Annotated in this window: 110 protein-coding genes, 2 tRNA genes, 1 other RNA gene and 1 riboswitch (2 of these 114 only partly in view); of the genes, 69 read left to right on the top strand and 44 right to left on the bottom strand. The window is 59.6% G+C overall.

Annotation, left to right across the window (positions count from 1 at the left end):
- Positions 1 to 14: the start of an N-formylglutamate amidohydrolase gene (locus J7447_RS26025; RefSeq protein WP_286189641.1), read on the bottom strand. It extends 832 nt beyond the left edge of the window; 14 of the gene's 846 nt are visible here — the first part of the coding sequence; it begins with the start codon at positions 12 to 14; its stop codon lies off the left edge, out of view.
- 444 nt (positions 15 to 458) lie between these two features.
- Here J7447_RS26025 and cpdR point away from each other — a divergent pair, with 444 nt between their 5' ends.
- From cpdR to J7447_RS26050, 5 genes are all read left to right on the top strand, one after another.
- Positions 459 to 818 carry a cell cycle two-component system response regulator CpdR gene (cpdR, locus tag J7447_RS26030; RefSeq protein ID WP_006932209.1) on the top strand — a complete coding sequence of 120 codons (360 nt, stop codon included), beginning with the start codon at positions 459 to 461 and terminating at the stop codon, positions 816 to 818.
- Between the two features lie 149 nt (positions 819 to 967).
- Positions 968 to 1,042 (top strand) — tRNA-Val (locus J7447_RS26035).
- A gap of 149 nt (positions 1,043 to 1,191) precedes the next feature.
- Positions 1,192 to 1,317, top strand: coding sequence for a type B 50S ribosomal protein L36 (gene ykgO / locus J7447_RS26040; RefSeq protein WP_006932207.1), 126 nt, complete (start codon positions 1,192 to 1,194; stop codon positions 1,315 to 1,317).
- Positions 1,318 to 1,479: 162 nt separating this feature from the next.
- Positions 1,480 to 2,142, top strand: coding sequence for a tetratricopeptide repeat protein (locus J7447_RS26045; protein WP_209171423.1), 663 nt, complete (start codon positions 1,480 to 1,482; stop codon positions 2,140 to 2,142).
- A 98-nt stretch (positions 2,143 to 2,240) separates the two neighbouring features.
- A complete protein-coding gene (locus J7447_RS26050; RefSeq protein ID WP_209171424.1) occupies positions 2,241 to 3,248 on the top strand; it encodes an alpha/beta hydrolase in 1,008 nt (335 codons plus the stop codon).
- Between the two features lie 57 nt (positions 3,249 to 3,305).
- On the opposite strand, the gene pyk is transcribed toward J7447_RS26050, so the two are convergent.
- Both pyk and J7447_RS26060 read right to left on the bottom strand, forming a co-directional pair.
- Positions 3,306 to 4,742: a pyruvate kinase gene (gene pyk, locus J7447_RS26055; protein WP_023003528.1), complete on the bottom strand. Its 1,437-nt coding sequence runs from the start codon at positions 4,740 to 4,742 to the stop codon at positions 3,306 to 3,308.
- Complete coding sequence (locus J7447_RS26060) at positions 4,739 to 5,170, bottom strand: DUF1036 domain-containing protein (RefSeq protein WP_228148130.1); 432 nt, start codon at positions 5,168 to 5,170, stop codon at positions 4,739 to 4,741. Before J7447_RS26060 ends, pyk begins: the two co-directional genes overlap by 4 nt.
- A gap of 467 nt (positions 5,171 to 5,637) precedes the next feature.
- Between J7447_RS26060 and J7447_RS26065 the strand changes: the two genes are divergently transcribed.
- The 3 genes from J7447_RS26065 to J7447_RS26075 all read left to right on the top strand — a co-directional run bounded on the left by J7447_RS26065 (position 5,638) and on the right by J7447_RS26075 (position 7,203).
- Entirely contained in the window at positions 5,638 to 6,447 is an 810-nt protein-coding gene (locus tag J7447_RS26065) for an N-formylglutamate amidohydrolase (RefSeq protein ID WP_077291744.1), read from the top strand.
- Positions 6,448 to 6,484: 37 nt separating this feature from the next.
- The gene (locus J7447_RS26070) at positions 6,485 to 6,781 is read left to right on the top strand and encodes a DUF1244 domain-containing protein (RefSeq protein ID WP_023003523.1); all 297 of its coding nucleotides are present in this window, start codon (positions 6,485 to 6,487) and stop codon (positions 6,779 to 6,781) included.
- A gap of 152 nt (positions 6,782 to 6,933) precedes the next feature.
- On the top strand, positions 6,934 to 7,203 hold the full coding sequence (locus J7447_RS26075) for a DUF2312 domain-containing protein (RefSeq protein WP_031270542.1): 270 nt from the start codon (positions 6,934 to 6,936) through the stop codon (positions 7,201 to 7,203).
- A gap of 90 nt (positions 7,204 to 7,293) precedes the next feature.
- Here J7447_RS26075 and J7447_RS26080 read toward each other — a convergent pair whose 3' ends face one another.
- Positions 7,294 to 9,117, bottom strand: a complete 1,824-nt coding sequence (locus J7447_RS26080; RefSeq protein WP_209171425.1) for a DUF882 domain-containing protein — start codon at positions 9,115 to 9,117, stop codon at positions 7,294 to 7,296.
- 235 nt (positions 9,118 to 9,352) lie between these two features.
- Entirely contained in the window at positions 9,353 to 10,927 is a 1,575-nt protein-coding gene (locus tag J7447_RS26085; RefSeq protein ID WP_209171426.1) for a sigma-54 dependent transcriptional regulator, read from the bottom strand.
- Between the two features lie 189 nt (positions 10,928 to 11,116).
- Here J7447_RS26085 and J7447_RS26090 point away from each other — a divergent pair, with 189 nt between their 5' ends.
- Positions 11,117 to 12,943, top strand: a complete 1,827-nt coding sequence (locus J7447_RS26090; protein WP_209171427.1) for a M3 family oligoendopeptidase — start codon at positions 11,117 to 11,119, stop codon at positions 12,941 to 12,943.
- A gap of 11 nt (positions 12,944 to 12,954) precedes the next feature.
- Complete coding sequence (locus tag J7447_RS26095) at positions 12,955 to 13,857, top strand: DUF3445 domain-containing protein (RefSeq protein ID WP_209171455.1); 903 nt, start codon at positions 12,955 to 12,957, stop codon at positions 13,855 to 13,857.
- On the opposite strand, the gene J7447_RS26100 is transcribed toward J7447_RS26095, so the two are convergent.
- Entirely contained in the window at positions 13,844 to 14,701 is an 858-nt protein-coding gene (locus J7447_RS26100; RefSeq protein WP_209171428.1) for a helix-turn-helix transcriptional regulator, read from the bottom strand. The genes J7447_RS26095 and J7447_RS26100 overlap by 14 nt on opposite strands.
- A gap of 97 nt (positions 14,702 to 14,798) precedes the next feature.
- Between J7447_RS26100 and J7447_RS26105 the strand changes: the two genes are divergently transcribed.
- From J7447_RS26105 to J7447_RS26120, 4 genes are all read left to right on the top strand, one after another.
- On the top strand, positions 14,799 to 15,686 hold the full coding sequence (locus J7447_RS26105) for an SDR family oxidoreductase (protein ID WP_209171429.1): 888 nt from the start codon (positions 14,799 to 14,801) through the stop codon (positions 15,684 to 15,686).
- Positions 15,687 to 15,853: 167 nt separating this feature from the next.
- Positions 15,854 to 17,233, top strand: a complete 1,380-nt coding sequence (locus tag J7447_RS26110; RefSeq protein ID WP_077291749.1) for an AarF/ABC1/UbiB kinase family protein — start codon at positions 15,854 to 15,856, stop codon at positions 17,231 to 17,233.
- Between the two features lie 155 nt (positions 17,234 to 17,388).
- A complete protein-coding gene (locus J7447_RS26115) occupies positions 17,389 to 17,670 on the top strand; it encodes an aa3-type cytochrome c oxidase subunit IV (protein WP_023003505.1) in 282 nt (93 codons plus the stop codon).
- Between the two features lie 109 nt (positions 17,671 to 17,779).
- Positions 17,780 to 18,451: an RluA family pseudouridine synthase gene (locus tag J7447_RS26120; protein WP_023003504.1), complete on the top strand. Its 672-nt coding sequence runs from the start codon at positions 17,780 to 17,782 to the stop codon at positions 18,449 to 18,451.
- Positions 18,452 to 18,512: 61 nt separating this feature from the next.
- Here the strand turns inward: J7447_RS26120 and J7447_RS26125 are convergent, their stop codons facing one another.
- The 3 genes from J7447_RS26125 to rpsU all read right to left on the bottom strand — a co-directional run bounded on the left by J7447_RS26125 (position 18,513) and on the right by rpsU (position 20,794).
- The gene (locus J7447_RS26125) at positions 18,513 to 19,373 is read right to left on the bottom strand and encodes a sulfotransferase domain-containing protein (RefSeq protein ID WP_055661184.1); all 861 of its coding nucleotides are present in this window, start codon (positions 19,371 to 19,373) and stop codon (positions 18,513 to 18,515) included.
- A gap of 173 nt (positions 19,374 to 19,546) precedes the next feature.
- The gene (locus tag J7447_RS26130; protein WP_208984760.1) at positions 19,547 to 20,398 is read right to left on the bottom strand and encodes a tetratricopeptide repeat protein; all 852 of its coding nucleotides are present in this window, start codon (positions 20,396 to 20,398) and stop codon (positions 19,547 to 19,549) included.
- Between the two features lie 168 nt (positions 20,399 to 20,566).
- A complete protein-coding gene (rpsU, locus tag J7447_RS26135) occupies positions 20,567 to 20,794 on the bottom strand; it encodes a 30S ribosomal protein S21 (protein ID WP_008188883.1) in 228 nt (75 codons plus the stop codon).
- A 403-nt stretch (positions 20,795 to 21,197) separates the two neighbouring features.
- Here rpsU and J7447_RS26140 point away from each other — a divergent pair, with 403 nt between their 5' ends.
- Positions 21,198 to 22,595, top strand: coding sequence for an MATE family efflux transporter (locus J7447_RS26140; protein ID WP_031270537.1), 1,398 nt, complete (start codon positions 21,198 to 21,200; stop codon positions 22,593 to 22,595).
- 91 nt (positions 22,596 to 22,686) lie between these two features.
- Here the strand turns inward: J7447_RS26140 and J7447_RS26145 are convergent, their stop codons facing one another.
- From J7447_RS26145 to J7447_RS26155, 3 genes are all read right to left on the bottom strand, one after another.
- Positions 22,687 to 23,778, bottom strand: a complete 1,092-nt coding sequence (locus J7447_RS26145; RefSeq protein ID WP_209171430.1) for a 5-(carboxyamino)imidazole ribonucleotide synthase — start codon at positions 23,776 to 23,778, stop codon at positions 22,687 to 22,689.
- A 29-nt stretch (positions 23,779 to 23,807) separates the two neighbouring features.
- Positions 23,808 to 24,296, bottom strand: a complete 489-nt coding sequence (gene purE, locus J7447_RS26150) for a 5-(carboxyamino)imidazole ribonucleotide mutase (RefSeq protein WP_055661187.1) — start codon at positions 24,294 to 24,296, stop codon at positions 23,808 to 23,810.
- Positions 24,297 to 24,444: 148 nt separating this feature from the next.
- Positions 24,445 to 24,651 carry a DUF465 domain-containing protein gene (locus J7447_RS26155; protein ID WP_023003497.1) on the bottom strand — a complete coding sequence of 69 codons (207 nt, stop codon included), beginning with the start codon at positions 24,649 to 24,651 and terminating at the stop codon, positions 24,445 to 24,447.
- A 355-nt stretch (positions 24,652 to 25,006) separates the two neighbouring features.
- Here J7447_RS26155 and J7447_RS26160 point away from each other — a divergent pair, with 355 nt between their 5' ends.
- Complete coding sequence (locus J7447_RS26160; protein WP_031270536.1) at positions 25,007 to 25,186, top strand: DUF465 domain-containing protein; 180 nt, start codon at positions 25,007 to 25,009, stop codon at positions 25,184 to 25,186.
- Between the two features lie 58 nt (positions 25,187 to 25,244).
- Here J7447_RS26160 and J7447_RS26165 read toward each other — a convergent pair whose 3' ends face one another.
- Both J7447_RS26165 and J7447_RS26170 read right to left on the bottom strand, forming a co-directional pair.
- The gene (locus J7447_RS26165) at positions 25,245 to 26,879 is read right to left on the bottom strand and encodes an acyl-CoA synthetase (protein WP_209171431.1); all 1,635 of its coding nucleotides are present in this window, start codon (positions 26,877 to 26,879) and stop codon (positions 25,245 to 25,247) included.
- Between the two features lie 201 nt (positions 26,880 to 27,080).
- On the bottom strand, positions 27,081 to 27,845 hold the full coding sequence (locus J7447_RS26170) for a sulfite exporter TauE/SafE family protein (protein ID WP_023003494.1): 765 nt from the start codon (positions 27,843 to 27,845) through the stop codon (positions 27,081 to 27,083).
- A gap of 185 nt (positions 27,846 to 28,030) precedes the next feature.
- Here J7447_RS26170 and J7447_RS26175 point away from each other — a divergent pair, with 185 nt between their 5' ends.
- Together J7447_RS26175 and J7447_RS26180 are read left to right on the top strand one after the other, a co-directional pair.
- Positions 28,031 to 29,938 (top strand): propionyl-CoA synthetase, encoded by a 1,908-nt coding sequence (locus tag J7447_RS26175; protein ID WP_023003493.1) that lies wholly within the window; start codon positions 28,031 to 28,033, stop codon positions 29,936 to 29,938.
- 135 nt (positions 29,939 to 30,073) lie between these two features.
- Complete coding sequence (locus J7447_RS26180; RefSeq protein ID WP_055661189.1) at positions 30,074 to 30,865, top strand: 3-oxoacyl-ACP reductase family protein; 792 nt, start codon at positions 30,074 to 30,076, stop codon at positions 30,863 to 30,865.
- 65 nt (positions 30,866 to 30,930) lie between these two features.
- Here J7447_RS26180 and J7447_RS26185 read toward each other — a convergent pair whose 3' ends face one another.
- On the bottom strand, positions 30,931 to 32,739 hold the full coding sequence (locus J7447_RS26185; protein WP_353653820.1) for an ABC transporter transmembrane domain-containing protein: 1,809 nt from the start codon (positions 32,737 to 32,739) through the stop codon (positions 30,931 to 30,933).
- Positions 32,740 to 33,058: 319 nt separating this feature from the next.
- Here J7447_RS26185 and rpmE point away from each other — a divergent pair, with 319 nt between their 5' ends.
- Positions 33,059 to 33,283, top strand: coding sequence for a 50S ribosomal protein L31 (gene rpmE, locus J7447_RS26190; protein WP_006932159.1), 225 nt, complete (start codon positions 33,059 to 33,061; stop codon positions 33,281 to 33,283).
- Positions 33,284 to 33,658: 375 nt separating this feature from the next.
- Here rpmE and J7447_RS26195 read toward each other — a convergent pair whose 3' ends face one another.
- Entirely contained in the window at positions 33,659 to 34,198 is a 540-nt protein-coding gene (locus J7447_RS26195; protein WP_023003489.1) for a DUF1465 family protein, read from the bottom strand.
- Between the two features lie 414 nt (positions 34,199 to 34,612).
- Entirely contained in the window at positions 34,613 to 34,810 is a 198-nt protein-coding gene (locus J7447_RS26200) for a DUF1192 family protein (RefSeq protein WP_023003488.1), read from the bottom strand.
- Between the two features lie 183 nt (positions 34,811 to 34,993).
- Here J7447_RS26200 and J7447_RS26205 point away from each other — a divergent pair, with 183 nt between their 5' ends.
- From J7447_RS26205 to J7447_RS26215, 3 genes are all read left to right on the top strand, one after another.
- The gene (locus J7447_RS26205; protein WP_209171432.1) at positions 34,994 to 35,998 is read left to right on the top strand and encodes an NAD(P)H-quinone oxidoreductase; all 1,005 of its coding nucleotides are present in this window, start codon (positions 34,994 to 34,996) and stop codon (positions 35,996 to 35,998) included.
- Between the two features lie 155 nt (positions 35,999 to 36,153).
- A complete protein-coding gene (locus J7447_RS26210; protein ID WP_055661191.1) occupies positions 36,154 to 36,894 on the top strand; it encodes a cell cycle transcriptional regulator TrcR in 741 nt (246 codons plus the stop codon).
- Positions 36,895 to 37,102: 208 nt separating this feature from the next.
- Entirely contained in the window at positions 37,103 to 38,059 is a 957-nt protein-coding gene (locus tag J7447_RS26215; protein ID WP_077291758.1) for a TAXI family TRAP transporter solute-binding subunit, read from the top strand.
- 1 nt (position 38,060) lies between these two features.
- Here J7447_RS26215 and J7447_RS26220 read toward each other — a convergent pair whose 3' ends face one another.
- Complete coding sequence (locus tag J7447_RS26220; protein WP_209171459.1) at positions 38,061 to 38,339, bottom strand: hypothetical protein; 279 nt, start codon at positions 38,337 to 38,339, stop codon at positions 38,061 to 38,063.
- Between J7447_RS26220 and J7447_RS26225 the strand changes: the two genes are divergently transcribed.
- Positions 38,338 to 40,086: a TRAP transporter fused permease subunit gene (locus J7447_RS26225; protein WP_286189610.1), complete on the top strand. Its 1,749-nt coding sequence runs from the start codon at positions 38,338 to 38,340 to the stop codon at positions 40,084 to 40,086. The two genes, J7447_RS26220 and J7447_RS26225, sit on opposite strands and share 2 nt — an antisense overlap.
- Positions 40,087 to 40,095: 9 nt before the next feature.
- On the opposite strand, the gene J7447_RS26230 is transcribed toward J7447_RS26225, so the two are convergent.
- From J7447_RS26230 to J7447_RS26310, 17 genes are all read right to left on the bottom strand, one after another.
- Positions 40,096 to 40,344: a DUF1272 domain-containing protein gene (locus J7447_RS26230; protein WP_209171433.1), complete on the bottom strand. Its 249-nt coding sequence runs from the start codon at positions 40,342 to 40,344 to the stop codon at positions 40,096 to 40,098.
- A 69-nt stretch (positions 40,345 to 40,413) separates the two neighbouring features.
- Positions 40,414 to 41,103 (bottom strand): M50 family metallopeptidase, encoded by a 690-nt coding sequence (locus J7447_RS26235; protein WP_209171434.1) that lies wholly within the window; start codon positions 41,101 to 41,103, stop codon positions 40,414 to 40,416.
- A 103-nt stretch (positions 41,104 to 41,206) separates the two neighbouring features.
- Positions 41,207 to 42,247, bottom strand: a complete 1,041-nt coding sequence (locus tag J7447_RS26240; protein ID WP_209171435.1) for a peptidoglycan -binding protein — start codon at positions 42,245 to 42,247, stop codon at positions 41,207 to 41,209.
- A gap of 3 nt (positions 42,248 to 42,250) precedes the next feature.
- Positions 42,251 to 43,240: a flagellar motor protein MotA gene (locus J7447_RS26245; protein WP_023003478.1), complete on the bottom strand. Its 990-nt coding sequence runs from the start codon at positions 43,238 to 43,240 to the stop codon at positions 42,251 to 42,253.
- 273 nt (positions 43,241 to 43,513) lie between these two features.
- Positions 43,514 to 44,320: an inositol monophosphatase family protein gene (locus tag J7447_RS26250; protein WP_152505519.1), complete on the bottom strand. Its 807-nt coding sequence runs from the start codon at positions 44,318 to 44,320 to the stop codon at positions 43,514 to 43,516.
- A gap of 73 nt (positions 44,321 to 44,393) precedes the next feature.
- Complete coding sequence (gene efp / locus J7447_RS26255) at positions 44,394 to 44,957, bottom strand: elongation factor P (RefSeq protein ID WP_006932138.1); 564 nt, start codon at positions 44,955 to 44,957, stop codon at positions 44,394 to 44,396.
- Positions 44,958 to 45,202: 245 nt separating this feature from the next.
- Entirely contained in the window at positions 45,203 to 46,363 is a 1,161-nt protein-coding gene (locus J7447_RS26260) for a tetratricopeptide repeat protein (RefSeq protein WP_075282843.1), read from the bottom strand.
- A gap of 14 nt (positions 46,364 to 46,377) precedes the next feature.
- Positions 46,378 to 47,019 (bottom strand): thiamine phosphate synthase, encoded by a 642-nt coding sequence (locus J7447_RS26265; protein WP_051990114.1) that lies wholly within the window; start codon positions 47,017 to 47,019, stop codon positions 46,378 to 46,380.
- 116 nt (positions 47,020 to 47,135) lie between these two features.
- A complete protein-coding gene (gene fba / locus J7447_RS26270) occupies positions 47,136 to 48,203 on the bottom strand; it encodes a class II fructose-bisphosphate aldolase (protein WP_023003474.1) in 1,068 nt (355 codons plus the stop codon).
- Positions 48,204 to 48,437: 234 nt separating this feature from the next.
- Positions 48,438 to 48,806 (bottom strand): VOC family protein, encoded by a 369-nt coding sequence (locus tag J7447_RS26275; protein WP_209171436.1) that lies wholly within the window; start codon positions 48,804 to 48,806, stop codon positions 48,438 to 48,440.
- Between the two features lie 24 nt (positions 48,807 to 48,830).
- A complete protein-coding gene (locus tag J7447_RS26280) occupies positions 48,831 to 50,024 on the bottom strand; it encodes a phosphoglycerate kinase (RefSeq protein WP_209171437.1) in 1,194 nt (397 codons plus the stop codon).
- Positions 50,025 to 50,052: 28 nt separating this feature from the next.
- Positions 50,053 to 50,676: a LysE family transporter gene (locus J7447_RS26285; RefSeq protein ID WP_023003471.1), complete on the bottom strand. Its 624-nt coding sequence runs from the start codon at positions 50,674 to 50,676 to the stop codon at positions 50,053 to 50,055.
- A 40-nt stretch (positions 50,677 to 50,716) separates the two neighbouring features.
- Positions 50,717 to 50,890, bottom strand: a complete 174-nt coding sequence (locus tag J7447_RS26290) for a hypothetical protein (RefSeq protein ID WP_023003470.1) — start codon at positions 50,888 to 50,890, stop codon at positions 50,717 to 50,719.
- A gap of 22 nt (positions 50,891 to 50,912) precedes the next feature.
- Positions 50,913 to 51,101 (bottom strand): hypothetical protein, encoded by a 189-nt coding sequence (locus tag J7447_RS26295; RefSeq protein ID WP_023003469.1) that lies wholly within the window; start codon positions 51,099 to 51,101, stop codon positions 50,913 to 50,915.
- A gap of 163 nt (positions 51,102 to 51,264) precedes the next feature.
- Positions 51,265 to 52,275: a type I glyceraldehyde-3-phosphate dehydrogenase gene (gap, locus tag J7447_RS26300; protein WP_023003466.1), complete on the bottom strand. Its 1,011-nt coding sequence runs from the start codon at positions 52,273 to 52,275 to the stop codon at positions 51,265 to 51,267.
- A 144-nt stretch (positions 52,276 to 52,419) separates the two neighbouring features.
- A complete protein-coding gene (gene tkt, locus J7447_RS26305) occupies positions 52,420 to 54,408 on the bottom strand; it encodes a transketolase (protein WP_031270523.1) in 1,989 nt (662 codons plus the stop codon).
- 84 nt (positions 54,409 to 54,492) lie between these two features.
- Positions 54,493 to 54,864: a hypothetical protein gene (locus tag J7447_RS26310; RefSeq protein ID WP_023003462.1), complete on the bottom strand. Its 372-nt coding sequence runs from the start codon at positions 54,862 to 54,864 to the stop codon at positions 54,493 to 54,495.
- On the opposite strand from J7447_RS26310, the gene J7447_RS26315 reads away from it, so the two are divergent.
- The 7 genes from J7447_RS26315 to J7447_RS26345 all read left to right on the top strand — a co-directional run bounded on the left by J7447_RS26315 (position 54,863) and on the right by J7447_RS26345 (position 58,544).
- Positions 54,863 to 55,141 (top strand): DUF4164 domain-containing protein, encoded by a 279-nt coding sequence (locus tag J7447_RS26315; RefSeq protein ID WP_023003460.1) that lies wholly within the window; start codon positions 54,863 to 54,865, stop codon positions 55,139 to 55,141. The two genes, J7447_RS26310 and J7447_RS26315, sit on opposite strands and share 2 nt — an antisense overlap.
- 6 nt (positions 55,142 to 55,147) lie before the next feature.
- A complete protein-coding gene (locus J7447_RS26320; protein WP_023003457.1) occupies positions 55,148 to 55,528 on the top strand; it encodes a cell division protein ZapA in 381 nt (126 codons plus the stop codon).
- Between the two features lie 108 nt (positions 55,529 to 55,636).
- Positions 55,637 to 55,791, top strand: a non-coding RNA gene (ssrS, locus tag J7447_RS26325) — 6S RNA.
- A 44-nt stretch (positions 55,792 to 55,835) separates the two neighbouring features.
- On the top strand, positions 55,836 to 56,414 hold the full coding sequence (locus tag J7447_RS26330) for a 5-formyltetrahydrofolate cyclo-ligase (RefSeq protein ID WP_062487054.1): 579 nt from the start codon (positions 55,836 to 55,838) through the stop codon (positions 56,412 to 56,414).
- A 42-nt stretch (positions 56,415 to 56,456) separates the two neighbouring features.
- Positions 56,457 to 57,287 (top strand): TIGR00282 family metallophosphoesterase, encoded by an 831-nt coding sequence (locus tag J7447_RS26335; RefSeq protein WP_055661200.1) that lies wholly within the window; start codon positions 56,457 to 56,459, stop codon positions 57,285 to 57,287.
- Between the two features lie 99 nt (positions 57,288 to 57,386).
- Positions 57,387 to 58,133 carry a YebC/PmpR family DNA-binding transcriptional regulator gene (locus tag J7447_RS26340; RefSeq protein ID WP_023003451.1) on the top strand — a complete coding sequence of 249 codons (747 nt, stop codon included), beginning with the start codon at positions 57,387 to 57,389 and terminating at the stop codon, positions 58,131 to 58,133.
- Between the two features lie 99 nt (positions 58,134 to 58,232).
- Entirely contained in the window at positions 58,233 to 58,544 is a 312-nt protein-coding gene (locus tag J7447_RS26345) for a MazG-like family protein (RefSeq protein WP_023003450.1), read from the top strand.
- Positions 58,545 to 58,757: 213 nt separating this feature from the next.
- Here the strand turns inward: J7447_RS26345 and J7447_RS26350 are convergent, their stop codons facing one another.
- Complete coding sequence (locus J7447_RS26350; protein WP_209171438.1) at positions 58,758 to 59,519, bottom strand: sulfite exporter TauE/SafE family protein; 762 nt, start codon at positions 59,517 to 59,519, stop codon at positions 58,758 to 58,760.
- Positions 59,520 to 59,709: 190 nt separating this feature from the next.
- Between J7447_RS26350 and ruvC the strand changes: the two genes are divergently transcribed.
- The 18 genes from ruvC to serA all read left to right on the top strand — a co-directional run bounded on the left by ruvC (position 59,710) and on the right by serA (position 79,848).
- Positions 59,710 to 60,225, top strand: coding sequence for a crossover junction endodeoxyribonuclease RuvC (gene ruvC / locus J7447_RS26355; RefSeq protein ID WP_209171439.1), 516 nt, complete (start codon positions 59,710 to 59,712; stop codon positions 60,223 to 60,225).
- Positions 60,222 to 60,839, top strand: a complete 618-nt coding sequence (gene ruvA / locus J7447_RS26360; protein WP_023003447.1) for a Holliday junction branch migration protein RuvA — start codon at positions 60,222 to 60,224, stop codon at positions 60,837 to 60,839. The genes ruvC and ruvA overlap by 4 nt, the downstream gene beginning before the upstream one ends.
- Positions 60,836 to 61,081: a hypothetical protein gene (locus tag J7447_RS26365; RefSeq protein WP_023003446.1), complete on the top strand. Its 246-nt coding sequence runs from the start codon at positions 60,836 to 60,838 to the stop codon at positions 61,079 to 61,081. The genes ruvA and J7447_RS26365 overlap by 4 nt, the downstream gene beginning before the upstream one ends.
- Positions 61,071 to 62,111 (top strand): Holliday junction branch migration DNA helicase RuvB, encoded by a 1,041-nt coding sequence (gene ruvB / locus J7447_RS26370; RefSeq protein ID WP_023003445.1) that lies wholly within the window; start codon positions 61,071 to 61,073, stop codon positions 62,109 to 62,111. Before J7447_RS26365 ends, ruvB begins: the two co-directional genes overlap by 11 nt.
- Before the next feature lie 171 nt (positions 62,112 to 62,282).
- Positions 62,283 to 64,337, top strand: a complete 2,055-nt coding sequence (locus tag J7447_RS26375; RefSeq protein WP_023003444.1) for a methyl-accepting chemotaxis protein — start codon at positions 62,283 to 62,285, stop codon at positions 64,335 to 64,337.
- Between the two features lie 84 nt (positions 64,338 to 64,421).
- Positions 64,422 to 64,889: a tol-pal system-associated acyl-CoA thioesterase gene (ybgC, locus tag J7447_RS26380; RefSeq protein ID WP_023003443.1), complete on the top strand. Its 468-nt coding sequence runs from the start codon at positions 64,422 to 64,424 to the stop codon at positions 64,887 to 64,889.
- A gap of 265 nt (positions 64,890 to 65,154) precedes the next feature.
- Positions 65,155 to 65,859 (top strand): protein TolQ, encoded by a 705-nt coding sequence (gene tolQ / locus J7447_RS26385; protein ID WP_023003442.1) that lies wholly within the window; start codon positions 65,155 to 65,157, stop codon positions 65,857 to 65,859.
- 3 nt (positions 65,860 to 65,862) lie between these two features.
- Positions 65,863 to 66,315, top strand: coding sequence for a protein TolR (tolR, locus tag J7447_RS26390; protein ID WP_023003441.1), 453 nt, complete (start codon positions 65,863 to 65,865; stop codon positions 66,313 to 66,315).
- A gap of 6 nt (positions 66,316 to 66,321) precedes the next feature.
- Positions 66,322 to 67,272, top strand: a complete 951-nt coding sequence (locus J7447_RS26395; RefSeq protein WP_023003440.1) for a cell envelope integrity protein TolA — start codon at positions 66,322 to 66,324, stop codon at positions 67,270 to 67,272.
- Positions 67,273 to 67,317: 45 nt separating this feature from the next.
- Positions 67,318 to 68,667, top strand: coding sequence for a Tol-Pal system beta propeller repeat protein TolB (tolB, locus tag J7447_RS26400; RefSeq protein ID WP_023003439.1), 1,350 nt, complete (start codon positions 67,318 to 67,320; stop codon positions 68,665 to 68,667).
- A 151-nt stretch (positions 68,668 to 68,818) separates the two neighbouring features.
- Positions 68,819 to 69,304 (top strand): peptidoglycan-associated lipoprotein Pal, encoded by a 486-nt coding sequence (gene pal, locus J7447_RS26405; RefSeq protein WP_023003438.1) that lies wholly within the window; start codon positions 68,819 to 68,821, stop codon positions 69,302 to 69,304.
- Between the two features lie 245 nt (positions 69,305 to 69,549).
- Positions 69,550 to 70,497 (top strand): tol-pal system protein YbgF, encoded by a 948-nt coding sequence (ybgF, locus tag J7447_RS26410; protein ID WP_031270520.1) that lies wholly within the window; start codon positions 69,550 to 69,552, stop codon positions 70,495 to 70,497.
- An 88-nt stretch (positions 70,498 to 70,585) separates the two neighbouring features.
- Positions 70,586 to 71,854, top strand: coding sequence for a tRNA lysidine(34) synthetase TilS (tilS, locus tag J7447_RS26415; RefSeq protein WP_209171440.1), 1,269 nt, complete (start codon positions 70,586 to 70,588; stop codon positions 71,852 to 71,854).
- Positions 71,855 to 72,023: 169 nt separating this feature from the next.
- Entirely contained in the window at positions 72,024 to 73,943 is a 1,920-nt protein-coding gene (ftsH, locus tag J7447_RS26420; RefSeq protein WP_023003435.1) for an ATP-dependent zinc metalloprotease FtsH, read from the top strand.
- A gap of 186 nt (positions 73,944 to 74,129) precedes the next feature.
- The gene (glmM, locus tag J7447_RS26425; RefSeq protein ID WP_023003434.1) at positions 74,130 to 75,473 is read left to right on the top strand and encodes a phosphoglucosamine mutase; all 1,344 of its coding nucleotides are present in this window, start codon (positions 74,130 to 74,132) and stop codon (positions 75,471 to 75,473) included.
- Positions 75,474 to 75,907: 434 nt separating this feature from the next.
- Entirely contained in the window at positions 75,908 to 76,729 is an 822-nt protein-coding gene (locus tag J7447_RS26430; protein WP_031270517.1) for an outer membrane protein, read from the top strand.
- A gap of 276 nt (positions 76,730 to 77,005) precedes the next feature.
- A complete protein-coding gene (locus tag J7447_RS26435; protein WP_023003431.1) occupies positions 77,006 to 78,184 on the top strand; it encodes a phosphoserine transaminase in 1,179 nt (392 codons plus the stop codon).
- A gap of 77 nt (positions 78,185 to 78,261) precedes the next feature.
- Positions 78,262 to 79,848: a phosphoglycerate dehydrogenase gene (serA, locus tag J7447_RS26440; RefSeq protein ID WP_023003430.1), complete on the top strand. Its 1,587-nt coding sequence runs from the start codon at positions 78,262 to 78,264 to the stop codon at positions 79,846 to 79,848.
- A 158-nt stretch (positions 79,849 to 80,006) separates the two neighbouring features.
- Here the strand turns inward: serA and J7447_RS26445 are convergent, their stop codons facing one another.
- On the bottom strand, positions 80,007 to 80,903 hold the full coding sequence (locus tag J7447_RS26445; protein WP_031270514.1) for a DMT family transporter: 897 nt from the start codon (positions 80,901 to 80,903) through the stop codon (positions 80,007 to 80,009).
- Positions 80,904 to 81,220: 317 nt separating this feature from the next.
- On the opposite strand from J7447_RS26445, the gene J7447_RS26450 reads away from it, so the two are divergent.
- From J7447_RS26450 to J7447_RS26470, 5 genes are all read left to right on the top strand, one after another.
- Positions 81,221 to 82,492: an MFS transporter gene (locus J7447_RS26450; RefSeq protein ID WP_077291776.1), complete on the top strand. Its 1,272-nt coding sequence runs from the start codon at positions 81,221 to 81,223 to the stop codon at positions 82,490 to 82,492.
- 283 nt (positions 82,493 to 82,775) lie between these two features.
- A complete protein-coding gene (locus tag J7447_RS26455; RefSeq protein WP_023003427.1) occupies positions 82,776 to 84,068 on the top strand; it encodes an adenylosuccinate synthase in 1,293 nt (430 codons plus the stop codon).
- A 264-nt stretch (positions 84,069 to 84,332) separates the two neighbouring features.
- A complete protein-coding gene (locus J7447_RS26460; RefSeq protein WP_209171441.1) occupies positions 84,333 to 86,105 on the top strand; it encodes a hypothetical protein in 1,773 nt (590 codons plus the stop codon).
- Positions 86,106 to 86,186: 81 nt separating this feature from the next.
- Positions 86,187 to 86,293, top strand: a riboswitch (TPP riboswitch).
- 57 nt (positions 86,294 to 86,350) lie between these two features.
- A complete protein-coding gene (locus J7447_RS26465; protein ID WP_230057599.1) occupies positions 86,351 to 87,196 on the top strand; it encodes an ABC transporter permease in 846 nt (281 codons plus the stop codon).
- 22 nt (positions 87,197 to 87,218) lie between these two features.
- Positions 87,219 to 88,160: an ABC transporter substrate-binding protein gene (locus tag J7447_RS26470; RefSeq protein ID WP_023003424.1), complete on the top strand. Its 942-nt coding sequence runs from the start codon at positions 87,219 to 87,221 to the stop codon at positions 88,158 to 88,160.
- Between the two features lie 302 nt (positions 88,161 to 88,462).
- On the opposite strand, the gene rpoH is transcribed toward J7447_RS26470, so the two are convergent.
- The gene (rpoH, locus tag J7447_RS26475; protein WP_023003423.1) at positions 88,463 to 89,347 is read right to left on the bottom strand and encodes an RNA polymerase sigma factor RpoH; all 885 of its coding nucleotides are present in this window, start codon (positions 89,345 to 89,347) and stop codon (positions 88,463 to 88,465) included.
- 177 nt (positions 89,348 to 89,524) lie between these two features.
- Entirely contained in the window at positions 89,525 to 90,550 is a 1,026-nt protein-coding gene (locus J7447_RS26480) for an RluA family pseudouridine synthase (protein WP_075284841.1), read from the bottom strand.
- Between J7447_RS26480 and J7447_RS26485 the strand changes: the two genes are divergently transcribed.
- Both J7447_RS26485 and J7447_RS26490 read left to right on the top strand, forming a co-directional pair.
- Entirely contained in the window at positions 90,549 to 90,905 is a 357-nt protein-coding gene (locus J7447_RS26485) for a hypothetical protein (protein ID WP_023003421.1), read from the top strand. The genes J7447_RS26480 and J7447_RS26485 overlap by 2 nt on opposite strands.
- Before the next feature lie 135 nt (positions 90,906 to 91,040).
- Positions 91,041 to 91,116 (top strand) — tRNA-Glu (locus J7447_RS26490).
- Positions 91,117 to 91,207: 91 nt separating this feature from the next.
- Here J7447_RS26490 and J7447_RS26495 read toward each other — a convergent pair.
- The 3 genes from J7447_RS26495 to J7447_RS26505 form a co-directional block, all read right to left on the bottom strand.
- Complete coding sequence (locus J7447_RS26495; RefSeq protein WP_209171442.1) at positions 91,208 to 91,990, bottom strand: DeoR/GlpR family DNA-binding transcription regulator; 783 nt, start codon at positions 91,988 to 91,990, stop codon at positions 91,208 to 91,210.
- Between the two features lie 148 nt (positions 91,991 to 92,138).
- Positions 92,139 to 93,449, bottom strand: coding sequence for a hypothetical protein (locus J7447_RS26500; RefSeq protein ID WP_209171443.1), 1,311 nt, complete (start codon positions 93,447 to 93,449; stop codon positions 92,139 to 92,141).
- A 139-nt stretch (positions 93,450 to 93,588) separates the two neighbouring features.
- Entirely contained in the window at positions 93,589 to 94,194 is a 606-nt protein-coding gene (locus tag J7447_RS26505) for a DUF1134 domain-containing protein (RefSeq protein WP_209171444.1), read from the bottom strand.
- 171 nt (positions 94,195 to 94,365) lie between these two features.
- Between J7447_RS26505 and J7447_RS26510 the strand changes: the two genes are divergently transcribed.
- The 9 genes from J7447_RS26510 (at position 94,366) to J7447_RS26550 (ending at position 104,358) form a co-directional block, all read left to right on the top strand.
- A complete protein-coding gene (locus J7447_RS26510; protein ID WP_023003414.1) occupies positions 94,366 to 94,803 on the top strand; it encodes a YHS domain-containing (seleno)protein in 438 nt (145 codons plus the stop codon).
- Positions 94,804 to 94,986: 183 nt separating this feature from the next.
- Complete coding sequence (gene chpT / locus J7447_RS26515; protein WP_023003413.1) at positions 94,987 to 95,631, top strand: histidine phosphotransferase ChpT; 645 nt, start codon at positions 94,987 to 94,989, stop codon at positions 95,629 to 95,631.
- Between the two features lie 134 nt (positions 95,632 to 95,765).
- Positions 95,766 to 98,564 (top strand): chemotaxis protein CheW, encoded by a 2,799-nt coding sequence (locus tag J7447_RS26520; protein WP_055661212.1) that lies wholly within the window; start codon positions 95,766 to 95,768, stop codon positions 98,562 to 98,564.
- Positions 98,561 to 99,052, top strand: a complete 492-nt coding sequence (locus J7447_RS26525) for a chemotaxis protein CheW (RefSeq protein WP_023003411.1) — start codon at positions 98,561 to 98,563, stop codon at positions 99,050 to 99,052. The genes J7447_RS26520 and J7447_RS26525 overlap by 4 nt, the downstream gene beginning before the upstream one ends.
- 36 nt (positions 99,053 to 99,088) lie before the next feature.
- Positions 99,089 to 99,454 (top strand): response regulator, encoded by a 366-nt coding sequence (locus tag J7447_RS26530; RefSeq protein ID WP_031270504.1) that lies wholly within the window; start codon positions 99,089 to 99,091, stop codon positions 99,452 to 99,454.
- A gap of 20 nt (positions 99,455 to 99,474) precedes the next feature.
- Complete coding sequence (locus tag J7447_RS26535; protein ID WP_023003409.1) at positions 99,475 to 100,698, top strand: chemotaxis response regulator protein-glutamate methylesterase; 1,224 nt, start codon at positions 99,475 to 99,477, stop codon at positions 100,696 to 100,698.
- A complete protein-coding gene (locus J7447_RS26540; RefSeq protein ID WP_023003408.1) occupies positions 100,695 to 101,585 on the top strand; it encodes a protein-glutamate O-methyltransferase CheR in 891 nt (296 codons plus the stop codon). Before J7447_RS26535 ends, J7447_RS26540 begins: the two co-directional genes overlap by 4 nt.
- 310 nt (positions 101,586 to 101,895) lie before the next feature.
- Complete coding sequence (locus tag J7447_RS26545; RefSeq protein WP_209171445.1) at positions 101,896 to 102,867, top strand: MBL fold metallo-hydrolase; 972 nt, start codon at positions 101,896 to 101,898, stop codon at positions 102,865 to 102,867.
- A 141-nt stretch (positions 102,868 to 103,008) separates the two neighbouring features.
- On the top strand, positions 103,009 to 104,358 hold the full coding sequence (locus tag J7447_RS26550; RefSeq protein ID WP_209171446.1) for a hypothetical protein: 1,350 nt from the start codon (positions 103,009 to 103,011) through the stop codon (positions 104,356 to 104,358).
- An 89-nt stretch (positions 104,359 to 104,447) separates the two neighbouring features.
- Here J7447_RS26550 and ctrA read toward each other — a convergent pair whose 3' ends face one another.
- A complete protein-coding gene (gene ctrA / locus J7447_RS26555) occupies positions 104,448 to 105,140 on the bottom strand; it encodes a response regulator transcription factor CtrA (protein ID WP_031270498.1) in 693 nt (230 codons plus the stop codon).
- A 372-nt stretch (positions 105,141 to 105,512) separates the two neighbouring features.
- On the opposite strand from ctrA, the gene fliI reads away from it, so the two are divergent.
- From fliI to J7447_RS26570, 3 genes are all read left to right on the top strand, one after another.
- Positions 105,513 to 106,838 (top strand): flagellar protein export ATPase FliI, encoded by a 1,326-nt coding sequence (gene fliI / locus J7447_RS26560; protein WP_031270495.1) that lies wholly within the window; start codon positions 105,513 to 105,515, stop codon positions 106,836 to 106,838.
- A 28-nt stretch (positions 106,839 to 106,866) separates the two neighbouring features.
- Positions 106,867 to 107,274, top strand: coding sequence for a flagellar export protein FliJ (gene fliJ, locus J7447_RS26565; protein WP_023003403.1), 408 nt, complete (start codon positions 106,867 to 106,869; stop codon positions 107,272 to 107,274).
- A 208-nt stretch (positions 107,275 to 107,482) separates the two neighbouring features.
- Positions 107,483 to 107,917: a paraquat-inducible protein A gene (locus J7447_RS26570; RefSeq protein ID WP_055661214.1), complete on the top strand. Its 435-nt coding sequence runs from the start codon at positions 107,483 to 107,485 to the stop codon at positions 107,915 to 107,917.
- 86 nt (positions 107,918 to 108,003) lie between these two features.
- Here J7447_RS26570 and J7447_RS26575 read toward each other — a convergent pair whose 3' ends face one another.
- On the bottom strand, positions 108,004 to 109,119 hold the full coding sequence (locus J7447_RS26575) for a DUF2336 domain-containing protein (protein WP_023003401.1): 1,116 nt from the start codon (positions 109,117 to 109,119) through the stop codon (positions 108,004 to 108,006).
- A 298-nt stretch (positions 109,120 to 109,417) separates the two neighbouring features.
- Between J7447_RS26575 and J7447_RS26580 the strand changes: the two genes are divergently transcribed.
- Both J7447_RS26580 and glpD read left to right on the top strand, forming a co-directional pair.
- A complete protein-coding gene (locus J7447_RS26580; protein WP_209171447.1) occupies positions 109,418 to 111,721 on the top strand; it encodes a mechanosensitive ion channel domain-containing protein in 2,304 nt (767 codons plus the stop codon).
- Positions 111,722 to 111,892: 171 nt separating this feature from the next.
- On the top strand, positions 111,893 to 112,610 hold the 5' end (the start) of the coding sequence (glpD, locus tag J7447_RS26585; protein ID WP_209171448.1) for a glycerol-3-phosphate dehydrogenase. It continues 803 nt past the right edge of the window; only the first 718 of its 1,521 coding nucleotides appear in the window; it begins with the start codon at positions 111,893 to 111,895; its stop codon lies off the right edge, out of view.

Raw genomic sequence — 112,610 nt, forward strand, 5'->3', positions numbered from 1 at the left:
TCCGCAGGACACAAAACTTCAAACGCTGGGAAGCCGTTAAAGTCCGCCTCGAAAGAGGCTTGTGGAGAAGGCTGCTTGTCGTCCGTCAATGGTGTGTCCTGGTTGCCGCCCGGTGCAGGCCATGGCCCATGGTGCCAAGGAATCGCGGCGCAGTCCACCTTGGTGGGATCAAAAGCCCCGCGGCTGTGGGGAAACATCTGGTGATCGATGGCAGGAATGGCCAGATGCCACGAATGCCGCAGCCGTACCAATGGCCCGGGAATGCATACGCCACGACAATTTTCCCCAACGTGAGAAGCCGACAGGTTCTCACGAGGCAAGTGATGGTTCGTTCTCAACAAGAGCCTATCCACACCGTGGGGTCGTGATCCAATTCACCCTATCATTCTGTGGAATTCGAGCTATAACCGGCAGAAAGGGAACCGAACCCACACGAACAAAGGACCTGGTCAATTACGATGCCGCGTATCCTGCTTGCCGAAGATGATAATGACATGCGCCGCTTTCTGGCGAAGGCGCTGGAAAATGCCGGTCATGACGTCGTTTCGTTCGATAACGGCAGAAGCGCCTACGAGCGCCTGCGCGAGGAACCGTTTTCTCTGCTTCTGACCGATATCGTGATGCCGGAGATGGACGGGATCGAGCTGGCGCGCCGGGCTACGGAACTCGATCCGGACCTGAAGGTGATGTTCATTACCGGTTTTGCCGCCGTTGCCCTCAATCCGGAATCGGATGCTCCCAAGGACGCCAAGGTTCTTTCCAAGCCATTCCATCTTAAAGATCTTGTCCAGGAAGTGGAGCGCATGCTGGCCGCCTGACAAGGTGTTGACGCGGCGGAAAACAGGGGTTGCGAACCGGGCTGGGGAAATTTTGACAGTTCGGTGAAAAAGGGGGGTTGCACAGTTTGCGGATCCCCGTTATATCGCACTCCACCACGGCGCTGGGGCGTCGGACTACCGAGAAATTCGGGCGTGTAGCTCAGCGGGAGAGCACTTCGTTGACATCGAAGGGGTCACAGGTTCAATCCCTGTCACGCCCACCATTATTGCGCTGATTGAAGTTTCAAGAAGCGCGGATTGATCAGAAGACAGGCGCAGGACCTGCCGCAGCTTCTAGACCAATCCAGTCAAACGTGAGCGCCTTTGGCGCTCATTTGGTTTAAAGAAGCAGGGCCCTTGTGGGGACAGTGACATGAAGATCAAAAACTCGCTCAAAGCGCTCATGACCCGCCACCGCGACAACCGCATGGTTCGCCGTAAAGGCCGCGTCTACATCATCAACAAGAAAAACCCGCGTTTCAAAGCACGCCAGGGCTAATCTTGTTGCCGCGCATTGCGTGGCGGAAGAACTGAAAATCTCTTCCTGAACAAGGCTTTATCTTGTTGTTGGGAGAGGCGGCCAGGTCTCTGCCACCGTAGCGCACGAAGATGTGTCAAATTCCCGGATTGACCGCCGCATCCAACGATCCATAATCGTCGGATGCGGATTTTTGTGTTTGCCCTCCTGTTTCTCGCCGGCACCAGTCTAGCCAGCGCCCAGCCTGTTCCAGATCTCGGTCCGGAAGCAGAGCCACCTTCTGCCGAAGACTTCAATGCTCTTCCCGAAGATCTTCCGGAAGACGGCGGGCAGGTGGTCGTCGATGAGAGTGATCCGGAAGACGAGAAGTCGCGTCTGGACGAACTCTTTGCCAATCTGGCCAAATCGGACAATCCGAAGGAAGCCGAGCGTATCAGCCGGGAAATCCAGATGCTCTGGATGGATTCGGGCAGCGATACGGTGGATGTGCTGATGTCGCGGGCCGGCAAGGCGATCCAGGCTGACGATCATGCGTTGGCGCTGGACCTCCTGGACACAGTGGTCATCCTGAAGCCGACTTATGCGGAAGGCTGGAACCGGCGTGCGACAGTCCACTACATGACGGAAGATTTCGGCAAGTCCCTGGTCGATATCGAGCGCACACTGGCGTTGGAGCCCCGTCATTGGGGGGCCTTGTCGGGGCTCGCCATCATCCAGCGGCGTCTGGGGTTCGAAAGCGAAGCGCTGGCGACGTTCCGGCGGGCTCTTGAAGTCAATCCGAGCCTGGAAAATGCCACCAAGGCCGTGAACGATCTGGAAAAGGAAGCCGAGGGCGAACCCGCCTGAGGCAAGCCCGCCTAAGGCAAGCCCACCTGAGTAAGCTTGGTCAGTCGTCTTTATGCCGCCGGGCTTGATTGCTGCGAGCGCGGTGCTATGTCCGGGCTATGATCCCGTTCCTGATTGCTCTTCTTGTCGCCGCCTGTCTGTTTGTCGCCTACTCGCTTTTCAGGGCAAGGCAGATTTCGCGCACCTACACACCTGACGGCAGTCTTGCCGAGGTGAACGGGGCGCAGATGCACTATCACTTCATTCCTGCGCCACAGGCGGCCAGCGAGCGGCCTGTGCTGGTGTTCCTGCATGGGGCCAGTGGCAACGCCTACGACATGAAGTTGGCTTTTGAAGGCGCATTCAAGGGGCACTATTCGCTTCTTTTCATCGATCGTCCGGGGCTTGGGTTCTCGCAGCGCTCCAGAACAGGCCTGAACACGCCTGAAAGCCAGGCGGAGCTGATTACCGGATTGCTCGCGAAACTCGGCATCGAGACATCAGTGGTGGTGGGGCATTCGCTCGGGGGAGCCGTGACGGCTGCTGTGGGCCTTGCCGCACCGGAGCGGGTGAAGGGGCTCGTCTTTCTGGCTCCTGTCAGCCATGTGTGGCCGGGCGGGGTCAACTGGTACTACAAGGTTGCCGCGATGCCTGTCATCGGCTGGCTGTTTGCCCGGACGCTGACGATCCCTGTCGGCGAGCGGCTGGTGCCACAAATGCTGAAGCATGTTTTCCATCCGGATCCGCCACTTGCCGGCTATGCGGCGTCTGTCCGTCTGCCGCTGCTTTTCCGTCCCGAAAGCTTCCGCTCGAACGCGGCGGACATCTGCAGCCTGAAGGAAGCTGTTCGGCAACAGTCCCGGCAGTATGGAACGCTGGGGCAGCCGTCGCTGATCATCACGGGTACGAAAGATACGGTGGTCTGGCCATCGATCCATTGTGAAGGCCTTTTGCAGGACCTGCCGGATGCGGAACTGCTGATGCTGGGCGCGGCCGGTCATATGCCCCAGCATACACATGCAGATGAAATCGTGTCCGGTATCGACAGACTTGTGGCGCGGATAGAGGCGTCAGAGGACAAGGCGGGAACGGCTGAGGCCAGGGCCGGGACATTGCGCACCGCATGAAAAAGGCGGCCTTGAAGCCGCCTTTCGTCATCCGGTTTGTTTTAACCGATTAGATCGTCAAATGCCGCCCTGGCCGTCGTTGCCGACGAAGGCAATCCGCAGCATGTTCGTGGAGCCTGGAGTGCCGAACGGCACACCTGCGGTCACGATAATGCGCTGACCCGGTTTCGCAAACCCTTCGGAAAAGGAGATGCGGCAGGCGCGGTCGATCATGTCTTCCTCGTTGGCGGCGTCTTCACTGACCACACAGTGCAAGCCCCAGCCGAGCGACAGGCGACGTGCAGTTGCAAGCACCGGCGACAGAACGATCACCGGGCTGGCCGGACGTTCACGAGAGGCACGCAGGCCCGTTGCACCAGACGTCGTGTAGCAGACGACAGCAGCAAGGTTCAGCGTTTCGGCAATCTGCCGGGCCGCTGCCGAAATCGCGTCGGCGCCGGTGGCTTCCGGCTCGGTCCGCTGTGCGTAGATGATCGTGCGGTAGTTGGGATCCTGTTCCACCTGCTGGGCGATCTTGTCCATGGTGGACACTGCCTCGATCGGGAATTCGCCTGCAGCGGATTCGGCCGACAGCATGACGGCGTCTGCGCCTTCGAACACGGCGGTGGCAACGTCGGACACCTCGGCGCGGGTCGGCACCGGTGCGTTGATCATGGATTCCAGCATCTGCGTGGCGATCACGACCGGCTTGCCTGCACGGCGGCAGGCGCGGGTGATACGCTTCTGAAGGCCGGGAACCTGTTCCAGAGGCAGTTCAACACCCAGGTCGCCACGGGCAACCATGATGGCGTCGGAGAGTTCGATGATCTCGTCCAGCCGGCCGATGGCCTGCGGCTTTTCGATCTTGGCCAGGACGCCGGCGCGACCACGGGTGATCTTGCGCACTTCGGCAATGTCGTCCGGGCGCTGCACGAAGGACAGAGCCACCCAGTCGACGTTCTGGTCGAGGGCGGCGATCAGGTCCTTGTGGTCCTTCTCGGTCATGGCGCTGGTTGCGATTTCCGAATCGGGAACGCTGACGCCCTTGCGATCGGACAGCTTGCCGCCGACGACAACTTCCGTCACGGCCCGGGTGCGGTCGGCTTCCAGAACCTTGAGCTGGATCTTGCCGTCATCGAGCAGCAGGCGGTGGCCCGGCTCGAGAGCCTGAAGAATTTCGGGATGCGGCAGGTGTACCCTGTCGACACTGCCGCCGGACTTGTCGGCGTCCAGCGTGAACGTTGCGCCGTTTTCCAGCATGACCGGACCGTCGGCAAACGTTCCCACACGCAGCTTGGGTCCCTGCAGATCGGCCAGAATGCCGATTGGTCGTCCAACCTTCTCCTCAACAGAACGGATGCGTTCAACGAGCATCTTCAGACGATCATGATCGGTATGGCTCATGTTGATGCGGAACACGTCCGCACCGGAGCGATACAATTTTTCGATGATGTCTTGTTCTGAGGAGGAGGGTCCGAGAGTTGCAAGAATTTTGACTCGCCGGTTACGCCTCATCGCCCACCTGTCCCCTGTTGCACGGGTTCGGTCAGCTGGACCGTCCAGCTGCTCTGTTCGCCCGTGTCGATTTCAAAAAAGCCTGTCCGCTCGAATCCGCGAGCCACACAGTCCTCAATTCCGCGAATGGTGAATTCCTTTTCCCGGGTGCACATGAACGCCCGGCCACCCCATTCGCCGAATTGGTCATAATCAACTGCGTAGATGTAATAGTATCGTGACACCAGCGCCCCGGGTACCAGGGTCTCGCAGGAATTGGAAGCAAGGTTCCACCAGCCTTCGGTGACCCAGTCGGTCTTGTCCTTGTAGCCGATGGCTACACCAACCTGACTGTCGGTCTTGTTGCAAAGGCGCAGATCCGCTCTGGCTTCGTCACTGGATGCGGAGAAAAACAGCACGGTGAGGAATGCAGCAAAGGCAAATTTCACAGGCACGCTGATACATGCCCGAGACTCGCCCTGGTTCCGTTCCCCAACCTTAAACATATGCAGTCGTTCGCTTTGCTGCTTTACAGACATTCGCTTTTTGCGTCGACAAGGGGGCCTTGTCAACGTCGTTAACGGGATACGGAGCCTTTCGCCCAGACTTGTTTCCCGAACCGTCCGGATTTTTTGTCCAAATGAACAGTCCCACCCCCTATGCCGTCAGAAATGGGGCGGGAACATGGCCGCTCCGCCTCAGATCGGTGTTAGCTGTCAATAAAGCGTATACCGCGTTGTACACACCTTGGCAAAAACACAGGTGCCTTGATTGCAAGGAAGGGTGTGGAAGGTGTGGATGGCCTGCGGTGTTGCCGCCGGAAAGCGGTGTTTTCGGGCTTGGTTCCTTCGCCGGTTTGCCGTAAACCTGACCGCCTGCGCGATAGCGAGCCATAAAAGTTTCCACGAAGCGAGACATGATAGAACCAGCAGCCGAAACCGGCCGGGCCTTTCAGCCGACCGAATACGTAAAGGGCGATTTTACTTCCGGATTGCTGCTCTTGTGCGATCACGCCCGCAACACGGTCCCTGAGCCTTATGGCGATCTCGGCGTTCCGGCCGAACAGTTCGAACGCCATATCGGTTATGACATCGGTGCGCGCGCGGTCACGCTCGAACTTGCAAAGCGACTCAATGCGCCAGCTTGCCTGACCACCTATTCTCGGCTGCTGATCGATCCGAACCGGGGCGATGACGACCCTACGCTGATCATGCGCCTGTCGGACGGTGCCGTCGTGCCGGGCAATGCAAAGGTCGACACGAAGGAGCGGGCGATCCGCATCGACCGGTTTCACAAACCCTATCACGACCTCATCGACCAGACGCTGGATGCCATGATGGAAGTGAGCGAGCCGCCGGTGATCGTCTCCATTCACAGTTTCACGCCGGTCTGGCGCGGCGTGCCGCGGCCCTGGCATGTCACCGTTCTGTGGGACAGCGACCCACGAGCCGTTCAGCCCATGCTTGAAGGCTTGAGAGCGCAGGAAGACATCGTCGTCGGTGACAATGAACCCTACGACGGAGCTCTCAAAAACGACACAATGTACCGGCACGCAACCCGCCGGGGAGTGGCACATGCGCTTCTGGAACTGCGGCAGGATCTGATTGCCGACGCGGCTGGAGCGCTTGAATGGGCGGACCGACTCGAGCCGGTTCTGAGAAAAATTGCCGGCATGTCCGACTGCCGGCGGATCCAGCATTTCAAGTCGCGTAGCGACGCTGCTTAAGGCCGGGCCACCGGTCCGGGACAGGGAGACCTTCGGGATGGACGATCAGACGAAACTCGAACTGGAAGCTGCGGTTTTCAGACGCCTTGTGGAACATCTGCGTGGACGGACGGACGTTCAGAACATCGACATGATGAATCTGGCCGGTTTCTGCCGTAACTGCCTGTCCAACTGGTATCAGGACGCGGCACAGGACAAGGGCGTTTCCCTGGAAAAATCCGAGGCCCGCGAAATCGTCTACGGCATGCCTTACGACGATTGGAAGGCCAAATACCAGACCGAGGCGACTGCGGATCAGCAGGCCGCCTTTGAAAAGAACAAACCCCAACACTGAGCCGGAAGTTGCGTCGGCTTGCTTGGCTGCTTGACGGCCAATGCGGAGTCTGGCAACGCACGGCCAGGTTATTGACGGCGGCTCATATCAGCCGCGGCCATTGAGACCGCGCACTGCGCGACAAGGAAGTACGAGAAGGAGAAACAGAAAACATGTCCGATCCCGGTGGAGTGGCAGGCGACCAGCTGCGCGCGTTTGTAGAGCGTATCGAGCGTCTTGAAGAAGAAAAGAAAGTCATCTCCGATGACATCAAGGACGTCTATGCCGAAGCCAAGGGCAACGGCTTTGACGTCAAGATCCTGCGGAAGGTCGTTTCCCTGCGCAAGAAGCAGCCGCATGAGCGTGAAGAGGAAGAGGCGGTTCTCGACCTCTACCTGCATGCGCTTGGCATGGCTGGTGGTGCTGGCGGCGGCGAAGGCTGACAAGCTGCGGTAACCGCGGTTCACGACAAGAAAAAAGAGCGGCTGAAAAGCCGCTCTTTTTTTATGCTCAATCTTTCAATGGTCGACGCTTCAGCGCGCGAAGCGTACCGGAAGGATGACCACTGCCGGACCGTCGAACCGGTCTGTGCGCAGGTCGCCGTAAGGATTGTTTTCAAAGCTGGCGGAGACAAAGCGGTTGCCCGGCATCATCACGTTCTTCAGCTGGCGCTGGTTGGGGTGGCTGAGCCACGCGAAGGTCTGATGACGCGTGGTGCCTGCGCCGGACAGAAGCGTCGGAGCGGATTTGTCCGGCAGGCTTGCAAACCCGGCAAGCGGATCGACAATCTTATCACGCGGGATCCGGCCTGAAACGGACTGCTGACGTGCAGGGGCTGTCTTGGCGGTGGCGCCGGCTGCCGGCCGATTGGCCTGTGCCCGTGCCGGTTCGCTTACCGACGGACGCAGCGAGCGGCTCAGGCTCGTCGGTGCTGCAGAGGCCGAAGCATAGGCGAGCGTCGTTTCCGAACGCGGTGCAGGCACCGGAGAAGGTACGGAAGTACCCGTTGCCGCGGCAATGGCTGCGACCGGATCATCGGTCGGAGCAGAGCCCGGTACGGGGACATCGCCGGTCAGGCCGAGATTAGCCGCTGCAACCTTGGCAGCATCGCTAAGACCCTTGCTGGGTTTCTGCTGCGGCGTGCGCGAGGCTACCTGGAACCGCGAGTCGATTGCTTTCTCGGGAACCGGGTTTGCACCTTGTGTCGGCGCGCTCGGTTGCCCGGTCTCGATTGCAAACCGCTGTGCATCAAGCGTGTTCGGTGCGGGCGGGGGCGTCTTGCTTGCCGCCACGGCGGGAATATCCGCAGGCGGTTTCACGATCGGCGCGTTGCTGGCTACAACAATCGGTGCTGCTGCCGGTGCTTCCGGTTCGCTTTCCAGGACCTTCCGGCTGGGAACAGGCGGATTTTCGATCACCACAGCCGGGGCTTCGGCAACCGGTGCCGGCGGCGTGTTGCCGACGGCGCCCGGACGCTTGGATGTGTTGTCACGGTTGTTGCCGCCGCCAAAGAGGCTGGCAAACAGGTTGCCGCCACCGGAGGACGCATTGTCATCCTGCGCGGTCACCGGAATCGGTTTGCCCGGGCGGGTCAGATTCTGGTCGCGCGTGCTCAGGCCATTGGAAGAGCTTGAGCGCGTGTTGGACGCCACGATCGTCGGTTTGGAACTTCTCGACCGGCCGGACTTGCTTTCGGCGAGCGCAACCTTGTAGCCGCTCATAGGTTTGCCGTCGGACGGAAAGTGAAGTGTCTTGCCGTCCGGGAACACGCGAGCCAGTTCGGAACGGCTCATGCGCGGCCAGTGACGGACACTGCCGGTGTCCATGTGCACGAAGGGGGAACCGGATCTCGGATAATAGCCGACGCCGCCCACTTCCTTGCGCAGGCCAGTGGCACGCAGGGTGGCAAGTTTCACGCCGGGAATGAAAAAGTCCATCGCCTTGCCGAGCGTGTGCTGGCTGTTCTTGGCAACGCCAGAGGACCGCTTGCGCAGCATGTTGTTGGTTGCGGGAGACCGGTAGCTGGAGACGACGTGGATCGGCTGGCTTGCGCCCACCTTCTGGTATACTTCCCAGACCAGATCCAGCAGTTCCGGATCGATCTTGGTCATTTCGTTACGGCGCCAGTCGCGCAGGAAGCGGTTGGCTTCGCGCAGACCATCCGGCAGATAGCGGCCGTTTTTCTTGAAAGTAATCGACACACGCTCTTTGGTATGCGTGTTGTACAGCTTCAGGGTACGCGTCTCGGCCTGGGCAAAGGTGACCAGGCACGCAGACACGACAGCAAACGCGCCGGCCGCTTTCGCGGCACGCTTCAGCCAACCGACGGCGTCGAAATCAACTAACCGTGTACGCAATCTCTATCTCGCCGTTTTCAGAGGGCTTTCACCCATCCCGTGCTCCCCAGCAGGATGCATAGCCTAGCTGCCGCAGGTTAAGAAGTTTTTACCCTATTTTCGCTTCGCTGATAATCGTTGCAGAACTGCAACGGCGCAAGCGCGTAGTGCAAAAACGCTCCGGTAGCGGTGGTTACCCGGAGAATGCGTCAAAATATCGTCGAAATCGACAGTTTGCGCTATGATTTGCCTCAATTCAGGCTGCCGCGTCCTTGCCGCTCTCGTCCAATCCGTATTCCTTGAGCTTGCGATAGAGCGTGGATCGGCCGATTCCCAACCGTTTGGCAACTTCTGTCATGCGTCCGGAATAATGATTGATCGCTGCGCGAATCAGTTCCTCCTCGATATCGGTCAACTTGCGGACATGACCGTCCTGATCGAGGTTGCGCATGAAACCGAAGGGCGCCGCTTGTTCAAAACCTGCCTGAGGGGCGGGAGCTGACGGGGGGTGGTGCGGTGGAACCGAGGGTTCGCTCGGGCGGACCGGTGCTGCGGCAAGATCGCCTCCGGACAATCGGTCCGGATAGGCCATCTGTGCCTGCGGCTGGAGCGTTGCGCCCGGAGAGGCGGTCTGTTCCGTTGCCGCGGCAACCTGCGGGAAATCGTTGATCGTCAGTTGCGGGCCGTCGCACAAGACGACAGCGCGGAATACCGCGTTCTCCAGCTGCCTGATATTGCCCGGCCAGTGATACTCCTGGAGCATCGCGAGCGTGTCCGCGGTGACGCCGGCCACCTGAGGCTTGCCTTCCTCTGCCGCGAAACGGGCCAGGAAATGGCGGGTGAGCGCGGGAATGTCCTCTCGCCGGTCGCGCAAAGGCGGGATCCAGATCGGGAAAACGTTGAGCCGGTAATAAAGGTCTTCCCGGAAGACACCTTCCTTCACCTGGTCGATCAGGCGGCGGTTGGTTGCCGAGATCAGACGGAAATCCACTTTCACCGGGCGGCGAGCGCCGATCGGGTCGATCTCGCTTTCCTGCAGGGCGCGCAGCAGCTTGACCTGAACTTCCTGAGGCAGCTCGCCAACCTCGTCCAGGAACAGCGTTCCGCCATGAGCTTCCTGAAACTTGCCGACATGCTTGTCGACCGCGCCGGTGAACGCGCCTTTCTCGTGGCCGAAGAGAATCGATTCGACCAGATTGTCGGGAATCGCACCGCAGTTGACCGTGACCAGAGGTTTGGACTTGCGGTCACTGGATCCCTGAATGGCGCTGGCGATCATTTCCTTGCCGACGCCGCTTTCCCCTTCGATCAGGATCGGAATGTTCGACGCGGCGGCCCTCTTGCCCAGATTGATCACCCGTTCCATGGCCGGCGAGTGGGTGATGATGTCGGCGAAGGTCAGTGTGCCGGAGGCCTGTTTGCGGATCCGGGTGATCTCGCCTTCCAGAGCGGATGTCTTCAAGAGATTGCGGATCGAGACATTGAGCCGTTCCGGCGCCACCGGTTTGACCACGAAATCCTGAGCGCCCGCGTTCATGACGTTGACCACGGTATCAATGCCGCCGTGGGCGGTCTGAACGATGACCGGCGTTGCGTTCTTGTCGGAGCGTAGACGTTCCAGAACGCCCAGACCGTCAAGCTCGGGCATCACCATGTCGAGAATGATCAGGTCGATCTCGCTGGCTTCCGGGCTCGACATGATGCGCACCGCTTCGGCACCATTCTCGGCTGTTTTCGACCGGTAGCCGAATTTTTTCACGGCTTCCTGAAGCAACCTGCGCTGGATGGGATCGTCGTCAACAATGAGAATTTTGCCGCTGAGTGCTTGCATTGGCGGTTTCGCTCGTCCCGAATTGTCTCGTTTCGAACCATTCTGGTCGCAATTGGGTAAACAAATCGTCCAAGTGCAGGCAAAAAAGTTTTCACAGTCAGATTGCAGGCGGGCCTTTTCCCGGCCTACTAATTCTAACAACAGAAGATTGCCGGACCCGTTCGTCCGCAGGCGCACCGGAGAAAAAACTTGCCCATTCCACATCCCGTCCATGCCCCCCAGGCCGCCGCTTCAGGAGATCTCGGAGCGCTTCCCGAATGGGACCTCACGGATCTCTATCCCGCGGTCGACGCGCCGGAGGTTGCTGCCGACCTGAAGGAGATCCTGGAGCGGTCGAAAACCTTCGAGACGTCCTACAAGGGCAGGCTGGCCGATATGGCCCAGAGCAATGTTCCCGCGCTGGTCACGGCAATTCGCGCCTATGAGGAACTTGAAGACCTGATGGGCAGGCTGATTTCCTTCGCCGGCCTGGTCTATTCGGAAAACACGATCAAACCCGCGTCGCAGAAATTCTACGGCGATGTGCAGGAGCAGATCACGACGGCAAGTTCGCATCTTCTGTTCTTCACGCTGGAGATGAACAAGATCGATGACGGCGTGATGGAAACTGCGCTTCAGGACAGCCAGTTTGCACATTACCTGCCTTGGATCGAGGATCTGCGCAAAGGCAAGCCCTATCAGCTGGAAGACCGGGTGGAGCAACTGTTCCACGAAAAGTCCGTCACGGGCGCGGGTGCCTGGAACAGGCTCTTCGACGAGACGATGGCCTCTCTGACTTTCGATGTCGACGGTCAGGAACTGTCGATTGAACCGACGCTCAACATGCTGGTGGATCCTTCGCCCGATACCCGCCGCAAGGCGTCGGAAGCTCTGACACAGACCTTCAAGGAAAACCTGCGCACCTTCACGCTGATCACCAACACGCTGGCCAAGGACAAGGAAATCTCCGACCGCTGGCGGAATTTCACGGACATTGCCGACAGCCGCCATCTTTCCAACCGGGTCGAGCGGGAAGTTGTCGATGCGCTGGTGGCAGCCGTGCGCGACGCCTATCCGCGCCTGTCGCATCGCTACTACAAGCTGAAGGCAAAGTGGCTGGGCATGGACCAGCTCAACACTTGGGACCGTAACGCACCTCTGCCGAATGCCGACACGCGATTGATCCCCTGGGATGAAGCGAAGGACACGGTGCTGTCCGCCTACAGCGCCTTTTCACCGGACATGGCGGAAATCGCAGGCCGGTTTTTCGACCGGCGCTGGATTGATGCGCCGGCCCGCTCCGGCAAGGCGCCCGGTGCCTTTGCCCATCCGACAGTGCCAAGCGCGCACCCCTATGTGCTGGTCAACTACCAGGGCAAGATCCGCGACGTGATGACCCTCGCCCATGAACTGGGCCACGGCGTTCACCAGGTGCTGGCGGCACCCAACGGACCGCTGATGGCGCCGACACCGCTGACCCTGGCGGAAACGGCCAGTGTCTTCGGCGAGATGCTGACGTTCAAATCCCTGCTTGCCAAGGCGGACAACCCGCAGACCCGCAAGGTGATGCTGGCCTCCAAGGCGGAGGACATGATCAACACCGTGGTGCGCCAGATCGCCTTCTATACCTTTGAGCGCAAGGTTCACACGGAACGGCGCAATGGCGAGCTGACGTCGGACAAGATCGGTGAATTGTGGATGTCGGTGCAGGGCGAAAGCCTCGGTCCGGCGATCAAGTTGAGCGAAGGCTATGAAACCTTCTGGACCTATATTCCGCACTTCATCCATTCGCCGTTCTATGTCTATGCGTATGCCTTTGGCGATTGCCTGGTGAACTCGCTTTATGCGGTTTACGAGGAAGCGGAGACCGGCTTCCAGGAGAAGTATTTCGATCTTCTGAAGGCTGGTGGTACCAAACACCATTCCGAACTTCTGGCTCCGTTCGGACTGAGCGCGGTCGATCCGGATTTCTGGAAAAAGGGCCTGTCGGTGATCGAGCGGATCATCGACGAACTCGAAGCTCTGGAAGAGGCTTGACGCGGTTTCCGATGACACGGCCAGCGTTGCCACCCTTCCACCACACGCCCTATGACGGCACCAGCCAGCCTTTCACCGTCGGTCTGAAGCCGATCGGTGAGGAGGCCTGGCTGGAACCCGATCCCTTTCTGGTGAAACATCTGGGTGAGAAGAAACGGCTGTTTTCCGATCATCTGGAAACGGTTTTCCGTGCAGAGCCGGACACAGATGCCGCGCAGCAGGAGGTCCTGGACCTCCTCACGGAGAACCTCTCGCGGTTTCATGCAGATACCCACCGGGTCGGGGATGCCGAAGTCGAGATTGTCGCCAACGGCGCGCGTATCCCGCTTGCCGGGGCTCCCGCACTCGTAACGGCTGCAAGTCTTGTGCAGGAAGATCTTGTCTTGATGCGGCCCGGGCAGGACGGCTACAGGCTCGCGGCCGCCGCGCTCTGTTTTCCCTCGTCCTGGTCTCTGGCGGAGAAGTTCGGCCAGTCGATGACGGGCATTCATGACAATGTTCCCGGCTTCAACGGAAGCCGCATGGGAATGATGGTGGCCCGGATATTCGACAATCTGAAAGCCGGACAGTTTCTGGAGCGCTTCAACTGGTCGATCTATCCCGACGGCGACCTTCACCATCCCTTGCCGAAACAGATCCGCGTGAAGATTGACGACGGTGCACTGGCCCAGCTTTTCCTCCGGGTCGAGCGGCAAACCTTGCGGCGTCTGCCCGGGTCCGGCGATATCCTGTTCACCATCAAGATCCATCACGATCCGTTGGCGGCACTGGAAGCGCAGGAAGGGCGTGCAGGGCTGGCGGAAGGGCTTCGCAAGCAGCTTCTTGCGCTTGATCCGGATCAGCTTGCCTACAAGGGCCTTGTGGCAACGCGGGACGATCTGGTCCGGGCGCTGGAAAAAATCAGTCTCGGCTAGCGGAAGATCGTGCTGTGTGCTGAGCGTCAATCAGTGCCCTGACCTTTTCCCGGTCTTCAGCGCTCGCCGGGTGGTAGACCATCATCGCAAGGTCCGCACGGCCGTCGACGGCAAAGGTCGAACATTCAAGGCTCATCCAGCCGGCCACAGGGTGTTTCAACCGCTTGGTAAGGTCGTCTGAGGCGAGGACGTCATGGTCCTTCCACAGGCGTTCGAAATCCGGGCTCAGCTGGCACAATTCCTCTACCAGGGTTGTGGTTTCATATGCGGCGCCGGCGCGTACCACATCGGCCCGAAAAGCACCGACGACGAAACGGGCGACGCTTTCCCAATCCGCCTGGATATTGCGGACCCTCGGGTCGCTGAAGATCAGCCGCAAAATGTTGCGTTCGCCGGGGGGCAAGCTGGCGTAGTCGGTCAGGACGGCCGAAGAAGCGCGGTTCCAGGCAACGACGTCCCAGGTGTGGGTCCTGATCATGGCAGGGGTCTGTTCCAGGGCATCCAGAACGTTCTGAAGCCGGGGCGACACGCCTTGCTGCGATTGGTAGCGAACGTCAGGGGCACGGCCGAGCCCGATAAGATAAAGATGCTCGCGTTCGACATCCGTCAGCATCAGGGCCTTTGAAACCCGGTCAAGGACGTCGGCCGAAGGCGCACCGCCACGTCCCTGTTCAAGCCATGTGTACCAGGTGACGCTTACATTCGCGCGTTGTGCGACTTCTTCGCGCCTCAGGCCCGGCGTTCGCCGGCGGGTGAGGGGAATGCCGAACGCAGCGGGATCCAGTTTTGCCCTGCGATCCTTCAGGAACCGGCCCAGTCTATTGTCTTCCTGGATATCCGCCATCTTATCCTGTCAGTCATTATACCTGTATAAAGTCACTACTTTAACTGGATAAATATTGCCGCAAGACTGCTCGCCGTTCAACCAACGGAGTGTTTTCATGCGAGTATTCGTTACCGGCGCAACAGGGTTTGTTGGCTCCGCCGTCGTTTCGGAGTTGTTGCAGGCAGGCCATCAGGTGCTTGGCCTCAGCCGATCGGAAAGAGGGACTGCGCTCCTCCGGTCTCAAGGAGCACAAGTGCAGATCGGGTCACTGGAGGACCTCGACAGCCTTCGTGATGGAGCAAGGGCAAGTGACGCTGTCGTGCACACGGCGTTCAATCATGATTTTTCGCGCTTTGCGGCAAGCTGCGAAGAAGACCGTGCCGCCATTCTGACACTCGGCGAGGGGCTATCCGGAACAGACCGGCCGCTGCTGGTTACCTCGGGTGTTGCCGTTGTCCGGTCCGGACCGGTGGCAACAGAAGCCGATCCGGCGGTTCCAACCTCACAGGCCTATCCCAGAGCTACCGAGGCCGCGACGGCCGAATTGGTGCAGGCCGGGATCAACGCCAGGGTGGTCCGTCTGCCGTTCTCGGTTCATGGACCGGGGGATCATGGTTTTGTCCCGATGCTGATCGGCATCGCCCGGGAGAAGGGGTTTGCCGCCTATGTTGGCGATGGTGAAAACCGCTGGCCGGCGGTGCATCGTCTGGATGCGGCAAGGGCTTATCGTCTGGCACTTGAAACACCGGAGACAGATGGTCCTTTTCACGCAATCGGCGAAGAAGGCATTCCTTTCCGCGCAATCGCCGAGGCAATCGGCCAGGGGGTGGACCTTCCCGTGCGCTCGCTCACCCCGGATGACGCAGGATCCTATTTCGGCTTCCTGGGTATCTTTGCCGGAATGGATGGTCCTGCGTCCTGCGACAGGACCCGGGCTGCGCTCGGCTGGCAACCGGCAGAATGCGGTCTGCTGGCGGACATCGGCAGGAGCGGCTATTTCTGAAAATAGCCGGGCGTTGCCGGGCAGTTGGACGCCTGCGTCGGAATAGCGGCTGGTGGAGCTGGATATTGTTGCGGTAGTTCATATGTAGTGCCAGGAGACCGTATCCAACGGTTTGATGCATCGGGCGTTCCAGGAGCGCCAGTTGTTACAAGGGAGCCCGCCACCGCATGGCCGACAGCAAAGACCGTGAAAGCAACCGCCTTAGCGCTCGCATGGGGCGCTACGCCAAAGTCGGCACCAACATGGGTGGCATAGCCGCAAAGGTGGCCGGGGCACGATTGTTCGGCATGGAACTCGACAATGCCAAGAACGCGGCCGAACTGGCCGCGGCCCTTGGCGGGCTGAAAGGCCCCTTGATGAAAGTGGCGCAGCTCTTGTCGACGATCCCGGATGCATTGCCGCCGGAATATACGACCGAACTTGCCAAGCTGCAGGCCAGTGCACCCCCCATGGGCTGGGCCTTCGTCAAACGCCGGATGCGGGCTGAGCTCGGTGCGGACTGGCAAGGCCGGTTTGCCGAATTCGGCAAGGAGCCGGCTGCAGCGGCTTCCCTTGGACAGGTGCACCGGGCCACCGGCCATGATGGGCGCGTTCTGGCCTGCAAGCTGCAATATCCGGACATGGCTTCTGCAGTCGAGGCGGATCTCAAGCAACTGCAGATGCTGTTTTCATTGCACCGGCGCATGAGCCCGGCCATCGATACGCGCGAGATCGCCAAGGAAATCAGCGCCCGGGTCCGTGAGGAGCTGGACTATGCCAGGGAAGCGGCACATATCGCCGTCTATCAGGGCATCCTGGGAGATTTCGACCGTATCCGCGTACCCGAAGTGATCCCGGAGCTGTCGACCAAACGCCTGCTCACAATGGGGTGGCTCACCGGAAAACCTTTGCTCGACTACAAGGAACACAGCCAGGACGAGCGCAATCTGCTCGCCAGAACCATGTTCCATGCCTGGTGGCATCCGTTCAGTCATTTCGGCGTCATTCACGGTGACCCACATCTGGGCAACTACACCGTGTTCGAGCAGGAAGGCGCTCCGGCGGGCATCAATCTGCTGGACTACGGCTGCATCCGCATCTTCCCCGAGGCGTTTGTCGAGGGCGTCGTCGAACTCTATCGTGGCCTTCTGGAAGAAAATGACGATCGGGTGGTCGCGGCCTATGAGCGTTGGGGCTTCAAGGACCTGAAAAAGGAAGTCATCGAGGTCCTCAACATCTGGGCAAGGTTCATCTACGGTCCTCTGCTCAGTGACCGCGTCCGATCGATCGCGGACGGCGTGTCGGCTGCCGAATACGGACGCAAGGAAGCCTTCCGCGTTCATTCCGCCCTGAAGCAACTGGGGCCACTGACGGTGCCGCAGGAGTTCGTCTTCATGGACCGGGCGGCAATCGGGTTGGGCGGAGTGTTCCTGCACCTGCGGGCGGAACTCAATTTCTTTGAGCTGTTCAACGAGCAGATCGACGGTTTTGAAGCGGCAACCGTACGCAAGCGCCAGAACGATGTACTCGCTTCAGCCGGGCTTGCCGGAGCCTCACATGCTGCCTGATTGTGCGAAGGATTTCAGTGCGAAAAGGGATGCCAAAGCCAAAGCTGTCAAAAAGTCGCGACCTGTGTGACGAAATGTGCACTTCCCGTCATTGCCGAACCGGCAGGCTTTATTGTATGTAGGCTGCCGACTATCGAATTTTCCTGGGGGACTTCATGTCTGACGAAACTGCGCCCGCAATGGACTATGACGCTCACGAGCAGACTTACGAGGGGTTCATCAACTTCTCCAAGATCGGCACGATCGCAGTCCTGACCATTGTCGTCTGCCTGATCATGTTCGCCTTTGGCGGCACCGCTGCTACCGTGTTTGGCTGGCTGCTGCTGATCGCAACCCTCATTGCCACCGCTGTCGGCATGGCTCTGGGTGCATCCGGCTGGATCCCGCCTGCAGCTGTCTTCGTTCTGAGCGGCATCCTGGCGATCCTGACCGTCTGAGCTAAGCCTCCGGCCTTCATGGTCCGGCCAGCACAGACGAACACATCTGTTTTTGGAAAGGCGCGGTCAGATCCGCGCCTTTTCCTTTTGTTCCTGGACCCCAAGTGCGATGAGCCAAGCCGCGCCAGCATCCTTTGTCTATGACCCGCCGCTGGAGCCGTTTCTGACGGTGCTGCACGCAGATGACGATCTTCTGGTGATCGACAAGCCGAGCGGGCTCTTGAGCGTGCCAGGCAAGGCTGCCGAACATGGCGACTGCGTCGAAAGCCGCGCGCAGGAGCGCTTCCCAGATGCGCGGATCGTTCACCGGCTCGACATGGATACGTCCGGTGTCATGGTTCTGGCAAGGAACCCCGCAGCACATCGGCATCTGGGGCTTCAGTTCGAACGGCGCAAGACGCTCAAGACCTACATTGCCGATATCTGGGGGAGCCCGTCAGAAGACGAGGGAGAAATTGATCTGCCGCTCGTTTGCGACTGGCCGAACAGGCCCAAGCAGATGGTCAGCTTCGAGTTTGGCAAACCTGCGCTCACCAGGTGGAAGGTACTTGAGCGGAAAGAACTGACGACGCGGGTCCGGCTGTTTCCCCATACGGGACGGTCGCATCAACTGCGTGTCCACATGCTTTCGCTCGGGCATCCAATCACCGGCGACAGGTTCTATTCGGAAGGTGAGGCGCTGACAGCCTCCAGCAGGCTTGCGCTCCACGCCGAAACGCTTGAACTGCACCATCCGGCGCATGGGGAGCGGATCTGTTTCCGGTCCGAAGTACCGTTCTGACGCTCATTGGTGTTGGTGATTGGTTTGCCGGTCAGCTCAAGACGGCTGTCCCAGGTTGCGGTCAGGCGTTCGCCAGATATCTTTCCATCTGCAGGTCGGGATAGAGCTCCCGCATGCGGTGACCGCAGATCTTGTCGATGATTTCGCATTCCTGACGGGACAGGTTTTGAGGCGGCGTATAGGAAACTTCTGGCTCGAAATTCGATGCAGACGTCGGTTTCCAGGTGTTGATCTTCGTGTCGGCCACTTCGGGCTTGATGCCCGTCAGGTTGGTGAAGGCCTCTATCCGGTCGATATTCTCCTGAAGGTTTTCCGTCAGGTCCTCATATTCGACGACGTGCAGCATTGCCGGCAGGTTCTCGAACTGATTGCGCTTCAGCGTGACGATCACTTCCGTGTTGGCGATCCACTCGGTGCAGCCTTCGACAAGCTTCGACAGGTCAGTGATCCAGCCCTTCGACTTCTGCGACCGCAGGACATCGTAGACATTCCGATAGATGTAGATGCATTTGAGGTCGCTGATCAGGTCCGACGTCTTGACGACGCTTTGAAAGGAAACATTGGGAACCTTTACCGCCCAGATATCCTTGTCGATTGCCTGCGTCGCATCGTCGTAGCTCTGCCTGTAGACCTGCACGGCTCCGACCAGCGCATGGGTTGGAAATTCTGCCGGCAGATCCAGCCCAACCATCCAGTAGTCATAGTTCTCTTCGAAGATGTTGTTCCACTCGAAGGCTTGCCGTTCCTGGTTGTTCTGGACGTTTACAATCTCCTTGTGCGCAAACTCGCACAAGTTGATGATGCGGCGCCCACAGGTTTCCCCGTAGCAAATTCCGTTTTCCGAGCTTGTGATCAGCCGTTGCAGGAGCGTTGTTCCTGAACGCGTGGTCGGCGAAGTTACGAGAATGGGACTGGCTGTCATGGTGCGAAGCTGGCTTTTCTTCGTCTGGAACGGCGGTCTCGTGGCGAATCGCTTTGAAAACGCTAACACGAATGAACGCTGACGTCGAAAAGGGTGCACTTGCGCAACCTGCGCTCGCAGCGATGTGCGAGCGCGATACTAGATGAAAAGGCTTGCTGGGTGTCGTGGCCGGATCAGCCGTTGCCGACGCGGCCAAGACCTTCGCGGGCGATCTTGTTGGAGTTGTCCAGCGTGATCGCACGGGTGTAGCTCCGGCGCGCATCCTTCGGATTGTTGAGCATTTCCTGGGCAAGGCCCCGGTTTGCCCAGGCAATAGCGGAATCCCGGTCGAGATTGACAGCCATCGACAGGTCCGAGAAGGCGGCGTTCGGGTCGTTTACAGCGATGTAGGAGATGCCGCGAGCGATATAGGGAGCGCTTGCCTTCGGGTTCAGGCCGATGGCGGTCGCGAAGTCCTCGATCGCGCGCTGATGCTGGTTCTGCGCCTGGTAGATCAGGCCGCGATTGTAGAACGCACGGGCATCGCTGCTGTCACGGGTGATGACGGAATTGAAGTCGGCAAGGGCAGCGTTGTAGTTGCCCTGTTGGCGATAGATGTTGCCACGCCCGACATAGGCCACGTCATAGTCCGGCTTGATGTTGATCGCGCGGGTGTAGTCGGAGACCGCCTGATCGTTCTGGCCCATGCGGCGATAGACAAGACCGCGGTTGGCATAGGTCTGGTAGGACTGCGGGTTGAGCTGCAGAGCCCGATTGAAGTCCTCGACCGCCTTGTCCAGCTTGCCGGCCTGGCCGTAGGCAATGCCGCGGGTGCTGTAGGCGCTTGCATCGTTCGGATTGGCATCGATCACCGCCGTCAGAGAGGCGATGTTGGTCGAAGACCCTGCCGAAGCATTGGTCGGCACATCGTCGTAGACGCCCGTGGTGCAGGCCGACAGCACGGCAGCAAGGCCAAGCAACGTTGCATGGGGCAGAAACTTGCGCATGCGGCACATACGATCTCTAAGGGTCAAGCGATTAGACATGCCGTTCATCTGCCTCCAATAGGGCGGGAGTATGGCTGCTTCACGCTCTTTGAACCGAGCCGGAAGCATTCCCCGCAAAACGCCAAAAGCCGACCGGAACTTCGGTCGGCCTTAGGGCAGTTTTGAGAAGATTGGCGGCCAAATCCGCCAGAAACGCTCAAGCCGAACTTAGCGGCGAGCGGACTTGCCCGGGAGCAGGCCTTCACGCTGTGCCCGCTTGCGAGCCAGCTTGCGTGCACGGCGAATTGCTTCAGCCTTTTCACGCGCCTTCTTTTCAGACGGTTTTTCAAAGTGACCGCGAAGTTTCATTTCACGGAAGATGCCTTCGCGCTGCATCTTTTTCTTGAGCGCCTTCAGCGCTTGATCGACATTGTTGTCGCGAACCAGAACCTGCACGCGTTTTTTCCCGTTTTCGATGCGCTGCAGAGGATCCGCAGCAAGAATAACCATGATGGAAGCGAGGCTTCGCCAACGAACCTTACGGTGGTTTCAAAAACACATGCGAATGCCCATCGGTTTACCGATCAACCAAGCATCCACTTGTGTACAGAGACCTTATCGCCGCTGACGCGTCGCTCACTTTGGCGCGCTTAATACCAGAGCAAACCCTATGTGTCCACAGGCATTCGCAAAGAAACCCGCCAAAATCGGATTCCGGCACCTGCGCCGGAGCGTGTCCCCAGCCCGTAGAACAAGTGTGGACACCGGACAGTATCACGACTAGAGGTGGATGTCTCACCCCGGTCAGAAGAGCCTCGTGCAAGAAGGCGTGACCTTGCCCACATTGTTGGAGGAAACAATGGCGCAGAACGCGTCAAGGGCTCCCGATTCGGACAAGAGCCAGTCCCTTTGGCGGAGCGACATACGGCCTACCCTTTCTCTGGGGTTGCCGCTTGCCGGGGCCCAGTTGGCCCAGATGGCCATCAATACCACGGACGTTCTGATGATCGGACGTCTCGGCGCGCAGGAGCTTGCTGCCTCCGTGCTGGCCTTCAATTTCTACATGCTGGTCTGGTTTTTCGGCATGGGTGTGCTGCAGGCGGTGATTCCGCTTGCCGCCCGTGCCCGCGGCCAGAAAAAGCTGCGCGACCTGCGCCGGGCCGTGCGCATGGGTTTCTGGATTTCCGTCCTGTTCTGCATTCCGGTCTGGGGCATCCTGATCTTCATCGAGCCTATTCTGCTGATGCTGGGGCAGGAGCCGGAACTGGCCAGGCTCGCGGGAGTCTACATGGTCTATCTGCAATGGACAATGTTGCCCGCTCTGCTGATCATGGCCGTGCGCGGCTTCCTGACCGTAATGGAGCGGACGCAGGTGGTGCTCTGGGCGACGATTGCCGGTGCCATCGCGAATGCGTTCCTGGATTATGTGCTGATTTTCGGCGAACTCGGTTTCCCGCGCCTGGAACTGGTTGGGGCGGGGATTGCCTCGGTCATCAGTGCGACAACGACATTCCTGTTCCTGCTGGCGTATGCCGTGCTGCACCCCAGGCTGCGGCGCTACAACATTCTTGGCCGTATCTGGCGGTCGGACTGGCCTGTCTTCTTCCAGATCGTCCGGCTGGGAACGCCGATTGCACTGACCATCATTGCAGAGGGCTCCCTGTTCACGGCCTCGTCGGTGATGATCGGCTGGTTGGGCACGCTTCCGCTTGCCGGTCACGGCATCGCCCTGCAGATCGCATCCATCACCTTCATGGTGCCTGTCGGTCTGTCCGTGGCCGCCATGACCCGCGTCAGCCTTGCTTCCGGGCGGGACGACCACAAGGGGGTCGGCCGCGCCGGCTGGACCGCGCTGGTCGTGACCATGCTGTTCATGGGCCTATTTGCCATTCTGTTCTGGACGATCCCGGAGCAGCTGGTGGGCGCATATCTCGACCTCAGCGACCCTGAAGCCAGGGAAGTGATGGCCTATGGCGTCTCGTTCCTGACGGTTGCGGCACTGTTCCAGCTTGCTGATGGCGGCCAGATTATCGGCGTCAATAACCTGCGCGGCCTGGGCGACACCACGATACCGCTTTTCTATGCCCTGTTTGGATACTGGGTCGTCGGCATCAGCCTGTCGCTTGGACTTGGTTTCGTGGCCGAATGGGGCGGGGTCGGTGTCTGGTGCGGCCTGGCGGGTGGCCTTGCCTCCGTCGCGGTGCTGGCGAACCTGCGCTTTGCCCGGCGGGAGAAGCTGGGTCTCGTGCCCGGCTGAGCCAGCCCCGTGTCGGCAACGTATCAGCGTCAAAACCAGAAAGCCCCGGCTCGTGTCCGGGGCTTTTTCAATCCTTTTCAGATGGTCCTGTTCAGGACTTTTCCGAGATCCGGTTGACGTGACCCATCTTGCGGCCTTCGCGGGTTTCGGCCTTGCCGTAAAGATGCAGACGGGCGGCGGGTTCCTTGAGAACCTCGTGCCAGCTGTCGGCGTCGAAACCGATGAGATTTTCCATGACAGCATCCGAATGCCGCTCGGCAGAGCCAAGAGGCCAGCCGGCGACAGCGCGAATGTGCTGGTCGAACTGGGACGTCAGGCAGGCGTCCTGCGTCCAGTGGCCGGAATTGTGAACGCGCGGTGCAATCTCGTTGACCAGCAGCCTTTCGCCCGCTGCCTCGCGCACCAGGAACATTTCAACGCCCATGACACCGACATAATCCAGACCGGCAACAATCTTCCCGGCCATCGCACGGGCTGCGTCCAGCGTTGCCTGCGAGACGCCGGCCGGAACGGTCGAGGTCTTCAGGATGTGGTTTTCGTGATGGTTCCGGGCAACGTCGTAGCAGGCAATGCCGCCGTCCAGGTCGCGTGCGACAATCACTGAGACTTCATACTCGAAGGGGATAAGCGCTTCGAGCACCATCGGTACCGCGCCGAGTTTTTCGAAGGCGCTGTCGGCATCCTCGGGCTTGCGGATCATCTGCTGCCCTTTGCCGTCATAGCCGAAGCGGCGGGTCTTCAGAACGCCCTTACCGCCAAAACGCGCGACGGCTTCATCGAGATCCTGCTGGGAGGCAATGTCGGCGAAGTCGGCAATGGCAACACCGGCACCGGAGAGAAACTGCTTTTCGAAAAGCCGATCCTGGGAAACCTCCAGCGCGCGTACACCGGGGCGCACCGGAACCTTGGCGTCGAGATGGGCAGCGGTCGGACCCGGGACGTTTTCGAATTCATAGGTGACGGCGTCGACAGAAGAGGCGAAGCGGTCGAGCGCGTCGATGTCCTCGTAGGGCGCAACCGTGAAGGTGGCGCTGACGTCAAAAGCGGGACTGTTCGGATCCGGGCAGAAGATATGTGTCTTCAGACCAAGACTGGCGGCCGACTGCGCCAGCATCCGGCCGAGCTGGCCTCCACCAAGGATGCCGATGGTGTCGCCTGGGCTCAAACGGGTTTTGGCGTTCATGGTATGGATCCTGCCCGCTTCGGGCTATTTCAGTCGTTGGATGGCGTTTCGGCGACGGCGGCAGTGCGCTCGGCGCGGAAGGCGGTGAGGGCGGCGTCGATTGCCGGATCATGCAGGGCCAGGACGGCAGCGGCCAGCAGGGCGGCGTTGGTGGCACCCGCCTTGCCGATGGCAAGCGTGCCGACCGGAATGCCGGCGGGCATCTGCACGATGGACAGGAGACTGTCCTCGCCGGAAAGCGCCTTGCTTTCGACCGGAACACCGAAGACGGGCAGTGGCGTCAGGGCCGCGGTCATGCCTGGAAGATGGGCTGCACCGCCTGCGCCTGCGATGATGATCTTGAAGCCTTCGGCCTTTGCGCTCTTGGCGAAGTCGTACATCCGGTCCGGCGTGCGGTGGGCGGAGACGATGCGTGCCTCGTAGCTGACGCCGAGCTGGTCCAGCGTGTCGGCGGCGTGTTTCATTGTCGGCCAGTCCGACTGACTTCCCATGATGATGGCGACATCCGCTTTGGCCATAAAATGCTCCAGTTTCCGGCGGGCTCAGAAGAGCCGCGGAGTATAGGCAGCGCGCCGCGCATCGCAAGCGCGAATCGGCAGATTTCGTGTCGGAAATTCACAATCGGGGTGCATGGTGCCGATGCGGGAAACCCGGTGGCAGGCAAGCTCAGGCGATGATGTCCGGGAACAGCTGATCCTCAAGTGCCGTGATCCGGTCCTTGATCATCAGTTTCTTCTTCTTCAGCCGCTGCAGCTGCAAGGCATCTTGGTTCGAAGTTGAGGCGAGTGCCTCGACGGCCGCATCAAGATCTCTGTGTTCCTGGCGAAGCTGCGCCAGTTGCAAACGCAACGCATCACTATCCATCTGCGCCATCTATGTCCCCCAAACAGGAGATAAGTCCTAATCCATTTTGCCGATGACGGGCAAGATATCATCTTAGGCCAGCCGGTGGCCGGTTTTCAAAAGTCCCTTGCTTTCGTCACGCGAACCGGGGTGCAGGTCACGATTTCGTATGTTGAAAACTTGTGAACTGGCAAATCTTTCAAGGGTAATTTTCGTGAGTTTTAAGTGTCTTAATTGGGGCCGCTTCTTCAGGGTTTCCTAAGGATAGCCGCGAGAATGCATAATTTGACGGCGAAACGCTCAAGCTATGCGCAAAGAACAATCGACAACGCCGGAATTCCTGTGGCACGATGAAAATGTTGAGCCAACAGACAGGAGGTTATCCATGTCAATGCAGTCGCATCTCGCAGAACTTGAGCGCCGTCACGCGGAAATGGAACGCAAGATTGAAGACGCTCAGTTACATCCGAGTACAGACTCCCTGCAATTGGCTGACATGAAGCGTCAAAAGCTCAAGATCAAGGATGAGATTACGCGAATACGGGAAAAGGAAACGCTCCATTAGAGGGCAGTTCCTCTGAGATTGAACGCCGCGCATTGCGCGGCGTTTTTGTTTTCAGCTGCTAGAGCGCCTTTGCCTGCTCGCGCAGGGCGAATTTCTGGATTTTGCCTGTCGAGGTTTTGGGCAATTCGCAGAAGACAATAGTCTTCGGGGCCTTGAAGCTGGCAAGCTGCTGCCTGCAGAAGGCAATCAGGTCGGCCTCGCTAACCGTTGAGCCGTCCTTCAGCTCGACAAAGGCACAAGGGGTTTCGCCCCATTTCTCGTCCGGCTTTGCCACCACTGCGGCGGCCTGCACGTCGGCGTGCTTGTAGAGCACTTCTTCCACTTCGATGGAGGAGATGTTCTCGCCGCCGGAGATGATGATGTCCTTGGACCGGTCCTTCAGCTGGACATAGCCGTCGGGGTGCAGGACGCCGAGGTCTCCGGAATGGAACCAGCCGCCCTTGAAGGCCTTCTCGGTCGCTTCCGGGTTTTTCAAATAGCCCTTCATCACGACATTGCCGCGGAACATGACCTCGCCAAGGGTCTCGCCATCGGCAGGCACCGGCTCCAGCGTTTCCGGGTCGAGCACCGTCAGACCTTCCAGCGCGACATAGCGTACGCCCTGGCGTGCCTTTTTCTGTGCCTGTTCGGCAAGCGGCAGGTCGTTCCATTCGACCTTCCAGTCGTTGACGACCGCCGGGCCGTAGACTTCCGTAAGTCCGTAGAGATGGGTGACGTTGAAACCGGCGGTCTTCATGGCTGCGAGCACGCTTTCCGGCGGCGGGGCGGCGGCTGTGAAGAATTCCACTTCGCGGTCTAGATCGCGCTTGTGCTCGGGTGCTGCGTTGAGGAGCGTCGACATGATGATCGGCGCGCCGCACAGGTGGGTGACGCCTTCATCGGCAATCAGGTCCCACATGGTTTGCGGGCGGACCCAGCGCAGACAGACATGGGTTCCGGCGACAAGCGACAGGGACCAGGGAAAGCACCAGCCGTTGCAGTGGAACATCGGCAGGGTCCAGAGGTAGACCGGGTGCTTGGCCATGGAGGCGGTAATCACATTCGCCTGGGCCAGCAGATAGGCGCCGCGGTGGTGGTAGACCACGCCCTTCGGATTGCCCGTGGTGCCGGAGGTGTAGTTGAGCGCGATCGCATCCCATTCGTCATCCGGAAGCGACCAGGCAAAGTCCGGGTCGCCCGATTGCACGAATTGCTCATAGTCGAGGCTGCCGAGACGTTCGCCTTCCTGCGGAAATTCGGTGTCGGAAAAGTCGATCACGGTAGGTGTCACCGTCGCAATCGACAGGGCTTCCTTGACGACCGGCGCATATTCACGATCGGTGATCAGCACCTTGCAATCGGCATGGTCGAGCTGGAAGGCAATGATAGCAGCATCGAGGCGTGTGTTCATGGAATGCAGAACCGCACCGGCCATCGGTACCCCGTAGTGGGCTTCCAGCATCGGCGGCACGTTGGACAGCATGACGCTGACCGTATCGTTCTTGCCGATTCCGAGCCGCGTCAATGCGGATCCAAGCTGGCGCGCCCGCCGGTAAAAGGTCCGGTAGTCGGTCCGCTGACGGCCATGGACGATCGCAACCGTGTCCGGAAACACATCCGCCGCTCTTGCCAGGAAGCTCAGCGGACTGAGCGGTGCATAATTGGCGGTGTTCTTGTCGAGACCCCGGGCGAAGGGGTTGACGCTGGCATCCATGACCATCCTCCCTGAAGCATCCCGCCAACAGATGGGAACGGGATGCCAAAAACGTCTTGAGACCAATCTGGTGCCCTCCGCCACATGGGGGGAAGGCACGGTGACCGGTTGATTTTGGCCGTATCAAAACCGGAAACGGTTTGCCGTGCAATTGGTCATTGGCGGGGGTATCCCCTTAGACGATCCACCCCGCGCGCCATGTCAGGCAAGAAGGCCGACAATTCCATCATAAGTCAGCTTGGCGCCGATCACGCCCATGAAGATATAGATGATGGCGTAGAACATTTCCGCCTTGACGATGCGCACCAGCCAGACGCCGACAAGAGTTGCCACCAGCGCAACTGGAAACAGCGTGACGGAAGTCGACAGGTTGGTGGCGTCGAATTGTCCCAGCAGGAAATAGGGCACCAGCTTGATCGCGTTCACGGTGGCGAAAAAGATGACCGCCGTTCCGGCGAACAGCATGGGCGCCATGCGCAGCGGCAGCATGTACATCTGAAAGGGTGGGCCGCCGGTGTGGCTGATGAAGCTGGTGAAGCCTGCCATCATGCCCCAGAACGTGCCCTTCGGCAGATTGTGACCGCTTGCGGTGGTGATCTTGCGCTGCTTGAAGAGATAATCGGCGACGAAGGCCAGGGACATTATGCCGATCAGGAAGATGACGAAGGAGTCGTTGACATAGGCGGCCGTGGCCCAGCCGATGCCAATGCCCATCACGGCCGCGGGCAGCAGAATGCTGAGGGTTTTCCAGTCAGCACGGCCGCGATAGGCAATCAGCGCGACAATGTCCATCACGATCAGGATCGGCAACATTATGCCGGCGGCCTGCAGCGGTGAAATGACGAGCGCCATGATCGGCACTCCAAGCATGGCGAAGGTACCGCCGAACCCGCCCTTGGACAGGCCGACCAGAAAGACCGACGGAATGGCGGCCGCATAGAACCAGGGATCAGTAATTGGGATCATGTGCTGAGAAACGCGAGGAGTAGAACGGACAGGCCCGGCAGACAATCATGCCAGAGTGCTTACGTAAAGTCCCGAAGGCCGAATTGCCTATAAGCGGAGGCTTGCAATTTCGGGTGCCCTTACAGCACTCTAGGCCGCAAAAGCCGGAGCTGTGTCTCCGGGCTTGTGTTTGGGAGGACATTGTCATGGCAAGCCGGTATCACGAGATCTACCAGGGCTGGAAACAGGATCCGCTCGGGTTCTGGAAAGAGGCCGCTGAGGAAATCGATTGGGTCTCGACGGGCGACAAGGTGTTCGATCCCGATCAGGGGCAATATGGCCGCTGGTATCCTGATTGGGAGTGCAACACCTGCTACAACTGCCTGGACCGGCACGTGGAGCGCGGTCGTCCCGGCCAGCCGGCACTTATCTATGACAGCCCGATTACCGGACGGACGGCAAGCTACACCTATGCGGAGCTTCTGGAAGAAGTGGAGGCCATGGCCTGCGTGCTGGCCGACCAGGGCCTCGTCAAAGGCGACCGAGCCATCATCTACATGCCGATGATCCCCCAGGCAGTGATGGCGATGCTGGCTTGTGCGCGTCTTGGTGTCATTCATTCCGTCGTCTTCGGCGGGTTCGCCGCAAACGAACTGGCAACGCGAATCGATGATGCGACCCCGAAGGCAATCATCGCAGCGTCCTGCGGCATCGAGCCGGGCCGCGTCATTGCCTACAAGCCCCTGATCGATCAGGCCATCGATATTGCCAGGCACAAGCCGGAAAGCTGCCTCGTCTTCCAGCGCGAGGAACTGACGGCGGACCTGAAAGCGGGCAGGGACCATGATCTCGGAGCTCTTCAGGCAGATGCTGTCGCGGCCGGGCGCAGGATCGCGCCGGTTCCGGTGAAGGCAACCGACCCGCTCTATATTCTCTACACTTCCGGCACGACCGGTCAGCCCAAGGGTGTCGTTCGCGATAACGGCGGCCACATGGTGGCACTGAAATGGTCGATGAAGAACCTTTACGACATTCAGCCAGGGGAAGTTTTCTGGGCGGCATCAGACGTCGGCTGGGTGGTTGGCCATTCCTACATCTGCTACGCGCCGCTATTGCACGGCTGCACCACGATCGTGTTCGAGGGCAAGCCTGTGGGGACGCCGGATGCGGGAACGTTCTGGCGGGTTATTTCCGACCATAACATCGTATCGCTGTTCACGGCGCCGACTGCCTTCAGGGCGATTCGCAAGGAAGACCCGAAAGGCGAGTTGATCCAGAAATATGATCTGTCCCAGTTCCGGTCCCTGTTTCTGGCGGGAGAGCGTGCGGACCCTGAAACGGTCAACTGGGCCATCGACCAATTGCAGGTGCCGGTGATCGACCACTGGTGGCAGACGGAAACCGGCTGGTGCATCGTCGGCAATCCGGTTGGTCTCGGCCAGTTGCCGGTCAAGCCGGGGTCTCCCACCGTGCCGATGCCCGGCTACGACGTCCAGGTGCTGGACGATGCCGGCCATCCGCTGGGCGCCAATACGCTTGGCAACATCGTGGTGCAACTGCCGCTGCCGCCGGGTTCATTGCCGACTTTGTGGAATGCGGACAAGCGATTCTTCGATGCCTATCTCGCCGAGTTCCCCGGTTACTACAAGACGGCGGATGCCGGGATCATTGATGACGACGGGTATCTGTCGATCATGGCGCGGACCGACGACATCATCAACGTTGCCGGTCACCGACTGTCGACGGGCGGCATGGAAGAGGTGCTGGCCACGCATCCCGATGTTGCCGAATGTGCCGTCATCGGCATTGCAGACAAACTGAAAGGCCAGCTGCCTTGCGGGTTCGTTGTTTTGAAAGCCGGTGTCGACCGGACCCACGACGAGATCGAGAAGGAGCTTATCAAGCTGGTGCGCGACAAGATCGGCCCGGTGGCGGCGTTCAAGATCGCGATCACCGTCGACCGGTTGCCGAAAACGCGTTCCGGCAAGATCCTTCGAGGCACCATGCGCCAGATCGCCGACGGAGAAAGCTGGAAAATGCCGGCCACGATCGACGATCCGGCAATCCTGGACGAGATTACCGAAGCGCTCAAAACACACGGGATTTCCGTCTGAATTGACCAGGTGACGTTGCTGGAGGGCGATAACAGCCATCGACACAGCCGTTTTTGACACTTAATGTCGGGCCGCCGCGAAGCGGCCCGCGCTATTTGCGCATCAGAATTAAACTCAAGCAGCCGTGAGGTTTCCGTGTCTTTGGAGAATAAGGTCGCCATCATTACCGGGGCAGCCCGTGGGATCGGATTTGCAGTCGCCAAGCGCTTTGTCGCCGATGGCGCGAAGGTCGTGATTGCCGATGTGGATGACGAAGCCGGTGAAGCCGCGGCTGAAGATCTGAAATCGCAGGGCGAGGCAATGTACATCCATTGCAACGTCGCTGAACGTCTGGACGTTCGCAATCTGGTTGCCGAAACGCTGAACGCCTATGGCGACATCGATGTGCTGGTCAACAACGCCGGCATCGTGGTCGGCGCGGATTTCCTCGACCTGGAAGAAGAGGACTTCGAGCGCGTCCTGTCGATCAACCTGAAGGGCGCTTTCCTGTGCTCGCAGGCCGTTGCCCGCCACATGGTGGAAAAGGTTCAGAACGGTGGCGAGCCGGGCTGCATCGTCAACATGTCGTCGGTCAACTCGGTGCTCGCGATCCCGAACCAGATCCCCTACTGCGTTTCGAAGGGTGGCATGTCGCAGCTGACCAAGACGACCGCCCTGTCGCTTGCCCAGTACGGTATCCGCGTCAACGCTATCGGGCCGGGCTCGATCATGACCGAGATGCTGGCGTCGGTGAACAGCGATCCGGCGGCGAAGAACCGCATCCTGTCGCGGACGCCGATGCTGCGCGTCGGCGAACCGTCCGAAATCGCCAGCGTCGCCGCGTTCCTGGCGTCCAGCGATGCCAGCTACGTCACCGGTCAGACGATCTTCGCCGACGGTGGCCGCATGCCGCTCAACTATACGGTCGCGGTTCCCGACGACGCGTGATTTGACATCGGCATTCATCAACCAAGAAGGGCGGCAATCATGCCGCCCTTTTCACGTTTGACGGGCTATGCGGTTTCCGCGTCCAGCTCGGCACCAAACTGCAGCCTAGCAAGCTTGGCATAAAGGCCACCGGCAGCGGTCAGTTCGCCGTGTGTCCCGGTTTCGACAATCCGGCCGTTTTCCATCACCACGATCCTGTCTGCCTTGAGAACCGTCGCCAGCCGGTGCGCGATCACCAATGTGGTCCGGTTCTCCATCAGCCGGTCGAGGGCTTGCTGGACCAGATTTTCGCTTTCCGCATCGAGCGCACTTGTGGCTTCGTCCAGCAGCAGCACGGGTGCGTGTTTCAGGACGGCACGGGCAATGGCAATGCGCTGGCGCTGGCCGCCGGAAAGGGTAATGCCGCGTTCGCCGACGATGGTGTCGTAGCCGTCCGACATCTTCTCGATGAAAGGGGCCGCAAGCGCTGCTTCCGCGGCGGCGATGACTTCTTCCTGGCTGGCGTCCGGCCGTCCGTAGGCGATGTTCTCCGCAATGCTGGCACCAAAGATAGCCGTGTCCTGCGGCACCAGTGCGATATGGCGGCGCAGGTCTTCCGGGTCGAGATCCGGCAGGGCAACGCCATTGAGGCGGATGTCACCCGAGACAGGATCGTAGAACCGCATCAGCAGGCTGAAGAGGGTCGACTTGCCTGCGCCGGAAGGTCCGACCACGGCCACGGTTTCGCCCGGTGATATGGTGAGGCTGAGGTCGCGGACGACGGGCATTTTCTCCGCGTTGCGATAGGCGAAAGACACATCCTGGAAGACGATCTCGCCGCGCGGCGTCTCGGGCAGGCTGACCGGGTTTTCAGGTGCGGCAATTTCCGGCTGGATTTCCAGAAGTTCCGACAGGCGCTCTGCCGCGCCGGCTGCCTGTGAGAGTTCGCCCCAGACTTCGGAGAGGGCAGCCAGGGATCCGGCCGCCAGAATGGAATAGAGCAGGAACTGGCTGAGTTCACCGCCGGTGATCCTGCCGGAGAAGACGTCGCTCGCACCGATCCAGAGGACGGCGACGATGCTGGCCCCGATCACCATGATGGCAAAGCCGGTCAGCGCAGCGCGGGCGACGATTGCCTGACGGGCAGCCTGGAAGGCGGCATTGACGGCATCTGCGTAGCGGCCTGCGCTGCGGCTTTCATGGGTAAAGGCCTGAAGCGTGCGGACCGAGCCCAACATCTCGCTTGCATAGGCTGATGCTTCAGCAAGGGTATCCTGGGCAAAGCGGGACCTTCTGCGCACCTGGCGCCCGAAGCCGAGGATTGGAATGAGAATGACCGGGATAGCTGCCAGGACGATGACGGAAAGCCGTGGACTGGTGACGACCATCATCACGGCAGCGCCCAGGAACATGATCAGGTTGCGCATGGCAAGCGATGCGCTGGAGCCGAAGGCAGCCTTGATCTGGGTGGTGTCGGCCGTCAAACGGGAGAGGATTTCCCCGGATTTGGCGCTGTCGTAAAAGACCGGGCTGAGCCTGGTCATATGAGCAAAGACATCGGAGCGCACATCGGCGACGACCCGTTCGCCAATCCACATGACCAGGAAATAGCGAACGGAACTGGCAGTTGCCAGGGCGCACACCACGCCGATCAGCACGGCGAAATAGGAATTGACCAGCGCGGGGTCATCGGCGCCGAAGCCGAAGTCGATCATCCGGCGGACCGCCGCAGGAAGAACAAGCGTTATGACGGCGGCCGAGAACAGGGCTGCGACTGCCGCTGCAACCATGATCTTGTGCCGGAAGAGATACGGCAGCAGCCGGGTAAGCGGGCGAAGCGATCTGCGGGACTTTCCGGATGGGGATGGGGTTTCGTTGGCAGGGGCGTCGGCCACTGGGGTCTCCTTGTTGTTCCTTTCCGTCTTAGCATGTTCCGCAGTGCGGACAATGACTTTGGACAAAGCCGCCAAGAGCTTTAAAAGGGCTTTGCCGGAGGAAAGCGGGCCGCGTCGGCGAGGGGTTGAAATCCTTTGCCTGAGATAGCTGGAAATTGCCGGAATTTGCCCCTTGTCTTGGCTCCTTCCATGGGGTATATCCCCGCCTCATGTTTCTGAGGGCGGCGTCCGCAACCGGATCGGCGGCCCCTCATTTCGTTTTGCGTTTGCTTGGCGGCTTTCCCGGAAGGTTGTCACAGGGCGCTTGAAAGGACCGGCCATGAAAGCGGATATTCATCCCGACTACCACACCATCAAGGTCGTCATGACCGATGGCACCGAATACACCACCCGCTCCACTTATGGTGCGGAAGGCGACACCCTGACGCTCGACATCGACCCGACGTCCCACCCGGCATGGACCGGTGGTGACCGTCAGCTGATGGACCGCGGCGGCCGCGTGTCCCGCTTCAAGAACAAGTTCGCTGGCTTCCTGGGCTCCTAAGCTTCAGCCACGACAGTTTCAAACGAAAAACCCGGCCTCTGGCCGGGTTTTTTGTGTTTTGAGGCCCGCAGGAAGCGCAGCAAGTACAATGTCACCCAGGGCGAGCACCGCGAGATCCGGGATTTACCCGTTTCCTGAGAGCTGGCCAGAGAGCTGAGCAGAGACCTGACAAGTGACTTGGCCAGAAAACTCGAGTGTGTTGACCTTTATCAGTAAACCCTGGCGCCTCGGCACTCGGCGTTGAGTACAGGCTTCGGATCTACGCTTTGCTACTCGGGAGGCACCCCGGGGCTTTACTGGGATCCGGCGCAGGCTCACCCAAAACAAAAAGCCGCCTTGCGGCGGCTTTTCGAATTCGAAAGAGGTTGATCGGACTTAGCCGAACTTGCCGAATGCGGCGTGCAGCTTGTTGATCTGGGAAGCGACCGGATTGTCGTTCGTGGCTTCCTCGACCTGCTCTGCGTCCTTGCGGTACAGCATCTTGTCGAGGTGGACGACGCGTTCCTGCAGCCGGGAAGAGCGGTCAACCAGCTCGCGCAACGTTTCCGGCAGATCAGTCCAGGTTGGGCCGCCCGCAGCAGTGGACAGCTTGTCGAGGCGAACCTTGTTCTTCTCGCTGCCGGCCTGCTCACGGGACATCTCGCCCTCGTTGACCGCACGCTGCAGCAGCAGCCAGGAGGCCAGCTGCATGAGCCGGGTGGTCAGACGCATGGACTCCGTCGCGTAGGCGAGGGAGGCGGGGCGCGGAAGCTGCTTGGCTTCTTCGCGGCCGTTGCCGTCCAGGTACATTGCGGTTTCCTCGACCAGCGACATGCCTTCCTGAAACAGGCTCTGGAAGCTGTCGGAGCTGGCAAGGTGATGCGCGATATGAACTGCGCTTCCTGTGTCACCGGCTTTTTTGATGTCGTCCGTCATAGGATTGCTAAGCCTCAATTACTCTTCCGGTTATCCTGCCATCTCTTCTTGGTCTGTCCCGGGATATGACATCCCGTTTCAGGTGTTCCTTTTTGGAACGATGCAGGTCTTCATGGCCTGTATCCAGCAAAGCGCGTGCCAAACGGACAAGTAAACGGCCATTAACCAGAACATTGACAAGATACTATGAGGCGTTGGCAAAAAAAAGAGCCGCTTGGTTGCGGCTCTGAGTCTTTAACAGGGAGGCGTCAAACAGAGTGGACAGGAGCCACTCACATCCAGATGACTGGATAGCTATGTTTATATTTTAGAAAGATTAATAAGAGGTAAACGAGTAAATTTTTACCTATCAGCTTTACTGTAAGTGCGTGTCAAAAAAGGACATAAACTCAAGTTCTGTAATAATTTACAGGGTCACTTCTGGAAAATTGAGTTGGCTGCATCGCGAATAGTGCCGCGTTGCTCAAGCTCCTTCTGGGTACGGTTAATTTCACCCTTCAGAGCTTCGATCCGTTCCTGCAGCTCCGCCTCGGAAAGACGAGACAATTCTTCCCCTACGGTAACCGCGCCAAGTGGTGATTTTTTGGGGACATCTTCATCAAACAGGTTCATCGGTTTCCTCCTCTGCGGTCCCGGATCGGGGTCCAGGCGCGTTTCCGACCGTTGTTTAACCCGAGCCCGGGCGGGTTGCCTCGCCGGGCTGTTTTCCTGCAAATAGACAGACGCTCGATTTACCATATGCCAGGCACAGTTGGCCTAGCCAGTCCCAAAATGAACCAAAAAGGAAACGCCTCTATGCAGAATCTGCCGGATCGCATGACCGCCGTTGCCATTTCAGAGCCCGGAGGACCGGAGGTTCTGCGCGTTGAAGAGCGGTCCATTCCCGAATTGGGACAAGTCGAGATCCTGATCAAGGTGGCGGCTGCCGGTGTCAACCGGCCGGATGTCCTGCAGCGCAAGGGGGCCTATCCGCCGCCGAAGGGCGCGTCCGATCTGCCGGGGCTAGAAGTCTCTGGCGAAGTGGTGGCTCTGGGCGAGGGAGCAGGTCGGCACAAGATCGGTGACAAGGTAACGGCGCTCGCCCCTGGCGGCGGCTATGCGACCTACTGCAAGGTGCCGGAAGGACACGCCCTGCCGGTTCCCAAGGGGCTTTCCATGGTGGAGGCCGCAGCCGTTCCGGAAACTTTCTTCACTGTCTGGACCAATGTGTTCGATCGCTGCGGCCTGAAAAGCGGAGAGCGCTTCCTGGTGCATGGCGGCACTTCGGGCATCGGCACGACGGCAATCCAGCTCGCTAAGGCTTTCGGCGCCGAAGTCTTCACCACCGTCGGGTCTGCGGAAAAGGTCGAGGCGGTGAAAAAGCTCGGCGCGGACCATGCCATCAACTACCGTGAAGCGGAGTTCGAAAAGGTGATCCTGGAGATCACGGGCGGCGAAGGGGTGGACGTGATCCTGGACATGGTCGGTGGTGACTATGTTGAACGGAACTGGAAAGCGGCGGCGGTCGAAGGACGTATCTGCCAGATCGCGACGCTGAACGGCATTGCGGAGAACGTCAATTTCTCTCGCCTGATGGTCAAGCGCCTGACCCATACGGGGTCGACGCTGCGTCCACGCAGCGATGCGTTCAAGACGGCAATTGCCGAAAGCCTGAAAGAGAAGGTCTGGCCGCTGCTCGAATCGGGCAAAGTCGCGCCCGTGATGGATTCCACCTACCCCTTGGCCGAGGCCGCGGAAGCCCATCGGCGCATGGAAGGCTCTGGCCATATTGGAAAAATCGTCCTGACGGTGGATGTCTGATGCCGGATGGAGACCTGCAACTGCGCGATTGTTACGCGAGTATTTGCGTTTCCGTGTTTTTCGACATATATTCCGGCCACTTTCCAGGAAACTGATCAAGGAACACCGCTTTTTCGCCCTGCCGGGCGAGGGAGCAGACGAGAGGAATTTATCTGATGGCGAACACGCCGCTTATGCCGAAGGCAACCGCCGTCTGGCTCGTGGACAATACCGCGCTGAGTTTCACTCAGATCGCCTCCTTCTGCAAACTGCACCCGCTTGAAGTGAAGGCAATTGCCGATGGCGAAGCCGCACAGGGGATCAAGGGCCTTGATCCGATCCTGACCGGCCAGCTCTCCCGTGAAGAAGTCGAAAAGGCTCAGAGAGATCCGAACTATCAGCTGAAGCTTCAGGGTTCGAAGGTGGTCGTGCCTGAATCCAAGCGCAAGGGACCGCGTTACACGCCGGTGTCCCGTCGTCAGGACCGTCCGAATGCGATCCTGTGGCTGGTGCGCAACCATCCGGAACTGAAGGATGCGCAGATCATGCGCCTTGTCGGCACCACCAAGCCGACCATTGCCGCAATCCGCGACCGGACCCACTGGAACTCTGCCAACCTGACGCCGTCCGACCCGGTTACTCTGGGCTTGTGCAGCCAGCTTGAGCTGGACATGGAAGTCGAAAAGGCTGCGAAGAATGCTCCGCTGCCGATGGCAGGCGAAGTAAACGAGACCCTGATGTCCGTCGAAGACAGCACCAGCGAAGACGCTATCGCAGCTGCTTTCTCGCTCGATCCGTCCAAGCCGATCCAGCGCGAGGAAGAAGAGGAAATCGACGCCGATGCCGTGTTCGCCAAACTGAACTCGCTGAAGAGCGAAACTCAGGACGAAGACGAAGAAGACGACGAAAACCGCTGATCGCTTCCCGCTTTCTGCAAATTCTGGAACCGCCGGCTGAGTTCAGCCGGCGGTTTTTGTTTGACCTTCCAGACGCATGTTTCCGGCTTGCCCGCCCAGGGTGTGGAATGGCTGAATTTTCGACATGAGCCGTACCCAGATCATATGAAAACGCGTTGCCACGTTGAGGATCACACAATAATCTCCCTGAAAAATTCGGGAGACGTTCATGACCTACAGACTTTTGAAACTTGCTTTTGGCCTGACCCTCGCCTTTGGCTCGTTCCAGGCTCACGCGGAAACGCGGATCACCTATAAATCCGCCAAGACCGGTTCCTCCTATTACCAGATGGGTGTCCAGATCGCGGAAGCCATCAAGGCCGGCAGCAATGGCGACATGATTGTCACCGTGGAAGAAAGCCAAGGCTCCGTTCAGAACGTGATGGAAGCCAAGGCGCGCGGTGGTGACTATGTGTTCACGACGCCGCCAGCGCTCGTTTCCCTTGCCCAGGGCGGCAAGGCCATGTTCGAAGGCAAGGGCGATCCGAAGTTCGATGAAATCCGTGCCCTGTTCCCGATCCCGTCGTTGACCATGCATTTCGTCATGTCGGCCGATAGCGGTGTTTCCGACTTTGCCGGGATGGAAGGCAAGACGATCCTTCTCGGCAAGGGCTCCTTCGGTGCGACGGAAGGCGAAAAATATCTCAAGATGTTCGGCCTCGAAGGCAAGGTGAACATCGCTGACGCGGAACTTTCCAATGCGGTTGCCGCGCTCAAGAATGGCCAGATCGATGGTTTCGTGACCGCCGGTTCCTGGCCCGCGCCGAATGTTATCGAGGCGGCTGCCTCCGCGGACGTGACGGTGCTTTCGCTCAGCGATGAGCAGATTGCCGAAACCAAGCGTTCGAAACTGGTTATTCCGGCCGGGACCTATGCCGGCCAGGCCGAGGACATCGTCACCACCTCGCTACCGGTCGTTGCTTATACGACCAGCGCCATGGACGACGACACAGCCTATGCCCTGACCAAGACCTTCTGGGACGAAAAAGCCAAGATGGGCGAAGAAGCCCCGTGGTGGAACGGTGTCGATCAGGCACTGATGGCCAATATCACCGGCAAGATCCACCCGGGTGCCGCACGCTACTATCAGGAAGCCGGCATTGAATTGACCGACGCCCAGAAGTAAATCACAAGACCGAACGCGGGGCGCCATGGCAGGATCTGCCGGAAAATGGCGCCCCGCATCGTTCGAGCAGACACAGTGGTCCGGCCGAAATCGTCCAACGGGCCCTTCCAGGACTGTCCAAAAGCATCAGTTCCCTGTCTTGCGCAGGAGAGCGCTCTGACAGAATGAAACCGTGCAGCGGCATGTCGCCCCTTCGGCCGATAAGCTGCGCAATCAGATAGAAATACCAGCCCATGATCAGTGGTGACACCGCGACATCGCCCTTCCAGCGAATGGCCATGCTTCTTCTCGCAACGGCGCTTGTCGTATTTCATCTCGGGCTGATCTTCTCCGGTCTGGTGCCGAACCTCGTCAGCCGGCCGCTTCATCTTGCACTTGCCCTGCCATGGATCTTCATCTTTGCCAAAGGCGGTTTTCTCACGCGCGTGAGCGGTGCGGTCCTGTGTGCTGCAGGTGTGGCCGTCTGTCTGTGGATCGTGGCCAACCAGTCCGTGCTTTCGGACCAATACGGCTTTCTGGAAGGTGACTTCCAGTTCTGGATGGCGGGCACCCTGTTGCTGGTTGTGCTTGAGGGCGCGCGTCGCGCAATCGGCTGGCCGTTGCCGGTGGTGGCGGCGCTGGCACTGGCCTATGGCATGTTCGGTCAGCATATTCCGGGTGAATTCGGTCACTCCGGCACGCCGCTTGCGAGTTTTCTCGGCACGCTGACCATTGCTGAAGGTGGGGTCTGGGGAAGCCTGACCGGTGTCTCGGTGGGCGTGGTCGCCATTTTCGTGATTTTCGGCGCTGTTCTGAATGCCGGGGAAGCCGGACAAGGGTTCATGAACGTCGCTGCTGCCGCGGCAGGCCGGCTCAAGGGCGGGGCGGCTAAGGTGTCCGTGTTGTCCTCGGCGCTGTTCGGCTCCATTTCAGGCTCCGCGTCTGCCAATGTGGCTTCCACCGGTGCAATCACTCTTCCGGCCATGACGCGGCTCGGCTACCCTAAAAAACTGGCGGCAGCCGTCGAGGCAGTTGCGTCCTCCGGCGGCCAGATCATGCCGCCTTTGATGGGGGCAGGGGCCTTCGTCATGGTGGAGCTGACACGGGTGCCCTATACCCAGATCATGGCAGCGGCCTTGCTGCCGGCAGTTCTTTATTTCTTCGCGGTCTGGGTGGGCATCAATGCCTATGCCAAGCGGTATGACCTTGCTGCCATCGACCAGGGCGATCAGCCGCAAATGCGCCAGGTGGCCATTACCTCAGCCTTCTTCCTGGTGCCGTTCACCGTGCTGCTGTGGGGCATGTTCGTCGCGCGCTATACACCGCAATACGCTGCCTGCATTGCCATTCTGGCCGGGTTCGCGCTGCTTTTCTTCAACGCCCAAGGCACCTTTGTACTCAAGGACATCCTGCTGCGGCTGGAAAGCGCGGCTTTGAACTCGGCCCGTCAGGTATCGGTCATCGCGGCGATCATCGTCTGTGCATCGATCATCATCGGCGTGCTGGCGATAACCGGGCTCGGCGTCAAGATCACTTCGCTCATTCTGTCCGGGTCGGGTGGATACCTGTGGCCGTCCTTGTTCCTGACCGCGCTTGCCTGTCTGATCCTCGGCATGGAAGTGCCGACGACTGCAGCCTATGTCATCTGTGTTTCCGTTGCCGGACCGGCCTTGATGCAGCAGGGGTTGGAACCCTTGCAGGCGCATCTTTTCGTCTTCTGGTTCGCGCTGCTGTCTACCATCACGCCGCCTGTCTGCGGAGCCGTCTTCATCGCCGCCGGGATGATAGGCGAAAACTGGCTGAAGGTCGCTCTTTCCGCCATGGCACTCGGCATTGGCCTCTACATCATTCCTCTGGCCATGGTCGCCAATCCGGCGGTGCTGGAGCTTGCGGCCCGCCCGCTGCCGGCGTTGCTTGCCGCTGCCAAGATCGGCCTCGGGCTGGGCCTTGTTTCCTACGGCGTCATAGGCTTCAGGAAGCCCTTGCAGAGGCTGGCCGCAAGCGGCGCAGGCCTTCTGATTATCTTTGTCGGGGGCAATCTGCTCTAGGCAGTCGCCCTAGGTACCCTGGCCACAGCCTTCCGGCTTGAAAATCCGTTGTGTCGAAGCTGGATGGCGCAGCAGGGCTGCTGCCGGCCGAATTGGGCGTTGCTGAAAATTGCCGCCGCAGTTGGGGCACGCGCCATTGAGGACGTTTCGGGCGCAGTCCGCACAGAACGTACATTCGAAAGTACAGATAAAGGCTTCTTCCGATTCCGGTGGAAGGTCCTTGTTGCAGCATTCACAATTGGGGCGCAGATCCAGCATGGCGGTCTCCGGTAAGGATGTGTCCGCCAAGGGTCATCCGTTGCGGTCGGTGAGGTCAAGCGGCAATCGCTAGCTCTTTTGAACGCGCTTTCCGAAATCGACGTTGCTGCTCTTCCCGAGGCCGTGTCTGAGGCACAGGTAGATGATGGCGAGGCTTGCCAGCAGCCAGAGTGCACCCCAGAAAATCGTGGGGCCGCCAAACTCTTCCGCCAGCATGTAGGCATCGGAACGGGCACCTGAGCGACGGATGGTGTCGTCGAAAATGTCGAAAGGTACGTAGAGGATGCTGGTCAGGCCGATGACGCGCAGGATCAGGTCGTTGACCGTGACACTGAGGAACCGGGCAGCCGCCAGCATGGCCACGCCGGTGCCGATGCAGAAGGCAAGGGCAAAGAGGTCGCGGATATAGAGCAGCGCAACCAGCAAGGTGAAGGCACCGAGCAGGCCCAGCACGATGCGGTCTGCATTTGTTTTCAGGGCAATCATCAAGAGTGCCATGCCGATGGCAAGTGAGCCGAGATACCCGGCCGTCAGCGTCAGGAACCTGCTGCCACCGCGTGTGATCGCATGGCCACCCTGCCAGGGCGAGAGAGAGATTTCCTCCACGGAACCACCGGTCAGGATGGCCGCCAGCGCGTGGGACAATTCATGCAGATAGACGATCAGGATCTTCAAGGGCACGACCAGGAAGGTGTTCCAGAAGAGGAACATCACGGCGGTAATGAGGATGAGCTGCCAATGGCCTTTGAGGATCTGCATGAAATTGAAAAGTCCGTCTGAGGGCGGAAAAGTCAAGCTGGCATGCTCGGTTCGCCCGACGTCACGCGTGCATTCCTCGGGATCCGTTGAGCTGACGTGAGTCTCAGCGTTCCGTCAGTTTCAGTTCGATCCGGCGGTTCTTGGCCAGGGCGTCCGGTGTTTCCCCTTCTTCCAGCGGCTGGAATTCGCCGAACCCGGCTGCGACAAGCCGCTTGGGGTCGACGCCGCGTTCGATCAGGTAGCGGACCACGGAAATGGCGCGGGCGGCGGAGAGTTCCCAGTTGTTGCGAAGGCGCCCCGTGCCCGACAGGGGGCGGGCGTCGGTGTGCCCGTCGACACGCAGCACCCAGTTGATCTCGTCCGGGATCTGACCGCTGAGTTCCTGGATGGCGTCTGCAAGCTTGTCGAGCTCCTGCCGGCCTTCCGGATTGATGTCTTCCTGACCGCTGTCGAAAAGCACTTCGGACTGGAACACGAACCGGTCGCCAACGACGGAGATGTCGGAACGCTGGGACAGGATTTCGCGCAGGCGACCGAAGAAGTCCGAGCGGTAGCGCGACAGTTCCTGCACGCGCTGAACCAGTGCGGCGTTCAGCCTCTTGCCGAGGCTGGCGATCTTGGCCTGGCCGTCGGCTTCCTTTGCCTCGGAAGCTTCAAGAGCAGCGTTAGCGGCAGCTATCTGGCGGCGTAGTGCCGCGATCTGCTGATTGAGCAGCTCCACCTGCGCAAGGGCGTCCTGGCTGATCTGACGTTCGTCATCGAGCAGGTTTTCCAGCTGGGTGGCGCGTCCGCCGGCCGCATCGGCTGCACCGGAACTGTTTTCCAGAAGGCCAAGCAGCCGGGTCTGTTCGCTCTGTGCATCGGAAAGGCTGGCCTGCAGGCCGAGGATCGTGTCTTCCAGCTCCCCGGAATTGGCGCGCTCCAGGGCGAGAAGCTCCGTCAGCTCGCTGATCTGGGCATTCAGTCGGTTCAGCACCGTGTCGCGGCCCGATAGCTGCTGCGACAGGAAGAACTGGGCGATCATGAAGATGGACAGCAGGAAGATGATGACGAGTAGCAGTGTCGCCATGGCATCAACAAAGCCGGGCCAGTAGTCGGTCGACTGGGCCCTTCGGCGAGCGCGCAATCCTGCCAGTCCGGCCATCGTCTACTCCTTCGCGCGGTCGAAAGCGGCTGCGATCGAGGACAGGAGCCCTTCGATGCGCTTTTGCTGTTCGCCCTGGGCCTCGGCCCAGTCGCGCATCATCTGCTGTTCGGAGCGCACATGTTTGACGAGGCCCTGAATGCCTTCGGCCAGATTGGCCATGGCCTGGTTGGCATTCTTGCTGCCGCCTTCCTCAACGCTTTTCTGCAGGGCGGAGATCGAGGCCTGTATCTGTTCGACGCCGGGTGAATCCGGGGCATTGAACAGGCTTTCTTCCGGATCGATGTCAGTGACCGTGGACAGCCAGTCTTCAAGCTCGTTGTAGAACCGGTTCTGGGCCTGTCCCGCCTGCAGATCCAGGAAGCCGAGTACAAGCGAGCCCGTCAGACCGAAGAGCGAGGACGAAAAGGCCGTGCCCATGCCAGAGAGCGGCGCTTCCAGGCCAGCTTTCAGATCTTCGAAGATCACATTGGCATCACCCGAGCCGACGTCGAGCGACTGGATGGTCGCGCCGACCGAGCTGACGGTCTGGAGCAGGCCCCAGAACGTGCCGAGCAGGCCGAGGAACACCAGGAGGCCTGTGAGGTAGCGCGACATCTCGCGGCTTTCCTCAAGACGCATTCCGATGGAATCGAGGATCGAGCGGGCGGTGGTTGGCGTCAGGGCCATGTCGCCGGACTTGTTGCCGAGCAAGGCAGCCATCGGCGCCAGCAGCACCGGCGAACGCGTGTCGAGGCCCGGGTCGCCGATCCGGAAACTGTTGACCCAGGAGATTTCCGGGAACAGGCGGATCACGCGGCCGAAGAGCAGCAGCACACCGAACACGCCGACAAGCACGATCAGGCCATTCAGACCCGGGTTGCTCATGAAGGCCGTCGAAATCTGCGGGAACAGGATGAAGGCGATGAAGGCAACGATCACCAGAAAGATGATCATGAAGGTCAGATAGGCCCGCGGACTGGACAGGCTGTAGGGGTCAAATTCACGGGCCATATTGCGTTATCAATCACCTGAATTGGACGTAACTGATTGATAGCGTGATTTTTAACGGCTTGGAAACCTCGAATTGCCGAAGAGACCCGAATAAAGTCTGGAAAGCCCGAAAACCGCCGGGTTTATCCAAAGGCCTTCTCATGAAGAGACGGGTCGTGGGGCCCGTCTCCCGGGGTGGGCGGTTTGCGCCGCACCTCTTTCAGGTCAGCGTCATGCGCTTTTCGAAGATGAAAGTGTTCGCGTCGCGGTGCTGCCGGGAAGTGCTGGAGGCAATCAGCCCTGAGCCGGGGTTGCCGCCTTTTTCAGGAGCTGCAGCAGGTATTTGTGGGCGTCTTCGTTGCCGACAACCACATCGCCGCTTTCCAGCATCTTGTTCTTGCCCTGAAGATCGCTGACGAAACCACCGGCTTCGCGCACCATCAGGAGGCCGGCCGCAATGTCCCAGCTGTTCAGGTTGCGCTCCCAGAAGCCGTCGAGACGGCCGGACGCGGTCCAGGCAAGATCGAGGGCAGCTGCGCCGCAGCGGCGGATGCCAGCGACTTCCGGCATGATGTAGCGCAGCTCGCGCAGTGTCCGGCCATGGTCGCCCGACCCGATGAAGGGCAGGCCGGTGCCGAACACCATCTCATGCAATTCGGTGCGGCCTGCAACCCGCAGGCGACGGTCGTTCAGGAAGGCGCCGCGACCGCGTTCAGCGGTGTAGAGCTCATCCATCACCGGATTGTAGATGACGCCAGCCACGATCTCGCCAGCCCGCTCCAGTGCGATGGAGGTGGCGAAGATCGGAATGCCGTGCAGGAAGTTGGTGGTGCCGTCGAGCGGGTCGACATGCCAGCGATGCTGGCCGTCGGTTCCTTCAACTTCACCGCTTTCTTCCATGACCAGCCCGAAGGTCGGGCGGGCCTTGGTCAGTTCGGCGCGCACAATGTCCTCGGCGCGGCGGTCTGCAGCCGAGACGAAATCGCCGGGTCCCTTGCGGGACACCTGAAGGTTTTCAACTTCACCGAAATCGCGAACCAGAGAACGTCCGGCTTTCGTTGCGGCTTGAACCATCACGTTGAGGAGAGCTGTGCGGGCCATTGTTTGTCACTTGTTGTTGGGCGCCGCCCGGCAAAATCCGGGCGCGCCAATTTGAAGTCTTGCCGGGAGGAGATCAGTCCGCGCGGCGGACGTATTCCAGTGAACCGGTGTCGACGATGATCTTTTCGCCGGCGGTGATGAACGGAGGTACCATCACGCGGACGCCGTTTTCCATGAGCGCGGGCTTGTAGGACGAAGACTGGGTCTGGCCCTTCACCACCGCGTCGGCTTCCCGGATTTCCAGGGTCACGAACTGCGGCAGGGTGATGCCGATCGGGCGCTCTTCATGCAGTTCGACGGTCACCATCATGCCGTCCTGCAGGAAAGCGGCGCGGTCGCCAACGAAATCAGCCTGAAGTTCCAGCTGCTCGTAGGTTTCGGTGTCCATAAAAATCAGCATGTCTTCCTGTGTGAAGAGATACTGGAAGTCTTTTTGCTCCAGACGGACGCGCTCGACCTTGTCTTCGGAGCGGAAACGCTCGTTGAGCTTGCGGCCATCGAGCAGGTTTTTCATTTCAACCTGTGCGAAGGCACCGCCTTTGCCTGGCTTGACGTGTTGGACTTTGACAACCGCCCAAAGCGTGTCCTGGTGCTGAAGCACGTTACCGGGCTTTATTTCGTTTCCGTTGATTTTCATGGAACGACCGACTGTTTGATTTGTTTGGATCTTAGGGTCTGTTGACCATTAGAAATCCGCCGCGTCCGGTGGAAACTCCACCCAAACCACGACAAAACTCCAAAACTCAACAGAACCTTTAGCAGGGCGAGACCGGCGGGCCGCCGATGCGCCTGAAATTTGCTCGCGCCTGTCCACCACAAAAGCCGGTGGAGTTCAAGGAAAAAAGGCAAACATCCTTACGATTCCGCGCTTCCTCGCAAGGTTTACGGAGATTCCTTGCCGGGCTCCTCCGACGGGGCCATCAATGTGGCCGAATATTGTTCGGCCAGCTTGCGCGCTTCATCCATAGTGGTTTCGTCCAGACTTTCGATAATCCGGTCGAGCGAGAAATCGGAAACACCCAAGGTGCGGGCAATCAGGTGCCAGCCCGCTGCGGCGGCAAAATCCTGTTCCCGACCACGGCCGTAGGCATAGGTCCGTGCCAGCCGGTTCATCGCGACCGGGTTGCCGGACGTGGCGGCCCGCTCGAACCAGTCGGCGGCTTCCGTCTCGTTCGGATCGACGCCCTTACCCTGGAACCGCAGAATGCCGTAGTAAACCTGCGCCGAAGTGTGTCCGCGGCGGGCTGCACGGCCAAGCCAGAACGCACCCAGGCCGGGGTCGTTCAGCCCGGTCTGGGCTTCCAGATAGGAAAGGCCAAGCGCGTATTGCGCTTCGGGATCGTTTAGCTGGGCGGCTTCTTCCAGCAGTTCTCGCGATTTCTTCTCGTCGAAGGGGCGGCCTTCGCCTTCCTCGTAGAGCAGGGCGAGATTGTAGAGCGCAGACGCATTGCCCGCGTTGGCAGCCTCTTCGAACAGGTCCGCTGCCTTCTTCTTGTCGACTTCGACACCGGTACCGAGCAGATAGAGCTGGGCCAGCTGCATGGCAGAGCCGGTATCACCCTTGGCGGCGGCCAGGCTGTACCAGTCGGCAGCCTTGGCCTTGTCCTGATGAATACCGAGCCCAGCCTCGTGCAGCACGCCTAGCAGGGCCTGGGCGGCCTTGTCGCCCTGTTCCGCCAACGGGGTCGCAAGACCGAGCGCGGTCAGGAACCAGCCGCGTTGAAAAGCGGTGTACGCGGTATCAGCGTTGGCGACTTCGCCTTCTTCCAGTTTCGGTGGACCCGCGTCGACAATGCTCAGCAGTGTCTTGTCCTTGGTCGTGACGTCGATCAGCACCGGTAACGGTTTGCCATCCGGGCCTACTGGTACGTCCGGCACTGGCGCCGCGTCACCGGCCTCTGTTGTTTCGCTGGTGCCGGTGTTGTCCTGGGCAATGGCCGGAGAAAACGACACGGATGACAGCATTCCAGCTGCCAGCAACCCTGCCGCAAGCAGAAAGGGGGCGTGAAGTTTCCGGCGTAGGCTCGTTTCAGGTGTCGGCATGCATCCAGCTCTCGCTATTCGACTTCAGGAAAGGGATGGGCGTCCAGAATACGATTGGCTTCGGCAATCACGGATGAAATATCCGTGTCCGGTTGCCAGGCAGCATCCTTGAGGGCAACAAAATCTGCTCCGGTCGCGGCAACGTCTCCCAGGGTTTCTAGCGTGTTGCCGGCAAGTGCGACGCAGGGTGTTTCGAACAGTTCTGCCCACCAGGAGGCGCTGGCCAGGGTCCTGTCATGGGCCTCGGCCTTTTCAGGCAGGTCCAGCTTGCCGAAGAAGATGTAGTCGACCCCTGTTTCGGCCCATTCCATGGAATCATGTTTCAGCTTGGTGCCGCCGGTGCCGACGATACGATCGGGTTTGAAGCTTTCCACGGCCAGCTTCAGGTCTTCCAGCGAGGTGTCGACGTGGACGCCGTCGGCGCCGCTGCGTCCGGCTGCCTGGGTATCGCGATAGACGATGGCCGCCGCACCACCTTCCTGGATGATCGGAACAAGTTCGCTGGCAGCGGCTTGCAGATCCTTGGTGCTGGCGCCAGGGCGGTAGATCATCACGCAAGCGATGTCACCACCGGTGAAGGCCTGTTTGAGCTTTGCCGCCATGTCGGCGGTGTCAAATTCCGGCGGCGTCACGAGAAAGAGGCGGGGACGGTTCACTTGTGCGGTCCTGATTGATGTCTGATCGGGATTTTGTCCCTAAAGACGGCGAAAGAGGGACGCAAGGCCCCTCTTTCAATAAAGTGAAAGAATTTCTCTGCCGGTCCGGCCGAAAATCAGGCGATCTTCGGATCCAGTTCGCCAGACTGATAGCGTTTCGCCATGTCGGCAAGCGTAACGATCTTCTTGATCTTGGACGCCTGGCCGGCCGTGTTGAAGGCTTCCAGACGCTCGATGCACAGCTTCTGCATGGCATCGCGGGCAGGCTTCAGATATTTGCGCGGATCGAACTCGCCCGGGTTCTCGCTCAGGATCTTGCGGATCTGACCGGTCATCGCCATGCGGTTGTCGGTGTCGATGTTGACCTTGCGCACACCGTTCTTGATGCCGCGCTGGATTTCTTCCACCGGCACACCCCAGGTCTGCGGCATCTGGCCACCATACTGGTTGATGATGTCCTGCAGGTCCTGCGGCACGGAAGACGACCCATGCATGACAAGGTGGGTTTCCGGCAGGCGGCGGTGAATTTCCTCGATCACATGCATGGCAAGGATTTCGCCGTCCGGCTTGCGGGTGAACTTGTAGGCGCCGTGGCTGGTGCCCATGGCGATGGCAAGAGCGTCGACCTTGGTTTCCTGCACGAACTTGACGGCTTCTTCCGGGTCGGTCAGCAACTGGTCATGGCTGAGCTTGCCTTCCGCGCCGTGGCCGTCTTCCTTGTCGCCCATGCCGGTTTCAAGAGACCCCAGAACACCGAGTTCGCCCTCAACGGAGATGCCGCCCAGATGGGACATGTCGGTCACGGTCTTGGTGACGCCGACGTTGTAGTCCCAGTTTGCCGGGGTCTTGCCGTCGGCTTCAAGGGAACCGTCCATCATCACAGAGGTGAAGCCAGCCTGGATGGCCGTCATGCAGGTTTGCGGAGCATTGCCGTGGTCCAGATGCACGCAGACCGGAATATGCGGATAGATTTCCACGACTGCGTCCATCATGTGCTTCAGCATCACGTCGTGGGCATAGGACCTGGCACCGCGGGAGGCCTGGATGATAACCGGGGCGTCGGTCTGGTCCGCCGCAGCCATGATCGCCAGTGCCTGCTCCATGTTGTTGATATTGAACGCCGGAACGCCGTAGTCGTGTTCAGCAGCATGATCAAGAAGCTGGCGGAGGGTGATACGTGCCATCAAAAATCTCCAGAGGGTCCGGTTCCAATGAGCCGACAAGGTTCGCGAAAAATCACGACACCTATTTTGCGGTGCGTCAAGTCCCGCTGGTTCTAACAAGATTTGTGGCCATTTAAAGAGGGCCGGCTTCGCTTAAATCAATTAAAATACAAGGGTCTGCCGGAAATCGTGTTGGCAGATTTAATTTGCGGATCGAATTAAATTGAGGCGGTCAGTACCACCGCCCGGCGAGTTTTAAACCGGCGAACTGATATCGACAAATGTTCCGGCCGGATCTCTGACAATCATCCGCATCTGGCCATAGGGCATTTCGCGAGGTGCCTCGACCACGTTCACACCGAGTGTCAGGGCACACTTGTATACCGTTGAACAGTCGTCGACGACAAAGGTCAGGATCACACCTGCGGTGGCACGCTGGGCACGTGCCGGGACAATCTCGCTGGTCTGTTTCAGGATGCCCAGCTCGAGGGCCGGGTTATCGGCATCGGCAAGGTTTACAAACCAGTCGGACACGAATTGCGGCTGCAGGCCCAAGAGGTTCTGATAGAAGGCCGCCGTTGCGGCGACCTCCTCGGTCAGAATGTTGGTGAAACAGCGTTGCATGACAGATTTCACCCCGCTTCGATGTCAGGCTTCGAGTGCTTTCACCCCCGGCAGTTCCTTGCCTTCCAGCCATTCCAGGAAGGCGCCGCCGGCTGTGGAGACATAGGAGAAATCGTCAGCCGCTCCCGCGTGGTTGAGCGCTGCGACGGTGTCGCCGCCACCGGCTACGGAATTCAGCTTGCCCGCCTTGGTGTTGGCAGCGGCATGCTTGGCAGCCGCAACGGTTGCGGTGTCGAACGGGGCGATCTCGAACGCGCCCAGGGGGCCATTCCAGACCAGGGTCCTGGCGGCGTCGATCTTGGTTTTCACCGTTTCGATGGATGCTGCGCCGACATCGAGGATCATGCTGTCTGCCGGGATGGCGTCGAGCGAAACAGTTTCGTTGTCCGCGCCGGCCTTGAATTCCCTGGCAACAACGGCATCGGCAGGCAAGACGATCTCACAACCGGCCTTGTCGGCTGCGGTCATGATGCGTTTTGCGGTTTCGGCCAGATCATGCTCGCACAGCGACTTGCCGACGTCCGTGCCTTGTGCGGCCAGGAAGGTGTTGGCCATGCCGCCGCCGATAACAAGCATGTCGACCTTGGCAACGAGGTTTTCCAGCAGATCGATCTTGGAAGAAACTTTCGCACCGCCGACAACGGCGAGAACCGGACGAACAGGATTGCCGAGCGCGGAGCCCAGGGCTTCCAGTTCCGCCTGCATGGTGCGGCCGGCATAGGCTGGCAGAAGCCGGGCAATGCCCTCGGTGGAACCGTGGGCCCTGTGTGCCGCCGAAAAGGCGTCGTTGACATAGATGTCGCCGTTGGCGGCCAGAGCCTTGGCGAAGTCCGGGTCGTTCTTTTCTTCACCGGCATGGAAGCGGGTGTTTTCCAGCAGCAGGACATCGCCATCGACCATCACGTCGACAGCATCCTTTGCCGCCTGGCCGATGCAGTCGTCTGCAAAGACAACGGGTCTGCCAAGCAGGCCGGCAACCGCCAGGGCGACCGGGCCGAGCGACATGTCGGCAACGCGCGCGCCTTTCGGGCGGCCGAAATGGGCGAGCAGGATGACCTTTGCCTTCTTGTCGGACAATTCCCGGATGGTCGGCAGGACCCGCTCGATACGGGTGGTATCTGAAACCTTGCCGCCGTCCATCGGCACGTTGAGGTCGACGCGGACCAGAACGCGTTTGCCTGCAATGTCAGTCAGATCATCGAGAGTTTTGAAAGCCATTGATTTACCTGTTGGAAATCGCCCGTCTTCAAGGACGGCTGGAGTTGGTGGAAACGGCGATGCCGATGCCGAACAAGGTCAGGAGAATGCCAAAGGACCGTTCCATCCAGAGCTTGGCACGCATGAACTTGAGGCGTACGGCGGGAAGTGTGAAGAAGACGGTCACCAGAACAAACCAAAGGAACACGCCGCCCGCCATGATCACGCCGTAACCGATCTGGGTCCAGAGCGGCGTTTCGGGGGACGTCACCTGCAGAAACACCGAAAGGGCGAACATGGTGGCTTTCGGATTGGTCACGTTGGTGAAGAAGCCCCAGCGAAGCGCGCGGAAGGGCGACATGCCGGACAGGGCACCGTCGGCCGGCATCTCCTTGGATGCCGTGCGGTACATGGTGACGCCCAGGAAAACAAGGTAGGCAGCGCCGATCAGTTTCAGCGCGTTGAAGAGCAGGATCGACTGGGAAACGATCAGGCCGATACCCGCCAGTGCGTAAGTGACGTGTACGCCGAGGGCCAGCGCGATGCCGAGCGCAGTCATGATGCCGGCGAGCCGTCCGCCGATGAGGGCATTGCGCAGGACAACGGCAAAGTCGGGCCCGGGAACGATTGCGACCACGACGGTCAGCGAAATGACGGTGAGCAGTTCGAGCAAGCAGGGAACTCCGGGAAGGATAAGGATCGAACAGGGAGAGTTATCGATCTGGCGGTGATTGAAGGTTGGCCATCGTTTCGGACTTTTGTCCGTCAACATCCGGCTGCCAGGACCGTTTGGTGTTTCTTGCGGAGCGTTCCTTCGACCGTTCCACGAAATAGAAGCCGACGCCGATCAGGACAACAAATACGATCAGAAAAGTCAGCGTGGTCATGGTCAGGATCCTTCAATTGGACTCAGGAATTTCCAGCCGGGGAATCCGGCTTTCGCAAGACATCGGTATTGAGGCTGCCCATGTCAGGCTCATCGTCCTGATCTGAAGGGAACCGTTCGTTGTCCCGCTTCATATCGAGCCAGTAGAACCCGAAACCCACAAGGCAACCAACCGCGAACAACGACCCAAGAATGACCAGTAGAGCGGTCATGACGGCGTCTCCAGGATTGAACTGCAAGTCTGCAGCACCAGTCTACATGACCTTTGCCCCGGGGCTATGCCTGAATCGAGAAAGTTTTTTGCGGCTTTGCCGGAAAGACATCCATACCGACAAAAAAGACGCCGGATGAACCGGCGTCTTTCGAAGGCAGGGATCAGATGAGCTTTGCCATCGCCACGGCCGTGTCGGCCATGCGGTTGGAGAAGCCCCATTCGTTGTCGTACCAGGACAGGATGCGCACGAAAGTGCCGTCCATGACCTTGGTCTGGTCGCAATGGAAGACCGAGGAATGGCTGTCATGGTTGAAGTCCATCGAAACCAGCTTGTCTTCGGTGTAGCCGAGCACGCCCTTCAGCTTGCCGTTTGCGGCTGCCTTGATGGCTTCGTTGATTTCTTCAACGGTGGTGTCGCGCTTGGCGATGAAGTTCAGGTCGACCACGGAAACGTTCGGGGTCGGGACACGAATGGCCACACCGTCCATCTTGCCGGCCAGGTCCGGCAGTACCAGGCCGACGGCCTTTGCAGCGCCGGTGGAGGTCGGGATCATGGACATGGCCGCAGCACGAGCGCGGTAGAGATCCTTGTGCATGGTGTCCAGCGTCGGCTGGTCACCGGTGTACGAGTGGATCGTGGTCATGAAACCTTTTTCAATGCCGATGGTTTCGTTCAGCACATAGGCGACCGGGGACAGGCAGTTGGTGGTGCAGGACGCGTTGGATACGACCAGGTCGTTTGCGGTCAGCGCATCGTGGTTGACACCGTAGACGATGGTCTTGTCGGCGCCGTCGGCCGGGGCGGAGACCAGAACGCGCTTGGCGCCGGCTTCCAGATGCATGGAGGCCTTTTCCTTGGCGGTGAAGATGCCGGTGCATTCCATGGCGACTTCAACGCCAAGCTCGCCCCAGGGCAGTTCCTTCGGGTCGCGGATCGCGGTCACCTTGATCGGCTTGCCGCCACCGACGGAAATGGTGTCGCCATCGACCTTGACCTCTGCCGGGAAACGGCCGTGCACGCTGTCGTAACGCAGCAGATGCGCGTTGGTCTCGACCGGGCCGAGATCGTTGATCGCAACGACTTCAATGTCGGTGCGGCCGGATTCGACGATAGCACGCAGCACATTGCGGCCGATGCGTCCAAATCCATTGATTGCTACCTTGGTTACCATAATCCACTCCCGCAATCTTCGGTGTGCCTCAGAAGGGGCTAAACCGATTTAAAAACCACATAGTGTGGTCACTTGAAAAGCACTTGATGTGCCCGTAGGCCCGGCACCATAGGAGGAAGTCTTGGTGCCGGGAATTGATTTCGGTTAAACGCTGAGCTTTGCCTTGGCGGCCGCAACCACGGCGTCCGCCGTGATGCCGAAATGCTCGTAGAGTTCCTTGTAAGGCGCGCTCGCGCCAAAGCCGGTCATGCCCACAAAGATACCGTCCGCACCAATAAAGCGGTCCCAGCCCATGCGGATGCCGGCTTCAACGGCGATCTTGACCGGGCTGTTGCCGATGACGGCGGCCTTGTAGTCGTCTGACTGTGCTTCGAAGAGCTCGTACGACGGAACGGAGACAACGCGCACGGCGATGCCGGCCGTGCTCAGGTCCTTTTGCGCGTTGACGGCGATTTCGACTTCCGAACCGGTCGCGAAGATGGTCACGGCCGCGTCTTCGTCGCTGTCGATCAGCACATAGGCACCCTTGGCGCAGAGGTTGTTTTCCTCATAGGTCTTGCGCAGCGACGGCAGGTTCTGACGGGTCAGTGCCAGGACCGACGGTCCGTCGCGGTTCTCCAGCGACAGCTGCCAGCACTCGAGTGTCTCGGTGATGTCGGCCGGGCGGAAGAAGGTCAGGTTCGGGATCGCGCGCAGGGCGGCGAAATGTTCCACCGGCTGGTGGGTCGGACCGTCTTCGCCAAGACCGATGGAATCATGGGTCATGACGTGAATGACCCGCTGGCCCATGAGGGCTGCGAGGCGGATCGACGGACGGCAGTAATCGGAGAAGATCAGGAAGCCGCCGGAATAGGGGATCAGGCCGCCGTGCAGAGCCATGCCGTTCATGGCTGCCGCCATGCCGTGTTCACGGATGCCGTAGTGGATGTAACGGCCGGAGAAATCGTCCGGGGTAACTGGCGCGGTCTGAGGCGTCTTGGTGTTGTTGGAACCGGTCAGGTCAGCGGAGCCGCCAATGGTCTCCGGAACAACTTCGTTGATGACGCCCAGAACAGCTTCGGAAGCCTTGCGGGTCGCCATGGTCGGCTGTTCGTCGGCGAGCTTCTTCTTGTAGTCCAGAACGGCCTGGGTGAAGCCGGCCGGCAGGTCGCCACGATTGCGGCGCTCGAATTCGGCGCGGGTCTCGGCGTCAGCTTCGGCAAAGCGCTTCTGCCAGTCCTTGTGAGCCTGGGCGGAGCGAAGGCCGGCAATGCGCCAGGCGTCCAGAATGTCGCTTGGAACTTCAAACGGCGCGTGCGGCCAGTTGAGCGCGGCACGGGTGCCGGAAATTTCGTCTGCACCAAGCGGCGAGCCGTGAACCTTCGCGGTGCCGGCCTTGGTCGGTGCACCGAAGCCGATGGTGGTCTTGGCGGCGATCAGGGTCGGGCGGTCGCTGGCCTGTGCCTGGCGGATCGCGGCGGAAATGGCGACCGGATCGTGACCGTCGACGCTGAGCGTGTTCCAGCCGGAGGCGGCAAAACGGGCCTGCTGGTCGGTTGAATCGGTGATTTCGACCTTGCCGTCGATGGAGATGCCGTTGTCGTCCCAGATGACGATCAGCTTGTTGAGCTTCAGGTGACCCGCCAGCGACAGGGCTTCCTGGCTGATGCCTTCCATGAGACAGCCGTCACCGGCCAGCACATAGGTGTAGTGATCGACAAGATCCTCGCCGAAGCGGGTGGACTGCAGGCGCTCGGCGATGGCCATGCCGACCGCGTTGCCGAGACCCTGGCCGAGCGGGCCGGTGGTGGTCTCGATGCCAGCGCCGTGGCCGTATTCCGGGTGCCCGGCAGTGCGTGCGCCTAGCTGACGGAAATTCTTGATCTCGTCGAGGGAGAAGTCTTCATAGCCCAGCAGATACAGCAGGCTGTAAAGCAGCATCGAGCCGTGACCGGCGGACAGAACGAAGCGGTCGCGGTCGGCCCAGTTCGGGGATGTCGGATCGAATTTCAGGAATTCGGTAAAAAGAACTGTCGCGATATCCGCAGCGCCCATGGGCAGGCCGGGGTGACCGGAATTAGCCTTTTCCACGGCATCGATGGCAAGAAAGCGGATCGCATTTGCCATGCGCTGGTGTTTATCAAGATCGGTCATCGTGGTCCCGTTGCTTGCTTTGGAGCCCCCCTTGGCCGAAGCAGAGAGCCCGGCAAGGTTGTTTTGAGGTGCGTTGCTCAAGAATTAACACTCGTCAATCTCGAACAGGCGCCAGACAAATATCAGGAACGGCACCCGAGTCAATAAAGCTGGTTTGGGTCTTTTGAGGGCATTGCCGGGGAAGAATTTTTTCTTCCACGCGTTATAGAGTTGAGGATTCTGCCAATGGTGGCATTGACTGAGAGAAGTTGCGGTGCCTAAGCTCGACGCTCTAACAAAGATTTGCTTTTTCGCCGTGAAACGTGCTTTGCCGCGCATTCTCTGAAATGCCCGTAATTTGAGCAGCAACTCCAGGGTCGAAAGCGCCAAATCTCCAGTCTGACCTAGGAAGGAATGGGCGGACCGCCGCAGAAGAACGATTGGGACGACGTAATTAATGGCGGATGTCGACTGCATGGAAAAGACCAGCCTGGCCGATGCGGTAAAGCGGCTGGACAAAGCCGTCGGCAATCTCGAAGCGGCTGTCCAGCGCCGTCTTGATGCAGACAGGTCGCTCAATGCCCTGCAGGACGACCTGCAGCGGCTCGGCGAAGACCGTTCCCAACTGGCAGCCTCACTCGATGAAAGCGAAGCACGGGCTTCCCGGCTGGAAGAGGCCAACCGGGATGTCTCCCGGCGACTCGTCTCGGCAATGGAAACCATCCGCAGCGTGCTCGACGCGCACGGAGGCTAGGCGCATATGGCTCAGATCACGGTTACCATCAACGGCAAGTCCTTCCGCATGGCCTGCGATGACGGCGAGGAAGAACGCCTGATGGGCCTTGCTGCCCGTTTCGATGGCTGGATCAACGACTTGCGAGGCGCCTTCGGCGAAATCGGCGACCAGCGCCTGACGGTAATGGCCGGCATCATGGCGGCCGACCAGCTTTCGGAACTGGAGCGCAAGGTCGCCCGGCTTGAAGAACAGCTGGCCGATGCCAAAAAACAGCAGGTGGCCGCGCTCGACAACATGAGCCAGAACGAAGAAGAGCTGTCGCGTGCCGTCAATACTGCCGCCGCTCGGATCGAAAGCCTTGCGGACGGTCTTTCCAAGAGCTTGCGGGCCCAGGACAACGCCTGAGGCGACCGCCTTTCCGGCCAGACGGCAACGGAGAGTGCCCGCAACTTCGTTTGTGATGAAATCCATGCCGCACTGGTAATTGCCGCCGCACCGGATTATATGCGGTACTTGCGGCTGCCCGATACGTCAGGAACATTATCCCCGGGGCCTTACGCATTCCCTTGGGAGCTGTCCCTGCGCTGGGCCGTGGTCCGTTGCATACGGCGCCCACCTACATTGTAGGTTTCCCGGGATTGCAAATCCAACGGTCGGGCGGCTGCGCGTTTCCTTTTCAGGACGCGGGCCGATCCATTCTATTCGAGGCCCCATGACCGACCTTTCCTCCATTGCTGCCGAAAAAGACAGTCTCCGCAAGCAGGTGCTTGCCCGCCGCAAGGCAATGCCGGAGGTGGAGCGGATCGAACACAGCCTGATGCTCAGCGATCACGCCGAAGATCTGCCGCTGCCGGCAGGAGCAGTTGTTGCCGGGTTCTGGCCGATCCGGGACGAAATCGACCCGCGCCCGCTGATGGACCGCCTGCGCCAGCTTGGGCACCCCCTGTGCCTGCCCGTGATGACCGGCCCGAGCCTCATATTTCGCCGCCTGGAGCGGGATACGGAACTGGTTTCCGCCGGTTTCGGTACCTCCGAACCCGGCCCCTCTGCCGAGGAAGTGCGCCCGGATGTTCTTCTGATGCCGCTTGCCGGCTTTGACGGCAAAGGCACGCGCATCGGTTACGGCAAGGCTTTTTACGACATTACAATTGCGCAGCTGCAACACTCCGGGCCCCTTTTGTGCATCGGGCTTGCCTTTTCCGTGCAGGAGGTTGACCGCGTCCCCGCGGAAGCGCATGACAAGCCGTTGAATGGGATTCTGACCGAGCAGGGGTACCGGGCGTTCGGCTGACGGCGAAAGTGATCGCCGAAGCAGGCCGCCCAGTGAGGATATATGCGTATTCTGTTTCTGGGCGATCTTGTCGGCCGCGTGGGCCGTACCGCCGTCATTGAGCAATTGCCGGAGCTGGTGGAAAGCAACCAGCTCGATTTCGTGATCGTCAACGGTGAGAACGCTGCGTCCGGGTTTGGCATTACCGAAACGATCCTGCAGGACGTTCTGGATGCGGGCGCCGACGTCGTGACCACCGGCAACCACGTGTGGGACCAGCGTGACACCCTGGTCTATATCGAGCGACAGGACAGGCTGCTTCGGCCGGTCAATTACCCATCCGGGACACCGGGGCGCGGCGCTCACCTCTTCACGGCCAGAAACGGCGCAAGGGTGATGGTGGCCAATGTGATGGGCCGTGTTTACATGGATGCGCTCGACGATCCCTTCGCTGCCATCGACAACGTCATCAACGGGTGTCCGCTTGGCGATGTGGCCGATGCCATCATCGTCGACATGCATGCCGAGGCCACCAGCGAGAAACAGGCCATGGGCCACTTCCTGGATGGCCGAGTCAGTCTCGTTGTCGGAACGCACACCCATGTGCCGACAGCCGATCACCAGATCCTGGAAAACGGCACGGCCTACATGTCCGATGCGGGCATGTGCGGTGCTTATGACAGCGTTCTGGGCATGGACAAGGAAGAGCCGGTCAATCGGTTCCAGCGCAAGATACCAAGCTCCCGGTTCACACCGGCAACAGGCGATCCGACCATCTGCGGTGTCGCCATCGAGACGGACGATCGGACCGGGCTTGCCGAGCGGGTTGCGCCGCTTCGCATAGGTGGCCGGCTGGAGCCTGTGATCCCGTCCTTCTGGCCGAACGGGGCCTGACCACGGCCGAGAATTTCTCTGCGCTGGATTTTCCGGGTCAACTTGCCTATAAGCGGCGCAGTTTTCACTGACATCACCTGTAAAGAACCGAGAAGAGCCATGGCAGGCCATTCAAAATTCAAGAACATCATGCACCGCAAGGGACGCCAGGACGCGGCCCGCTCCAAGATGTTCTCCAAGCTGTCCAAGGAAATTACCGTCGCCGCGAAGATGGGCGACCCGGATCCGGACGCGAACCCGCGCCTGCGCCTTGCCGTCCAGAACGCCAAGGCCCAGTCCATGCCGAAGGAAAACATCCAGCGGGCGATCAACAAGTCCCAGTCCGGCGACGACGACAACTACGAGGAAGTCCGTTACGAGGGCTACGGCCCGGCAGGTGTTGCCGTGGTCGTCGAAGCCCTGACCGACAACCGCAACCGGTCCGCCTCCAACATCCGCTCCTATTTCACCAAATGCGGTGGGTCGCTGGGGGAAACGGGCTCGGTCTCCTTCATGTTCGACCGTGTTGGCGAAATTATCTACAAGCCGGAAGCCGGTGAAGCCGACGCGGTTCTGGAAGCTGCGATCGAAGCCGGCGCGGAAGACGTTCAGTCCGACGAGAGCGGTCACACGATCTACACCGCCTTTGAAGATCTGAACGATGTTTCTGCTGCTCTGGAACAGGCACTGGGAGAAGCGGATTCGACCAAGATCATCTGGAAGCCGCAGAACCTGACGCCGGTCAACGCGGACAAGGCCCAGACCATGATGAAACTCATCGACATGCTGGAAGACGACGACGACGTCCAGAACGTCTACTCCAACTTCGATGTCGACGAAGAAACCATGGCCTCTCTGGCTTCCTGAGTTACACAGGATATGAATCTGAAAACCCCGGCCCTGCCGGGGTTTTTGTTTTGGTGGTCCTGAGGCTCGCGCCTTCCTTGAACCAAGGAGACCGATCGCATGTTCAATATCTTCGACCTGACGCAGAAAGACCCGAAAACCTTGCAGGAGCGTGCGCTGAAGCTGGCGGAGGAAGCCGGAGAGCTGGCGCAGGCCGTTCTTTCGGCAACAAAGGCGCCGGGCAGCGAATACAAGAACCAGACGCTGGCAGATGTCCGTGAAGAAGCCGCCGATGCTGCAATCGTGGCGATGAGCGTCCTTGCGCAGGCTTCTTCAAGCAGGGAAGAGTTCGAGGCGGAACTCACGCGACTGATGGCGGAAAAATGTGCCAAATGGCAGGAGAAGCTGCAGGAAAAGCCTTTGGCCGAATAGGGTTTGCACCGCGTTTTTGGGGCGGGTTTTGCCAACTTGATCGGGTGGTCCTGGCCATACTCAACCTCATCCTGAGGAAGCGCAAAGCGCTGTCTCGAAGGATGGGCTACATACTCCGGAACAAGAGGCCCATCCTTCGAGACGCCGCTTCGCGGCTCCTCAGGATGAGGGTGTCTGGGTGTTCCTCCACACTAACATAACGCCAAGATCCGCCTACCGGAAAAGTGGATCCAGCAGGGGCATGCTGGAGAGGGCGGCGAGGGCGATCAGGCCGTAGGCGAGCTTGCGATAGAGTTTCGGGTCGGCGTGCTTGAAGCCGTTGGAGCCGAGATAGATCGCAATGGCATAGACGGGGATCGCCATGATCAGGAGGTGGAACACTTCCAGCGTGAAGAAGCCGTTGAAGATATAGGCAACGAAGGTTCCGATACTCGCAAGCGCGAAGAACACGATCAGGTTGGCACGGACGATTGCCGGTTCCTTGGCGCTGGAGAGCCAGAAGGCAACCACCGGCGGGCCGGAGACCTGCGAGATGCCGCCGAGGATGCCCGCAACTGCGCCAACCCCAAGCGACACCGGCCTGGAGGGTTTGCGTTCATAGCGCCAGCCGGACACCAGCAGCAGTAGCAGTCCGGTCACGATTGCAAAGATCGTCCAGCGTAGAACCAGCACGTCCGCGTTGGCCAGAAGCCAGGCGCCGACGTGAACAAAGATCACGGCGCCAACGACCGCGGGAAGCACTGTCGACCAGTTGCACAGCCTGAGCGCCCTGACCACCAAAGGCAGTGCGACAATGCCGTCGATGAACAGAAAGGTGGCGGCCGCGGTTGACGGCAGCATGACGCTGGCGGCAACCGGCATGAAGATCATTCCCGCACCGAACCCTGCAAACCCGCGCACGCAACCTGCCACAAACAGGACCGCGGCGAGGAACACCAGAAGGCCGGGCGGAAAGGAGCTGAAGATGTCGGCCATGGGAACTCGCGGAACGGACGGGATCAAAAAGGGATTGGCCCGGCAGATCGCGGGCCTTGGCGGGGGAGGTGGCCTGCCGGTAGGGGCAAGGCCGGATTAAACACGTTGTGAGGTGTTTTTGACAGGCTTTCCGGTGGTAAGCCGCGCTTTGGCTGGCGTCAACGGGGAAGTTTTGTTACCGATTTGTTCCATGATACACGCGATTCGTTTGCTGGGCATCGACCCGGGGCTGCGGCGTACCGGCTGGGGCATGATCGAGGCGACGGGAAATCGCCTGTCCTTCATCGCTTCCGGAACGGTAACCTCCGACAACAAGAAGAGCCTGGCCGAGCGCCTGGTGCAGCTGCATGACGGCCTCAGCGAAGTCGTGCGCCAGCATGAACCGTCCGAAGCCGCGGTAGAACATACGTTCGTCAACAAGGATGCGGGCGCAACTCTCAAGCTCGGGCAGGCACGCGGGATCGCTCTGCTGGTGCCATCGCTCGCCGGACTTCCGGTTGCCGAATATGCGCCGAACCTCGTCAAGAAGACGGTGGTCGGGACCGGTCATGCGGAAAAGGAACAGATCCGGGCCATGGTCAAGGTTCTGATGCCGCGGGCCACTTTCAATTCGGACGATGCCGCCGATGCACTGGCAATTGCCATTTGCCATGCGCAGCACCGGTCCAGCAGTACAGCGCGGCTTGCCGCCATGGGGGCAATATGATCGGCAAGCTGAAAGGCACCATCGACAGCTATGGCGAGGATCACGTGATCCTGGATGTGCACGGGGTGGGCTATCAGGTCCATTGTCCCTCGCGCATTCTGCAGGGTCTGCCGCGCGCAGGTGAAGCGGCTGTCCTTTTCATCGAGACAATCGTCCGTGAGGACATGATCCGGCTCTATGGCTTCGGTGTAGAGGCGGAGCGCGAATGGTTCCGTATCCTGATGACCGTTCAGGGTGTCGGCGCCAAGGTTGCGCTGGGCATTCTGGGGATCTTGAAGGCAAGCGAAGTCGCCAACGCGATTGCGCTTGGCGACAAGGCAACGATTTCTCGGGCGCCTGGCGTCGGCAAGCGCGTTGCCGAACGCATCATTGCCGAACTCAAGGACAAGGCACCGGGACTTGCCACAGTGGACCAGGGCACGATTGCGGTTTCCCAGAACGTTGCCGACAACGTGGCTGCCCGGCCGGTGGCCGAGGCGGTTTCGGCGCTCACCAATCTGGGGTATGCACAGGCGCAGGCGAGCGGCGCCGTCGCAAAGGCCTTGCAGTCAGCCGGTGAGGACGCGACCACGGAAACGCTGATCCGCCTTGGCTTGAAGGAATTGGCCGGATGATCGCCGTTACCTATGGCATCATTGCCGTTGTGTTCGTGGTTCTGGGGATCGGCGGTATCATGTACCTCGATCACCGTTTCAGTGCCTCGGTGGGGGATCGTCCGTTTACCGTCAACGGACGCCGTGTGGAGTCGGACGACCCGTTTGTCCTGCGCCAGTTCAAGAAATTCTATGCACTCCGGGTGGCCTATTCCCTGGCTCTTCTGGTGTTGCTGTTTGTGGTCGTAAGCCATGTCGGATGACACTCGCATCGTGACGCCGGAAATCCGGGGGGACGAGATCGATTCAACCATGCGCCCCCAGGTGCTGGATGATTTTGTCGGTCAGGCCCAGGCGCGCGCCAATCTGAAGGTCTTTATCGGTGCGGCGAAGGCGCGGGGGGAGGCGCTGGACCATGTGTTGTTCGTCGGGCCTCCCGGTCTCGGCAAGACGACACTGGCGCAGATCATGGCACGCGAACTGGGGGTCAATTTCCGGGCGACCTCCGGTCCTGTCATTGCCAAGGCCGGAGACCTTGCGGCCCTTCTGACCAACCTGGAAGAGCGCGACGTCCTCTTCATCGACGAGATCCATCGGCTCAATCCGGCAGTCGAGGAAGTGCTTTATCCGGCGATGGAAGATTTCCAGCTCGACCTGATCATCGGTGAAGGACCGGCTGCGCGATCAGTCAAGATCGACCTGGCGAAGTTCACGCTCGTTGCCGCAACGACGCGGCTGGGCCTCTTGACCACTCCGCTGCGCGATCGCTTCGGCATTCCGGTCAGGCTGCAGTTCTATACGGTTCCGGAGCTGGAGCACATCGTCAAGCGCGGCGCCGCCATTCTCGGCATCGGCATGGTTGAAGACGGTGCCCGCGAGATTGCCAAACGCTCCCGCGGGACACCGCGTATCGCCGGGCGACTGCTGCGGCGGGTAAGGGATTTTGCCATTGTCGCCGGCGTCGAGCGGGTCGACAGGGAACTCGCCGACAGGGCGCTTCTGCAGCTGGAAGTCGATGGTGCCGGGCTCGACAGTCTGGACCGTCGTTATCTGAGCCAGATCGCGGTGAATTTCGGTGGTGGGCCGGTCGGGATCGAGACCATTGCGGCAGCGCTTTCCGAGCCTCGTGACGCCATCGAGGAGATCGTCGAACCCTACCTGATCCAGAACGGGTTTCTGCAGCGGACGCCAAGGGGACGTATCCTGACGCCGATGGCGTTCGAACACCTGGGTCTTGCGGCCCCATCCAGACCGGATGCGCCGCAAATGGGACTGTTCACCGATCCCGAATAGTTTAAGTAGTATTTATAAGACAAGGTCTTGTCAGTTACATCTAGCTCTGCATAGCGATTAAGCATTTATTCGCGAATCCTGCCGTATCGTCGCGTTAACTATGCGGGGGAAACCATGCGGAAGCGCCTTTCATCTAAACTGGCTCTAATGTTTTTAGCCGGCGCACTCACTATGTGCGTGGCAATTGTCACGGTCACGTCGACCATTTCGCGGGATGTTGCAAACGGTCAGGCTGATGCCGGCCTGCAAAGTGCTACCAAGGCGAAACAGAAGGTTATTGAACTCTCCCTTGGGCAGGTGAAGGACAGCGCTGCGTTCTTCTCCACGCTGGAAGGCGCCAAGGACAGTCTGATGAAGACCATGGTCGGGTGGAAGAACCTGAAAGAAGGGCAGAACGAACTGCTCCGGAAGATCTTCGTGACCGACAATCCGCATCCCGAAGGTGAGCGTCACCTTCTGGTGGAGCCGGAAGAGTCCAACTACTACGTGAACAACCACAAGGTCGTTCATCCGATCTACCAGGAACTGGTCGATCAGGGCCTGTTTTCCGATGCGGCGCTGGCCAATCCGGACGGGTTCATCACCTACACTTTCCGCAAGGGTCCGGAATTCGCCTTCCACGTGGAAGACGCGCAGATCCAGGGCCATCCGGTGCAGATCGCCATGGGCAAGCTGTTCGAGGCCTCGAAAAACGAGACGCTGGCGGCCGGGCAGATCTATTCCTCAGGTTTTGTGACCACCGAAGACGGCACCGTCTCGGAAGTTCTCGCGGTGCCTGTGTTCTATCTGGACCGGTTCTTCGGAGCGATTGCGTTCACGACCAACATGGAGCATCTGGCCGGATTGCTGAACGAGAAGACCGGCCTCGGCGACAGCGAGCGCATCTTCCTTGCCGATTCCGATGGCAAGCTGGTACAGCTCGACGATATGGGCCGCGCGAGCGCCGTCCACATGATCTCCGATATCAAGGTCAACGACCGGCTGATCCGCCTGGAAGACGGTGACTACCGCTTCGCGGAAGCAAGCAACACGTTTGTCGGTTCGCCTTTCGGTGTTGTCGATGCCGTCAAGCAGACGGAACTGTCGGCTGCCGCCGATCGCATCACCTATGGTGCGATCATTTCCGGTTTCCTCTGTCTGGTTCCGATCGTCGGCCTGATCTGGTGGGTAACCCGGCGCATGTTCGCTCCCATGGAACGCCTTGCCGTCGCGGCTCGCAAGATCGCCGACGGCGACCTGGAAGTGGGTGTCGAAGCGACCGAACGCCAGGACGAGATCGGCCGCATGGCGCGCTGTATCGAAGTGTTCAAGGACAGTTCGATCGAACGCGAGCGTCTGGCATCCGAGCGCAAGGTTGGCCACATTGCCCGCGAACAGCGTGAAAAGACCATCGATGCGCTGATCGCCGCATTCCGGGCCGAGTCGCAGGCGGTTCTGGAGCTGGTGGAAACCAATATTGCCCGTGTGGAAGAAGTCTCTTCCGCCCTCAGTCACCGGTCCACTGCCGCGTCAGACCAGGGGCAGACCGCGGTGTCGACTTCGGAAAACGCTTCCTCCAACGTTCAGGCGGTTGCCTCCGCCACCGAGGAACTCAACGCGTCGATTTCGGAGATCTCCCGTCAGGTCGAAACCACGGCAAGCATCGTGGCCCAGACCACGACCGCCGCGCAGAGCTCCAATTCCAAGATCTCCGGTCTTGCGGAAGCGGCCAACAAGATCGGCGATGTCGTGTCGCTGATTTCAGAGATCGCCGAACAGACCAACCTGCTGGCGCTGAACGCGACGATCGAAGCTGCGCGTGCGGGCGATGCCGGCAAGGGCTTTGCGGTCGTTGCCTCCGAGGTCAAGTCGCTCGCCGGCCAGACTGCCAAGGCAACGGAAGAAATCTCCGCGCAGATCGCGGCAATCCAGGCCTCTACCACCGAAGCGGTGGAAGAGATTGCCCGGGTGTCGGAATCGGTCGAGGAGGTCAACTCCTACACCACCACGATTTCGGACGCCGTGCAGCAGCAGGGCGCTGCCACCGGTGAGATTTCCAGAAACGTTGCAGAAGCCGCGGAAGGTACCCGCAGCGTTGCGGAGACTGTGGCGTCGCTGAACGAAGGCGTTGCCGAAAACTCGGAAGCGGTTGGCGACATGCTGAACGCGACCATCGAGATGAAGCAGCAGGCGGAACAGCTTCGTGCGTCCGTCGAGAAATTCCTCTCCGAGGTTGCCGCTGCATAAGATACGGCCTACGTAAGGGCCAGGTACGAGCCTCCCGGTCGGTCGACCGGGAGGCTTTTTCATTCAGCTTTCGAGGGACAAAGCGTGTCGGACTGGCCGGATCTCGCCGGCCGCCTGGAAGATGGCGGTCATGTGCTTCCTGTTCGCGTCTACTACGAGGACACGGATTTCACGGGCATCGTCTATCACGGTGCCTATGTGCGCTTCTTCGAGCGCGCCAGGTCGGATTTCCTTCGTCTTATCGGAATTCACCATCGTGAGATGGCCGAAGGTACCCACGGTGCTTCGCTGGCCTTCGCAGTCAAGACAATGACGCTGGACTTCCAGAAACCGGCCAGGATTGACGATGTGCTGGAAGTTCATACCAGCCTTGCGGAGTACAAAGGCGCCCGAATCCGGCTCGATCAGCTGATTTACCGCGGCGAAGAGCTGCTGATTTCGGCTGCCGTCACCGTTGCGATCATCACCTCGCAAGGACGCCCGACCCGACTGCCGCAGGTCCTTTCGGAAAAACTCGTGCAGCATGCACCTGGAGAAAACACCGACGGTTGAAGGGCTTGGCTCTGAAAGAGCAGGCAAGCTGCTTGGCGGCGGTAAAATACTTTCAAAACCCATTACTGCGTTAATCTTGCAGTAACCTTAATTGATTCCTTTAGAGAGGGACTTTCTTTGATTGGAAAAGTCCCAGTTTTGACAAAATCAAACGTCAGAGAGGCGGCAGGTTACAAGAGCCGGCCGGCTGATTCCGGTTCCTCGCTGTCGTTTTCGAAACCTTGAATGCAAAACAGCGTCAGACGGCCAAGGGGTCATTGAATTTATGGAAACACTTGTCCAATCGACATTGGCGCCAGAGAGCGGCATTTCGTTTTTTGCGCTGTTCTGGCAGGCGCATATCGTCGTCAAGGTCGTAATGCTCGGCCTTTTGGGCGCTTCGGTGTGGTGCTGGGCGATCATCGTCGACAAGATCATGCTGGTCGGCCGGACACGGCGCCAGATGAGCCGGTTCGAAACGGTGTTCTGGTCCGGTCAGTCTCTCGAAGAACTCTATAATACGCTTCACAATCGTGTGAACCATTCCATGGCGGCACTGTTCGTCGCAGCCATGCGTGAATGGAAGCGCAGCCACGAGGGCGCGCGGCCTGCCATCGGCAGCCTGCAGCAGCGTATCGACAGGGTGATGGATGTCACCATCCAGCGCGAAGCCGAGCGGCTTGAAAGCCGGTTGCTGATCCTGGCAACCGTTGGCTCCGCGGCACCGTTCATCGGTCTGTTCGGAACGGTCTGGGGCATCATGACGGCGTTCCAGGCGATCGCGGCATCGGAAAGCACCAACCTTGCCGTCGTGGCGCCCGGTATTGCCGAAGCGCTGTTTGCGACCGCGCTTGGTCTACTGGCCGCCATTCCGGCAGTTATCGCCTACAACAAGTTCTCGGCCGACGTCGGCAAGGCGGTTTCGCGCATGGAAGGCTTTGCGGACGAGTTCTCCGCCATCCTGTCCCGTCAGATCGACGAGAGGGGCTGATCCATGGCCATGCAGGTCGGTTCAGGTCAGGCAGGAAGCGGACGGCGCGGGCGGCGCAGGCGTCGCCACGCACCCATGAGCGAAATCAACGTCACGCCGATGGTCGACGTGATGCTGGTGCTCCTGATCATCTTCATGGTGGCTGCTCCGCTCTTGACGGTCGGTGTGCCGATCGATCTGCCGGAGACCAGCGCCAAGGCCCTGGAAGGCGATACCGAGCCGATAACCATCTCGGTGAACGCGGCTGGTGAAATCTTCATCCAGGATACCCCGATCACGATCGAGGAGATCGTGCCAAAGCTCGAAGCCATTGCCGCCAATGGTTACGAGGAACGTATCTACGTGCGCGGCGATCAGGATGCCGACTACGGCACCATGATGAAGCTGATGGGCCGCATCAGCGCGGCCGGGTTTAAACGCCTCGGTCTTGTCACTCTGGAAGAACGGGACTCGTAACGCGTCATGCGCGCAGGTCTCATCGCGTCTCTGGCCGGTCACTCGGCTTTCCTGCTCTGGGGCTTGATCGCCTTTCCGGACGCTGAGAGCTTTGCGGTTCCGCAGGTGGATTCTCTGCCTGTCGAACTGGTGCCCATCGAGGAAATCACCAGGCTTCGGGTCGGCGAAAAGACCGCCGAAGTCCGGGACGTCGCGGCGGTGAACCCAAGCGATACCCCGGCCGAGGAACCTCCGAAACCGGCCGATAAACCGGGCGAAAGCAAGGTTGAGCAGCCGACGCAGCCGACACCTTCGCCGTCTCCGACGCCTCCTCCGGCACCGGAACCAACGCCCGTTGCGGATCCGGAACCGGCTCCGGCGCCTGCGCCCGAACCAGCGCCGGTGGCCGAACCTGCGCCTGCACCGGATCCTGCCCCGGCGCCGGAGCCTGTGCCGCAGCAGGAGGCCGCGCCTGCGCCCCAGCCGATCGTGACCAAGGTTTCGCCGCGCTCCAAGCCGACGCCGCCGAGGAATGCGCCCGAGCCGCCGAAGGATAATTTCGACAGCACCGATATCGCTGCGCTTCTGAACAAGGTCGAGCCGGCCAAACAGACCGGCGAAACCAGCCAGAACCCGGCCTCTCTCGGTTCCCGGCGCGGGGAGCAGAACGTGCGTATGAGCCAGTCCGAGCTGGATGCGCTGCGCGGAATGGTGGCGCAATGCTGGAACCCGCCGGTGGGCGCCGTCGGTGCGGAAGACCTGAAGGTTCGTGTCCGTTTCAACCTGTCCCAGGACGGTCAGGTTTCGGGCCAGCCGGAAGTCATGAATTCCAGCGGCAATCCGGCGTTCGGAGCAGCCTCAAGCAGTGCCGTGCGCGCGATCATGCGCTGCCAGCCATACAATCTGCCAATTTCCAAGTATGAAGCTTGGCAGGAAGTCATCATCAATTTCGACCCCAGAGAGATGCTCGGGGGATAGACTGGCCCGGCCAGTTCAAACGTCCATAAGGGAGCTGTTGTGCTCATGCGCGGAATACTGAAAAAACTTTCTGTTTTCACAAGCCGGAAAGCCAGAGGGCTCGCATTTGTTCTCGCTTCTTTTGTGGTGATTGCTCCGCTGCCGGCGGCAGCGCTTGTTGAAATCGATATTACCCAGGGCAACATCGAGCCCTTGCCGATCGCACTGCCGTCGTTTTCCGCCGAAGGCGGAGACGGCAAGCTGGCCGCGGACATGACCAACGTCATTGCCGCCGACCTGAAACGATCCGGCCTGTTCCGGCCGCTTGACCCGGCCAGCTTCATTCAGAAGAACATGAGCGTGAATTCCACGCCGCGTTTCGGCGACTGGCGTCAGATCAGTGCCCAGGCGCTTGTCACCGGTACGGTGATCAAGCAGCCGGATGGTCGTCTGCGGGCGGAGTTTCGTCTGTGGGACGTTTTCGCGTCAGAGCAGATGCTGGGCCAGCAGTTCTATACGACACCTGAAAACTGGCGGCGTCTGGCGCATATCATCGCTGACGCGATCTATGAGCGGCTGACCGGCGAAAAGGGCTACTTCGACACCCGGATCGTCTATGTCGATGAAACCGGCCCGAAGGACAAGCGCGTCAAGCGCCTGGCGATCATGGATCAGGACGGCGCAAACGTGCGTTACCTGACGCGCGGCGACGATCTGGTGCTGACACCGCGGTTCTCGCCGACGAGCCAGGAAGTCACCTACATGTCCTATGGCGGCGCCGATCCGAGTGTTTATCTGCTGAATATTGAAACGGGTCAGCGCGAAATCGTCGGCAACTTCCCGGGCATGACCTTTGCCCCGCGGTTCTCGCCCGATGGCCAGAGCGTGGTGATGAGCCTGCAGCAGGGTGGCAATGCCAACATCTTCAAGATGGACCTGCGCTCTCGTCAGACGACGCGTCTGACGAACGACGCAGCCATCGACACGAGCCCGTCGTTCTCACCGGACGGACGCCAGATCGTGTTCGAATCCGACCGCGGCGGCACACAACAACTTTATGTGATGAGCGCAGGCGGCGGTGGTGCGCAGCGTATTTCCTTCGGGCCTGGCCGGTATTCCACGCCGGTATGGTCGCCGCGTGGAGACCTGATCGCCTTTACCAAGCAGCACCAGGGCCGATTCATGATCGGCGTCATGCGACCGGACGGAAAGGGTGAGCGTATCCTGACCGAGGGCTATCACAACGAAGGTCCGGCCTGGTCGCCGAATGGCCGTGTGCTGGTGTTTTTCCGGGATACGCCGGGCGCCAATGGCGGGCCGCAGGTCTGGACCGTAGACCTGACAGGATACAACGAACAGCGGGTGGAGACCCCGGCCTTCGCGTCGGATCCCTCCTGGTCGCCGCTGATCGACTGATGGAGACATGCGGCCTGTGAAGGCAGGCCGTGTTAAGCTTTCGCTAACCATGTTTGAAAAGGCGTTTTTTACCGGTTTTGGCTAGAAAGCGTTTACCAAGAACCGGACGGATGAAATGTCAGGTTGGCGGGCTGGGGTGTAGGAGACAGGAATGTTCAAGAGTTTAAACGCCGGACGGGGCGCGCGCTGGATTGCAGTCTGCTTCGTGGTTCTGTTCGCAGCAGCATGTGCCCAGAACAAACCGGACGGGCTGTCGAGCAATGTGAAGCCGGGCACGGGCCAGGACTTCGTCGTGAACGTGGGTGACCGCGTGTTCTTCGAAGAAGACCAGTCGGTGGTGACATCGCAGGGTCAGGCAACCCTTGCCAATCAGGCCAAGTGGCTGAACCGCTATCCCCAGTACACGATCACGATCGAGGGGCATGCGGATGAACGCGGCACGCGTCAGTACAACATCGCGCTGGGAGCACGCCGTGCCCAGTCCGCACGTGACTATCTGGTGGCGCAGGGCGTGAACGCCTCGCGAGTCCGGACGATTTCCTACGGCAAGGAACGGCCTGTTGCTGTCTGTAACGACAACAGCTGCTGGTCGCAGAACCGCCGTGCGGTGACGGTCCTGAACAACGCGACCAACTGATCCGGCAAATGCCGAACAAAAAGGCCGGGCAGCTTGCCCGGCCTTTTTTGTTGGGCTGGCGGGAAATGACGAAATCACTTCAATGTCAGCCGGTAACGTCAAAATTTGGCCGAAGTCGAAGCGCTCTGTGCACTTGAGTAAGAAGCCGGGCATGGTAAGACATCATGCGCGTGGATCTGCTTGAGTATTGGCGTTTGTCGGACCACGGCCAGACACTGGTACAGCAAATCCAACCGGAGGAGCGAATGCTGAAACTAAAGGGACTGGCAGGTCTCATCATGGCGTTGGTCATCACCTTCGCCACTGCCACACCGTCGCAAGCCCAGCTGTTCGGACGCAAGAATGACGATTCCAGCGTAAGGATCGGTCAGCTTGAGGAACGGATCCGGGTTTTGACCGGTCAGATCGAACAGTTGTCCTATCAGATGCGGGAATTGCAGGATCAGATGCGCCGCATGCAGGAAGACAATGAATACCGCTTCCAGCAGCTGGAAGGCGGCACCCCGGGCAAGCGCTCGGATGTCGCTCCAGGATCGACCGCTCCGGGCCTAGGCCCGGACGGTACTCCGCAGTCGGGCAACCTTATCGCGCCGGGTGGAGGTTTTGCGACCCTTCCTACGGACGGATCTGGAGACGGCAACTGGGATCAGTCCGGCGGCTATGAAAGCGGTTTGCCGAGCGACGGTCCGATCGACCTTTCGCGGCTGGCCAACGGGCTTGAAAACCTGCCCGGCACCGGTCAGGAAATCGCGCCCGATCCCGGTCTTGCCACCGACGATGACCAGATTGCCAGCGTCATCGGCAGCGGCGACCCGAGCTCTGACTACAATCAGGCTTATTCCCTGGCGGTCAATGGCGATTACGCGGGGGCCGAGCGCGGGTTCCGGAATTTTCTGGAAACCTATCCCGACGATGCACAGGCAGCGAACGCTCAATACTGGCTGGGCGAAAGCCTGCTGGCGCAGCAGAACTACCGCGAGGCAGCCGATGCTTTCCTGAAGACCTACACGGACCATCCCGGCAACGCCAAGAGCCCCGACAGCCTGCTCAAGCTGGGTGTCTCGCTGCGTGGTCTCGGCGAAGCGGATGCGGCCTGCGCAACGTTTTCCGAACTGCTGAACAAATATCCGAATGCCGCTCCAGCCGTTTTGTCCCAGGCGCGGGATGAACGCCGTCGTGCCCAGTGCTCCTGACGGGCCGGTTGAGCCCGAGAGGCTCCCGGCCGATCGCGTCGATGCTCTTTTTTCAAAGCTAAGCTCTTTTTCCAATCTGGCGCTGGCAGTGTCCGGCGGCTCGGATTCCCTTTGTCTTCTTGTCCTTTTCGATGAATGGCGCAAACGCACCGGCTGGCAGGGTGCTGCCGAAGTGCTGTGTGTCGATCATCAACTCCGGCCCGAAAGTGGTCAGGAGGCGGAATTCGTTGCGACGAGTGCGCGCGCGTGCGGCCTTGCCTGCACGGTGTTGCGCTGGACCGGCACCAAACCGGCTGCAAACCTCCAGGAAGCGGCACGCATTGCCCGTTACCGGTTGATGGCAGCGCGTATGCGGGACATCGGCGCGGAGGCGCTTGTTCTTGGTCATCACCTTGACGATCAGGCGGAAACTTTTCTGGACCGTCTGACCCGGGGGAGCGGCGTTACCGGTCTCAGCGGGATGGCGGCTGACGAAGACTGCGGTCCGGAAGGTCTGCGCCTGCTGCGTCCGCTCCTGAGTGTTTCGAAATCCGACCTCGAGGCAACGCTTGAAGAGCGCGGCCGTTCCTGGTGCACGGATCCTTCGAACCGGAACCCGAAATACAAGCGCAGCCGGCTCCGCGCCATCTTGTCGCTGTTGACCGAGGAGGGATTGAGCGCAGAGCGTCTTGCGCAGACCGCTGCCAATATCCGCCGGGCGCGAGAAGCCCTGGAACGGACCGCCGATGACCTGGTCGCTCGGCTGATCACCGAACACCCGGCAGGACCCGCGCGCCTGGAGCGTGAAGCCTACCGCGAGCAGCCGGAAGAACTCCGTTTCCGGCTGCTCGTCTATCTGATGGCGCGTGTCTCGGGCAAGAATTCCCGACCAAGACTTGCCAGGCTTCAGGCTCTGGACGGGGTGCTGATGTCCGGTGAGGCGAACCGTCAGACCTTTCAAGGATCGGTTTTCGACGCAGACGCAAGCGTCATCAGAGTGTGGAAGGAGCCGGGGCGCGAGCCGCCGGGCATTCTCACGGGTCTTGCTGGAACCGGCACATGGGATGGCCGCTTCCTTTACCGGGTCCCCACAGGTCCTGTTGGCGAGAGTAATGCCCCCTTGTGTCTGGGGCCGCTGATGAACGCGCCTGTAGCGTCCCGGGAAATCGACTGGCCGGCGGGCTGGCCCAAGGCCGCCTTCGACTGCGCGCCGGTCCTGTGGCGGGCAGGGGAGATCCTGACCCCGGCTTCCGCAACGGCTGTTTTGACCATTGGCAATTCCTGCAGCAGCGCAGATTTGAATTTGGAGCGAATGCCGATCCAAGGTAAATTGCCGGATAACTTTATGGACAATGAGGACGCAGACGAGGAAATCTGAGGTTTTCCCCATCTGGAACATCTGTTAGAGGTCCGTGCTTAAGAAAATAGTCAGCGCATCTGCGCAACTATGGCGCACCGCCTTGGCAGCGGGCTTTGGGCGACCTATCTTCGCTCTAAAGAAACGTAACCGCGTGCAGTTAGTCGCGTTGGGCGGTTAAGGAAACGAAATGAACGCACATTTTCGCAACTTCGCTCTCTGGGTGATCATCGCCCTGCTATTGATCGCATTGTTCCAGCTTTTTCAAAGTCCCGCGCAGCATGGCGCAACGAATGACATTGCTTATTCGGACTTCATGAAGCAGGTCGACAACGGCGAGATCCGATCGGTCATCATTCAGGAACAGAAGATCACCGGTACCTACAGCAGTGGCAGTGCCTTCCAGACCTACGCTCCTGATGGCGCGCAATATGTCGATGAGCTGCGCAGCAAAGGCGTCTTGATCAATGCCCGCCCGCCGGCGGAAAGCTCTCCGTTGCTTGGTGCGCTGTTCTCATGGCTGCCGATGCTGATCATCCTGGGTATCTGGATTTTCGTCATGCGCCAGATGCAGGGCTCCGGCGGCAAGGCCATGGGCTTCGGCAAGTCCAAGGCGAAGCTGCTGACCGAGGCACACGGCCGGGTAACCTTCGAAGACGTGGCCGGTATCGACGAAGCCAAGGAAGACCTTCAGGAAATCGTCGAGTTTCTGCGCGACCCGCAGAAGTTCCAGCGTCTTGGTGGCCGGATCCCGCGCGGTGTTCTGCTGGTTGGCCCTCCGGGTACCGGTAAGACGCTGACCGCGCGTGCGGTTGCCGGTGAAGCCAACGTTCCGTTCTTCACCATTTCCGGTTCCGACTTCGTGGAAATGTTCGTCGGTGTGGGTGCGTCCCGCGTCCGCGACATGTTCGAACAGGCCAAGAAGAATGCTCCGTGCATCATCTTCATCGACGAAATCGACGCGGTCGGTCGTCATCGTGGCGCCGGTCTCGGCGGCGGTAACGACGAGCGCGAACAGACGCTCAACCAGCTGCTGGTCGAGATGGACGGTTTCGAGCCGAACGAAGGCATCATCATCATCGCCGCGACCAACCGGCCGGACGTTCTGGACCCGGCGCTGCTGCGCCCGGGCCGTTTCGACCGCCAGATCGTGGTGCCGAACCCGGATATCACCGGCCGCGAAAAGATCCTGAAAGTGCACATGCGGAAAGTTCCGCTGGCCCCGGATGTCGACGTCAAGACGCTGGCACGCGGTACGCCGGGCTTCTCCGGTGCGGACCTGATGAACCTTGTCAACGAAGCCGCGCTTCTGGCTGCCCGCCGCTCCAAGCGCCTGGTGACCATGGCAGAGTTCGAAGACGCCAAGGACAAGGTCATGATGGGTGCGGAACGCCGCACGCTGGTGATGACCGAGGAAGAAAAGAAGCTGACCGCCTATCACGAAGCCGGTCACGCGCTGGTGGCTCTGCACCAGGAAGCTTCCGATCCGATCCACAAGGCGACCATCATTCCGCGTGGACGTGCGCTTGGCATGGTCATGCGCCTGCCGGAGAAGGACCAGGTGTCGCTTACCCGCGCCAAGTGCAAGGCCGACCTTGCCGTTGCCATGGGTGGCCGCGTCGCCGAAGAAATGATCTTCGGCTACGAGAAAGTGACTTCGGGCGCGTCCGGCGACATCCAGATGGCTACCAAGCTGGCCCGCGCGATGGCGACCCAGTTCGGCATGTCCGACAAGCTCGGTCCGCTGCTTTACGGGGAAAACCAGGAAGAAGTGTTCCTGGGACACTCCGTGGCAAAGAACCAGCACGTTTCCGACGAAACCCAGAAGATCGTCGATGCGGAAATCAAGTCCTTCGTCAACCAGGGCTATGAAACCGCCAAGAAGATCCTGGGCGACCACGAAGACCAGTTGCATACGATCGCCAAGGGTCTCCTGGAGTACGAAACCCTGTCGGGTGACGAGATCAAGGGCCTGCTCGATGGCAAGCCGCCGGTGCGCGACACGGACGACGACCAGCCGGTCGGCCGGTCGTCCGCGGTACCGACCGCTGGTGCCAAGCGTGGCGGCGACGAGGCCAGCGGTGGCATGGAGCCGCAGCCGCAGTCCTGATCGGTTCCGATATTCTGAACAACCCAGATGCCCGGCCTGCGCCGGGCATCTTCGTTTGCGGTGAAAGAACAGGGTTGCCAGCCATCAGGGAATGGTAACAATTGCTCACATATTTTGAATCGTGACTTCGGCTGATTGCGTTACAAAGAGCGCAACCAAGACAGATAGATCAGCAAGGCATATTTGATGCGCAAGTTTTTCGGCACCGACGGCATCCGCGGTCAGGCGAACAGCTATCCCATGACCGCCGAGATGGCGCTGAAGGTTGGCATGGCCGCCGGGTTGGCTTTCAAGAACGGCGGACACCGCCACCGGGTGGTTATCGGCAAGGACACCCGCCTTTCCGGCTACATGCTGGAAAACGCCCTCGTGGCAGGCTTCACTTCGGTCGGCATGGATGTGTTCCTGCTGGGCCCGCTGCCGACGCCCGCGGTCGCGATGCTGACACGCTCGCTCAGAACCGATCTCGGTGTGATGATCTCTGCCTCGCACAATCCGTTCCAGGACAACGGCATCAAGTTCTTCGGCCCGGATGGCTTCAAGCTCAGCGACCAGATCGAAAAGACGATCGAAGAGCTGATGGAAAGCGATCTGACATCCCGTCTGCCGAGCGCCAGCGAGCTAGGCCGTGCAAAGCGGATCGACGGTGCGCAGCAGCGCTACATCGAATTTGCCAAGCGGACGCTGCCAAGGGAAATGAGCCTGGAAGGTCTGCGCGTCGTGATCGATTGCGCCAACGGGGCTGCCTACAAGGTCGCGCCCGAGGCGTTGTGGGAGCTGGGTGCGGATGTGATCACCATGGGTGTCACGCCGGATGGCTTCAACATCAACAAGGAATGTGGCTCGACGTCGACCGATGCCTTGTCCCGCAAGGTGCATGAAGTACGCGCCGACATCGGCATCGCGCTCGATGGGGATGCGGACCGGGTCATCATCGTCGATGAAAACGGCTCGGTGGTGGATGGCGACCAGCTGATGGCCGTGGTGGCGCAGTCCTGGCAGCAAAGCAACCGCCTGTCCGCGCCCGGGATCGTGGCGACGGTCATGTCCAATCTCGGGCTGGAGCGATACCTTCAGAGCCTCGGGCTGGGCCTTGCCCGGACCAAGGTCGGCGACCGCTATGTGGTCGAACATATGCGTGCCAACGGCTACAATGTCGGCGGTGAGCAGTCCGGCCATATCGTCCTGTCCGATTTTGCCACGACCGGCGACGGCCTGATCGCGGGCCTGCAGGTTCTTGCGTGCGTCAAGGATCAGGACAAGCCCGTGTCGGAAGTCTGCCGCAGGTTCGAGCCCGTACCGCAGATCCTCAAGAATGTGCGCTACAAGGGCGGCAAGCCGCTTGAGCAGGATCTGGTCAAATCCGCGATCGAGGATGGCGAGGCCCGCCTTGGCAATTCCGGCCGGCTCGTGATTCGAGCTTCCGGCACCGAACCGTTGATCCGCGTGATGGCGGAAGGCGACGATGCGGAGCTGGTCAAGCAGGTGGTCAATGATATCGCCGGCGTGGTGGCAACAACCGCGGCCTGATCGGCGAGACAGCAAGTGACGGGAAAAGCCGCCCATGTGAGGCGGCTTTTTTGTTGCGCCTTATCCGCGGAGAACCCCGGATGACACCTGGAATACAGCCTCTGGACAGGGCGACTGGAAGCCACTTTCTCGGGAAGTCCTAACAAGTTCATGAAAACGTGGCGACAGGTGGCCTCCCGGATCCGCATCGTGTTTCATTTGACCTGGATGACAACAAGCGGCTCTGGCAGTTATGTCCCCGGCCTGCCTGATAATTTTGCACGCCTGTTTCTGATCTTTCGATGTTTCTTCGGCTGTTAAGGTTTCCTTAAGGTAAAAAAACGCGGTTAAAGAACAGAGTTAAGTCACAATTAATGAATTCCCGTCAGTATGCTTTCAAGTTTGATGTGTCCGGCATTGGTTAACGCGGACGCTCACTGGAAAAGGACGAGGACATGGACAATTTCTTTAAGCGTTTGTCTTTGACCGGCTTTGCTGTTGCGCTTTCCACTGCTGCATATGCCGCGGATTTGCCAACCCCGGTCATCGAGCACATCCCGGAAGTCCCGGCCGTTGGTGGTTGGTACCTGCGTGGTGATATCGGATACAAATTCTACAACGATCCAAGTGGCAGTTTTAACGATCCGGTGATCGGAGACCTGCGATTCCAGCGCGAGTCCATGGATGATGCCTGGATGATCGGGGTTGGTGTCGGTTACCAGTTCAACGACTATTTCCGTTCTGATGTCACGATTGACTACGAAACCTCGGCAAATGTTAAAGGTTACGCTGTTTGCGGTACCTGTGCGGGTGGTTTTTCGACAGAATCAACTGATGTCGACGTCTGGACTGTCATGTTGAACGGTTATGTTGACCTGGGCACATGGAACCGCATCACACCATATGTTGGTGCCGGTATTGGTGCTTCCTACGTGACTACCGACAACACCTATTCTATCAACCCAGGTGGTACTGGTCGCACGGACTATGACGGATCACATAGTGAATGGAACTTCGCATGGGCACTTATGGCCGGTGCGTCCTACGCTGTGACCGACAACTGGGCAATCGATGCGGGTTATCAGTATCGCGATCTCGGTGATGCCAAGACTGTCAAACTTCATGATGCGGGTACCGGAGAGACTCGCGTCGAGTGGGACGATCTGACTGCGCACGAAATTCGGCTCGGTGTTCGTTACAACTTCGGTGGTGGCGCGCGTGTTCCAGCCGGCCCGGTCTACTACGAGCCGCAGGGTCCGATCACCAGCAACTTCTGATCTTCCGATCAGCGAATTTGAAAGGCCGGTCAATCGACCGGCCTTTTCCTGTTTGCGCCCACACTTTCCCTTGAGTTTTCTTGAGCCAAGCGACGCCAATCCTGATTTCAGGTGCGGGTGGCTTGTCTGAGAGAACGCTTCCGGAAGGCGAGGGGGTGTGACCGAATTTATCCGTTCACCCGTGATTTGAATTGACCAAAGGTCAGGAAGGTCCTATCCCCATAGGTGGGCCACCTCTCCCCAACGAGAGGCAACTATCTGCGAGGGTAGACAGATATGACAGACCTCACCGCCAAGCCGGACGTGCGTCCGGCCAATCCCAATTTTTCTTCTGGTCCCTGTGCCAAGCGTCCCGGCTGGTCGCTTGAGGCTTTGGGCGATGCGCCGCTTGGGCGGTCTCACCGGGCCAAGCCCGGCAAGGCCAAACTTGCCGAAGCCATCGAGTTGACCCGCAAGGTGCTGAACGTGCCGGACGGATATCGGATCGGTATCGTCCCGGCGTCCGACACCGGCGCTGTCGAGATGGCGCTCTGGTCGCTGCTCGGTGCACGTGGCGTCGAAATGCTCGCATGGGAAAGCTTCGGCTCCGGCTGGGTTACCGACGTCATCAAACAGCTCAAGCTCGATGATGCCCGGGTCCTGGAAGCGCCTTACGGCGAACTGCCGGATCTTGCCTCGGTCGATTTCTCCAAGGACGTTGTTTTCACCTGGAACGGCACCACTTCCGGCGTCCGTGTTCCCAACGGCGACTGGATCCCGGCCGATCGCGAAGGCCTGACCATCTGCGATGCGACTTCCGCCGCCTTTGCGCAGGACCTTGCGTTCGACAAACTGGACGTCGTGACCTTCTCCTGGCAGAAGGTGCTGGGCGGGGAAGCTGCACATGGCATGCTTATCCTCAGCCCGCGCGCGGTCGAGCGTCTCGAAAGCTATACGCCGGCCTGGCCGATGCCGAAGATCTTCCGCATGACCAAGGGCGGCAAGCTGATCGAGGGCATCTTCAAGGGCGAGACCATCAACACGCCGTCCATGCTCTGTGTCGAGGACTATATCGACGCCCTCAAGTGGGCCGACGGTCTGGGTGGGCTGTCTGGCCTGCGTGCCCGCGCTGATGCCAACCTCAAGGTGCTTGCCGACTGGGCGGAAAAGACCTCCTGGGTCGATTTCCTTGCAGTTGACCCGGCAACACGGTCGAACACGTCCGTCTGCCTCAAGGTCACGGATCCGGGCATTCTTTCGCTCACTGCAGACCAGCAGGCCGCTTTTGCCAAGGCTCTTGCAGGTACGCTCGACGCCGAAGGCATCGCCTATGACATCGGCGCTTACCGCGATGCACCGTCCGGTCTTCGGATCTGGGCCGGCGCGACCGTCGAGACGAGCGATCTTCAGGCCTTGACCCATTGGCTTGACTGGGCATTCCAGTCGGAAAAAGCGAAGCTGCCCCAGGCCGCCTGAGCCTGTTCATCCTTCACGACAACAGTCCCGGGCGGTGCGCTGCCCGGATCGTTTCTCGTATTCAAGGAGAGGCTCCAATGGCTCCCAAGGTACTGATTTCCGACAAGCTGTCGGACGCTGCCGTGCAGATCTTCAAGGATCGCGGCATCGACGTGGACTTCCTGCCGGACGTCGGCAAGGACAAGGAAAAACTGCTGGAGATCATCGGCAAATACGATGGTCTGGCAATCCGTTCGGCCACCAAGGTTACGGAAAAAATTATCGCAGCGGCTGAAAATCTGAAGGTGATCGGCCGTGCCGGGATCGGCGTCGACAATGTCGACATTCCCAAGGCGACCGCGCGCGGTATCATCGTCATGAACACGCCCTTCGGCAACGCGATCACCACTGCCGAACATGCCATCTCGATGATGATGGCGGTTGCGCGCCAGATCCCGGCGGCGGATGCCTCGACCCAGGCAGGCAAGTGGGAGAAATCCCGTTTCATGGGCCGTGAACTTACCGGCAAGACGCTCGGGTTGATCGGTTGCGGCAATATCGGCTCTATCGTGGCGGACCGGGCCATCGGCCTGAAGATGAAAGTGATCGCCTTCGATCCCTTCCTGACGCCGGAAAGGGCCGTTGCGCTAGGTGTCGAGAAAGTCGAGCTTGACGGCCTCTTGTGCCGGTCCGACTTCATCACCCTGCACACACCGCTCACCGACAAGACGCGCAACATCATCGATGCCAAGGCCATCGAGAAGATGCGCAAGGGCGCGTATCTGATCAACTGTGCCCGAGGCGGGCTTGCGGATGAGGCGGCAGTGCGGGCGGCCCTGGACGCGGGCAAACTCGGTGGGGCGGCGTTCGACGTCTTTGTCGAGGAACCTGCCAAGGAAAACCTGCTGTTCGGCGCGCCGAACTTCGTCTCGACGCCGCATCTGGGTGCTTCCACCACGGAAGCCCAGGAAAACGTTGCGCTGCAAGTGGCAGAGCAGATGTGCGACTACCTGCTACAGGGCGCAGTCCGCAACGCGCTCAATATGCCGTCCATTACTGCCGAGGAAGCGCCCAAGCTGGTGCCGTTCGTGCGTTTGGCCGAACAGTTGGGCTCCTTCGCGGGGCAACTGACGGAGACCGGCATCGAAGGGGTTCGCCTGGAATATGCCGGTGCTGTTGCCGAGATGAACGTGCAGGCGCTGACTGCAGCTGCCTTGACGGGGCTGCTGACACCGCTCCTGCAGACGGTCAACATGGTTTCCGCGCCCATCCTTGCCAAGGAACGGGGCATGAAGATCGAGGAAATCCGTCGCGAAAAAGACGGCGCCTACGAGACCTACATGCGCCTTACGGTGATCACCCAGCGTCAGGAACGTTCGGTCGCAGGCACGGTCTTTGCCGACGGAAAACCGCGGATCATCCAGGTGAAGGGCATCAACATGGAGGCCGAGCTCGGCCCGCAGATGCTTTACATCACCAACGAGGACAAGCCGGGCTTCATCGGACACCTCGGGATGGAACTCGGCAACAGCGGCGTCAACATCGCGACCTTCCATCTCGGCCGTCTGGCCCCTGGGGACGACGCGATCTGCCTTGTGGAGGTGGATGGCGACGTGTCTCCGGAGGTTCTGGCACGGCTGGAGGCCGTTTCCCACGTCAAGCAGGTCAAGGCTCTGCATTTCTAGAATGGCTGGCGTTCGACGGAACGCCCGCTGATCCGCTATCCGGTCAAAAAGGGTGCGTGCCCCTAATCGCGCCTTCCGGATGTACGTCAGGTGCAGCCCAAGTTCCTGGCGCTTGAGCCTTCTGCCTTTTGCAGAAGGCTCCTTTTTTCCCGAACCGATCAGACTGCCGGCGCGCGGCGCTTTTTGAGGATGCGCCCGTCAAGGACGACGAGGCCTGCCAGCAGCACGGCAAATCCGCCAAGCTGAAGCACACCCAGATTTTCTCCCAGGATCAGCCAGCCGAAGAAGAGAGCGCTTGCCGGGACAAGGAGCGTGACCAGCGAAGCGTTGGTCGCGCCGGCCTCGGCCAGAATCTGGAAATAGATCAGGTAGGCAAGGGCGGTTGCCAATACGCCGAGCGCGAGCACATTGAGCCAGGCCGTCAGGCTGGGATCGGCCATGGTCCAGTTACCGGCAGTCAGAAGAGCGACCGGCAGCATGAGGGTGGTCGAGCCGAGCAACTGACCCGTTGCCGTTACTTGCGGCGGCAGCGTCTTGAAGCGGCGGGCGAAGGTCGCCGCGCAGGCATAGGAGATCGCGGCACCCAGGCAGCAAAGCTGTGCCCACAACGGGTCGCTCGCAAGGCCCGACAGGCTGCTCCACAACATGATGGCGACACCTGCAACACCCAGCACCACACCGGCAATCCTGTTGCCCTGAAGCGTTTCCTGTTTCGTCAGCAGACCAGCCACGATCACCGTGAAGACAGGCGTCGTTGCATTCAGGATGGATGCGAGGCCCGCACCGATTTCTGTCTGTCCGAGAAACAGGAGAGAGAAGGGAATGGCGTTGTTCAGCAGTCCCATGACCAGAAACGGCACGGCATATTTTTTCTCCAGCCGGTTCAACATGCCACGATGCCAAAGGATCATCAGCAGGACCGTGCAGGCAATGGAAACACGCAGGAATACGAGAACAAACGGCGGGATTTCGGCAACGGCCACCTTTGCGAACAAAAAGGACCCGCCCCAGATGGCGCCAAGGACGGTCAGCATGATCCAGTTACGAAGTGGCATTGCACGATCTCTGATTGAGTGATGTTTCTCAGGTAGCACCCCACCGGAAGGAAGAACACCCGAAACGCGAGTAGAGGACTGGTCGCTTGTAAGGATGGGGTGTGATGATTTGGGGCGCCCCTTGTTCGTTGGGCCGCCAAGACCGGTGAGGTGAAGGTGGGCGTTGTCCGGGCTGCCTTCATGCATTCGACGACGAATTGCGGCCGCCTGTCCGTTTTGTCTGTGCAAGCGTCGGTCCTGGGCTTGCGCAGTCGGTTCACTCCGGCAACAGTATCGAGGCCGCGTTTTCTTCGGCTGCTCGGAAGAGTTCTTCATTCATGACCCAGGTTGCCCCCGCAGCGGATTCCAGATCGCTTGCCGGACGTTTGACACCGTTGCTGGTTGCTGCCGCTTGCCTCCTGGGCGCGAACGGACTTTCCGTGACAATGATTTCGGTGCGTGCCAAATCGGAAGGCATGTCCGATGCGCTCATCGGGTTGCTGGGGTCGTGCTATTTCGGCGGCATGATTGTCGGTGTGCTGCTGACACCGTTTCTGATCGCGCGGGCAGGGCACATTCGCGTCTTTTCCACGCTGGCTGCAATCAGCGCCATCGCCATTCTGGCGATTGCCTTCACACCTGCCGGCTGGCTCTGGATGGTCGTGCGTCTGGTGAGTGGGGCGGCTTTTTGCGGCACGACGATGGTTCTGGAAAGCTGGCTCAATTCCATCGCCACCAATTCGTCCCGCGGGCGGATCCTTTCCGTCTACCGGATAGTCGACATGATCGCCGTCATGGGCAGCCAGTTCATGCTGCCCGCGTTCGGTCCGCTTGGTCCGGATATTCTGATCGTTCTGGCCATCCTGTTCTGTTTCGCGCTGGTGCCGATCTCCCTGACAAGTGAGCGCAATCCCGCAGCGCCGCCCGCGCGGTTCTTCGATCCGCTCATGTTGTGGCGCGTGTCTCCGGTCGCCCTTGTCGCCGTCTTCACCATCGGCCTCACCAACGGTGCGTTCCGCATGGTTGGCCCGGTTTATGCGGAAGGAATTGGACTGGGGCTTGAAACGGTTGCCGCGTTCATCGCGATCTGGGTCTTTGCCGGGGCGATCTTCCAGTATCCCGCAGGCTGGCTGTCCGACCGGCTCGACCGGCGTGTCGTGCTCGGTGTCTTTACCGTCGGTGCCGGGCTGGCCTGTCTCTTCATTTCGGGGTCTTCGACCCGGCTGGAGCTTTTTGCAGGCGTCTTCCTGTTTGGCGGATTTGCCCTGCCGCTCTATTCTCTTTGTGCGGCCCATGCCAACGACAACGCCGAGCCTGGACAATTCATCGATGTGGTGGCAGGGCTCACGCTTGCCTATGGCGTGGGCGCCATGGCGGGGCCGTTCATTGCCTCACTGGTGATGGAGCAATTCGGCCCCTCGGCCTTCTTCCTCTATACCGCCACACTGCACCTGTCGCTCGTTGTGTTCATCTTCGCGCGGATCGTCAGCCGGGACGCTGTTCCCGCAAGCAAGCGGCATCGCTTTGTCTGGCTGCTGCGCACGTCGCCGATGATTTTCAGGCTTGCGCGCAACGACAAGCCGGATGCAGGTGAGCCGCCGGCTAAATAATCTGCCGTCGCGACATTGCCGCAAATGCAGTCTAATCCGGGAAAAGTCCGTTCAGGTGCACGTCATGACTGGTCAATTGTCACAGGGGTGACCGGGCCGATCAGGAGAGCTGGCAAAAAAACCTGCTTTTGGCTCTCAATCTCCCTGCGGAGACTCGCATGAGCAGGGAAACCTGTCTATAGTCCGCGCCGTTTGCCCCGGTCCGGTTGCCGGGGCTTGTCGTGTTGGCGCCCCGGACAAGTTTCGGATGGTGCGGAAGCTGCTTCAGGAGAGCAAAGTCTAGATGGCGAATGTGGTTGTTGTCGGTTCGCAATGGGGTGACGAAGGCAAAGGCAAGATTGTCGACTGGTTGTCGGAACAAGCCGATGTCATCGTAAGGTTCCAGGGCGGGCACAATGCCGGTCATACCCTTGTCATCGACGGTGTCAGCTACAAGCTGTCTCTCCTGCCGTCCGGGGTTGCACGCGAAGGCAAGCTGTCCGTCATCGGCAACGGCGTCGTGCTGGATCCGCATGCGCTGGCAGAGGAAGTCGAACGCCTCAGCAAGCAGGGCGTCGTGGTGACGCCGGAAAGCCTGCGTGTTGCCGAGAACGCAACGCTGATCCTGTCTCTGCACCGCGAGCTTGATGCGTTGCGCGAGAATTCCAACACCGGAACGCGCATCGGCACCACCAAGCGCGGTATCGGACCGGCGTATGAAGACAAGGTTGGCCGCCGCGCTATCCGTTTGATGGACCTGAAGAATCTTGCCACTCTGCCAGCCAAGATCGACCGCTTGCTGACGCACCACAATGCGCTGCGCCGGGGTCTTGGCCAGGATGAGGTTTCCGCACAGGCGATCTACGACGAACTCGCCAGCGTTGCGGACAAGGTCCTGCCCTACATGGACAAGGTCTGGTACCTGCTGGACGATCTGCGCCGTCAGGGCAAGCGTATCCTTTTCGAAGGTGCACAGGGCGCGTTGCTCGACATCGACCACGGCACCTATCCCTTCGTGACGTCGTCCAACACGGTCGCCGGCCAGGCTGCGGCAGGCAGTGGCCTTGGCCCGAATTCGATCAACTATGTGCTCGGTATTACCAAGGCCTATACGACACGCGTCGGTGAGGGCCCGTTCCCGACCGAACTGAAGGACGAGATCGGCGAGTTCCTCGGAACGCGCGGCCATGAGTTCGGTACGGTTACCGGCCGCCGCCGCCGCTGCGGCTGGTTCGACGCTGTGCTGGTGCGCCAGACCGTCTGCACCTCGGGCATCACCGGCATCGCGCTGACAAAGCTGGATGTTCTGGACGGTCTTGATGAAATCAAGATCTGCATCGGCTACGAACTGGACGGCGAGCGCATCGATTATCTGCCGGCTTCGCAGGGTGCCCAGGAGCGCGTGAAGCCGATTTACGAAAGCCTGCCGGGCTGGAAGGAATCGACCGAAGGTGCTCGCACCTGGGCCGATCTGCCGGCGCAGGCGATCAAATATGTGCGTCACGTCGAAGAACTGATCGGTGCTCCGGTCGCTCTTCTGTCGACAAGTCCGGAACGGGACGACACAATTCTTGTGCAGAATCCCTTCCAGGATTGAGATCTGTGACGTTAGAAGCACATTATTAAGGACTGCGGTTGCGTGCTGCGAATCACCGCACGCAACCACCTTTCGTTTTCGGCGTTCCATGTGTGTGCCGAACAAACAATCTGTGTTAGGAAAAGGGTACTGCGAGGTTCTCTGTCGCGGCGAAGTTATTGAAGAAATAGCACCGGTTTTCGAAAAACTTGCTATAAGCCTGAGAATGAAACGAAATCTCGGGCCCGCAGAACAGATCCTTGCAGTCGGCCGGTAGGCAGGAAGATGGCTGATTACTATTCAATTCTGAAGAAAACGATCGCGTCTTTACCTGAAAACAATGGTGCTGCACGCAGAAGCGTTTACAGCCGTGCGCGCAATGCCATCGTCAATCAGCTGAAAGCCTATGAGCCGCCGCTGGCGCCGTCCGAGATCACGGCCGAGCAGCTGCGTCTGGAAGAAGCCATTCGCAAGGTGGAAGCCGAAGCCGCCCGCGAAAGCCTCGGTCTCAGCCCCACTGTTCCGAAGGTCGAAACGCCGACCCCGGCGCCGCAGGTTTCCGCGCCGCCCGTGACACCGCCTCCGGCTGAGCCGGTGGCAGAGGCTGCGCCGGAAGCGCCTGCGCCTGCACCACAGGAACCTGAAACAACTGCAGCACCGGTGGTGGATACCCCGGCTCCGTCGCCCTTGAAGGAAACCCTGACACAGGCCGAAGCGCTTGGCACCGCGGCCAGCCAGGCTGTTCACCACGCCAAGGAAGCTGCCGACCCGGGCGCTGCGCCTGTGCGCCAGGAGCCCTCTTTCGGCGGACCTGTGCAGCCGGAACAGACAGATGATGGCCTGTTCGAGCCTGCAGATACCGCCGGTGCGGCCGATCCCGCCGATCAGGCTTATCCGGGCGACGAGACAGCCAAGCCGAAGGACAAGTCGGCCTCCAAGAAAAGCCGCTCCAAGCGCGCCAAGCCGAGTGCTTCGGATGCGCTGCGCGGTGATTCATCCGGCAGCCGCACCGTTCCGATCGTCATTGCTGCGGGTGTCCTGTTGCTGGTGCTCCTGGGCGCCGGCGCTTATTTCCTGATGCCTGCGGGCGATGAGACTGCCGATAGCGGCAACGTGCCGGTTGCGTCTTCTTCGCAAACGCCTGTCGATACGCAGCCGGACACCACGCCGGAGCCTTCGACCGCTGCCCCCGCCGGAGAAGGTGAAGAGCCTTCGAAAAACACCGACCGCCTGTTGAACGAAGGCGAGACGGATGTGGTTGCCCCGGATGCACGTACGGTAACCACGACGACGATTACCGGACAGTCTGATTCGCCCGCGCCGGCCGATACACCGCAGGTCGATACACCAGCTTCCGCTGCGCCCGAACCTTCCCAGCCGTCCATTGTGACGAGCGGAGAAAACGATCAGTCTTCTGCGACCACCGAAAGCCCGATTGCGGTGCCGGAAGACAATCTCTCGGCCATTTCGCCTGACGAAACTTCACCGGCTCCGTCCGCCACGGCGACGGATTCCTCGGTGCAGCGCTCTATCCTTTACGAAGAAGGGGAAGAGTCCGGCGGTGCCGGAACGGCTGCGCAAGGCGCTGTCGTTTGGGGTGTCGATGAAGAAACGAATCTGGACGGCAAGGCTCTCGCGGTTCTGAGCGCCTCCATTGAAATCCCCGAGCGGGATGTGAAGGTCGACATTCGCATCAAGCCGAATGACGATACTTCCTTGCCCGCCAGCCATCTGGTCGAGATCAAGTACGAGTTCCCGGAAAACTTCGCTCCGGGTGACGTCGTCAACGTGCCAGGCCTGGTCATGAAGCCTACGGAAGAAGCTCGTGGCGATGCGCTGATCGGCGCTTCCGTGAAAGTGTCTCCGGGCTTTTTCTGGATTGCCCTTTCCAGCTTGCCGAACGAGCAGCAACGCAATCTCGCCTTGCTGCGTGAACGCGGCTGGATCGACATTCCGATGCTTTACGAAAACGGCAAGCGCGGCATCCTGACCCTGGAAAAGGGAACCGCCGGTGCAGATGCCGTTGAAAAGGCGATCACGTCCTGGCAAGCCGGCTAAGCGCCAGCCTGCCTCCTTTCAAAATCTGAAGAAGCCGCCTCACGGCGGCTTGCCTTTTTCCGTCACACAAGGCATGGTCCGCCTTGGTCCGAGGGGTGTTCCGGTTACCGGAGCTGAGATGGCGTAATGCCGAACCCTTAGAACCTGATCCGGGTCATGCCGGCGAAGGGACGGAATCCTTAGCCTATTCCCGGATCTCCATTGTCATTTTCGGCTTGTCCGAAGACGGGAGATCCTATGCGTACTTGTCTGCGACCACTGCGGTCGCCGCACATCCGAATGCCGGTATCGGCTTTCATGCGTTCCTGTTGGCCAACGGCGGCGGGGGGTGCGGGATGATGGCGTTTGCGAAAGCTGTTGCCAGGACCTTACTCGGCCTCCTGCTGACTGTCGTTATCTGGGCGGCAATCGTCCATGTGTTCGACACCCAGCATTATATCCTGCCGGGTCCGGACCGCGTCTTTACGGCCTTTGTCAAACACGCAGGCTTCCTTCTGCATCATGCCGGCATCACCGCCTATGAGACGGTGCTCGGGTTTGTGCTGGGAGCAGCCGCCGGGGCATTGCTTTCCGTTCTTTTGTGGCTGTTTCCGATTGCTGCAAGGTTCGCCATGCCGCCCATTCTGGTGACGCAGGCCCTGCCTGTTTTCGCAATCGCGCCGATCCTGGTGCTCTGGCTCGGTTTCGGGCTGGCCTCCAAGATCGTCGTCATCATCCTGGTCATCTTCTTCACGGTCACATCGACGTTTTTCGATGGCCTGCAGCGGCTTGACCCGGGTTTGTGCGATCTCGCCCGGCTTTATCGTCTGTCTCGCCTGAAGGAACTCTGGTTCTTTCGCCTGCCGTCAGGCTTGCCGGCGTTTGCCTCCGGCCTGCGGGTGGCCGCGGTGTTCGCTCCCATGGGGGCGATCATCGGCGAATGGGCCGGGGCAAAAGGAGGCCTTGCCTTCATCATGCTTCAAAGCAGCAACCGGATGCAGGCGGACATGATGTTCGCCGCCCTGATCCTGCTCGCGGCGATGGTGCTGATCATGCGCTTTGCCGTGAACCATCTCACCCGACTTCTTGTTCCCTGGCAGCCGCTCACCTAGCTGCCGCTCTACGGAGGACCTCATGAAAAAACAAATCCTGTCACTCGCATTGGCCGCCGGGCTGCTGGCATCGGGGCCGGTACAGGCCAGTGAGAAACTGACCTTGCTGCTCGACTGGTTCATCAATCCGGATCACGCGCCGCTGGTAACCGCGCAGACCAAGGGTTTCTTCGAGGCAGAAGGCCTCGAGGTTGAGATCATCGAACCGGCGGACCCGGCGATGCCGCCGAAACTGGTTGCTGCCGGGCAGGGCGATATCGCGGTGTCCTATCAGCCGACGCTTCATGCGCAAATCGAGGAAGAGCTGCCGCTGAAATGGATCGGTACGCTGGTGGAAACGCCCCTCAATTCTCTCATCGTGCTCAAGGACGGCCCGATACAGGAACTGAAGGACCTCAAGGGCAAGAGTGTCGGCTTTTCCGTGTCCGGCTTCGAGGACGCGATGCTGGGCCAGATGCTGCGATCGGCCGGTTTGACCATGGATGATGTCGAGCTGGTGAACGTCAATTTCGCGTTGTCAGGCTCTCTGCTTGCCGGTCAGGTGGATGCGGTGATCGGCGCATATCGCAATTTCGAGCTCACCCAGCTCGAAATCGAAGGCAAACCCGGCAAGGCCTTCTTCCCGGAAGAAAACGGTGTGCCGATCTTTGATGAGCTGATCTATGTCGTCAACAAGGACAAGACGGACGATCCCCGCTTCGCCAAGTTCCTGGCAGCCGTGGAAGCGGCCACCATCTATCTGAGCAATCACCCGGAAGAGGCCTGGAATGCCTTCATAGAAGCGTATCCGAACCTCAATGACGAGCTGAACAGGCGGGCATGGTTCGATACGTTGCCGCGGTTCGCCAAGCGTCCGGCTGCACTTGATGAAGGCCGCTACCAGCGCTTTGCGGAATTCATGGCCGAAGCCGGTCTGATCAGCAAGGTCGTGCCGGTGGAGAGCTACACAGCCGAAATCCGCTGAGGGGTTGAAGGAACGTTGCCAAGGACAAGACGGCGCTGGAGCCAGTCTCCAGCGCTTCTGACCACCGGCAAAGAAGCTCCCTCTCTCCGTCGTCACCCCGGCCAAGCGTAGCGCGAGCCGGGGCCGGGGAGGCGGAAGTCTCTGTGATTGTCTGTGGTTTTCAGACGAAGATCCGGGCTCTCCGATCCCGGATCTTCGCTGCGCTGCGTCCGGGATGACACCGGGAAGGACTTTCAAGCAAAAAGAAAAGCGCTGGAGCCTGGGCTCCAGCGCTTTTTCTGTTTTTTCCAGGTTCGGCTATCTCAGGCGGCGGGCTGGTCCATTGTCCGGGCGCTGTTGCGCACGGCTTTCTGAACCTTTTCGAAAGCGCGAACCTCGATCTGGCGGACGCGCTCGCGGCTAACACCGAATTCGCCCGAAAGATCTTCCAGCGTCATCGGGTCTTCGGCCAGGCGACGTGCTTCAAAGATGCGCCGTTCACGCTCGTTGAGCACGTCCATCGCGTCGTTCAGCATCTTGCGACGCATGTCCAGCTCTTCCTGATTGGCAAGCAGGGTTTCCTGACTGTCGCTTTCATCGACAAGCCAGTCCTGCCATTCACCGGCATCAGCTTCCGCGCGCACGGGCGCATTCAGGCTGGCATCGCCGCCCAGACGGCGGTTCATGGACACCACTTCCTCCTCGGACACCCCGAGTTTGGTGGCAATCTCAGAGACCTGATGCGGCTTCAGATCGCCTTCGTCCAACGCCTGGATCTTGCCCTTGAGGCGACGCAGGTTGAAGAACAGGCGTTTCTGGTTGGCCGTGGTCCCCATTTTCACGAGGGACCATGAGCGCAGGATGTATTCCTGGATAGCCGCCTTGATCCACCACATGGCATAGGTCGCGAGCCGGAACCCCTTGTCCGGTTCAAAGCGCTTGACCGCTTGCATCAGGCCGACGTTGCCTTCGGAAACGACTTCTCCGATCGGCAGGCCATACCCGCGGTAACCCATGGCAATCTTGGCGACGAGGCGTAGATGGGAATTGACTAGGCGTTCTGCAGCTTCAGGGTCTTCATGCTCTTTGTAGCGCTTGGCGAGCATGTACTCTTCCTGCGGCTGAAGCATTGGAAACTTGCGGATCTCGTCCAGATACCGGCTGAGACCGCCTTCCCCTGCTGTAAGCGTCGGAACGTTCTGGGCCATATCATGCACCCCCTTTCGTCAAGTTTGCGACCCCTTCCTCCCGCTGCCCCGCAGTGATACGCAAGCAAGCCATTTTTGAGGGAAGGCGGACGCACAATAGTGTCCGTACAGGCACACAGAAGCTTCTAATATAGGTCCAAATTGGTCGATTGCATGGTCAGAAAACGAAAACGCATCCTAAAATTTTTGTAATCCGGACAAAAGATTTGCGAAATCATCCGGGTAAGGGCTCTCAAAGCGCAAGGTTTTACCATTTGCCGGGTGTTCGAAAGCCAGCAGGCCGGCATGCAGGGCTTGCCTGTGAAAACCGTTCACGAGGCTTTTGAGCGGCTCATCGAGCCTGTTTGCCTTGGTCTTGAAACCCGACCCGTAATCGTCGTCACCGATCAGCGGATGACCGATATGAGCCATGTGCACGCGGATCTGGTGTGTGCGTCCGGTTTCAAGGCGGCATTCCAGCAGCGAGGCGAGCGCAGGCTGTTCGGCATTGCCGAAGCGCTCCTTCACCTGCCAGTGGGTGATGGCGTGGCGACCGGAAGTCTTGACGACGGCAATCTTCTGACGGTTTGCCTGTGAGCGGGCCAGATTGGCGTTGATCGTGCCTTTCAGGCCGGAAGGTGCTCCCCAGACCAGAGCCGAATAGGCGCGTTCCAGCGGTCCGGTGCGGCCGTGGTCGGCAAACTGGGCTGCAAGGCCCTTGTGGGCCTGGTCGGTCTTGGCGACGACAAGCAGTCCGGAGGTGTCCTTGTCGATCCGGTGAACGATGCCGGGGCGCTTCACGCCGCCGATGCCGGAAAGGCTGTCACCGCAATGATGGATGAGTGCATTGACGAGGGTGCCGGTCCAGTTGCCGGCACCAGGATGGACGACAAGCCCCGCCGGTTTGTCGACCACGATAAGGTGTTCGTCCTCAAAGACGACCGAGACGGGGATGTCCTCGCCCTTGGGCTCGGGGTCTTCCGCCTGCGGCAAAGTGAGGGTCAGGGCATCGCCTTCATTGACCCGGTATTTCGGCTCCACTATTTTCGCGCCGCCGACGGTGACGTCCCCGGACTTGATCAGGGACTGGATCCTGTTGCGGCTAAGGGCTTCCAGATGAGCCGCCAGCACCGCATCCAGCCGTTTCCCGGCATCGGCTGCATCAACTGTTAAACTGAAATCCTGGTCCAGACCGGCCGGATACTCGAGGGAATTGTCTGTCATGTCACAACCTGATTATCGGGATGAGGGGCCGGGTGAAAAGCCGCTTGATCCTGCGGCCGAACGCATCCAGGCCAAGCTGAAGCGTCTGTTGCTCGGCTCGTCCCTCGTCATGATCGCCGGCTTTATCGCTGTCTTTGCAGCAATTCTCTACAAGATCAACTCCAATAAGTCCGATGTTTCAGCCGATCAATATGCCGCAACAGTGGCAGTTGGCGCTGACGCGGAAATTTTGCAGGCCGACCTTTCGAACGGTCTCTTGCTGGTTCTGGTGCGCGAAGGCAGCAAGACGGCGCTGCTGCGCTTCGATCCTGTAACGGGCAAGCAACTGGGCCGCACGGATTTTGTCGCGCGCTGACGTAGCGTCGCGCATACGGCGCGCGGTTATGAACAGGCATGTGACAGAAAAATGAAAATTAGGGCTTGCGTCTTTTGTCATGCAGCCGTATACGCACGGTCCTCGGCTTGAGGCACTGAGCTTCTCAAGCCCCGCGCGCCCATCGTCTAGCGGTCTAGGACGCCGCCCTTTCACGGCGGAAACACGGGTTCGAGTCCCGTTGGGCGTGCCATTTCTCCCCAAGGCACAAACAGCATATCCACATCCTGCGCACAGGGTTCTCCACCCGTTTGTGCACCGGTTACACGGAGTGCTGTGTTCGATCAGCCGGCAGTGCTGTCTTCCTGCTGGCCGGTCTCGATCAGCTCGACTTCTGCGTCTTGCGCAATCTGCGCGAAGTCTAGCGAGGGGCAATAATCCGTCACGAAAGTAGTGACCTGTCGCAGGTGTCCGACACGAACCGGTGCAGTGCGCTCGAACTTGGTGCTGTCGGCGGCCAGAATGACGTGCCTGGCGTTGTCCATGATGGTCTTGGTGACTTTCACTTCCCGGTAGTCGTAATCGAGCAGGGAGCCGTCGGGATCGATCGCGGAAGCGCCGATGACGGCAAAATCGACCTTGAACTGGCGCATGAAGTCCACCGCGGCCTCGCCGACAATGCCGCCGTCGGAATGGCGCAACACGCCACCGGCAATCACCACCTCGATCTGGGAATAGCCGCGCATCAGGCTGGCGACGTTGATGTTGTTGGTGATCACCATCAGGCCGCGATGCTGGAGCAGCGCCTGTGCGACCGCTTCCGTGGTGGTGCCGATGTTGATGAAGATGGACGCGTTGTCGGGAATGAGCGAGGCAACCTTCTCGCCGATGTCTGCCTTTTCCCTGCTGGAGATGATCCTGCGGGCCTCGTAGCCGACATTTTCGATGCCGGACGACAGCAGGGCCCCGCCATGAGTGCGCGCCAGCAGGCGCCGGTCGCAAAGCTCGTTGAGGTCCTTGCGGATCGTCTGCGGGCTGACATCAAACCGCCGGGCGAGATCGTCGACGCTGACGCGGCCCATCTGCCGTGCGAGTTCGAGAATGGCGTTGTGGCGTTCGATCAACATGTACGGCAGACTCATCCTGTGCATGACGGGCTGGCTGCGTTCCTGCATCTGCAAACGGAAATGCGGGCGAGGAGCAACAGCGCGTCAGGTTCGTTCAATATTCGGACGAATGTCCATCGGACTAGATGACCGGAGCGACCTGCTCAGATCAAGCCACATCTTTCTTTTTTTGTTTCGTGGCTTTCGTTTTCCGGTCGCTGTCTTGCGCGGCGCCGGTGCTTGCCGGCGTTGTTTCCGCCTCCGGCTTTGGCTTGTTCCGGCTGGAGGCAACGATCCTGCTTACCAGCGCTTCAGCCGCGTTGGCGATATCGCCGGATCTTGATTGTGTTTGTGCCGTGCCCTGGTCCGCGTCTGTCTGCAGATTTTCCTTGGAGGATGCCTCAGGCCGGTTGCGATCTTCCGGCGGGCTGTCCTTGGTCTGAAGAGAAACCGGGACGAAAGGCGGTGCCGGCTTTGCGGGAGCGCCTGCGGCAGAAGCATTGACGGCTGGAGACGCCTGACCGGTCAGCTTTTCGGCAAGGGCGCGGAAATCGCGGCGCAGATCCACGAGAGCAGGAACCGAGGACAGGTCCTTCTGCAACTTTGCCATCTGGGCAGTGATCCGCTGAAGCGCACGGTCTTTTTCAGCAGCGTCGGCCTGGTAGCGGGCAGCTTCGCCGGAAAGCTTTTCCAGCTCGGCATCAAGATGTTTCTGGCGCTCGTTTTCCGGAAGCCTGGCTGCGTCCAGCATCAGCGACAGACGGGTGACTTCAGCCTGTGCGGACACATAGTTGGATTCCGTGTCGACCAATTGGGCTTCCAGTTCGGCGAGCCTTGTCTTGGCGGTTTCGCTGCGCGCAGCATCCATCTGGCCTGCAACTGTCGGCTCATACCGGGCCAGCTTGGCCTTCAAAGTGGCAACTTCCGCTTCAAGTCCGGTGATTGTCGCAAGTGCCATGGTGCCGGACGCCGGCAGCCAGCCGCTGTCGTCTTCTGCGGGTTCTTCCGGCTTCGCCTCGGCAGGCGTGTCTTCGGGGGCCTTGGTCCAGCTTTCCGCAAGAGCCCGTTCGGCTTCCGACAGTTTCTTTTTCAGGGAGGTCACTTCGGACGACAGCATGTCGACAGCGTGCTGATCACTCGCCTGGGCGGCGACCTTGGCTTCCAGGCCGGAAATCGTTTCCTTGTGAGATTTCGTCAGCGCTTCAACTTCCGCCCGCATCCGCGTGGTTTCGAGCTGAAACTTCGCGGCCTTCTCACGCTCGTTGTCGAGACGCTTCTCGACACGGCGCAATTCTACCGCATGGCGCGCGCGTTCCTGATCCTGTGCAGCGCGGACTTCGGCATAACTGGTCGGATTGACGGCGCGCAGGGCTTCTTCGGTCAGTCGGGCGGCCCGGCGGTAAAATGCGGGCAGGATTGCCAGTCCGATCAGGCCGGCGGTGCAAAACCCCAACGCCACATACATCGCTGCTTCAATCAAGTCCGGCTCCCGGTTACGTTCTAAAAAACGCCCACAACTCCATCATTAGACGACAGTAGCCCTGCCGCCAAGTGTCCTGCGTGGAACGAATGCAACCCGTCTTCGTCGCCAAGTTGCGACAGCCGCCTTTCCGGTCCGATCAGAACGGGTTCCAGGTCGGCTTGTCGGTGAACTTCAGGTATCCCATGTTCAGCCCAAGACGGGCGCCGACACCGGCGCGCACAGGCACCAGCACGATTTCGTTGTTCAAGAGCACGGTCATGCCGACCCCGCCAACCAGGTAAGCCGATCCGTTGACACCGGCAAAGCGGGTGTAGAGGGAGTTCACGGTGGGCAGGTTATAGACCAGCATCATCACCCGGGCACCATCCGCGCCAAAGTCCCAGCCAACGGACGGGCCTTGCCAGAACAGCTTGTGAGTGCCGGCGTTGCGTGTGTAGAGGTTGCCTTCGCCATAGCGCGCACCGGCGATAAGCGCTCCGGAGCCTTCTTCCCCAAGCACGTAACCGTTCGGTTCGCCGTAGCTGGAGAAGGCTTTCTCGACGACTGATGCAAGCCCACCCGAAACAGAGCCGAAGAACTGGTGACCTGCCTGAAGGATTTCGTCCTGGTCGTAGGTTTGTCCAGACGGAATGGGCTCGTTACCGGAATTCTGGGAGTACGCCGGGGTGGAAAACGCAAATGCACACAAGGCCAGGAACGCAGCCGATATCAGGGATACAACTCGCCGGGAACTTTGTGCCATTCGATATTCTCCCAAAATCTGTTGGCCGCGCCGATTGTTGCCGCTCGGTCAGACCGCAATGTTAAACTGATGCAATATCATGCTGATTCGCATGAGATGGTGCACCTTACATAAGCCGAATCAATGGAAAGCTGGCCTCAAAAAAAGACAAGGTTATGTCTTTGTGCTGTATTGATCCTGCTCTCCTGTCTTTTTGCGGGGAAAGTCTTCGCGCGTCCCCAGGTTTTCGTTCCCGATCCGATCACAGGATACGCGCTCGGCGGACATGATCCGGTGAGCTATTTCGTCGATGGTTACCCGCGCAAGGGAAAGCGGAACCATGTGCACAAATGGGGTGGTACGGAATGGATCTTCGTCAATGAGGGCAATCTTGCCGCCTTCAAGCGGGATCCTGAAGCCTATGCACCGCTTTTTGCCGCCTGCGGCGGGTATGCGCTGTCCGAGGGCTTTGGCACGGCCGGCAATCCGTTCATCTATGCCATTGTCGACGGACGACTGGTCTTTTTCCATTCGGTGGTCAACCGGTTCCTGTTCGTCGTCAACGGCAGCCAGCTGATGACGGCGGCCCAAGACAATGCCGAACGGGTCGGCTGCGTGCCGATGCGGTAGGTGGTTACCCGGTTAAACTGCGCCCGGACGCCGGAAAAGGCGGATTTCGGGGCAAACTTTCATCTGGATGACATGGTTTGCTGCCCGCCGCTGCCTTGGCAGCCGCTGTGCGGATGTGTAACTCTTGCAGCCACTATATCGAATCAGTTTCCGCCGCCTCCTCAAGAAGAGCCTCAAAACGCCATGTCTGCACTAAAAGAGCTTTCCTCTCTTGATCTTGCCGCCCTGGTGGCCAGCCGCGTCTGCCACGACATCATTTCTCCCGTCGGGGCGATAACCAACGGGTTGGAAGTGCTGGACGAGGAGGGGTCGGAGGACATGCGTGAATTCGCCATGGACCTCATCCGCAAGAGCGCGCGCCAGGCATCTGCAAAACTGCAGTTCGCCCGTCTTGCCTTCGGCGCCGCAGGCTCGGCAGGCGCGGAGATCGACCTGGGGGATGCTCAGGTCGTTGCCACCGGGTTCATGGAAAACGAAAAATCCGATCTAAATTGGCAATTGACCCGGCACCTGATGCCGAAGAACTACGTAAAACTACTTCTCAACTTGATCCTCATCGCGAACCAGTGCGTTCCGCGCGGTGGAGAAATCAAGGTTGAAATGGAAGGCGACCCACAATCTCCGTCCTTCACGCTTCAGGCCAGCGGTCTCAATCCGCGCATTCCGCTCGGAATGAAGGAAACTCTGAGCGGAGAAGAGCCTGAACGGGTCGATGCGCACTCGGTTCAGCCGATCTACACGTTGCTGCTCGCCCGTGAATGCGGCATGGTATTAACGATAGATAAACAAGAAGAGTTGGTAAAAATAACGGCCCTCTTGGCAGAATAAACAAGGCCTTCAAAAGTCTCCATCCGCTTCAGCGTATCTTAACTGTTTGCCGTCAACCTAGCTCTCATGGACTTCTCGGTCCAGACGTCCCTTTTGGGATGCGGAACCAGTAACAAGTCGGGTGAGAGCAGGCCATGGACGACCTCCTCAGGGAATTCATTACCGAGACGAACGAAAGTCTCGATGTTGTTGACGTTGAGCTCGTAAAATTCGAGCAGGAACCGAACAACGCGACTATCCTAGATAATATTTTCCGCCTGGTGCACACGATCAAGGGCACCTGTGGCTTCCTGGGTCTTCCCCGTCTTGAAGGTATCGCGCATGCGGCTGAAACCCTCATGGGCAAGTTCCGCGATGGCGCTCCTGTCACGCAAGAGGCCGTTTCCCTCATTCTGACCTCGATCGACCAGATCAAGGACATTCTGGGTGAACTGGAAGCTGCCGAAGGCGAAGAGCCGCAAGGCGACGACAGTGAGCTGATCGGCCAGCTGGAAGAGATGTCCGCGAAAGCTGATGCTGCCATGAAGGGTGGCGCAGCCGTTACGGAAGCGCCTGTGGCTGAAGCCGTTGCGGCAGAGCCTGAAGCGCCTGCCGAAGAAGCTGCCGCCGAGCAAGCTCTTGAACGTCCGCTCCGTCCTGGCGAAGTGTCGCTGGACGAACTGGAGCGCGCGTTCCGCGAAACCGAAGTTGAAGTCGAAGTCGCCGAGCCGGAAGTTCCGGAACTCGAAGAGATCGTCGACGAAGCCGATGAGCCAGAGCCTGCTCCCGTTGCGGTCAAGGCAGAAGCCAAGGCGGCTGCGAAAGCCCCGGCGAAAAAGGCTGGCGGCGAAGGCGGCGAGAAGAAATCCTCCGGTGGCGGTGTTTCCAACCAGAGCATCCGCGTTGCGGTCGACACGCTCGAGCACCTGATGACCATGGTGTCCGAACTGGTGCTGACCCGGAACCAGCTTCTGGAAATCGTACGCCGCCATGAAGACAGCGAATTCAAGGTGCCGCTGCAGCGTCTGTCGAATGTAACTGCCGAACTGCAGGAAGGCGTCATGGCGACGCGCATGCAGCCGATCGGCAATGCCTGGCAGAAACTGCCGCGCATCGTTCGCGATCTCAGCCAGGAACTTGAAAAGCCGATCGAACTGGAAATGATCGGTGCGGATACCGAACTGGACCGCCAGGTTCTCGAGATGATCAAGGACCCGCTCACGCACATGGTCCGCAACTCGGCCGACCATGGTCTTGAGCGTCCGGATGAGCGCCGCTCCGCAGGCAAGCCTGAAAAGGGTACCATTACCCTGGCGGCTTACCATGAAGGCGGCCACATCATCATCGAAGTTCGCGATGACGGTAAGGGCATCGACGTCGACAAGGTGAAGGCGAAGGTCGTGGAACGCGGCCTGGCGTCGGAAGCCGAAGTCGACAAGATGACGGACGCCCAGATCCACAAGTTCATCTTCGCAGCCGGGTTCTCCACGGCCGCAAAGGTCACGAGCGTATCCGGCCGCGGCGTCGGCATGGATGTCGTTCGCAACAACATCGAACTGATCGGCGGTACTGTCGACCTGCGCTCTACCCAGGGCAAGGGCTCGAGCTTCATCATCAAGATCCCGCTGACGCTTGCCATTGTTTCGACGCTGATCGTCGAAGCCGGCGGCGACCGGTTCGCCATCCCGCAGCTTTCCGTTGTCGAACTGGTCCGCGTGCAGACCAATTCGGAACACCGTATAGAGCGGATCAAGGACACCCCGGTCCTGCGCTTGCGCAACAAGCTGCTGCCGCTGGTGCACCTGTCCCAGCTCCTCGGTATCTATGAGGGCGAAAACGCGGACGAGGCGATTGATGCGGACAACGGCTTTATTGTTGTCATGCAGGTCGGTAGCCAGACATTCGGCGTGGTGGTCGACGGTGTCTTCCATACGGAGGAAATCGTGGTCAAGCCGATGTCGACGATGCTGCGCAACCTCGGCATGTTCTCCGGCAACACCATCCTGGGCGACGGTTCCGTGATCATGATCATCGATCCGAACGGCATCGCCGGTGCCATGGCAAGCCATGCATCCAGCGCGGTCACCGAGAACCAGGAAGACGAACGGGAAGACCTGCAGAGCCGCGCGATTTCCGGACAGAGCTCGATCTCGCTTCTGCTGTTCCGTGCCGGTGCGCCGGAACCGAAAGCCGTGCCGCTGTCTCTGGTCACGCGTCTGGAGGAGTTCGAGGTCTCCAAGATCGAACGGTCGAACGGCCGCGATCTGGTCCAGTACCGCGGTGCGCTCATGCCGCTCGTCTATCTGAACGAAGGCGACAGTCACAAGTCGGAAGGCACGCAGCCGATGCTGGTGTTCTCCGATGCGGGACGCTCGATGGGCCTCGTGGTCGACGAGATCGTCGACATCGTCGAGGACCGCATGAACATCGAAGTCGGTTCGGAACGTCCGGGCATCCTCGGCTCTGCCGTGGTGAAGGAACGTGCGACCGAGATCATCGACCTCGGCTACTATCTGCCGCAGGCCTTTGAAGACTGGTTCATGCGCAAGGAAATGGACATCGAGGCGCTGACGAAGAAGGTTCTCTTCGTGGATGACTCGTCCTTCTTCCGCAACATGCTGACACCGGTTCTGAAGGCTGCCGGCTACGATGTGACCACCTGTACCGGTCCGCATCAGGCGTTCGAACTTCTGGAAAACGGCGACAAGTTCCATGCGATCGTCAGTGACATCGAAATGCCGGAAATCAACGGCTTCGAGTTCTGTGAATCGCTGCGCCGCGATCCCCGGTTCCGCAACATTCCGATCCTGGCCCTGTCGTCCATGGTGACGCCGGCCTCGATCGAACGCGGCCGCCAGGCGGGCTTTGACGACTATGTCGCCAAATTCGACCGTCCGGGCCTGATCGCCGCCCTGAAAGACGTCTTCTCCGGTGAAATGGGAGCTGCAGCATGAGTGTGCTGGAACACAAACTGACCGCGGAGCAAAAAGCCGCAAGTGACATGATCCAGTATGTGACCGTGGTCATCGGCGGCCAGCTGTTCGGCCTGCCCATTTCCCAGGTTCACGACGTGTTCGTGCCGGAAAGCGTAACTCGCGTGCCGATGTCCGCACCCGAGGTTCAGGGTGTCCTGAACCTGCGTGGACGCATCGTCACCGCAATCAACATGCGCCGCCGCCTTCACTTGCCTCCGCTGAAGGAAGGGCAGATGATGGCCGTGGGCATCGAGTACAAGCAGGAAAGCTACGGCCTTGTCATCGACACGGTTGGTGAGGTGCTGACGCTGCCGTCCGCATCTGCAGAGCCCAACCCGTCGAACCTGGATCGCCGTTGGGCCGAGATCTCCGGAGGCGTCCATCGTCTGGACGGCCGCCTGATGGTCATTCTGGATGTCGACCGTCTGCTTGGTGCGATGTTCACCGAACCCATGGCTGCAGCATAACTGGGCCGCAATGGCCATTGAGTGGAGTTACGCCTGATGAAACAGTGCCTCGTAGTAGATGACTCAAGCGTCATCCGGAAGGTGGCTCGCCGCATTCTCGAGGATATGAATTTCGAGATTACGGAAGCGGAAGACGGCCAGAAGGCGCTTGACGAATGCCGCAAGACCATGCCGGACGCGATCCTGCTGGACTGGAACATGCCCGTCATGGACGGACTTGAGTTCCTGACCAGCCTGCGTGCGGAAGAAGGCGGAGAAAACCCGATCGTCGTATTCTGCACGACCGAAAACGATGTTGCTCACATTGCCCGCGCCATCCGCGCCGGTGCAAACGAGTACATCATGAAACCGTTTGACCGCGAAATCGTGGAAGCCAAGTTTCAGGAAGTCGGTCTTATCTAGTTTCGAGTTGGGCAGTCTAAATGGCGTTTGCGCAAAGAAGCATAACTGCGGGCACGAGTCCGGGCAGCGACCCCATCAAAGTCATGGTCGTAGATGACGCTGTCGTCATCCGCGGACTCCTGACACGCTGGCTCGGTGAAGACAAAAGTCTGAAAGTCGTCAGCTCGCATCGCAACGGCAAGCTTGCTGTAGAAGATATCGAAAAAAGCAATCCCGACGTCGTCGTTCTCGACATCGAGATGCCGGAAATGGACGGCATGACGGCCTTGCCGCTCATGCTGGCGAAGAAGCGCGATCTCGTCGTGATCATGGCTTCGACGCTGACCCGCCGCAACGCGGAAATCAGCTTGAAGGCCCTGTCTCTGGGCGCGGCCGACTATGTGCCGAAGCCGGAATCGACTTCCGAGGTCACGACGTCCATCGATTTTCGCCGTGAGCTGATCGAGAAGGTCAAGGCTCTTGGGGCACGTGCACTGCGCATGCGCGGTCCCGCGCGCACCATGCGTGCAGAAACCAGCGCAGGCCGCACCGCGCAGCCGGTCAGACCGATTTCTGCGCGTCCGGCAACGGATACACGGGCGACCTTTCGCGGAGCTGCTCAACCGGCGGGAGCTGCTGCCGGTGCAGTGAAGTACCAGACACGCCCGTACTCTTCCGCGCGTCCGCGCATCCTTGCGATCGGTTCCTCGACGGGCGGTCCGCAGGCGCTGCAGGAAGTCATGCGCGAAGTCGGTACGGCCATGAATGATGTGCCGGTGGTCATCACCCAGCATATGCCGCCAACCTTCACTGCCATTCTGGCCGAGCATATGGGCAAGGCTGCCCTGCGTCCGTCCAAGGAAGGTGAAGATGGCGAAGTGCTGAAACCCGGCAATATCTATGTCGCGCCTGGCGGCAAGCACATGATCGTGGAAAAGGACGGCGGTGTCGCCAAGATCCGGCTGACCGACGGTCCTCCCGTGAATTTCTGCAAGCCTGCCGTCGATCCCCTGTTCGACAGCGTTGCGAAGGTATTCGGTTCGGCAAGCCTGGGTGTCATCCTGACCGGTATGGGTCATGACGGCGCTGAAGGCGTCAAGACGATTGCAGCAGGCGGCGGCAGCGTGATCACGCAGGACGAAGCCACAAGCGTGGTCTGGGGCATGCCGGGCGCAGCTGCACAAACGGGCGTCTGCAGCGAAATTCTACCCTTGAAGGAGATCGGCCCGAAGATCTCGCGCGTTCTGAAGGGGAACACGAGATGACCCCGAGCGAGTTCGAGTTTCTGAAAAACTTCCTGAAGACCCGCTCCGGCCTGGTTCTGTCCAACGACAAGCAATACCTGGTCGAAAGCCGTCTTCTGCCGATTGCACGCAGCTCCAAGCTGGAAACGCTCAGTGCGGTGATCCAGCAGCTTCAGCGCGGCACCAACAGAGCGCTGGAAACGGACGTCGTTGAGGCTATGACGACCAACGAGTCGTTCTTCTTCCGCGACAAGACACCGTTCGAGCACTTCAAGGACACGATGCTGCCGGCGCTGCTGGAAAGCCGCGCGACACGCAAGCAGATCAAGATCTGGTGTGCCGCTGCCTCGACCGGGCAGGAGCCTTATTCCCTGGGCATCTGCCTGAAGGAAGATGCGGCCAAGATGGCTGGCTGGCGCACCCGGATCCTGGGTACGGACCTCTCCAACGAAGTTCTGGAAAAGGCCAAGACCGGCCTCTACAGCCAGTTCGAGGTTCAGCGTGGTCTGCCGATCCAGATGCTGCTGAAATACTTCGAGCAGAAGGGTGACATGTGGCAGATCAATGCCGGCATGCGCGCCATGATCGAATGGAAGAAGCTGAACCTGCTGGAAAGCTTCACCCATCTGGGCGAGTTCGACATCATTTTCTGCCGCAACGTGCTGATCTACTTCGATCAGGCAACCAAGACGGAAATCCTCGGCCGGTTGGCGAAATCCCTGCCGGATGACGGTTATCTCGTTCTCGGTGCCGCAGAAACCGTGGTCGGTCTGACGGATGCCTTCAAGCCGGTGCCCGGTAAGCGAGGCCTGTTCCAGAAGAAACAGGCTGCACAGGCCGCGACCGGCACGGCAGCAACGCCGCGCCTGGCCGTGGGAGCTGGAGCGGGCCTGGGTCTGCAGCGTTAAACCTGCGTCCCTCCTTCAGCACGGTTTGGACATTTCGGATCACGTTCAAAGGCGGCCTCTGGCCGCCTTTTTCATTCGCTGTAGCGTGAAGGAATCCCGTCAAAAAAGCGGTTTGTTGCGAGTGAGCAAGTATTTGAAATTCATTTTGTTCGTTCGCTCTCGTGAAGTTTATCCTGCTGGCGGCGAACAGCACTTGTCTGCATCTGCATCCATTCCATTTTCACGAACGTAAGCTTTGCGTCCTGCCGGGCACTCGGGGTGTTCGACTGCGGGACTGTTTTTATGGATCGGAATTGCAGGGAGTGGGAATATGACCGAGATAAAAGTTGAACTCACACGTCGCGCGGCGCTTCTGGGAGCAGGTGGTGCGCTTGCCGGGGCAAGTCTTGCCGGAACCACCGTTGTCCATGCGGCTGCAGAAAAGCAGGCCGCTGTGCCGGCGCCCGTCGCCCGCTATTCCGTAGGCGGGTTCGAGGTGACCACCCTGCACGACGGTGCGGTCTCGCTGACCGAGCCGCAGAAGACCTTTGCCATGAATGTGGACGCGGATACTTTTTCTGCGACCAATGCCGATAACTTCCTGCCCAACGACAGTTTCCAGATCAGTTTCACGCCAACGCTCGTGAACACGGGCAGCGAACTGATCCTGTTCGACACAGGCAATGGCGAAGGTGCCCGGCCAGGCCGTGGCAAGATGCGTGCTGCGCTGGAAAATGCGGGATACACGCCGGAGCAGGTTGACGTGGTGGTGCTGACGCACATGCATCCCGACCACGTCAGCGGTCTGATGGAAGGCGGCTCGCCGACCTTTGCCAATGCCCGCTATGTGACCGGGCAGAAGGAATATGACTTCTGGGCGGCAATGGATGCGGAAGCCAATGGGGTGACCAAGCTGATGGCGAGCCACGTCAAACCGTTGGCGGAGAAAATGACTTTCCTCGATGACGGCGGCAGCGTGACGACGGGTGTCACCGCGATGGCTGCTGCAGGTCATACCCCCGGTCACATGATCTACATGCTTGAAAACGACGGCAAGCAGCTTGCCATAACGGCGGATACGGCCAACCACTACGTCTGGTCGCTGGCGCATCCCGAATGGGAAGTGCGTTTCGACATGGACAAGGAAGGCGCCGCGGCCACCCGCAAGACGGTGTTCGGCATGCTGGCCGCCGACAAGATACCGTTCGTGGGCTATCACATGCCGTTCCCGGCGGTCGGCTACGTGGAGACCAACGACAGCGGTTTCCGCTATGTCCCAGCGTCATACCAGCTGCAGCTCTGATCCTGCCATCGCAAGTGCGGAAAGGCCGGCGGCAACGCCGGCTTTTTTGTTTTTGCCGGACAGTTACGAGTTTCCGTCTGGTAGTGAAAATGTCATAAACGTGTGAAAGCCTTCTTCTCGTTACTTCAGGTTGAGGCGCGCATGTCAGACCATATTTATCAGGCCATTTGGAACGAAGATGCCGACCGGTTCAGCGTCGGCACGCGCAACGTGGATGGCGACTGGACGGACATGACAGCCGACATTCTGCTGGACGAGCAGGTTAAGGCCAAAGGGTCCCGCCAGATCGACCTGGCAGCGAACCCGCTCTTTGCCCGGGTCGATTTCGACAAGATGGCGGCGAGCGATCTGTACCAGTCCTTCATCCGGCTTCTGGACAACTATGCGGTCCACTTTCGCGACCCGGAAACCATTTCGCCTGCCGAGCGAGACGAGATCGAAGGGTTTCTCGATCTGGTGATTGCAAGCCGGCCGATGCAGATCGCTTTCGAGCATATTTCTGCCGAGCTCGTCAGGGACATGACCGCTGAAACCTTCCGGCAGGATCTGTTCCGGATGTGGTTCGAGGTCTACACCAACTTCTTCCGGGGCAAGTCGACCCACTTCTGCACCGGCTTCGAGCATGTTTTTGTCGGCGAGGGCAAATACAAGAAAGGGGCGAATTCCGCCTCGGAGAAGGGTGAAATCTCCGGTTATCACTCCTGGGTGAAATTCGCGCTGGACGAGCTCAACAACCGGGTCGACTACCTTGGTTACAAATACGATCTCGGAGGTCCGGGACCGGAAAACCCCCATGTCGTGACGCTGCAGATGGTCTGGAACCACCAGGACATGACCGGCAATCTTGTCGCTGAGCTCTTCAAGAGCAAGGGTGGATTTTTTGTCGGCAGCAGTCCTGCGTGCGAATTCGCGCTCGGCACGCTTGCCTATTACGAAGGCCTGCACGGCTTGCTCACCAACCAGAAGAAGCGTGTTCAGCTCGGTGAGGGCAAGTTCGATCTGGTGATGTATCACGAGACTACGGCTGATGGCTCGCTGGGGCAGCACATCCGCTCATTCTACCCTGTGTTCCTTGGTGACGGCAGCACCCGCACGGACGATTCTGGCAATGTGGTCGTGCGTCCAAGAACCGTTGAAATGCAGAATGACGGTCCGCTTCGCATTCTTTCGGCTCTGCCGAACCCGCTGGGGGATGACCAGGGCACGGAATGGGTGGAGATCTGGAATGCCGGTGCAGCGGACATCGACCTTACGGGCTACGAACTGCGGGACAAGATGGGCCGGCCGCAGCCGGTGGAGGCGGTTGTTCTGATTGCAGGTGCCGTTTTGAAGGTGTCGGTGACGCGGGCAACGGTCCATCACATGCAGATGTCGAACCGCAAGGGATTGATTACCCTGCATGACAGTTCCGGCGAGATGCTGGCGTCAGTCAATTACGGGCAGGCGGGGGAAGGGGCTGTGCTGACCTTTGCCGAGCGCGCAGGTAGCTAGGGCTAGATCAGCCTTGGCACATCCAACCCTCAACAACAAAAAGCCCCGGCAGTGCCGGGGCTTTTAAAACGTCAACGTCTGATGCTGGATCAGGCGGCTGCTTCGACGTCCGGCTCGCGCAGAACGTAACCTCGGCCCCACACCGTTTCGATGTAGTTCTTGCCGGAGGTTGCAGCTGCCAGCTTCTTGCGAAGCTTACAGATAAACACGTCGATGATCTTCAGTTCCGGCTCGTCCATGCCGCCATAGAGATGGTTCAGGAACATCTCCTTGGTGAGCGTCGTTCCCTTGCGCAGGGAGAGAAGCTCCAGCATCTGGTATTCCTTGCCGGTCAGATGGACGCGCTGGCCGCCGACTTCGACGGTTTTGGTGTCCAGGTTGACCTTCAGGTCGCCAGTGACGATGACCGACTGTGCGTGCCCCTTGGAGCGGCGGACGATTGCGTGGATACGCGCGACCAGCTCGTCCTTGTGGAACGGCTTGGTCATGTAATCGTCGGCGCCGAAGCCGAGGCCGCGAACCTTGTCTTCGATACCCGCGTTACCGGAAAGGATCAGGATCGGTGTCTTGACCTTGGAAACGCGTAGTGTCCGGAGAACCTCGTAACCGGACATGTCCGGCAGGTTCAAATCCAACATAATGATGTCGTAATCGTACAGTTTGCCGAGGTCGATGCCTTCCTCGCCAAGATCTGTCGTGTAGACGTTGAAGTTCTCGGACTTCAGCATCAGCTCGATGCTCTGCGCCGTGGCGCTGTCATCCTCAATCAACAATACACGCATGCCAATCCCCTTGTTCTGCCTTTCCTGGGCAAGTCGCAACGGCTCTGTCGGTGCCTGCTACGAAGGACTGATGTTAACCCCGACTCAAAGCTATCGGTTAATGGTTAACAAAATATGATTCGTAACGGCAAGCTCTGGAGAGAGGAAACTGTGAACAACACTCAACTTATTGAATCCCCAGAAAAAATTCGGATTCACAAATCTTAATGTTGAACTTTAAGAACCGGCGCTAACCGATTCCGTTCAGATTCCTTTCAACAAAGCCGTTTTGACTTCGAAATGGCTCTCGCTTGTCAGCCTTCCAAAGGTTAAGATTAACCAGAGTCGTAAACGATCGGTTACCAAAACCGTTAACGAGGGAAGGAATCTTACGTGAAGGCGCTTTTCGCCGAGATTGATTCGCTCATGCCGACCGAAATTTATGGCCGGGTGACTGCGGTTCAGGGACTTCTCGTCGAGATTGCGGGCCCTATTCACGAAATGAGTGTCGGCTCGAGATTGTTGATCGACAACGGTGAGGATAACCCGAAAGTGCCCGCAGAGGTTGTGGGTTTTCGCGAAGGACACGCACTTTGCATGCCTTTTTCCGGGCTCGAAGGCGTGCGAATGGGTTGCAAAGCCGTGATTCAATCGCGTGACAGCGTGGTTCATCCGGCAAATGCCTGGCTTGGCCGAGTGATTAACGCACTTGGTGAACCGATTGATGGTAAAGGAAGTCTTGTTCATGGCGGAGTGCCTCGCAAATTGCGAAGTTCGCCTCCGCCGGCCTCCGAACGTAAACGAGTTGGACCGCCCCTGGATCTCGGCGTTCGCGCACTTAATACATTCGTAACCTGTTGCGAGGGGCAGCGAATGGGCATTTTTGCCGGCTCCGGCGTCGGCAAGTCCGTGCTGATGTCCATGCTGGCGCGCAACACAAAGTGTGATGTCGCGGTGATCGGCCTTATCGGCGAACGCGGTCGAGAAGTTCAGGAGTTCATCGAGGACGATCTGGGCGATTCGGGGCTGGAGCGCTCCGTGGTCGTCGTCGCGACCTCGGATGAAAGCGTTCTGATGCGGCGGCAGGCCGCCTATCTGACCATGACTGTTGCCGAACATTTCCGCGATGAAGGCAAGAACGTGCTGTGCATGATGGACTCGGTAACGCGATTCGCCATGGCACAGCGCGAAATCGGCTTGTCGATCGGCGAGCCGCCGACCTCCAAGGGCTATACGCCGACGGTCTTCACCGAATTGCCGCGACTTCTGGAACGGGCCGGTCCCGGCAAGGAGAACAGCGGATCGATCACCGGCCTTTTCACCGTTCTTGTGGAGGGTGACAATCACAACGAGCCTGTGGCCGACGCGGTGCGCGGTATTCTCGATGGCCACGTGGTGATGGAACGCGGCATTGCCGAGCGTGGCCGTTATCCGGCAATCAATGTGCTGAAATCCGTGTCACGAACCATGCCGCGCTGCGTGCCGCCGGAGCAGCTCCCGGTTCTGCGCAGGGCCCGACAGCTTCTGTCGACCTATACGGACATGGAAGAATTGATCCGGCTGGGCGCATACCGGAAGGGATCGGACCCGACCGTGGACGAAGCCATCTACAGGTTCGACATGATCGACGAATTCCTGAATCAGGGAAAAGACGAAGCGACATCACTTTCTGACGGGTATGAGCAACTTGCCAACCTTTTGGAAATGACTCAGGGGTAGACTGCCCGTGTTAGGGGAGTATTGAGTAATGAAAACCCGAGACAGTTTGATCCGTTTGAAGCGGTTTCAGGTTGACGAGAAACGACGACAGCTTGCTCAGATCGAGAGCATGATCGCCGAGTTCAACCGTATGGCCGATGAACTCGATGACCAGATCCGGTCGGAGCAGGAGCGGGTCGGTATTACGGATGTCACGCATTTTGCCTATCCGACGTTTGCCAAGGCCGCAGCGGACCGTCGCGACAACCTGCGCAATTCCGCGCATGAACTGGACGACCAGCTGCAACGTGCCCAGGACGAGCTCAGCGAGGCGATCGAGGAGCTGAAGAAGTTCGAGCAGCTGGAAGAACGCGACCAGCAGCGCGAGCGTACAGCCCAGGAACTGGCGGAGCAGGATCAGCTCGACGAAGTTGCTGCGCGGGCTCGAGGCCGATAACGGCTTACTGAACTTCCCTAAAAACAGCCGGTCTCCGAATGGGGGCTGGCAGGGCTTGATATACGTTCTTATATTCCTGATCGTTGCTCGCGGCGGTCAGGTTTTGTGCTTTCCGATCCGGGTGATATAGGAAATGGTGCTCCTCCCGGTGATGCCGGGCGCAGGTGCCGCTACAAGTTTACGCGATAGCCAGGGTACGGCAGTTTCAATGCGATTTTTTCTGGCTTTGCTGCTTCCCGTTTCCACTTTCTCGTTCGCCCTCGGACTGACGCAGCCGCTCATGCGGTTCGAGCGCCTCTATTTTCTGGAAGACCGACCGACGCTGATCGAAATGGTGACCAGCCTCTATCACGAGGGCGATGCGGTTCTTGCCGCGATCGTGGCGCTGTTTTCGATCGGGTTTCCTGCGCTGAAGATCCTTCTGATCCATGTGGCCGTGCTTAGTGGTGCCAAGACGCGTTCGCTTGCGCTCCTGTCGATGGTCAGCAAGTGGTCGATGCTGGATGTCATGCTGGTGGCGTTGGTGCTTTTTGCCGCCAAGACAAGTGGACTGGCGGCAGCCGCCATTTTGCCGGGCCTCTGGTTCTACGCGGCCGCGACCCTGTCGACAGCAATCGCCGCGACGCTTTGTTCCAAAAGCTGAACTCTCGAAAAACACGGGCTAGAAAAAGCGCTGACAAGGTTGCTCTTCGATGAGTCGGTTGGCGCGAAGCAACGCTGGCGTTGTCGCTACATTGCCGCGACACGTCCGGGACGATCACCCGTGGGTCTTGGTTTCTTTTCCCGCCGGTTCGCCTGGAAATCACCGCATCGGGATTGTTTGGTCTGTGCCGTGCTGTCGAGAAACTTCTTGTAGGTGGCCGTCCATTCGGAGCCCTGCGTTGCCGGGATCTTCAAATGGTCGCAGCGAACCTTGGCGAAAAGGGCGAAGGTCGGCGTGTCGAGGCCGGCTTTCTCCGCGGTTCTGAGAACCAGATCCTTCTTGCCGTTGAAGACCGCATCCTTGAGTGCCTTCTGGGCCGTTCGTCCGCGCGCGCTGAGCAGTTCGATCGCGTGATTGAAGCGGCCATCCTGCAGCAACAGAATCATAAGCTCGTTGACGGTGATTTCCGCACGCTCCGCTTCCCGCCACAGGAGGGTCATGTCCGGATTGTTGAGGGCATCGCCGAACTCCCGGCGCAGCACCTTCAGTCTTGCGATCTGGTCCAGTTGATCCTGCGACAGGGAGCCTTCGATGATACTGCGCAGGCGCTTCTTGGTTTCATCGTCCACAAGCGGCAGCAAGGCTCGGCACACTGCCGGGGAAAGATCGGAGCGCAGGCACAGGTCCTCGCGCAGGACCACGTCTTCCGTGGCGTATTTGACGAAACTCAGCATGGTTTCGCGGGACAGTTTGATCTCACGGTTGCCGGCCAGAATGCGGTGCACCGGGCGGTCGCCTTTTTCGGCAATGGCATCTGAGACCTCAGGCGAGAGGTCGGTGCGGCGGGCAATCACCTGCAGGTGGCTGTTGCTCAGCCGTTCGACGAAGTCGATCAGGTCTTCCTGGGTCAGCGCGGGGCTTTGCGCAAGTAGCGGCATGGCCACGTTGACGTCGTCTTCGGCGATCTTGCGGGCAAGCTCCGGCGGCGTGTTGACTTGCGAAGCGAGCTTGTGCGCCAGCCTGGCGCGGTCCCTGGGCGAGCCGACACTGTACAGTTTTATGATTACTTCGGAGAAGATTGCCAGTTCCCGGTCGGTCCGCTCATCGAGGTTTGCAATCACAAGTTCGCTCACCTGCGCGAACAGCCGTCGTCGCGCCTCGTCTGTGCCTTCCTGTGCAAGCTTGATCAAGGACCTGGGCATCCTTCCTCCTCGTCGGGCCAGATTGGCGCCCATATTGTTATTATTACGTTACCCGATAAATGGAGGCTGGCATATTACCTTGCGTAAAGGTGAAATCTTTTTGCGATTTCCAGTGAATCCTTGTTTCTGCTGGTTTTGATGCGGTCGTTACTGCACGGGAAACTTGCGTTTTATAATAGTACCTAAAAAATGTCCGAAGACAGCAGTCTGAACCCTTTTCATCCGCGAGCGTTCCTCCATATTGTCCCTGCCATGGCCGGACCCCCGCCGGTCTTTCTGGAATTGACAAGAGTTTGAAATGAAGATTTTGCGCTGCTGCCTCTTTGCCCTGATGACAATGATGCTTGCCGGGTTGGCTCCGGTTCTGGCTCAGGAAAGCGGGGGGCAGGCCCCGGCGCAGGAGCAGGCGCCACCGGCCGATGTCGAACAGGCGAGCCAGGCCCTGATAAAGGTTCTGAACGACCCTGAAAGCCGAGCGGCGTTGATCGATCTCTTGCAGAAAAGCACAGGGGACAGCCAGCCTGCTGAAGGTGACAGGCAGGTTCCCGGGAATGAAGCTGCAATTCCGGTTCAGGGTATCTCCCAACCCCTGCAACAGGAAAACTTCGCCCTGCGGATCGGTGAATACACACGGGTTCTGGTGGATGACGCGGGGTATCTGCTGGAGCAGGCAATGCGCTCGTTGAACGGCCTGGTTCTGGTCGCGCGCGGCGATATTCCGGTGAAATGGGACCGGGTCGAGGATATCGCGATCCAGGTCGGCATCGTGCTTCTTGCAGCTTATCTCGGCTTTTTTGCCAGCCAGCTGATCGCGAAGGCACTTTATCCGCGCATGTCGCTTTATGCGCGTTACGGCGGTGGGCTGACGCGCAGCTTCATTCTTGTTCTGACATCGGTCGTCGATGCAGTGACGGTAGGTGTCGGTTGGGCCGTCGGCAACGCGGCGGCCCTGGCAAGCTTCGGTGGAATAAATGCAGGTGTAACGCTTCAGGAAAGTCTCGCACTGAACGCGTTTTTCATCCTTGGCATGGCCAACGTCTCGCTGCGCTTCATATTTGCGCCGGGGCGGCCGGAACTGCGGTTGCTGCCGTTCACCGATGAAAGTTCGCTCTACTGGTACGGCCGTTTGCGGTTGTTCATGTACTGGATGGTCTTCGGCCTGTTCCTGGCCGTGCCGATCGCCAATGTTGCGGTATCCTTCGTGCTCGGCAACGCCTTGCGGTTCCTCGTCGTGCTTCTCGGGATGATCTATCTTCTGGTGCTGGTGCACCAGAACAGGCACCGGGTAAACGAGGGGGCGCGGGATTACGCCGAGCATCTGCAGAGCGCTCTTGCCAAGCGTGCGCTCGTGCTGGTCGGTCAGCTCTGGCACCTGGCTGCCTACGGCTATATCGCGGCAGTTTTCATCATCTGGGTGACCCGGCCGTTTGACGCGACAACCATTATTCTGCGGGCAACGGGACTGTCGATCCTCACCATCATGGCGGGCATGGCCATTTCTCTGGTCGTGACCAAGGCCATCAAGGGCGGGATACGCCTGCCGGACGACCTGAACCGGACCCTTCCGGCGCTTCAGAGCCGGCTGAACGCCTTTGTGCCGCGCCTTCTGAAGTTCATCCGGTTCGCCGTCTTCCTGGTGACGGTGTTGCTGCTTCTGGAGATCTGGGGTCTGTTGACGGTTGCCGAATGGCTGGTCAGCGAAGCAGGAGTGCAACTTCTGAGCAGCTACGGTTCTGCCTTCCTGGTCCTGCTCGTCGCTTTCATGATCTGGCTTGCCGTCATGTCGTGGGTGGACCTCAGGCTGCAGTCACGTTCCGGATACATCGTAACAGCGCGCGAACGCACGCTGTTCCAGTTGTTCCGCAATGCATCGACGGTCGTCATCGTGGTGATGGCACTGCTCTTGTCGCTGTCGGAAGTCGGCGTCGATATCGGTCCGCTGATCGCCGGTGCCGGTGTTGTCGGTCTGGCGATCTCCTTCGGTGCACAGACCCTGGTCAAGGACATCATCACCGGAGCCTTCATCCAGGTCGAGAATGCCATCAACGAGGGCGACGTCGTCACTGTTGCCGGGATAACGGGAACGGTCGAAGGGATCACCGTCCGGTCGGTGCGCATGCGCGACATCGACGGAACAACCCACATCATTCCGTTCTCGTCGGTCGACATGGTGTCCAACTTCATGCGCGGCTTCTCCTATCATGTCGCGCTGATCGGTGTTGCCTACGACACAAATATCACCCACGCCAAGGACGCCATGCTGGAAGCCTTCCGCAGACTGAAGGAAACGGATTTCGGACCCAAGATCATCGGTGATTTCGAAATGCACGGCGTTACCAATTTCGGTGCCAGTTCCATTGATATCCGCGGCCGCATCAAGACCGTCCCGGGGGATCAGTGGGGCGTCGGGCGTGCGTATAACGAATTCGTCAAACAGGTCTTTGACGAACGGAATATCGAAATCCCGTTCCCGCAAGTGACCTATCACGCCGCGACGCCTCCCTTCGTGGAAGACGGGAACAAACCGAAACAGCGCAAGAAGGTTGACGTTTCTTCGACCCAGTTGGAGGACGATGCTCCGGCTGAGGACGGAGAAAACTAGGCAGATCAATGCCTTGTAGTTTCTGAGTGGTCTATTTAACCCCGGCGGAGGCGCGAGCTTCTTGCCGGGGTGTTTCGTCTTGGTGTGCGAAATTGTTGATTGAATTTCGAGAAGTTTCGTTTTATTTTCATTTTCAATCCTGAGACGCAAAAACACAGGCCGGGGACAGTTATGGCTGCGGATTACGATCTTTTGATCATTGGTGGGGGCATCAACGGAACGGGCATCGCCCGCGACGCGGTCGGCCGGGGGGCTTCGGTTCTTCTGGTCGAAATGGGTGACCTTGCCGGCGCCACATCGTCGGCCTCGACCAAGCTCATCCACGGCGGGCTGCGCTATCTGGAATATTACGAGTTCGGTCTGGTGCGCAAAGCGCTGAAAGAGCGTGAAGTGTTGTGGCGCGCAGCGCCGCATATTGCTTGGCCGCTGCGGTTCATTCTGCCGCATCACAAGGACCTGCGTCCGGCATGGCTCCTGCGGCTCGGCCTCTTCATGTATGACCATCTCGGCGGGCGGGAATTGCTGCCGGCCACCAAGACCGTGCGTCTGGATCAGGCTCCGTTCTCGCAAGGGCTCAAGAAGCTCTTCAAGAAGGGTTTCGAATATTCGGACTGCTGGGTGGACGATGCCCGACTGGTGGTTCTGAATGCGCGCGATGCAGCTGATCGCGGCGCCGAAATCCAGACGCGTACCAAATGCATCAGTGCGCGGCGGGACGGCGACGTCTGGCAGGTCGTTCTGAAAGACCTTGCAAGCGGCGAGGAAAAGACCGTCACTGCCAATGTGCTGGTCAATGCCGCCGGGCCCTGGGTTGCGGACATGCTGAGCGGCGTTACCGGGGCGAACAACAGTTCCAGCGTCCGGTTGGTCAAGGGCAGCCACATCATCG

Origin of the sequence: Labrenzia sp. R5_0 (assembly GCF_017743835.1) — a bacterium.
Classification (GTDB): domain Bacteria; phylum Pseudomonadota; class Alphaproteobacteria; order Rhizobiales; family Stappiaceae; genus Roseibium; species Roseibium algicola.

Excerpts from the sequence above, each read along its gene's own strand:
- J7447_RS26455 (WP_023003427.1), top strand. The coding sequence starts at position 82,776 with ATGGCGAATGTGGTTGTTGTCGGTTCGCAATGGGGTGACGAAGGCAAA.
- J7447_RS26320 (WP_023003457.1), top strand. The coding sequence starts at position 55,148 with ATGGCTCAGATCACGGTTACCATCAACGGCAAGTCCTTCCGCATGGCC.
- J7447_RS26495 (WP_209171442.1), bottom strand. The coding sequence starts at position 91,990 with ATGTTGATCGAACGCCACAACGCCATTCTCGAACTCGCACGGCAGATG.
- J7447_RS26340 (WP_023003451.1), top strand. The coding sequence starts at position 57,387 with ATGGCAGGCCATTCAAAATTCAAGAACATCATGCACCGCAAGGGACGC.
- rpmE (WP_006932159.1), top strand. The coding sequence starts at position 33,059 with ATGAAAGCGGATATTCATCCCGACTACCACACCATCAAGGTCGTCATG.
- J7447_RS26200 (WP_023003488.1), bottom strand. The coding sequence starts at position 34,810 with ATGAACCTGTTTGATGAAGATGTCCCCAAAAAATCACCACTTGGCGCG.
- tolQ (WP_023003442.1), top strand. The coding sequence starts at position 65,155 with ATGGAAACACTTGTCCAATCGACATTGGCGCCAGAGAGCGGCATTTCG.
- J7447_RS26350 (WP_209171438.1), bottom strand. The coding sequence starts at position 59,519 with ATGGCCGACATCTTCAGCTCCTTTCCGCCCGGCCTTCTGGTGTTCCTC.
- J7447_RS26095 (WP_209171455.1), top strand. The coding sequence starts at position 12,955 with ATGACACGGCCAGCGTTGCCACCCTTCCACCACACGCCCTATGACGGC.
- J7447_RS26045 (WP_209171423.1), top strand. The coding sequence starts at position 1,480 with ATGCGGATTTTTGTGTTTGCCCTCCTGTTTCTCGCCGGCACCAGTCTA.
- J7447_RS26195 (WP_023003489.1), bottom strand. The coding sequence starts at position 34,198 with ATGACGGACGACATCAAAAAAGCCGGTGACACAGGAAGCGCAGTTCAT.
- tolR (WP_023003441.1), top strand. The coding sequence starts at position 65,863 with ATGGCCATGCAGGTCGGTTCAGGTCAGGCAGGAAGCGGACGGCGCGGG.
- fliJ (WP_023003403.1), top strand. The coding sequence starts at position 106,867 with ATGAAAACCCGAGACAGTTTGATCCGTTTGAAGCGGTTTCAGGTTGAC.
- gap (WP_023003466.1), bottom strand. The coding sequence starts at position 52,275 with ATGGTAACCAAGGTAGCAATCAATGGATTTGGACGCATCGGCCGCAAT.
- J7447_RS26445 (WP_031270514.1), bottom strand. The coding sequence starts at position 80,903 with ATGCCACTTCGTAACTGGATCATGCTGACCGTCCTTGGCGCCATCTGG.
- fba (WP_023003474.1), bottom strand. The coding sequence starts at position 48,203 with ATGGCACGTATCACCCTCCGCCAGCTTCTTGATCATGCTGCTGAACAC.
- J7447_RS26170 (WP_023003494.1), bottom strand. The coding sequence starts at position 27,845 with ATGATCCCAATTACTGATCCCTGGTTCTATGCGGCCGCCATTCCGTCG.
- J7447_RS26085 (WP_209171426.1), bottom strand. The coding sequence starts at position 10,927 with ATGCAAGCACTCAGCGGCAAAATTCTCATTGTTGACGACGATCCCATC.
- ftsH (WP_023003435.1), top strand. The coding sequence starts at position 72,024 with ATGAACGCACATTTTCGCAACTTCGCTCTCTGGGTGATCATCGCCCTG.
- pal (WP_023003438.1), top strand. The coding sequence starts at position 68,819 with ATGTTCAAGAGTTTAAACGCCGGACGGGGCGCGCGCTGGATTGCAGTC.
- J7447_RS26530 (WP_031270504.1), top strand. The coding sequence starts at position 99,089 with ATGAAACAGTGCCTCGTAGTAGATGACTCAAGCGTCATCCGGAAGGTG.
- J7447_RS26460 (WP_209171441.1), top strand. The coding sequence starts at position 84,333 with ATGGCTGATTACTATTCAATTCTGAAGAAAACGATCGCGTCTTTACCT.
- J7447_RS26435 (WP_023003431.1), top strand. The coding sequence starts at position 77,006 with ATGACAGACCTCACCGCCAAGCCGGACGTGCGTCCGGCCAATCCCAAT.
- J7447_RS26295 (WP_023003469.1), bottom strand. The coding sequence starts at position 51,101 with ATGACCGCTCTACTGGTCATTCTTGGGTCGTTGTTCGCGGTTGGTTGC.
- pyk (WP_023003528.1), bottom strand. The coding sequence starts at position 4,742 with ATGAGGCGTAACCGGCGAGTCAAAATTCTTGCAACTCTCGGACCCTCC.
- J7447_RS26220 (WP_209171459.1), bottom strand. The coding sequence starts at position 38,339 with ATGGCCATTCGCTGGAAGGGCGATGTCGCGGTGTCACCACTGATCATG.
- efp (WP_006932138.1), bottom strand. The coding sequence starts at position 44,957 with ATGAAAATCAACGGAAACGAAATAAAGCCCGGTAACGTGCTTCAGCAC.
- J7447_RS26395 (WP_023003440.1), top strand. The coding sequence starts at position 66,322 with ATGCGCGCAGGTCTCATCGCGTCTCTGGCCGGTCACTCGGCTTTCCTG.
- J7447_RS26155 (WP_023003497.1), bottom strand. The coding sequence starts at position 24,651 with ATGGCGCAGATGGATAGTGATGCGTTGCGTTTGCAACTGGCGCAGCTT.
- ruvA (WP_023003447.1), top strand. The coding sequence starts at position 60,222 with ATGATCGGCAAGCTGAAAGGCACCATCGACAGCTATGGCGAGGATCAC.
- J7447_RS26545 (WP_209171445.1), top strand. The coding sequence starts at position 101,896 with ATGACCGAGATAAAAGTTGAACTCACACGTCGCGCGGCGCTTCTGGGA.
- ctrA (WP_031270498.1), bottom strand. The coding sequence starts at position 105,140 with ATGCGTGTATTGTTGATTGAGGATGACAGCGCCACGGCGCAGAGCATC.
- J7447_RS26130 (WP_208984760.1), bottom strand. The coding sequence starts at position 20,398 with ATGTCTAATCGCTTGACCCTTAGAGATCGTATGTGCCGCATGCGCAAG.
- J7447_RS26470 (WP_023003424.1), top strand. The coding sequence starts at position 87,219 with ATGAAAAAACAAATCCTGTCACTCGCATTGGCCGCCGGGCTGCTGGCA.
- J7447_RS26535 (WP_023003409.1), top strand. The coding sequence starts at position 99,475 with ATGGCGTTTGCGCAAAGAAGCATAACTGCGGGCACGAGTCCGGGCAGC.
- J7447_RS26575 (WP_023003401.1), bottom strand. The coding sequence starts at position 109,119 with ATGCCCAGGTCCTTGATCAAGCTTGCACAGGAAGGCACAGACGAGGCG.
- J7447_RS26215 (WP_077291758.1), top strand. The coding sequence starts at position 37,103 with ATGACCTACAGACTTTTGAAACTTGCTTTTGGCCTGACCCTCGCCTTT.
- J7447_RS26540 (WP_023003408.1), top strand. The coding sequence starts at position 100,695 with ATGACCCCGAGCGAGTTCGAGTTTCTGAAAAACTTCCTGAAGACCCGC.
- J7447_RS26330 (WP_062487054.1), top strand. The coding sequence starts at position 55,836 with ATGACCGACCTTTCCTCCATTGCTGCCGAAAAAGACAGTCTCCGCAAG.
- tkt (WP_031270523.1), bottom strand. The coding sequence starts at position 54,408 with ATGACCGATCTTGATAAACACCAGCGCATGGCAAATGCGATCCGCTTT.
- J7447_RS26225 (WP_286189610.1), top strand. The coding sequence starts at position 38,338 with ATGCTTCTTCTCGCAACGGCGCTTGTCGTATTTCATCTCGGGCTGATC.
- J7447_RS26115 (WP_023003505.1), top strand. The coding sequence starts at position 17,389 with ATGTCTGACGAAACTGCGCCCGCAATGGACTATGACGCTCACGAGCAG.
- serA (WP_023003430.1), top strand. The coding sequence starts at position 78,262 with ATGGCTCCCAAGGTACTGATTTCCGACAAGCTGTCGGACGCTGCCGTG.
- tolB (WP_023003439.1), top strand. The coding sequence starts at position 67,318 with ATGCGCGGAATACTGAAAAAACTTTCTGTTTTCACAAGCCGGAAAGCC.
- J7447_RS26070 (WP_023003523.1), top strand. The coding sequence starts at position 6,485 with ATGGACGATCAGACGAAACTCGAACTGGAAGCTGCGGTTTTCAGACGC.
- J7447_RS26145 (WP_209171430.1), bottom strand. The coding sequence starts at position 23,778 with ATGAACGCCAAAACCCGTTTGAGCCCAGGCGACACCATCGGCATCCTT.
- J7447_RS26230 (WP_209171433.1), bottom strand. The coding sequence starts at position 40,344 with ATGCTGGATCTGCGCCCCAATTGTGAATGCTGCAACAAGGACCTTCCA.
- J7447_RS26210 (WP_055661191.1), top strand. The coding sequence starts at position 36,154 with ATGGCGAACACGCCGCTTATGCCGAAGGCAACCGCCGTCTGGCTCGTG.
- J7447_RS26140 (WP_031270537.1), top strand. The coding sequence starts at position 21,198 with ATGGCGCAGAACGCGTCAAGGGCTCCCGATTCGGACAAGAGCCAGTCC.
- J7447_RS26235 (WP_209171434.1), bottom strand. The coding sequence starts at position 41,103 with ATGCAGATCCTCAAAGGCCATTGGCAGCTCATCCTCATTACCGCCGTG.
- J7447_RS26165 (WP_209171431.1), bottom strand. The coding sequence starts at position 26,879 with ATGGATGCCAGCGTCAACCCCTTCGCCCGGGGTCTCGACAAGAACACC.
- J7447_RS26505 (WP_209171444.1), bottom strand. The coding sequence starts at position 94,194 with ATGGCACAAAGTTCCCGGCGAGTTGTATCCCTGATATCGGCTGCGTTC.
- J7447_RS26175 (WP_023003493.1), top strand. The coding sequence starts at position 28,031 with ATGGCAAGCCGGTATCACGAGATCTACCAGGGCTGGAAACAGGATCCG.
- J7447_RS26310 (WP_023003462.1), bottom strand. The coding sequence starts at position 54,864 with ATGCAGTCGACATCCGCCATTAATTACGTCGTCCCAATCGTTCTTCTG.
- J7447_RS26110 (WP_077291749.1), top strand. The coding sequence starts at position 15,854 with ATGGCCGACAGCAAAGACCGTGAAAGCAACCGCCTTAGCGCTCGCATG.
- J7447_RS26240 (WP_209171435.1), bottom strand. The coding sequence starts at position 42,247 with ATGGCCGGACTGGCAGGATTGCGCGCTCGCCGAAGGGCCCAGTCGACC.
- J7447_RS26125 (WP_055661184.1), bottom strand. The coding sequence starts at position 19,373 with ATGACAGCCAGTCCCATTCTCGTAACTTCGCCGACCACGCGTTCAGGA.
- J7447_RS26275 (WP_209171436.1), bottom strand. The coding sequence starts at position 48,806 with ATGCAACGCTGTTTCACCAACATTCTGACCGAGGAGGTCGCCGCAACG.
- J7447_RS26315 (WP_023003460.1), top strand. The coding sequence starts at position 54,863 with ATGGAAAAGACCAGCCTGGCCGATGCGGTAAAGCGGCTGGACAAAGCC.
- ruvB (WP_023003445.1), top strand. The coding sequence starts at position 61,071 with ATGTCGGATGACACTCGCATCGTGACGCCGGAAATCCGGGGGGACGAG.
- J7447_RS26345 (WP_023003450.1), top strand. The coding sequence starts at position 58,233 with ATGTTCAATATCTTCGACCTGACGCAGAAAGACCCGAAAACCTTGCAG.
- J7447_RS26280 (WP_209171437.1), bottom strand. The coding sequence starts at position 50,024 with ATGGCTTTCAAAACTCTCGATGATCTGACTGACATTGCAGGCAAACGC.
- J7447_RS26100 (WP_209171428.1), bottom strand. The coding sequence starts at position 14,701 with ATGGCGGATATCCAGGAAGACAATAGACTGGGCCGGTTCCTGAAGGAT.
- cpdR (WP_006932209.1), top strand. The coding sequence starts at position 459 with ATGCCGCGTATCCTGCTTGCCGAAGATGATAATGACATGCGCCGCTTT.
- J7447_RS26480 (WP_075284841.1), bottom strand. The coding sequence starts at position 90,550 with ATGACAGACAATTCCCTCGAGTATCCGGCCGGTCTGGACCAGGATTTC.
- ybgF (WP_031270520.1), top strand. The coding sequence starts at position 69,550 with ATGCTGAAACTAAAGGGACTGGCAGGTCTCATCATGGCGTTGGTCATC.
- J7447_RS26375 (WP_023003444.1), top strand. The coding sequence starts at position 62,283 with ATGTGCGTGGCAATTGTCACGGTCACGTCGACCATTTCGCGGGATGTT.
- J7447_RS26570 (WP_055661214.1), top strand. The coding sequence starts at position 107,483 with ATGCGATTTTTTCTGGCTTTGCTGCTTCCCGTTTCCACTTTCTCGTTC.
- ruvC (WP_209171439.1), top strand. The coding sequence starts at position 59,710 with ATGATACACGCGATTCGTTTGCTGGGCATCGACCCGGGGCTGCGGCGT.
- J7447_RS26050 (WP_209171424.1), top strand. The coding sequence starts at position 2,241 with ATGATCCCGTTCCTGATTGCTCTTCTTGTCGCCGCCTGTCTGTTTGTC.
- J7447_RS26520 (WP_055661212.1), top strand. The coding sequence starts at position 95,766 with ATGGACGACCTCCTCAGGGAATTCATTACCGAGACGAACGAAAGTCTC.
- ykgO (WP_006932207.1), top strand. The coding sequence starts at position 1,192 with ATGAAGATCAAAAACTCGCTCAAAGCGCTCATGACCCGCCACCGCGAC.
- J7447_RS26260 (WP_075282843.1), bottom strand. The coding sequence starts at position 46,363 with ATGCCGACACCTGAAACGAGCCTACGCCGGAAACTTCACGCCCCCTTT.
- J7447_RS26250 (WP_152505519.1), bottom strand. The coding sequence starts at position 44,320 with ATGGCCCGCACAGCTCTCCTCAACGTGATGGTTCAAGCCGCAACGAAA.
- rpoH (WP_023003423.1), bottom strand. The coding sequence starts at position 89,347 with ATGGCCCAGAACGTTCCGACGCTTACAGCAGGGGAAGGCGGTCTCAGC.
- J7447_RS26160 (WP_031270536.1), top strand. The coding sequence starts at position 25,007 with ATGTCAATGCAGTCGCATCTCGCAGAACTTGAGCGCCGTCACGCGGAA.
- J7447_RS26075 (WP_031270542.1), top strand. The coding sequence starts at position 6,934 with ATGTCCGATCCCGGTGGAGTGGCAGGCGACCAGCTGCGCGCGTTTGTA.
- J7447_RS26580 (WP_209171447.1), top strand. The coding sequence starts at position 109,418 with ATGAAGATTTTGCGCTGCTGCCTCTTTGCCCTGATGACAATGATGCTT.
- J7447_RS26120 (WP_023003504.1), top strand. The coding sequence starts at position 17,780 with ATGAGCCAAGCCGCGCCAGCATCCTTTGTCTATGACCCGCCGCTGGAG.
- purE (WP_055661187.1), bottom strand. The coding sequence starts at position 24,296 with ATGGCCAAAGCGGATGTCGCCATCATCATGGGAAGTCAGTCGGACTGG.
- J7447_RS26205 (WP_209171432.1), top strand. The coding sequence starts at position 34,994 with ATGCAGAATCTGCCGGATCGCATGACCGCCGTTGCCATTTCAGAGCCC.
- J7447_RS26365 (WP_023003446.1), top strand. The coding sequence starts at position 60,836 with ATGATCGCCGTTACCTATGGCATCATTGCCGTTGTGTTCGTGGTTCTG.
- J7447_RS26450 (WP_077291776.1), top strand. The coding sequence starts at position 81,221 with ATGACCCAGGTTGCCCCCGCAGCGGATTCCAGATCGCTTGCCGGACGT.
- J7447_RS26525 (WP_023003411.1), top strand. The coding sequence starts at position 98,561 with ATGAGTGTGCTGGAACACAAACTGACCGCGGAGCAAAAAGCCGCAAGT.
- chpT (WP_023003413.1), top strand. The coding sequence starts at position 94,987 with ATGTCTGCACTAAAAGAGCTTTCCTCTCTTGATCTTGCCGCCCTGGTG.
- glmM (WP_023003434.1), top strand. The coding sequence starts at position 74,130 with ATGCGCAAGTTTTTCGGCACCGACGGCATCCGCGGTCAGGCGAACAGC.
- J7447_RS26105 (WP_209171429.1), top strand. The coding sequence starts at position 14,799 with ATGCGAGTATTCGTTACCGGCGCAACAGGGTTTGTTGGCTCCGCCGTC.
- J7447_RS26485 (WP_023003421.1), top strand. The coding sequence starts at position 90,549 with ATGTCACAACCTGATTATCGGGATGAGGGGCCGGGTGAAAAGCCGCTT.
- J7447_RS26335 (WP_055661200.1), top strand. The coding sequence starts at position 56,457 with ATGCGTATTCTGTTTCTGGGCGATCTTGTCGGCCGCGTGGGCCGTACC.
- J7447_RS26430 (WP_031270517.1), top strand. The coding sequence starts at position 75,908 with ATGGACAATTTCTTTAAGCGTTTGTCTTTGACCGGCTTTGCTGTTGCG.
- J7447_RS26290 (WP_023003470.1), bottom strand. The coding sequence starts at position 50,890 with ATGACCACGCTGACTTTTCTGATCGTATTTGTTGTCCTGATCGGCGTC.
- J7447_RS26065 (WP_077291744.1), top strand. The coding sequence starts at position 5,638 with ATGATAGAACCAGCAGCCGAAACCGGCCGGGCCTTTCAGCCGACCGAA.
- J7447_RS26550 (WP_209171446.1), top strand. The coding sequence starts at position 103,009 with ATGTCAGACCATATTTATCAGGCCATTTGGAACGAAGATGCCGACCGG.
- J7447_RS26245 (WP_023003478.1), bottom strand. The coding sequence starts at position 43,240 with ATGGCCCGTGAATTTGACCCCTACAGCCTGTCCAGTCCGCGGGCCTAT.